Origin of the sequence: Shinella sp. SUS2 (genome assembly GCF_001262505.1) — a bacterium.
Taxonomy (GTDB): domain Bacteria; phylum Pseudomonadota; class Alphaproteobacteria; order Rhizobiales; family Rhizobiaceae; genus Shinella.
In genome coordinates this window covers 1-115,343 of the sequence record NZ_KQ410735.1, presented here as the reverse complement: position 1 = coordinate 115,343, position 115,343 = coordinate 1, and the positions used below count along the sequence as shown (strand labels likewise).

Genomic DNA, 115,343 nt, shown 5'->3' with positions numbered 1-115,343 from the left:
CTCACTCCAAAGAAAACGCCCGGCCACCAGGTGACCGGGCGTTTTCTTTTGTCTCAGGGAAGCTGAGCCGGATTCACCCGCCGTATTTCGCCCAGATTGCCTTGTCGCCCATCTTCTGCACCATGGTGCCATGAGCAGCGCTCTCCTCTTCGGAGAGGCGGGAGGCAAGCGGCTTCGGCCTGACACCGAGCGGCAGAACGACATCGTCCTCCATCTCGACCAGCGCCCGGCGACCGCTTTCCGCCATGCCGAGCCCCAGCGCCGCCTGCCGGCCGCCGATCATCTCGATATAGACTTCGGCGAGAAGCTCGGAATCGAGCAGGGCGCCATGTTTCGTACGGTGCGAATTGTCGATCCCGTAGCGCCGGCAGAGCGCATCGAGCGAGTTCGGTCCCATCGGATGCTTGCGGCGCGCCAGCGCCAGCGTGTCCGTCACCTTCTCCTGCAGTATCGGCGGCAGACCGATGCGTTCGAACTCCGCATTGATGAAACCCATATCGAAGCTGGCATTATGGGCCACCCAGCGGGCATCGCCGAAGAAATCGAGTATCTGCTGTGCGAGATCGGCGAAGGGCGGCTTGTCCTTGAGGAACTCGTCCGTGATACCGTGCACGGCAAGCGCATCCGGATGCACCTTGCGGTCGCCGGGGCTGACGAAGAGGTGCAGCGTGCGGCCGGTCGGAAAATGGTTCTCCAGCTCGACGCCGCCGATTTCGATGACGCGGTCGAGCTTGTTGTCGAGGCCGGTCGTTTCCGTATCGAAGATGATCTCGCGCATCAGTCCTCTTGTCCCTTCAGGCTTTCGACAATCTCTTCCACCGCTTTGCGCGCCGCTTCAAGTCCCCTACCGGTATCGATGAGGAAATCGGCGCGCCTGCGTTTTTCGGCGTCCGGCATCTGGCGCGACAGGATGAGCTGGAATTTCTCCTCCGTCATGCCCGGGCGGGCGAGCACGCGCTGTCTCTGTATATCGGGATCGCAGGTGACGACGACAACCTTGTCAACCCGCCCCTCGCCCCCCGTCTCGTAAAGAAGCGGGATGTCGAGCAAAACGAGTGGCGAACCACGATCCCGTTCCGCATCGAGAAAGGCCTTTTCCCGCGCCCGCACGAGCGGATGGATGATCGCCTCCAAAGCGGCGAAGCGGTCCGGGAACCGCGCAAGCGTCGCCGATAGCGTCTTGCGATCGATGACCCCCTCCTTGAGCGCTTCCGGAAAGTGTTCTGCAACCGGAGCAACGGCATCGGTGCGGTAGAGATCGTGCACCGTCGCATCCGCATCGTGCACCGGCACGCCAAGATCGTGGAACATTGCCGCGGTGGTCGACTTGCCCGTTCCGATCGATCCGGTAAGGCCGAGCACGATCATCAGTGCGCCTCCATGTCCGCGAGGATCAACCGGCGCAGGTTCATATCGACGGTGGGCCGGACACCGAACCATTTTTCAAAACCCGGCGCCGCCTGGTGCAGCAACATGCCGAGGCCGTCGACCGTGGCGAACCCTTGCTCGGCCGCCTGGCGCAGGATGGGAGTGACCAGCGGCACATAGACGATGTCGGTCACGACAGCGCCCCCTGCCAGCGGCGAGAAGTCGAAATCCGGTGCCGCCTCGCCATCCATACCAAGCGACGTCGTGTTGACGAAGAGCCCCGCACCCGCCGAGACCTCTTGCAAGGCGGCCATGGCGTGGGCATGCACCTTCGCTCCGAACCGATCGGCGAGTTCCTGCGCCCGCCCCAGAGTGCGGTTGACGACATGGATTTCGCCGATGCCGCGATCGCGCACCGCCTGGATGATCGCCCGGCTGGCGCCGCCAGCCCCGAGAATAACAGCACGATCCGTCCTGTCCCATCCCGGTGAAGCGGCATCGAGATTGGCAAGAAAACCGAAACCGTCGGTGTTGGTCGCGTGCAGCCGGCCCTCGTCCAGCCAGAGCGTGTTCGACGCACCGAGTTCTTCGCTCAATGCATCCGGCCGGTCGGCAAGCGCGAAGGCCGTTTCCTTGTGCGGGATGGTGACATTGCCGCCAACGAAGCCGGATTTTCCACTCTTCAGCCGGGAAATGAAGCCGGCGAAGTCTTCGGGTGAAACCTCCTGCCGCGTGTAGGATCCCTGCAATCCCAACGTCTTTAGCCAGAAGCCATGGATCAGCGGCGAGCGCGAATGTTTGACCGGGTAGCCCGTCACGAAGGCGTGGCGAACGAATGTTTCACGTGAATCATGCATCGATGGCACCGAGATCGCGAAGTTTAGCCAGCAACGGAAGCAGCGGCAGGCCCAGAATTGTGAAGTAGTCTCCGTCGATCCGCTCGAAGAGCTGCACGCCCTCCCCCTCGAGCTGATAGGCTCCAACACTTGCCAGAACCCGCGTGCCGACCCGGGCCAGATGTCGATCGATGAAAGCATCCGAGAGCGGGCGCATTGTCAGATGCGCGATGGAAACGTGGCTCCACAATGTCGCGCCGTCCCGCACCAAAGCAATGCCGCAGTTAAGGGAATGGGTGCGGCCGGACATGGCCTGAAGATGAGTCCTGGCTTCCGCCATGTCGGCCGGCTTGTGAAACACACGCCCTTCCAGGGACAATGTCTGGTCGGAGCCGATGACGAGCGCACCGGGGCGACCCCTTGCGACATCCAGCGCCTTTTCGGTCGCCAGCGTCTCGGCAACCTGCTGCGGCGTCGGCTTGCGGGCGGCAAGCGCCGTTTCGACCGCACGCTCGTCGATGGCGGCCGCCTCTGTTTCAAAGGCAAGGCCGGCATTTTCCATCAGCATGCGGCGAAAGGGGCTCTGCGAGGCGAGGATCAGCAGTGTCATGAAAATCTCCGTTTGCCGCTCCGGGTTACCGAAGCTTCGGGCGAAGAGCAACGATGGCGGCGGCCGTTTCCTCGATCGAGCGCCGGGTAACGTCGATGATCGGCCAGTTGTTGCGCGCGCAGATGGCGCGCGCATATTTCAGCTCCTCGGAAATCTGCGCCCTGTCGACATAGTCATCGCCGCGAAAATCCTGCGTCTGGCCGAGTACCCGGTTCTGCCGCACCTGGGCAATGCGATCCGTTGTGGCGATCAGCCCGACGATCAGCGGTCTTGCCGCCGCCGCCAACCGCTCCGGAAGCGGTACGCCAAGCACGATCGGCACATTGGCGGTCTTGATGCCACGATTGGCGAGATAGATGCTCGTCGGTGTCTTCGAGGTTCGACTGATGCCGATGAGAATGACATCCGCCTCGTCCAGATCGGCAGGCAGCTGCCCGTCATCGTGATCCATCGTGAAATTCAGCGCGTCGATGCGCGCGAAATACTCCGCGTTCATTACATGCTGCGCACCGACCCGCCGCCGCGACGGTGCACCGAGATAGGACTGGAAGAGATCGATGACCGGTTCGAGCACGGAAACGCAGGGCACGCCCATCTCCCGGCAACGCTGGTCGATGATCTCGGACAGCTCCCGGTCGACGATCGTATAGAGCACGATGCCCGGCGCACCATCGATGGCGTCGAGCACGGGCATGAGCTGCTTGCGGTTGCGGATCAGCGGATAGACGTGTTCGAGCGCCTGGGATGATTGGAATTGCGCCGCGGCCGCCCGCCCTGCGGCAATCAGCGTCTCGCCCGTCGAGTCCGATATCAGGTGCAGATGGAAGTAGTTTTTGGTGCTTTCCACAATATCCTCCGCCCCCTGTTGATGAACCGGGAGAACGGTGAGCTAAGAACGGCAGGGACCCAGAGGCAAGGGGATAACTGCCATTTTGTCCACAATCCGCGGGAGACGGGACGAGGATTCACGGTGCATGTGGATAAGACTCATGACACGGCAAAGTGTCGCGCTTCTCCACACGTCATCCACAGGAAGGCTTTCCATGCGACATCAAGAATCCTCTTGATTCAAAATGACGAATCCGGTTTTCCGCCTTCCAGGCCAGAAATATCTCTGTGCACATTGCTTTTTCCCCAGCACTGCCGGCAAGGCTGTATCCCTGTGGAGAGGATTTAATCCTTGATAGTCACCGACTCTAAGAAATAGAAACCTTTTCAAAGAGATTATTTAAAGATTGGGAGAACCCCGCGGTGTCTGCGAAAAACCGGAAGATCGTCGATGTCCTGAACGGGAAGACGGTCTCCCCTCCTCCTCTCTGGCTGATGCGCCAGGCCGGACGGTATCTGTCGGAATATCGGCAGACGCGCGCGGCAGCAGGAAGCTTCCTCGATCTCTGTTATTCGCCGGAGCTGGCGACGGAGGTAACGCTGCAACCGATCCGTCGCTACGGTTTCGACGCTGCAATCCTGTTTTCCGATATCCTCGTCATTCCCGATGCCCTGAAGCGCAATGTCCGCTTCGAGGAGGGTCATGGCCCTCGTCTCGACCCGATCGATCCAGATGGTATTCTCGCCCTGAAGACAGACGGGGTCGCAGAGCACCTCAGACCGGTCATAGAAGCGGTTGGCCGCATTCGGGGTGCCCTGCCCGAGGAAACGGCGCTGCTCGGCTTCTGCGGGGCGCCCTGGACCGTCGCCACCTACATGATCGCCGGCCATGGTACCCCGGATCAGGCGCCCGCGCGTCTTTTCGCCTACAAGGAGCCGCGCGCCTTCGCGCATCTGCTCGATGTGCTTGCCGAACTCTCGGCTGACTACCTCGTGGCACAGATCGATGCCGGCGCCGATGCGGTACAGATCTTCGATTCCTGGGCTGGCGTTCTCGGCGAGCGGGAGTTTGCCGATTTTGCCGTCCGCCCGGTGCACAGGATCATTGCGTCGGTGAAGGCCCGCCGTCCGCAGGCCAAGGTCATTGCCTTCGCCAAGGGGGCAGGCCTGCAGCTGAAATCCTACCGGCAGCAGACTGGCGCCGATGCCATCGGCCTCGACTGGTCCGTGCCGCTCTCCGTTGCGGCCGACTTGCAGAAGGAGGGTCCCGTCCAGGGAAATCTCGATCCGATGCGTGTCGTTGCCGGCGGCGCAGCGCTGGATGAGGGCATCGATGCCATTCTGCAGGCGCTCGGCAACGGGCCGCTGATCTTCAATCTCGGCCACGGGATCACGCCGCAGGCGGATCCGGACAACGTCACGCGCCTTGTGGCGCGTGTGCGCGGAGGGGCGCGGTGAGCGAGGAACAAGCGGGCGAGAGCGCCGGGCGCCGGGCGCGGCTGCGGGCCGCAGTGGCGCTCGCCGTCTTTGCGCTGCTGGCGCTTCTCCTCGTTCTCTATCCGCCCGAGGATCTCTATCTCTGGATCAAGGCGTTGCACATCATCGCCGTCATCTCCTGGATGGCGGGTCTGCTCTACCTGCCGCGGCTCTTCGTCTACCACACGGATGCCTCGCCCGGCTCGGCTGAGGCTGAGGTCTTCAAGGTGATGGAGCGGCGGCTTTACCGGGTCATCATGCAGCCCGCGATGGGCCTTTCCTGGTTGCTCGGTCTCTATCTCGCCTGGTCGGTCTATGGTTTCCAGGGCGGCTGGCTGCATGCCAAGCTTGCCTTTGTCGTGCTGCTCTCGGCTGTGCATCAGTTCTACGGCCGCGCCGTGAGGGCGTTTGCCGAGGATCGCAACACGAAGACAGGCCGTCAGTGGCGGCTTTGGAACGAGGCGCCGGCGCTTCTGATGATCCTCATCGTCATCCTGGTCGTCGTGAAGCCGTTTTAGGCCCTCTGCGGCAAAACGGATGAAATTCCGATGCCCCCTTGCGGGCCAGCACCGGAACCGCTATTTTCCGCGCATCTCATCTTTCGTGGCATGTGTATTCGTTCAGTGAACTGCACCGTTCCCCCGCAGTTCGGCCTTGACCCGCACGCCTTTTCCCATCCCGATGACAGCCAGCATGGACCATTCATGGCCGAAATGAAGCTACAAGACCTCAAGAACAAGACTCCGACCGACCTCCTTGCCTTTGCCGAATCGCTCGAGGTCGAGAACGCGAGCACGATGCGCAAGCAGGAACTGATGTTTGCGATCCTGAAGATGCTGGCCGCGCAGGACGTGGAAATCATCGGCGAAGGTGTGGTCGAAGTGCTGCAGGACGGTTTCGGCTTTCTGCGTTCGGCCAATGCGAACTATCTGCCGGGCCCCGACGACATCTACATCTCGCCCTCCCAGATCCGCCGCTTCTCGCTGAAGACCGGCGATACGGTGGAGGGCCCGATCCGCGGCCCGAAGGAAGGTGAACGCTATTTCGCGTTGCTGAAGGTCAACACGATCAATTTCGACGATCCGGAAAAGATCCGTCACAAGGTTCACTTCGACAACCTGACGCCGCTCTACCCGAACGAGCGCTTCAAGATGGAACTCGAGATCCCCACCTCGAAGGATCTTTCTCCGCGTGTCATCGATCTCGTCGCCCCGCTCGGCAAGGGCCAGCGCGGCCTCATCGTCGCTCCGCCGCGGACGGGTAAGACGGTTCTCCTGCAGAACATCGCCCATTCGATCACCGCCAACCATCCCGAATGTTATCTCATCGTCCTCTTGATCGACGAGCGTCCGGAGGAAGTGACGGATATGCAGCGTTCGGTGCGGGGGGAAGTTGTTTCCTCGACCTTCGACGAACCGGCGACGCGCCACGTGCAGGTCGCCGAAATGGTCATCGAGAAGGCGAAGCGCCTCGTCGAGCACGGCCGCGACGTCGTCATCCTGCTGGATTCGATCACCCGTCTCGGCCGCGCTTACAACACCGTCGTTCCGTCCTCGGGCAAGGTGCTGACGGGTGGCGTCGACGCGAATGCGCTGCAGCGCCCGAAGCGCTTCTTCGGCGCGGCACGTAATATCGAGGAAGGCGGTTCGCTGACCATCATCGCGACCGCGCTGATCGATACAGGCAGCCGCATGGATGAAGTGATCTTCGAAGAGTTCAAGGGCACCGGCAACTCGGAAATCGTGCTTGATCGCAAGGTTGCCGACAAGCGCATCTTCCCGGCGATGGACATTCTCAAGTCCGGCACGCGCAAGGAAGACCTTCTGGTGCCCCGCCAGGATCTCCAGAAGATCTTCGTCCTGCGCCGCATTCTCGCTCCGATGGGCACAACGGATGCGATCGAATTCCTGATCGACAAGCTGAAGCAGACGAAGAACAATGGCGACTTCTTCGACTCGATGAACACGTAAGCGACACGCCTCGTCGTCGTTACGCTGCATGGTCCCGCCGCAAGCCGGGACCATTTTCGTTTGAAGTGGGAAAATTCGATTCTTTCCCGAAATGGATTTATCGATTCGTACCCGGAATAATGAGACCATGCATTCCACGGACACGATCTTTGCCCTTTCGAGCGGAGGCCTGCCCTCCGGCGTGGCGGTGATACGCCTGAGCGGTTCGGCCAGCGGATCAGCGGTTCAGACCCTGTGTGGTCGCCAGCCGGAGGAGCGGCGTGCCTCCCTTTGTTCGATTCGAAACCGGAACGGTGAGACGCTCGACAAGGGCCTGGTGCTGTTTTTTCCGGGTCCGAGCTCCTTCACGGGGGAGGATTGCGCGGAGCTCCAGATCCACGGGGGGCGCGCGACGGTCAAGGCAGTGCTGGCGGAACTGGCCGGGATGGTTGGTTTGCGGGCGGCTGAGGCCGGAGAATTTTCCCGCCGGGCCTTTTTGAATGGCCGTATAGATCTGGTGGAGGTCGAGGGCCTTGCCGATTTGATCGGCGCCGAGACGGAGATGCAGCGCCGCTTGGCGGCAGAGCAATCGTCCGGCGGACTCTCGAAGCTTTACGATTCGTGGGCGAAACGACTAACGCACGCTCGCGCGATGATCGAGGCAGAGCTGGATTTCGCCGACGAAGATGATGTGCCTGGTTCCGTAGCAAGCAGTGTCTGGACGGATATGCGGTGCTTGGAGCAGGAAATCCTTAACCATCTTTCCGGTGCCAGAGCCGGGGAGATTGTCCGTGACGGCCTAAAAGTGGTGATTGCCGGCCCGCCGAATGCCGGCAAGTCGAGCCTGCTGAACCATCTGGCGCGACGCGACGTGGCGATCGTCACGGAGATTCCCGGGACGACGCGGGATGTCCTGCATGTTGATCTCGACCTCGACGGCTTCGCTGTTCGGCTGTATGATACCGCTGGCTTGCGGGATACGGACGATCTCGTCGAGCAAGAAGGTATCCGGCGGACGCAGCGCTCGATGGCGGAAGCCGATCTGGTTCTTCTCCTGTCCGCGGAAGGAGACTTCGATTGGAAAACCTTCGTCAACGGCTATAGCGGCCCTGTTGTTCGCGTCCGGACCAAGGCTGATCTACAGGATGACGCATCGCCCAATTCGGGCGCTGATGTCGTCATCTCGGTTCAGACGGGGCAGGGTATTGCCGAGCTTCTTGATCGTGTGGGTACCCATTTGCCGGATCTGGGCGAGGCAAATGCCCTGGCATTGCCGACCCGCCAGCGCCACACGGACAATCTGATCATGGCGCGCGATCACATTGAATCCGCTCTGGAGGCGGATGAGCGGGGCCTGGATATACAGGCCGAATATCTTCGATTGGCCGGACAGGCACTGGGTCGGGTCACGGGACGGGTGGACGTGGAAAATCTGCTCGACGTGATCTTTTCGGAATTTTGCATAGGCAAATGATTCACGTGAAACAGCACAACGTACACGAGTCGCTTTGTACGTTTCACGTGAAACAGGTGGTGCGGGATGATAGAAGAAATGACATATGATGTGGTGGTGATCGGGGGTGGACATGCCGGCGTGGAGGCGGCTGCCGCCGCAGCGCGCTTCGGCGCACGAACAGCCCTTCTGACCCACAAGGCGTCGACGATCGGGGTCATGTCCTGTAACCCCGCGATTGGCGGTTTGGGCAAAGGGCATCTCGTTCGTGAGGTGGATGCCCTCGACGGATTGATGGGACGGGTCGCGGATCGTGCAGGCATTCAGTTTCGCTTGCTGAACCGCCGCAAGGGCCCCGCTGTACGCGGCCCTCGTACACAAGCCGACCGAAAGCTCTATCGCGAAGCCATGCAGGCAGAGATTGCGCAGCTTTCCGGCCTGACGGTTGTGGAGGGTGATGCTTATGATCTGAACTGCAGGGATGGCAGGATCGCCGGAGTCGTCCTGAAAGACGGGCGGCAGCTCGCTTGTGCCGCCGTCGTCATCACAACAGGCACGTTTCTACGCGGACTTATTCATATCGGCTCCGAAAAAATCCCGGCCGGTCGGGTCGGTGAAGAGCCTTCTTTGGGGCTCTCCGCGACATTCGAACATCTGGGTTTCAAACTTGGCCGCCTGAAGACCGGCACGCCCGCACGGTTGGATGGTCGCACCATCGATTGGGCCGCGGTCGGACGCCAGGCGGCGGACGCAGAACCGGTGCCATTCTCCTTCATGACGGACCGCATCGTCACACCGCAGATCGAATGCGGTGTGACGCGAACAACCTCGGCGACCCATCGCATCATTGAAGAGAATATCGGCCAATCGGCGATGTATTCCGGCCAGATCGAAGGTGTCGGTCCTCGCTATTGCCCCTCAATCGAGGACAAGATCGTCAAGTTCGGGGAGCGCGATGGTCATCAGATCTTCCTCGAACCGGAGGGTCTTGATGATGACACCGTCTATCCAAACGGGATTTCGACGTCGCTGCCGGCGGATGTGCAGCAGGCTTTCATTCACACGATCCCGGGCCTGGAGCGCGCCCGTATCCTGCAGCCGGGCTATGCGATCGAGTACGACCATGTTGATCCGCGGGAACTGTCGGCCACCTTGGAAGCGCGGCGCCAGGCGGGACTTTTCCTGGCCGGACAGATCAATGGCACGACCGGTTATGAGGAAGCAGCGGCGCAGGGGTTGGTGGCCGGCTTGAATGCGGCGCGGCGGGCGGCAGGCATGGACGGCCACGTCTTCAGCCGTACGGATAGCTACATCGGCGTCATGATCGATGATCTGACATCGCGTGGTGTGACCGAACCCTATCGCATGTTCACCTCGCGGGCGGAGTACCGCCTTTCGTTGCGCGCAGACAATGCCGATGTGCGTTTGACGCCGGCGGGAATGGCGCTTGGCGTGGTCGGCGCGGATCGACGGCAGCGTTTTGATCAATGGTCTGCGGAGATGCTGGTTGCGCGCGAAAGGCTCGCGGCCTTGAGGCTCTCGCCGAACGAAGCTGCGGGCAAGGGCATCCGGATCAACCAGGACGGCGTGCGCCGTACCGCCTATGATTTGCTGGCCTATCCGGATATCGACTTCGCCCGGTTGGCGGCAGTCTGGCCGGAGCTTGAAACCTTTTCGCCACGGGTTCGGGATGCTGTCGAGATTGAGGCCAGCTATGCGGTCTATATGAGCCGGCAGGAGGCCGATATCGCTGAGGCACGTCGGGAGGAAGAACGCGGAATTCCGGCAGGGTTCGATTTCAGTGCCCTGCCCGGCCTTTCCATCGAACTCCAGCAGAAACTGGCTGTGGCCCGACCGTCAAATCTGGCGCAGGCGGCGCGGGTGGACGGCATGACACCAGCAGCACTGACGCTTCTGCTCGCCTATCTCAAGCGTGTGCCCGATACGGCATCGATACAACGGACTGCCAGTGCATGAGCAACTTACCTCGAGAATTTTTCCGTCTGAATGTTTCACGTGAAACTGAAGACCGGTTGAACGTCTTTGTTGCCCTGTTTCAGAAATGGGCCAAGACCATCAATCTGGTGGCCCCTTCGACATTGGCCGAAGTCTGGAGCCGGCATATCGTCGATAGCGTACAGATTTATGCACAGTGCCCCGGTCCCCGTGTCTGGGCCGATCTTGGCAGCGGTGGCGGCTTTCCGGGCATTGTCACCGGCATTCTGTTGGCGGGGGTGGGTGACGGATGGATCCATCTGATTGAGAGCAACAACAAGAAGGCTGCTTTTCTGCGAACCGCTATTTTGGAGACGGGCGCTCGCGCCTCGGTTCATGCGATTCGTATCGAAGAGGCGCCTGCAGCGATCGAACATTGCGATGCGATCTCGGCCCGGGCGCTGGCGGATCTGGATCTTCTGATGGATTTCGGGCTGCCGTGGGCGGAGCGCAACCCGGACCTCAAGTTTTTCCTCCACAAAGGCCGGGATTATCAGCGGGAGGTCGAGAAAGCGCATGGAAGGTGGAGATTCGATCTGGTAAAACATGCCAGTGTCGTCGAGCCGGACTCGGTAGTGCTCGAAATCTCGAAGCTTTCGCGAAAACGCGAGTGATTGGCGGATCTCCATGGCAGGCGAAAAGAACCGGATCATCACCATTGCAAACCAGAAGGGTGGCGTAGGGAAGACGACGACCGCGATCAACCTCGCTACGGCACTGGCTGCCATCGGCGAGCGTGTGCTGATCGTCGATCTGGACCCGCAGGGCAACGCCAGTACGGGTCTCGGAATAGATCGCCGCAACCGTGAGCTCTCCTCCTATGACCTGTTGATCGGTAGCCATGGTGTTGCCGAGACGGTGTTGCCGACGGCGGTTCCCAATCTGGCGATCATTCCGTCGACGATGGATCTCCTTGGTATCGAGATGGAGATCGCGCAGCAGAACGACCGCGTCTTCCGGCTGCGGCGGGCTTTGGCATCGGCGGAGGCGCTGTCTTACTCTTACGTGCTGGTCGATTGCCCCCCCTCTTTCAATCTCCTGACCATGAATGCGCTTGCCGCGGCTCATTCCGTGCTGGTTCCGCTGCAATGCGAATTCTTCGCGCTGGAGGGCCTCAGCCAGCTGCTGGAGACGGTGGATCAGGTGCGTCGCACCGTCAATCCGTATCTCGATATCCAGGGTATCGTGCTGACGATGTTCGACTCGCGCAACAATCTAGCGCAGCAGGTCGTCAACGATGTGCGCACGCATCTCGGCGAAAAGGTTTATCACACGCTCATTCCGCGCAATGTGCGCGTTTCCGAAGCGCCTTCCTATGGCAAGCCGGCAATTCTCTATGATCTTAAATGCGCCGGAAGCCAGGCCTATCTTCAGCTCGCCTCCGAGGTGATTCAGCGTGAGAGGCAGCGTCGGGCTGCCTGATTTCAGTATCCGTGAGTAGATCCGATGAATGAAGACAATTCGAAGCGGCGCCTTGGCCGTGGTCTCGCCGCCCTGATCGGGGAAATGGATCAGCTGCCCGCAACCGATGTCGGCGAGCGGCCAGCGGTCAATCCCGATCGCCTGGTTCCGATTGAGTTCGTCGGCCGCAATCCGCGCAATCCGCGGCGCTATTTCGATGAGTCGGAACTTCAGGATCTCGCGTCCTCCATTCGCCAGCATGGCATTGTTCAGCCGGTCGTGGTACGAACGACCGCGGACAATCGTTATGAAATCATCGCCGGCGAGCGCCGCTGGCGCGCTGCTCAGCTGGCAGGGCTTACCGATATTCCGGTCATCATCCGGGATGTGGACGACCGCACGGCCCTCGAAATCGCTATCGTGGAAAACGTGCAGCGCTCCGACCTCAATCCGCTGGAAGAGGCGATGGGGTACGAGCTGCTGATTGCTGATCACGGCTATACGCAGAACGATCTTGGCGAGATCATCGGCAAGAGCCGCAGCCATGTGGCAAACAGTCTCCGTCTGCTGAAGCTTCCCGAACCGGTGCGCGATATGCTGGCGTCCGGCTCGCTTTCCGCCGGTCATGCGCGGGCGCTTATCCCGACGTCCGATCCGATCGCCCTGGCGAAAAGCGTCGTTGCGAAGGGCATGTCGGTGCGTGATACGGAGCGTCTTGCGCAGAACGATATCAAGGCGCAAAGCGATCCGAACCACGGGCAGGCGCAGCGCAAGGACGAGAAGGATGCCGATACGCTGGCGCTCGAGCGCACGCTTTCGGATGTTCTCGGGCTTGATGTGACCGTCAATCACAAGGGAAGCGGCGGGCAGCTGCGGATCGCTTACAAGACCCTCGAACAGCTTGAGGAAATCTGCCGGCTTCTCGAGCGACGGTAGAATCCTTAGCCGGATTCAGCGGCGGGCGGATTGCAGAACGGTCGCCAGCATGGTTTGCATGGCGATCGTGTCTTCCAGTGCCGGGCGCTGCCGACTTTGCAGGATGGCGGCCTGAAGACGCTGTGTTTCACGACGGAGTGCCGGACCTGTCCAGCTTTTCAGCGCGTTCTCGACAATCGGCTTGCGCCGGAAATGCAGATGCCGGCCAAGGGTTGCCATGGCCTGGGCGGCGGGCGCTCGCTTTTCATCCATTTCGGCGCGCATCAACTCAAGGAGCTGGAACTGTCGAAGGCACCCTTGCAGCACAAGGAAGACCGGCGTCTTGGAGGAAACGATCTTCTGTATGGCGTGCAGGAAACCGTCCTTGTCACCCTTCAGAATGGCGTCGATGGCGTCATCCGTCGAGATCGCGCTGGCGTCGCCGACAATCTCCTCGACGTCCTGCTCCTCGATCAGTTCCCTGCCCCGACAATAGAGCGCCAGCTTGCGCACCTCGTTGCGCGAAGCGAGCCGGTCTCCGCCGATGGTTTCCACCAGACGCGTGCGGGCGGCAGGTGAAATGCGCAGGCCTTCCGAGGCCAGTTCCTGGTCGATGAGGGCCTGGAGGGCGCGCCCGTCGTCTGCATAGCAGGCAATGGCGACGGCGGCGGAACTCGATTCGGCCACCTTGCGCAGTCCGGCGCCCTTCTTCAGGTCGCCGGCTTCGATGATCAGCGTTGAGGGACCTGCGGGCTGTTGGGCAAGGATGTCCAACGCGTCGGAAAGGCCCTTTTCGCTGCCGGCATTGCGGATCCAGACCAGACGATCGCCACCGAAAAGGCCGATCGCGTTCATCTCGTCGATCAGCCGCCCGGGCTGACCGCCGATCTCGCCGGCATCGAGTTTCACGACGGAGAAGGCATCGGTGAGGTCGACGCCGCTGACGGCGGCGAGCGCCGCGGCGCGCTCCGAAACCAGGCCCCGGTCGGGTCCATAGACAAGGAACAGCCGCACGGGCAGCGGTTTGCGCTTCAGGAAACCGTCGAACTCGTGCGACTTGACTTCGGCCATAGCCGGCTCAGCGACGGCCGAGAGCCGACGCGACATCCGCGCGGATCAGCTCTGCCAGCTCCCGGGAACCGCGGTTCTCCGCATCCCTGACCGCCCGCAGCTTGGCGAATTCCTGCACGGGATAATCGACGAGAGCGACTGCGGAGCGCTTGCCCGAGGCCAGTGTTTCGCCGGAGTCGGTCTGCACGAGATTGTAGTCCGCAGAAACGACGATGCGGCCGGCGCGGGGAATGTCGTCACGCACGTCGAGCAGCACGCCGATCTTGCGGACCGTCACGTTGAGTTCGAGGTGGTAAAGCGCGCTCTGCGTCTCGCCGGCGCCACCGGAGAAAAGGAAGATCAGGTCGTTGCGGACCTGTTGTTCCACGCGGTCATCGGCTTTCGAGATGGCCACGGCGGCAAGCTTGCCCTCCGTACCGGCAGGCGTGGAGTAAAGCGGCCGCACCTGGCAGCCGGCGACGACGCCAAGGATGGCGATGCCGGCAAACGCCTTGGCGAACCGCGAGAGGCCGGTTCCGTCAGACAACAACATTCACGATCCTCTGTGGTACGACGATGATCTTCTTGGGTTGCTGGCCGGCAAGGGCGGCCTGAACCGCTTCGAGCGCCAGGACGGCCGCCTGGACGGTAGTCTGGTCCGCATCGCGGGCGATTGTCAAATCGGCGCGCTTCTTGCCGTTGATCTGCACCGGCAGCGTGATCTCGTCGTCGGCGACGAGGCGGTCTTCGTAGGACGGCCAAGGGGTTGTCGCGACGAGGCCTTCGCCGCCGACCGTGCGCCAGCATTCTTCCGCCAGATGCGGCGTCATGGGCGCAACGATGCGGATCAGGATGCCAACCGCTTCACGCAGGGCGGCGATAAGGTCGCTCGAGGCTTTGCCGGCAGCAGCGGTGGTGAGCGGAGCGGCAAGCGCATTGACGAACTCGTAGATGCGCGCAACGGCCTTGTTGAAGGCAAGCTTGTCGTAGTCGGCCTGAACGGCCTTCAGCGTCTTGTGCGCCGCCTGGGAGACGGCGAGCGCTTCACCGTCCGCGCCGGGGCGGCTTTCCGCTGCTTTCAGGGCCGGTGCGGCTTCGGAAACAAGGCGCCAGACGCGCTGGACGAAGCGGTGGGCACCTTCGACGCCGGCTTCCGACCAGATGACGTCGCGATCCGGCGGAGAGTCGGAGAGCACGAAGAAGCGGGCCGTGTCGGCACCATAGGAGGCGATGATGTCGTCGGGATCGACGACGTTCTTCTTCGACTTCGACATCTTCTCGATGGAGCCGATAGCGATTTCTTCGCCGGATTCGAGAAGCGTCGCGTGGCGCTTGCCGTCGATCTCCTCGATGCGGATTTCGGCGGGTGTCACCCATTCGCGCTTGCCGGCGACGGTGCGGCTATAGGTTTCATGCACCACCATGCCCTGGGTGAAAAGGCCCTTGAACGGCTCCTTCACGTCGAGATGGCCGGCAACCTGCATGGCGCGGGTGAAGAAGCGCGAATAGAGCAGATGCAGGATCGCGTGTTCGATACCGCCGATATACTGGTCGACCGGCAACCAGGCATTGGCTGCGGCCGGATCCGTCGGGTCGTTCTCCCACGGGGCGGTGAAACGGGCGAAGTACCAGGACGAATCGACGAAGGTGTCCATCGTGTCCGTCTCGCGGCGGGCGTCCTTGCCGCATTGCGGGCAGGCGACGTGGCGCCAGGTCGGATGGCGGTCGAGCGGGTTGCCCGGCTTGTCGAAGGTGACGTCGTCGGGCAGCTTGACCGGCAGGTCTGCCTTCGGAACCGGCACGACGCCGCAATCCTCGCAGTGGATGACCGGAATGGGGCAGCCCCAGTAGCGCTGGCGCGAAATGCCCCAGTCGCGTAGGCGGAAGTTCACCTTGCGCTCGCCCTGCGGGGCGTTGCCGAGCGTTGCGGCCGACAGGCGCTTTGCCACCTCCTCGAAGGCGGCGTCGGTGCTGAGGCCGTCGAGGAAGCGGGAATTGATCATCACGCCGTCGCCGACATAGGCTTCGTCGGCGATGGCGAAGGTGGTGGCGTCGCCGTTTTCAGGCATCACGACCGGCACGACCGGCAGGTCGTATTTGCGGGCGAAGTCGAGGTCGCGCTGATCCCCGGAAGGGCAGCCGAAGATGGCGCCCGTGCCGTAGTCCATCAGGACGAAGTTGGCGACATAGACCGGCAGCTCCCAGCTGGGATCGAAGGGATGGCGGACGCGGACGCCGGTGTCCATGCCCCTCTTCTCCGCCGTCTCAAGTGCGGCGAGCGAGGTGCCGGCACGGCGGCACTCCTCACAGAACGCCATGATCTCGGCGTTCTTCGCCGAAACGGCCTTGGCGAGCGGATGGTCCGCGGAAATGGCGATGAAGGAGGCGCCGAACAGCGTGTCGGGACGGGTGGTGTAGACGGTGATGTCCTTCTCGCCGGCGAGATCCGCGCCGGCGGCGATCTCCCAGCGCACCAGCATGCCTTCCGAGCGGCCGATCCAGTTCTTCTGCATCAGCCGGACTTTCTCCGGCCACTGGTCAAGCGTTTCCAGCGAATCGAGCAGGTCCTGGCTGAAATCGGTGATGCGGAAGAACCACTGCGTCAGCTCGCGCTGCTCGACGAGTGCGCCGGAGCGCCAGCCGCGACCGTCGATGACCTGTTCGTTGGCCAGAACCGTATGGTCGACCGGGTCCCAGTTCACCTTGGACTGCTTGCGGTAGACGAGGCCCTTCTCCAGGAAATCGAGGAAGAGGTGCTGCTGGCGCTGATAGTATTCCACGTCGCAGGTGGCGAACTCGCGCGACCAGTCCAGCGACAGGCCCATGGACTTCAGCTGGTTGCGCATGGTCGCAATGTTGTCGTAGGTCCAGCCCTTCGGGTGCACCTTGTTCTGCATGGCGGCGTTTTCGGCGGGCATGCCGAAGGCGTCCCAGCCCATCGGGTGCAGCACGTTGAAACCGCGGGCGCGCTTGTAGCGCGCGACGACGTCGCCCATCGCATAGTTGCGCACATGGCCCATGTGGATGCGGCCAGACGGATAGGGGAACATTTCCAGGACGTAGTACTTTTCGCGCGGATCGTCGTTCTTGGTCAGGAAGACGCTGTCGTCATTCCATTTTGCCTGCCAGCGGGGTTCGGCATCGCGCGGATTGTAACGTTCGGTGGCCATGTCTTTGATGTTCCGGAAGTCTTTTGGGAGTCTTGGAGGGCGGTGCGCCCATGCGAATATGGTGCCGAGACCTTCATCATGAAACCGCCGAAGCGTCAAGTTTTCCGGCCTCCTGGCAGAAGGGATGCGACATGCGCGCGCTTGGCAAACGGCGCCGATTTCGCTAGGTCCGGAACCAGATGCCGATGGAGAGTGACCATGGACCTTCAGGACCGTCTCGAGGACGTTCGCAACCGGATCAGCAAGGCGGCCGTTGAAGCCGGCCGCAGACCCGAGGCGGTGACGCTGGTGGCGGTCTCGAAAACCTTCGATGCCGAAGCGATTCGCCCGGCAATTGCCGCCGGGCAGCGCGTGTTCGGTGAGAACCGCGTGCAGGAGGCCCAGGGCAAATGGCCCATGCTGCGAGCCGAAACGGCCGGCATGGAGCTTCATCTGATCGGCCCGTTGCAATCCAACAAGGCGGCCGAGGCCGTCGCCCTTTTCGATGTCATCGAGACTGTTGATCGGGAAAAGATCGCCCGCGCGATCGCTACCGAGATGGCGCGGCAGGGGCGTGCGCTGCGGCTCTATGTCCAGGTCAATACCGGGCTTGAACCGCAGAAGGCCGGCATCGCGCCTGATGACACGGTCGCTTTCGTTACGCTCTGCCGTGACGAGCTCGGCCTCACCATCGAGGGGCTGATGTGTATTCCGCCGGCGGAGGAAAATCCGGGCCCGCATTTCGCGCTGCTCGCAAAGCTCGCCGAACGCTGCAACCTCGACCGCCTGTCGATGGGTATGTCGGGCGACTATGACGTGGCCATCGGCTTTGGCGCGACAAGTGTGCGTGTCGGTTCCGCGATTTTTGGAACGCGCTGACGTCCCCGCTTGACGGTCTTCAAGGGGCAATTTGCCGCTTGAGGCTTTCGTCTGGCTTTTCCGAAGCATCGTCCTCTCCTATTCTCCTCCCCATGGAGGACCGGCCGGTTTCATGGCCGGACATGGAGGATGCGATGCAGAAGACCTATGCCGAGATCTATCGGTCGTGGAAGAATGACCACAGGGGTCATTGGGCCGAGGCGGCCCGGGCGATCGACTGGTTCAGCGAACCGACGGATATTTTCGACGCGGCGCAGGGCGTTTACGGGCGCTGGTTTCCCGATGCGGTCGGCAACACCTGTCACAATTGCGTGGACCGGCATGTGGCGGCCGGGCATGGCGGGGATACGGCGCTGATCTATGACAGCCCGGTGACGGGTCGCAAGGCGCGCTACAGCTACGGCGACCTCCTTTCCCATGTGAATGCCATGGCGGCAGTGCTCGTCGATCAGGGCGTAGAGAAGGGCGACCGCGTCATTCTCTATATGCCGATGATCCCGGAGGCGATCTTCGCCATGCTGGCCTGTGCGCGCATCGGGGCGATCCATTCGGTGGTCTTCGGTGGGTTTGCCGCGAACGAACTCGCAGCGCGCATCGACGATTCCACCGCGAAACTCGTCGTCACGGCCAGCTGCGGCATCGAGCCCAATCGCGTGGTCGCCTACAAGCCGTTGCTCGACACGGCGATCGAGCTGGCCGGGCACAAGCCGGAGCGTTGCCTCGTGCTGCAACGGCCGGAACTGGTGGCGGAGCTGAAGCCTGGGCGTGATGTGGATCTCGGCCCTGCGCTTTCGGCGGCGCGGGAGGATGGGCGTGAAATCCCCTGCGTGCCATTGGCGGCAACGGATCCGCTCTACATTCTCTACACGTCAGGTACGACCGGCCAGCCCAAGGGCGTCATCCGCGACAATGGCGGCCACATGGTGGCACTGGCCTGGACGATGCGGGCGTTCTACGGCGTGGAGCGCGGCGAGGTCTATTGGGCGGCGTCGGATATCGGCTGGGTCGTCGGCCATTCCTACATCGTCTATGCACCGCTTCTCAATGGCAGCACCACGGTGCTCTACGAGGGCAAGCCGGTCGGCACGCCGGATGCGGGCGCCTTCTGGCGGGTGGTGGAGGACTACAAGGTCTCGGTGCTCTTCACCGCCCCGACCGCCTTCCGCGCCATCCGCAAGGAGGATCCGGAAGGTGTACTCGTCAAGCGGCACGACATTTCCAGCCTGCGGGCCCTGTTCCTGGCCGGTGAGCGGGCCGATCCGGATACAATCCGCTGGGCCGAAGCGGTGCTCGGCGTGCCGGTCATCGATCACTGGTGGCAGACGGAAACCGGCTGGCCGATCGTTGGCAACCCGCTCGGCCTTGGGCCGCTGCCGGTGAAACACGGCTCCCCGACTGTGCCCATGCCAGGTTATGAGCTGCATGTGCTCGACGATGCCGGCCACGAGGTTTCGCCTGGCACACTCGGCAACATCGCCATCAAGCTGCCCCTCCCCCCTGGCTGCCTGACGACCTTCTGGAATGCCGACGAGCGTTTCCGCTCAGCCTGCCTTTCGGAGTTCCCCGGCTACTACAAGACGGCCGATGCCGGTTACATCGACGAAGACGGGTACGTCTTCATCATGTCGCGCACCGACGACATCATCAACGTTGCCGGTCACCGTCTTTCGACGGGCGCGATGGAAGAGGTCTGCGCGAGCCATCCGGATGTCGCCGAATGTGCCGTGATCGGCGTCGCCGATGCGTTGAAGGGCCAGTTGCCGGCCGGCTTCCTCGTTTTGAAGAGCGGTGTTTCACGTGAATCATCGGTCGTGGAGCAAGAGGTTGTCGGCCTTGTGCGCGAGCGCATCGGCCCGGTCGCCGCCTTCAAGACGGCGATCTGCGTAAAGCGCTTGCCGAAAACGCGCTCCGGAAAGATCCTGCGCGGTACCATGCAGAAGATCGCGGACCGGGTGGACTGGAAGATGCCGGCGACCATCGACGATCCCTCTATCCTGGACGAGATTGCCGAGGTCCTGTCGGGTCGGCGGATCGTTTGAGCAACAAAAAACCCGGCCATTTCGGTGGCCGGGTTTTTGCTGTCTGGTGATGAACGGCGCTTAGAAGCGGTCGTCTTCATCCTCGTCCGGCGTGGCCGACTTCAGCGACTTCAGCTTGGCGAAGACGGCATCGGCGTCGATTTCCTTCTCTTCCTCGCGGTCGGTGCTGTAGGGCAGCTTTTCCGTTTCCTGCGCGGATTCGAGCGTTGCGCCGAGCTCGGCGGCGGTCGGCAGCGGACGACCCTTCGAGGCGCGTTCGACCTCGAGGTCGAGGTCGATCTGCGAGCACAGACCCAGCGTTACCGGATCCATCGGCGTCAGGTTGGTCGAATTCCAGTGGGTGCGTTCGCGGATCTGCTCGATCGTCGATTTGGTCGTGCCGACGAGACGCGAGATCTGCGCATCCTTGAGTTCCGGATGGTTGCGCACGAGCCAGAGAATGGCGTTGGGGCGGTCCTGGCGCTTGGAGACCGGCGTGTAGCGCGGGCCCTTGCGCTTGGATTCCGGCACGCGGACCTTCGGTTCGGACAGCTTCAGCTTGTGATTCGGATTGGCTTCGGCACGGGCAATTTCCTCGCGCGACAGCTGGCCGGTCGATATGGGGTCGAGGCCCTTGATGCCCTGCGCCGATTCGCCGTCGGCGATGGCCTTCACTTCGAGCGGGTGCAGTTTGCAGAATGTGGCGATCTGGTCGAACGACAGCGCCGTGTTGTCGACCAGCCAGACCGCGGTCGCCTTTGGCATGAGGAGCTGCTGAGCCATGGATATAGTCCTTCTGTCCGTCCGCGCCGGTGTCGCGGGCCGTGGGGTGTAACCACTATGTTCCGGGAATTCGGCCCTCTATACAATCACTGTCGCAGAAATGCAATTCTTCAAGCGCAAATGACCTTTTGTCTAATTGCCCGAAGGATTTGACCTGATATGTATGGCGACGGAGATGCGGGGGACCGGAGGAGACACGGCTTGCCCGCCCATGCGCAGTGAGGAGGAATCCATGTCCGCAAAGACCTATCCGGTGCTGAAGTCCGCGAAAAGCCGCACGCTGATCGACAACGAAACCTATCAGAACTGGTATCGCGAAAGCATCGAGAACCCGGAGCGTTTCTGGGACAAGCACGGCATGCGGATCGACTGGTTCAAGCCCTATACCAAGGTGAAGAACACGTCGTTCACCGGCAAGGTGCCGATCAAGTGGTTTGAAGACGGCATCACCAACGTCTCCTACAATTGCATCGATCGCCATCTCAAGGCGCATGGTGATCAGGTCGCCATCATCTGGGAAGGCGACAACCCCTATATCGACAAGAAGATCACCTATAACGAGCTCCATGAACACGTCTGCCGCATGGCGAACGTGATGAAGAAGCACGGCGTCAAGAAGGGCGATCGCGTCACCATCTACATGCCGATGATCCCGGAAGCGGCCTATGCCATGCTCGCCTGCGCGCGCATCGGCGCCGTGCACTCCGTCGTCTTCGGCGGCTTCTCGCCGGATGCCTTGGCCGGCCGCATTGTCGACTGCGAATCGACCTTCGTTGTTACCTGCGACGAGGGTGTGCGCGGCGGTAAACCCATTCCGCTGAAGGAAAACACCGACACGGCGATCGACATCGCCGCCAAGAACCATGTCATCGTCAACAAGGTGCTCGTTGTCCGCCGCACCGGTGGCAAGATCGGCTGGGCGCCGGGCCGTGACATCTGGCATCACCAGGAAGTGCTGACCGTGCCGCGCGATTGTCCGCCGGCCAGGATGAAGGCGGAAGACCCGCTCTTCATCCTCTACACGTCGGGCTCCACCGGCAAGCCGAAGGGCGTTCTGCACACCACGGCCGGCTACCTCGTCTATGCCTCGATGACGCACAAATACGTCTTCGACTACCAGGACGGCGATATCTACTGGTGCACGGCCGACGTGGGTTGGGTCACCGGCCATTCCTACATCGTCTACGGTCCGCTGGCGAACCGTGCGACCACGCTTATGTTTGAGGGCGTGCCGAACTTCCCGGATGCCGGCCGCTTCTGGGAGGTGGTCGACAAGCACAAGGTCAACATCTTCTACACCGCTCCGACGGCGATCCGCGCCCTCATGGGCGCTGGCGATGCCTTCGTGAAGCGCTCGTCGCGTTCGTCGCTGCGCCTGCTCGGCTCGGTCGGTGAGCCGATCAATCCGGAAGCCTGGGAATGGTATTACAACGTCGTCGGCGAAGGTCGTTCGCCGATCGTCGACACTTGGTGGCAGACGGAAACCGGCGGCATTCTGATCACCCCGCTGCCGGGCGCCACGGAGCTCAAGCCCGGTTCGGCGACACGGCCGTTCTTCGGCATCAAGCCGCAGCTTGTCGACAATGAAGGCAACGTGCTGGAAGGGGCGGCCGACGGCAACCTCTGCGTCACCGACAGCTGGCCGGGCCAGATGCGCACAGTCTATGGCGATCACAAGCGCTTCGTCGAAACCTATTTTTCGACCTACAAGGGCAAGTATTTTACCGGTGACGGCTGCCGCCGTGACGAGGATGGCTATTACTGGATCACCGGTCGTGTCGACGACGTGCTCAACATTTCCGGCCACCGCCTCGGCACGGCCGAAATTGAATCGGCCCTCGTCTCGCACCATCTGGTCTCGGAAGCCGCCGTCGTCGGCTATCCGCACAGCCTCAAGGGCCAGGGCATCTACTGCTATGTCTCGCTGATGGCTGGCGAGGAAGGCACCGATGCGCTGCGCCAGGACCTCGTCAAGCATGTGCGCAAGGAGATCGGCCCGATCGCGACGCCGGACAAGATCCAGTTCTCGCCCGGCCTGCCAAAAACGCGTTCCGGCAAGATCATGCGCCGCATCCTGCGCAAGATCGCCGAGGACGATTTTGGCTCTCTCGGCGATACGTCCACCCTCGCTGATCCGGCCGTGGTGGACGACCTGATCGCCAACCGGCAGAACAAGGCTGCGGGTTGAGCCTGAAACATAAAGCGAAACGGCGGCCACTGGCCGCCGTTTTCGTTTGAGGTGGTTTTGTTTGAGCGGGAGTTTCCTACCCTCGGTCGCTATCCTCGGGTCTGTCGGGGATCCTGCTGTGTGGAGTGCCGGCCGAGTGGTAGGGCGGATCACACCCCACCGTGATGAAGGAGACATGCCGGGCGTATCCGGTCAAAAATCGATCGCCCGGCCTTTGATCTCCCAATCACCGAAGCGGGCCGGATCGGCTCCGCCGCGTCCACCGGTCTCCGGGGCGGGTTCCGCCTGCGGGGCGGCCTTGCGGCGTTCTTCTGCTTCCTGAAGGGCCCGCTGGGCGGCGGGGGACAGCACTTTCCGGCCGTCCGTATGATTGTCGTTGTCGCTTTGCATGAAATTGGGCATCCTTCCCGGATATTGAAGAATTCCTGTTCGCTTCCCATCCTATAAGGCATGTCGCGCAAAAGTGTGCAGCGGTTTTGCGAGAACGACATGTAAAAAGCTGGGCGTGAAGGCGTTGTGGAAAGCGCTGATTCACGTGAAACATTCCCTTGACAACAGGTGAATGGCAACCCGGCAAGAGACCAGACAGGAGCCGAAAACGTATGAACATCGTTCGCACAGCCATGCTTCTCGCCGTGATGACGGCGCTTTTCATGGGCGTGGGCCTGCTCATCGGCGGCAAGGGCGGCATGCTGATCGCGCTTCTCGTCGCCATCGCCATGAACTTCTTTTCCTACTGGAATTCCGACCGCATGGTGCTGTCCATGTATGGCGCCAAGGAGGTCGATGAGCGTTCGGCGCCGGAATATTACGGCATCGTGCGTGATCTTGCCAAACGCGCCGGCCTGCCCATGCCGCGCGTCTATGTCATCAACAGCGACCAGCCGAATGCCTTTGCCACCGGCCGCAACCCGCAGAATGCCGCGGTTGCCGCTTCGACCGGCCTGCTGCATGCCTTGACTTATGAAGAGGTGGCGGGCGTGATGGCGCATGAGCTCGCGCATATCCAGAACCGCGACACCCTGACCATGACGCTGACGGCGACGATTGCCGGCGCGATCTCCATGCTCGCCAACTTCGCCATGTTCTTCGGCGGTAGCGGCAACCGGGAAAACAACAACCCGCTCGGCTTCATCGGTGTGCTCATTGCCATGATCGTCGCCCCTTTCGCTGCCATGCTGGTGCAGATGGCAATCAGCCGCACCCGTGAATATTCTGCCGACAAGCGGGGTGCGGAGATCTGCGGCAATCCGCTCTGGCTCGCGTCCGCCTTGAAGAAGATCGCGGTCGCTGCCGGCCGCATTCGCAACGACGGCGCCGAGCACAATCCGGCGACAGCCCATATGTTCATCATCAATCCGCTGTCGGGCGAGCGCATGGACAACCTGTTCTCCACCCATCCGAACACGGAGAACCGCATCGCCGCGCTTCAGGAAATGGCCCGCGGCAAAGAGATGCGCTCGACGGAGCCGGTGCGGGCTGATAATCCGTCCCGCAAATCGCGTTCCGTCCCATCGACCGGCTGGGGACGCGGAGGTTCCGAACCGCCCAAAGGTCCCTGGTCTTGAACGACGATAATCGAAAAAACAGATCGCATCCGAAACGCCATCGCCCCAGCAAGGGGCCGTCTGCGGATGCCGCAGCCAACCATCCGGAAAAGCCGGGCCTGCGCGCCCGGCAGGCCGCGGCCAAGATCCTGGCGGCTGTCGTCGATCGCAGGACGCCGCTCGACGGCATGCTTGACCTCGAAAACGGCAACCCGGCCTATTGCCAGCTGAACGATGCCGACCGTGCGCTCGTCCGCGCCATCCTCAACACGGCGCTGCGCCACCTCCCCCGCATCGAGGCTATCCTCGACACGCTGGTCGGCACGCCCCTGCCTGATGGCGCCCGTGCGCTGCATCACGTGCTGACGGTCGCGGCGGCACAGATCCTCTATCTCGACGTGCCCGATCACTCCGCTGTCGACCTCGCGGTCGAGCAGGCGCAGATCGATCCGCGCAACCGCCGTTTCGCGAGCCTCACCAATGCGGTGCTGCGCCGCCTGTCGCGCGAAAAAGCCTCGCATTTGACGGCGACAAAAGCCGTTTCCGTCATTCCGGCCTGGTTCCATGAGCGGCTAGCCGCCGTCTACGGACATGACCACGCCGCGCGCATCGCCGATGCCTTGCTCGAGCCCTCCACTGTCGATCTGACGGTCAAGTCCGACGCCGAAGGCTGGGCCGAGCGGTTCGGTGGCCTGATTCTGCCGACAGGGTCGGTCCGCCTTCCGGTCGCTTCCGGTGCCATTCCGGCACTCGAAGGCTTTGAGGACGGGGAATGGTGGGTACAGGATGCCGCGGCAAGCCTGCCGGCAAAGCTGTTTTCGGATCTTACGGGCAAGCGGGTCGCCGATCTCTGTGCTGCGCCCGGCGGCAAGACCGCGCAGCTCGCCGCAGCGGGGGCCAGGGTCACCGCCCTCGACCAGTCCGGCAACCGTCTGAAGCGGCTTGTCGGCAATCTCGACCGGCTCCGCCTCTCGGCCGAGACCGTTGAGGCGAACATGGCGGAATACCGCCCGGGTGAACTCTTCGATGCCGTTCTTCTCGACGCACCCTGCTCCTCGACAGGCACGATCCGCCGCCATCCCGACGTGCTCTGGACCAAGGGGCCGGAGGATATCGGCAAGCTGGCCGGCCTGCAGGAACGCCTGCTGCGCCACGCGCTGACGCTGGTGCGCCCCGGCGGCGAGCTGGTCTTCTCCAACTGCTCGCTCGATCCGAGCGAAGGCGAGGAGATGGTAGCCCGCGTTCTCGCCGACAATCCGGACTGGCGCATTGCGCCGGTCGATCCTGCCGATTGGCCGGGTTTGGAAGAGGCGATTTCCCCGCGCGGCGAATTCCGCACCACGCCTGCGATGCTGCCCGCAACCGCCAGCCATGCCGGTGGCCTGGATGGGTTCTATGCCGTGCGGCTCGTCCATGCCGGCTGATCTGCAAGGGCGCCTGGGAACGGCTTCCACCGTCGTCAACAGTCCATCGACCGGCAGTCAATTGACGTCGCTTGCCTTCTCGGCCTAGCTATAGGCCAAGGAGGCATTCGTTAACCATGCAGCTTTCCGACAGGCAGCGGCTTCTCTATCTGTATATGCGTGAGGGTTGGCGCCGGTTTTCTCGGAGGCTCGCCCTCGGGCGAATCAGTGCCATGCGCTTTTCCGGCGGTACGCCGGACCGGCTGGTCGTCGCGCCGACAGACCTTCACCCTGCTGATTCGTTTGCCGGCGAAGAAATCGTTGCCGGCCGCTTTCCGCTGGCTGGCCGCGTTCTTGAATGCGACGGCGAATCACCCTTCGCGCTGGAGCTTCCCTCGGAGGAGTTCGCGGTGCGCCTGCATTCCTTCGGCTGGCTGCGGCACATGCGGCTGGTGGATCCGGAAAAGGCGGCCCATACCGCCCGCTTCGTGGTGGACGACTGGCTGCAGAGCCATGGACGCGTCATCGGCGGGCTTGCCTGGCGGCCGGATGTCGCCGCTCAGCGCATCATCGCCTGGTTGTCCCATTCGCCTGTTGTCCTGAAGGATGCCGATTATCCGTTCTATCGCCGCTTCCTGAAGAGTCTCGCCTTCCAGGTTCGGTATCTGCGCCATGTCGCCGATACGACGCGCGATGGCGAACCGCGGCTCAGGGTGCGTATTGCGCTCGCCATGGCCTCCATCGCCATGCCGAGCTCGGCCTCGCGCATGCGCAAGGCCGCCCGCCATCTCGACGAGGAGCTCGACCGGCAGATTTTGCCGGACGGTGGTCATTCCTCCCGCAATCCGCGCGCCGCGCTCGATGTGCTGCTCGACCTGCTGCCGTTGCGCCAGACCTATGTCAATCTCGGCCACGACATGCCGGCGCAGCTCATCCCCTCGATCGACCGTATCTTCCCGGCGCTGCGCTTCTTCCGCCATCAGGGTGGCGAGCTCGCGCTGTTCAATGGCGCGACCTATACGCTTGCAAATGAGCTGATGTCGGTGCTGCGGTATGACGAGACCGGCGGTGCGCCCTTCAAGGCATTGCCGTTGAGCCGGTATGATCGCCTGGCGGTCCAGGAAACGGTCGTTCTGATGGATACGGGCGTGCCCAAATCTGTCGATCTGTCGGCGACAGCCGCCGCCGGTGCGCTTTCCATTGAAGTGTCCTCGGGCAAGAACCGCTTCATCGTCAATTCCGGTCGTCCGCGTTTTGCCGGCGAGGCACTCAGGCAGATGTCGCGTACCACCGCAGCCCATTCCGTCGCCACGCTCAACGACACATCCTCCTCGCGGATTTCCACCTCCCGCTTCCTGGGGCCGATCGTCGTCGGCGGCATCAGCAAGGTGGACGTGGCGCGGGCCGAGCGTCAGTCGGGCGCCGACAGCGTGACGGCGACCCATGACGGTTATCTCAAGCGCTTCGGCCTGCTCTACGAACGGGATATCCTCGTTGCGGCGACGGGCGGTGAGATCCGTGGCCGGGAGCGCTTCTACAAGCCCGCCGATCCGGACGGTGCGATCGAGAAGGGCACGGCAGTGGTGCGCTTCCATATCCACCCGACGATCCAACTCTACAGGGTATCGGCCAACGAGACGCGGCTGATCGCCCCTGACGGCGAGGCCTGGGCGCTGACCTGCGTCGATGTCGCGGTGGCGGAAGAGGAGGATGTCTTCTTCGCCGATCCTTCCGGTGTCAGGGCCTCGCGCCAGCTCACGCTGACCATGCCGCTTGCCAAAGTGGCCGAAGTTCAGTGGTCGTTGGTGCGGCAACGCTGAGAATTCCCGGCGTTTGGCGGTTTTCTCGCGGCCGGGCCTGTGATAACGGGGCGCATGACCATCCGGCCCGCCCTTCCGGGCCGTCAGAACGGAGCGCCCCCAATGGCCGTCATTTCCAAGAAGATCCCCGCCCCCGATCGTGTCGCCCTGCGCACGGCCCTGCTGTCCGTCTCCGACAAGGCCGGCGTCGTCGACCTCGCCCGGGCCCTTGCCGAGAAGGGCGTGCGGCTGCTGTCGACCGGCGGCACGCACAAGGCGCTCCGCGACGCCGGGCTTGACGTCACCGACGTTTCCGAGGTTACGGGCTTTCCGGAAATCATGGACGGCCGCGTAAAGACGCTGCATCCCACCGTGCATGGTGGCCTACTGGCGATCCGTGACGATGCGGAGCATGTCGAGGCGATGAAGGAACACGGTATCGGCGCGATCGACCTTGCCGTCATCAACCTCTATCCTTTCGAGGAAGTGCGCGCCAAGGGGGGTGACTATCCGACGACGGTCGAGAACATCGACATCGGCGGCCCGGCGATGATCCGCGCCTCGGCCAAGAACCACGCCTATGTGACCATCGTCACCGATCCTGCCGATTATCCTGCGCTGCTTGAGGAACTCGCCGACGGTTCGACCTCCTACGCCTTCCGCCAGCGTATGGCGGCGAAGGCCTATGCCCGCACGGCGGCCTATGACGCGGCCATCTCCAACTGGTTCGCCGATGCGCTCGACATCGCGATGCCCCGCCACCGCGTGCTCGGCGGCGTGTTGAAGGAAGAGATGCGTTATGGCGAGAACCCGCACCAGAAGGCAGGCTTCTACGTGACGGGTGAAAACCGCCCGGGCGTCGCGACCGCCACGTTGCTGCAGGGCAAGCAGCTTTCCTACAACAACATCAACGACACCGATGCGGCCTTCGAGCTCGTCGCCGAATTCCTGCCGGAGAACGGCCCGGCCTGCGCGATCATCAAGCATGCCAATCCCTGCGGCGTTGCTACCGGCAAGACGCTGAAGGATGCCTATGCGCGGGCGCTCGCCTGCGATCCGGTCTCGGCCTTCGGTGGCATCATCGCGCTCAACACCACACTCGATGGCGAAACGGCGGAGGAGATCGTCAAACTCTTCACCGAGGTCATCATCGCGCCGGACGCGGACGAGAAAGCCCGGGCCATCATTGCCGGCAAGCCGAACCTGCGCCTGCTGGTGACGGGCGCCCTGCCCGATCCGCGCGTGCCCGGCCTTTCTGCCAAGACCGTGTCGGGCGGCCTGCTCGTGCAAAGCCGCGACAACGGTATGGTCGAGGACCTTGAGCTGAAGGTCGTCACCAAGCGTGCGCCGACCGCCCAGGAATTGGTGGATATGAAGTTCGCCTTCAAGGTTGCCAAGCACGTCAAGTCGAATGCTGTGGTCTATGCCAAGGATGGCCAGACGGCCGGCATCGGTGCCGGCCAGATGAGCCGTGTCGATTCCGCCCGCATCGCCGGCCTGAAGGCCGAGGAAGCGGCCAAGGCCATGGGGCTTGCCGAGCCGCTGACGCGGGGTTCGGCCGTCGCGTCGGAAGCTTTCCTGCCCTTTGCTGACGGCCTGCTCTCGGCGATCGCTGCGGGCGCGACGGCGGTGATCCAGCCGGGCGGTTCGATGCGCGACGCGGAGGTGATTGCCGCGGCTGACGAGGCGGGCGTCGCGATGGTCTTCACCGGCATGCGCCATTTCCGTCACTAGACCGTTTCGGCCTCTTTCTAACTCCGGGAAAGCCGTCATGCTTTCCCGGAACATTTTAGCCGGATTCTTCGCCGGATAGCAGCGCCCCGCTTGCGGGGCGTTTCGCGTTTCAGGCCTCCACCTTCGCTGCCGGATAGGGCGTGCGCAGCAGGAGCAGGAAGCCGACGAGGAGGAAGGCGATAAGCGCCATCATGCCGAGGCGCGCCGAGCCGGTCGCCGTGGTGACGAGCGCGACGGAGAGCGGGGCGAGAAAGGATGTGGCGCGGCCGGACAGGGCATAGAGGCCGAAGTAGCGGCCCGCCTCGTCCGGATGGATGCTCTGGGCGAGATAGGAACGAGCGGAGGCCTGGACGGGGCCGAAGGCGATGCCGATCAGAAGGCCGTAGACGATATAGGCCTTTTCCGCTGCGGTGCCGAACAGGCCGCCGGAATCGGCGGTCGGCAAGGGCAACAGGCCGAACAGCGTGAAGCCCGGGCCGGTGGAGACGATGCCGATGGTGGCCAGCGTCAGGCAGACGAGGCTTATCACCACCACGGTCTTCGAGCCGAGACGCCGGTCCATGCGGCTGGCATAGAGGCAGCCGCCGATAGCCACCACATTGAGGATGATGCCGTAGATGCCGAGTTCGAAGGTCTGCCAGGCGAACATGCCGGCGGCGAAGGTGCCGCCGAGCGCCAGCAGCCCATTGACCCCGTCCTGATAGATCATCCGGGCAGTGAGGAAGCGCAGGATGCCCGGTTTTCTGCGAAGGTCGCGCAGTGCGAATGTGAGATCGGCGAAGCCGGCGCGCACCGCAGCAACAATGGGCAGCCCCCGGCTCTGGTCCGGCGTGAAGAAGAACATCGGCAGGATGAAGACGAGGTACCACAGCGCCGAGATCGGCCCGGTGATGCGGGCATCTTCGCCTGCGGCAGCGTCGAGGCCGAAGAGCGGGCTGATGCCGATCGCCGTCCGGCCTGTCTCCGGATTTGCGGCCAGAAGGGCGACGACCGCAATCAACACGATCATGCCGCCGAGATAACCGAGGCCCCATGCGATGTTGGAGATGCGGCCGGCATCCGCGGGGCTCACCAGGCGCGGCATCATCGAATCGTTGAAGACGATGGAGAACTCCGCCGCCACGGTGGCGAGCACGATCATCGCCATGGCGAAGATGAGGCTGCTGCCGGGCGCGGCATACCAGAGGGCGAAGAGAGACAGGATCTTGATGGCGGCGAAGGCGGCGATCCAGGGCTTTCGCGCGCCGGAGGCATCGGCGATGGAGCCCATGATCGGGGCGAGCAACGCAATGGTGACGCCGGCGATGGTGAGCGTATAGCTCCAGGCCGCCTGCCCGGCCGCGTGGTCTTCGGTGAGGCGCGAGACGAGGTAAGGGCCGAAGATGAAGGTGGTGATGACCGTGAAGAACGGCTGCGCTGCCCAGTCGAACAGCATCCAGCCCGTTATGCCGAGGCGGCTCGTCCGCCCTGCCGCTGCTTCCGCCACGCCTATCCCCGCTTTTCGAATCGCTGCGGCGGGTTTTCACGCCGGTTACGCCGGGAGGCTAGCATTTGCCGGTGACGGGATTCAACGGGTGCGGTGAGACCCTCTCTGCCTGGCAGGCAGAGAGGGCAGTTGCGGTTGCGCAAAGGCGCGATAGCCACGGCCGCACGGAAGGTGGCCGCGATGAGGCAAGGGCGTGCCTTACCGGGCCCGTTCCTGTGCGAGGTCGCTCAGGATGCCAGCGGCGACGCTGACCTTGGCGAGCGTGGCTTCGCCTGCTTCCGTCAGCGCCGAGAGGTTGGCGGTGACGCGGGCGAGGCGCTCGCGGTCACCCTGCTGCCAGGTGGCGAGCGGTGCCTTGTCGCCCTTGTGGCGTGTCAGCACCACGGTGGCGAGGTCCCGGCGGGCATTGGCGATGTCGGTGAGGCTGCGCTGCAGGGCGAGCGCTTCATAGAGATCGCCGGTCGGGATGCGGCTGGCCGCCGAAAGCAGCCGGCCGATATTGAGTGCTGCGCTGATGCCGGCGAAGGTCTGCGCCGTCTTGCCGAGCGTGTCGCCCGTCGCCCCGGCGATCAGCATGACCTCCGGCACGAAGGTCAGCATGGAGAGCGTGGCGATCTCCTCGGCCAGCTCCGTCGGCACGCCTTCGTCCTCATAGGCATGGGCCTTGCGGCGGGCCTCGTCGCCGGCCTGCTCGGAGATGAGGGTGGCAAGATGCGGGCGCAGCTGCTTCAGGGCCTGCTTGAGCTTGTGCACCGCCTGCTCCATCGGGCCGGAGACCGCACCGGTGGTCAGGAGCAGGCTGGTGACGGAAGCGTAGATACGGCCGATCTCCTCGTAGAGCTCGTTCTGCACCGATCCTGAAACCTGGTTGTCCAGAGCATCGACGCCGGCATAGAGGGCGGCGAGGCCGTAGCCGTCGCGGGCGATGACGGCGGCTTTTACCGCATCCGCCGGACCGAAACCGGTGCCGTCGGTCAGCGTGTTGACGAAGGCCGGGCCGCCGCGGTTGATCACCTCGTTGGCGAGGATCGTTGCAATGATCTCGCGGCGCAGGCGGTGCGAACGGATGTCGTCTGCATAGGCCTTCTGCATCTTCGCCGGGAAGTAGCCCATCAGCGTCGGCTCGAAATAGGGCTCGTCCGGCAGATCGGTATGGACGAGTTCATCGAACAGCACCAGTTTGGCATAGGAGAGCAGCACGCCGATCTCCGGCCGCGTCAGCGGCTTGCCGGCCTGGTAGCGTTCGGCGACCGTGCGGTCGTCGGGCAGCGTCTCGACCTTTCGGTTGAGCTGGCCGGCGGCCTCGAAGCGATCCATCAGGCGGGTCAGTGGCGCGCGGTTGGCGGCACCCTGCTTTTCCGTCAGCGAGATCGCCAGCGATTGCAGGTAGTTGTTGCGCAGCACGAGGTGCCCCACCTCGTCCGTCATCGAGGCGAGCAGAACGTTGCGCTTGGCGCGCGGCAGCCGGTCGTCGCGCATGGCCGAGGCGAGCGCGATCTTGATGTTGACCTCGACGTCCGACGAGTTCACGCCGGCCGAGTTGTCGATGGCATCCGAGTTGCAGCGCCCGCCCTTGAGGCCGAAGGCGATGCGGCCGCGCTGGGTGACACCGAGATTGGCGCCCTCGCCGATCACCTTGGCGCGCACGTCGTCGGCGACGATGCGGATCGGGTCGTTGGCGCGATCACCGACCTCGGCATCCGTCTCGTTCTGGCCGCGGATATAGGTGCCGATACCGCCGAACCACATCAGGTCGACCGGCGCCTTGAGGATCGCCGTCATGATCTCGAAGGGCGTCGCCTTGGCCTTGTCGATGCCGATCACGGCCATGGCTTCCGGCGTGAGCGTCACGGATTTTTCCGTGCGCGGGATGATCATTGCGCCCTTGGACAGGACCGAGCGGTCATAGTCCTGCCAGCTGGAGCGCGGCAGGTTGAACATGCGGCGCCGTTCGGCGAAGGACGTGTCGGTGTCCGGGTTGGGATCGATGAAGATGTCGCGGTGGTCGAAGGCGGCGAGGAGCCGGATCTTGCGCGACAGCAGCATGCCGTTGCCGAAGACGTCGCCCGACATGTCGCCGACACCGGCGACGGTGAAGGGCGTCTTCTGGATGTCGATGTTCATTTCGCGGAAGTGGCGCTTCACGGTTTCCCAGGCGCCGCGGGCGGTGATGCCCATCTTCTTGTGATCGTAGCCGGCCGAGCCGCCCGAGGCAAAGGCGTCGTCGAGCCAGAAGCCGGCCTCCTGCGCCAGGCCGTTGGCGGTGTCGGAGAAGGTTGCGGTTCCCTTGTCGGCGGCGACGACGAAATAGGGATCGTCGCCGTCGAGGCGCACCGTGTCGGCCGGCGGCACCACGTCCTGGCCGACGATGTTGTCGGTGACGGAGAGGAGCGTGCGGATATAGGTCTTGTAGGCCTCGGTGCCGGCCTTGAAGACGGCATCGCGGCTGCCGCCGACCGGGAGCTGCTTCGGATAGAAGCCGCCCTTGGCGCCGACGGGCACGATGACCGAGTTCTTGACCTGCTGGGCCTTCACGAGGCCGAGCACTTCCGTGCGGTAGTCCTGTGCACGGTCGGACCAGCGCAGGCCGCCGCGGGCGACCTTGCCGAAGCGCAGATGCACGCCCTCGACCTCGGCGCCGTAGACGAAGATCTCGCGGAAGGGCCGTGGTTCCGGCAGGCCGTCGAGAGCCTTCGGGTCGAGCTTGATCGCCAGCGTCTTGCGCGGTTTTCCGTCCGCATCGCGCTGGAAGTAGTTGGTGCGCAGCGTTGCCTCGATGGCGTTGACGTAGCGGCGCAGGATGCGGTCCTCGTCGAGGCTCGGCACGTTCGCCAGCGCGGTCTCGATCGCCGCTGCGATCTCTGCGGATTTCTTCTCGCGCTGGCGCTCTGAGAGCTTCGGATCGAGGCGGGTCTCGAACAGGCGGAAGAGGTCGGCGGCGATAAGCGGGTACTTGTTGAGCGTATCGGCGATATAGCCCTGCGAATAGGCGATGCCCGTCTGGCGCAGGTAGCGCGAATAGGTGCGCAGCGCCATGATCTGACGGGCGGAGAGTCCACCGGTCAGCACGAGGCGGTTCAGCGCGTCGTCGTCCACATCGCCGTGCCAGGCCGCGAGGAATGCCTCCTCCAGCATCGGGCTCAGCTTGGCAAGATTGATCTCGATGCCGTCGCGGTGCTTCAGTTCCATGTCATGCAGGATGACGCGGCGCTCACCGCCATCGAGGCCGGCAAGTGTCAGGTCGTGCGTCTGCTCACTGATGACGTTGAAGCCGAGATTTTCCAGAAGCGGCACGCGCTGCGATAGCGAAACGGGTTCGCCGGCATGGAAGATCTTCAGTTCGACGGAGGCGAGATCCGTGTTCCAGGCCTTGCGGTAGAAGGCGATGCTGATCGGGTTCTCGGGCGTTGCCGTGGTGATGAGGGAAAGATCCGCATGGGCCTCGGCGGGGGTGAAGTCCTCCTGGTAGCTGCGGTCGGTGACGAGCCGCACGCCGTCTGTATTGGAGAGGGCCTCGAACCTGTCGGTCCAGCGGGTGGCGATCTCGCGCACCGCCTGTTCGAGCTTGCCCTGCGGGATGCGCGGAGTCTTGCCGCCGGAGCGGCCGATGATGAAGTGCACGCGCGCAAGGCCGCCTTCCGGGAAGGCCGGATAGTAGGCCGAGACGCGGCCGTCATAGGCCGACTTCAGATAGTTGCCGATCTTTTCGCGCACGTCGGAATCGTACTGTTCGCGTGGCACGTAGACGATGACGGAGACGAAGCGGTCGAAGCGATCGATACGCGGCAGCACGCGGATGCGCGGCCGGTCGGAGAGTTCGTTGATCTGCTCGCAGAAGGTGGCAAGCAGACTGGTGTCGATCTGGAAGAGGTCGTCGCGCGGATAGGATTCCAGCGTGTTGATCAGCATCTTGCCGGAATGGCTTTTCGGGTCGTAGCCAAAATGCTCGATGACCGCGGCGACCTTCGAGCGCAGCAGCGGGATCTGGCCGGCGGCGTGGGTGTAGGCTGTCGAGGTGAAGAGGCCGACGATGCGCAGTTCCCCGATCACCCTGCCCTTCTCGTCGAAGCGCTTGAGGCCGACATAGTCCATATAGGCCCGGCGGTGCACGAGCGATTTCACATTGGCCTTGGTGACGATCAGGAAATCCGGACCTTCAAGGAATTCAAGGATTTCCGGCGTCGTCGTCACTGCGTCCTTGCCAAGGCGCAGCACGCGCACATCGGGGTCGGAGAGGATGCCGAGGCCCTCCCCTCCGCGTTCGACGGTTGCCGCTTCGCCCTTGCCGGAATAGCTGTATTCGCGCATGCCGAGGAAGGTGAAGTTGTTGCCGCGCAGCCAGGCGAGGAAGGCGAGCGCTTCGTCCTTGCCGGGCTTCTCCTTGGCGTAGCGCTCCACGTCGGCCATGGTGCTGTCGAGCTTTTCCACCATGGCGGGCCAGTCATCGACGGCCAGATGGACCTGATCGAGCACGGTTCCGACCCGTTCCGCAAGTGCGGCGGCCTCGCTCGGCGCGAGTTCGGACAGGTGGATCTCGATATGGCTGACCCGCTGCGCCGGATCGCTTTCCTCGTCGGGCGAGAAGAGCTTCGGTGCCTCACCGGGCGTTACGACGAGGATCGGGTGGATCGCCAGATGGATGTCGCGATGGGTGCTCGTCACCTCGCCCATCACTGAATCATAGAGGAACGGCTGGTTGCGATCGGTGACGGAGAGAACCGAAACGGGCTGGCTCTGCGGCGTCACGCCGGCAAGCGTGGTGACGGTGACACGCGGCTCGGTGCCGTCCCAGGCCTCGATTTCGGCCATGGCATGGGCTGCCGCGACGGCCAGCATCTCGCCGCTATAGTGCTCGAGGTCGTCCTTGCTGGCGCGCCCGAAGAGGATGTCCGGGTTCAGCGTCTTTGCGCCGAGGGCGGCAGCTGCGGCCTTTGCGGCCTCGATGTGTTTTTCTCGTTTCACGTTGGTCCTGGCACCCATGGAATTCTCCCTCGAATCCGATGGCCGGACGTTAGCAGAAGAAAAAATACGTGCGACGGAATTTGTGCATTTGCGAGAAAATTCAATCGATTTTGTCCCAGATAGGTCAGTTTCACTGTCGTTTTGTCACGAATCTCGTGTTTTTTCGTCGAAAAGCAGCCAAAAACCGGCCGGATCTGCTTTTTTCATCTTTTCCACCAAAGGCCGAAAACGGGGTGGGCGTTGACAGGAAATGACCCCCTTGTCATCACTCGGCCGGAACCAGGAGAGCCTGATATGAACGAGAGCGACAAGGGCGCTGTCATCGTGATTTCGAGCCATGTGGTGCGCGGCACGGTGGGCAACCGCGCCGCCGTCTTCGCGCTCGAGACGCTTGGCCATCCGGTCTGGGCGCTGCCGACCGTCATTCTGCCCTGGCATCCCGGTCGCGGGCGTTCGACGCGTGTGGCGATTTCGGCCGACGATTTCGATGCGATGATCTCCGATCTCATCCGCGCACCCTGGCGGGGCGAGGTGAAGGCGGTGCTGTCGGGCTATCTCGGCAGCGCGGCGCAGGCCCATTCGGTGGCGCGGCTGGTTGCGGCCCTGCGGGTGGAAAATCCCGACCTTCTCTACATGTGCGACCCGGTGTGCGGCGACGATCGCGGCCTCTACGTGCCGGAGGAAACGGCGGTGGCGATCCGCGATGCGCTGATCCCGCTTGCCTCGATCGCCACGCCCAACCGGTTTGAACTCGCCTGGCTTGCCGGCGCGCCGCTCGAAACGAACGGGGCGATCATGGAGGCGGCGCTGTCGCTTGGGCCTGCCCGTATGCTCGTCACCTCCTCGCTGCCGCTGATGGCGGGGAGCACCGGCAATCTCTATCTTTCCGGGCGCCACGCGCTGCTGGCGGAGCACCGGCTCGTGCCCAACCCGCCGAACGGCACCGGTGACCTGCTGGCCGCCATCTTCCTCTCCCGGATTATGGAGGGCCTGCCGGAGGAGCGCGCTCTGATGATGGCGACTGCCAGCGTCTTCGAGATCGTGGCGCGCACCACAAAACGCGGTGCCGACGAGTTGACGCTGGAACAGGACGCCTCCAGCATTTCCACTCCCATGGCAATGGTGCACATGCGCCGCCTCGTGCATCCGGCCCAGTCGCGGCGATCCTGAACGATCCGGCCTTGCGCGGTGCCTTTCGGAGTGGTTTATGCAGGGTCGGATGGGGCCTCATCCGGTAGATTGTTACACGGGGGTATTTCGACACCATGAACCGCTTTCCCGATCGTCTTCTGAATGGCTATCGCAACTTCATGTCCGGCCGCTACGCCGAGCAGTCGGCGCGCTACAGGGCATTGGCCGAGACGGGCCAGAAACCGAAGACACTCGTGATCGCCTGTTGCGATTCCCGTGCCGCACCGGAGACGATCTTCGACAGCGGCCCGGGTGAACTCTTCGTTGTGCGCAATGTCGCGAACCTCGTGCCGCCCTATGAGCCTGACGGCAATTTCCATGCGACGTCGGCGGCGCTCGAATTTGCTGTCCAGTCGCTGAAGGTCAGCGATATCGTGGTGATGGGCCATGGCCGCTGCGGCGGTATTTCCGCGGCGCTCGACCCCGATGCCGAGCCGCTGTCACCTGGTGATTTCATCGGCAAGTGGATGGGCATGCTGAAGCCTGTCGCCGAGCAGATCCAGGGCGCTGAAATCCTCACGCAGGCCGAGCGCCAGCGTGCGCTGGAGCGGGTCTCGATCCGCAATTCGCTCGCCAACCTGCGCACCTTTCCCTGTGTCCGCATCCTTGAGGAGCGCGGCCGTATCCAGCTTCACGGTGCCTGGTTCGATATCTCGACGGGTGAGTTGTGGATCATGGACGGCAAGACCGGTGATTTCCAGCGCCCCGGCGCATAAAGCGATTCCGCTTTTCTCCAAAGCGCGAAAACGCTCTATCTTTTTGTTTCCAGGCAATCCCGCTTCGCGCTTTTGCTGGAATTGCTCCAACAAAAAACCCGGTGCGAAGGCTCGCACCGGGTTTTTTCAAAACCGGAGTCTACGACCGGCTCACTCGCCGTCGATTTCCGCGCCGATAATGGCAATTGCGCGCTGGTAGACGCTGGCTGCGTTCCAACCCTGCAATGCGCCGAAATTGCCTTGGCCCGGCTGGTAGCCGCCGCCGGCGCTCCAGCCGTGGCCGCGCAGGAAGTTGGCCGTGGAGGCCAGCGCGTCGGCCTTCGAACCGACGAGGTCGATGCGGCCGTTGCCGTCGCCGTCGACGCCGTACTTCAGGACGTTGGCCGGCAGGAACTGCGTCTGGCCGATTTCGCCATGCGCCGCGCCGCGGGCCGAGGTCGACAGGACGCCCTTCTGCACGAGCTGGAGCGTGGCGTAGAGCTGGGTGGTGAAATAGTCCGAACGGCGGCAGTCATAGGCGAGCGTCGCGACGGCCGAGATCGTGTGTTCCTTGCCCAGGAAGCCGCCGAAACCGGTTTCCATGCCCCAGATGGCGAGCAGCGGGCCGGCCGGCACGCCGTAGCGGGCCTCGATGCGGTCGAAGAGGGCAGCGTTCTGCTTCTTCAGGCTCTTGCCGCGGCGAATGATCGCCTGGCCGCCCCGCTTCTGCATGAACTGTTCGAGCGAGAGCTTGAAGCTCTTCTGGCCGCGGTCGGCGCGGATCGTGGCGCGGGCATAGCTGACATTGGCGAATGCCTTGTCGAGCGTTGAACGGCTGATGCCGCGGCCTGCCGCCTCGTCCTTGAATGCCTCTACCCAGGCCGGAAAACCGCCCCCATCGTTGCCGCAGCTGGCGGCGTTGGCCGCCGCCGGCACTGCTGCCGTGGCGATCATTGCGGCCAGCACCTTGGCCACGCTCTTTGTCATGCCCATGAAAAACCCCGTGATCTCGTCAATTCCGCTGGGGAAGCATGTCATGCTCCCCTGTTTCTGTCACCGCACCTTGCCGTGAACCGTTCCGGCGATGCCGCCGGGACCCGCTTCAAAGCGAAGTCCCGATTGTCCTCTGACGGAACAACCGGGACTTTTATTTAAAATTGATTAAGGGAGCGTTGCCAATTTTCTCGAAAAGGTGGCGAACGCTCCGCTTTTTGTGCCGTCAGGCGGCCTGCTTCTTCGCCTTGATCAGGCCGCGGTTGACGAGCAGCTCCGCGATCTGGATGGCGTTGAGGGCGGCACCCTTGCGCAGGTTGTCCGAAACGACCCACATGTTGAGGCCGTTCTCCACCGTGGCGTCCTCGCGAATGCGGGAGATGTAGGTGGCGTCTTCGCCGGCCGATTCGTAAGGCGTGATGTAGCCGCCGTTCTCGTGCTTGTCGATGACCTGGCAACCCGGTGCTTCGCGCAGGATATCGCGAGCCTCGTCCGCCGTGATTTCCTTCTCGAATTCGATGTTCACGGATTCGGAATGGCCGATGAAGACGGGAACGCGCACGGCCGTGCAGGTGACCTTGATCTTCGGGTCGAGCATCTTCTTGGTTTCTGCGAGAACCTTCCACTCTTCCTTCGTGTAGCCGTCTTCCATGAAGCTATCGATGTGCGGAATGACGTTGAAGGCGATGCGCTTCGTGAACTTCTTCGATTCGATCGGATCGGCGACGAAGACGGCGCGGGTCTGGTTGAAGAGCTCGTCCATGCCGTCCTTGCCGGCGCCGGAGACCGACTGGTAGGTCGAGACGACGACGCGCTTGATGGTGGCGCGGTCGTGCAGGGGCTTCAGTGCGACGACGAGCTGGGCGGTCGAGCAATTGGGGTTCGCGATGATGTTCTTGCGGGTGAACTGCGCGATGGCATCCGGGTTCACTTCCGGAACGATCAGCGGAACGTCGGCGTCGTAGCGCCAGGCCGAGGAGTTGTCGATGACGACGCAGCCCTGCGCGCCGATCTTCGGCGACCACTTCTGCGAAACCGTGCCGCCGGCCGACATCAGGCAAATGTCCGTGTCGGAGAAATCGTAGTTTTCGAGGTTCTGCACCTTCAGCGTCTTGTCGCCGAAGGAGACCTCGGTGCCCTGCGAACGCGAGGAGGCGAGCGCCACGACTTCGTCAGCCGGGAAACCGCGCTCGGAAAGGATGTTCAGCATTTCACGGCCGACATTGCCGGTCGCGCCGGCGACTGCGATCTTGAAACCCATGTCTAAAGCTCTCTTTCTCTGTCTCTCCGCGGGTTCAGGAGGTGAAACCCGTCGGCCATGACGCGGGTTTCGGTCCCCGGCCATACCGGGGAGAGAGCGGTGGCCAGAGACGTCAGACGGTTTTCGTCGTCGTTTTGGCCATTGTTTTGGAAATCGATACGCAATGACGAACCCGCCCGGCGGTGAAGGCCGGAGCGATCATGCGGGCGATGGAAAATCCAAGGCGGTTCATGTCGGTTCCCTTGCGTAGGGTGCTGCATACGCTCATCTGCCGAAGAGTCAAGCCTTGCGTGATGGATCAGGCCTTTCAAGGGCGAGCCCCGTGCTCGACTTAAGTCGTACACCCAAAGTCATAAGCCCAAAGCAGCGCTGATGTCACAAGGCGTTTTCTGCCATCCTTCCATCAGGCGCACCCCGTCCGGCATTTTTAGGGAGAAATTCCGGACCTCATAGGGCTGCCCCGCTACGCCGTTTTTGTGGAGGACAATGAAATGGCAAATGTTTCGACCGTGGGCAACGCCAAGTCGGCGCCCATGACGGGCGAGCAGAAGAAGGTGATTTTCGCCTCGTCGCTCGGCACCGTTTTTGAATGGTACGATTTTTATCTTTACGGCTCTCTGGCGATCTATATCGGCGCCACCTTCTTCAGCCAGTATCCCGAGACGACGCGCAACATCTTCGCGCTGCTTGCCTTTGCTGCCGGCTTCCTCGTGCGTCCGTTCGGCGCTCTGGTCTTCGGCCGGCTCGGTGACCTCGTCGGCCGCAAATACACCTTCCTCGTCACCATCCTCATCATGGGCGTCTCGACCTTCGTGGTCGGCCTCCTGCCTGGCGCGGCCACCATCGGTATCGCCGCCCCGATCATCCTGATCCTCCTGCGCATGCTGCAGGGCCTGGCGCTCGGCGGTGAATACGGCGGCGCTGCGACCTATGTCGCCGAGCACGCGCCGGACGGCAAGCGTGGTTACTTTACCTCCTGGATCCAGACCACGGCGACGCTCGGCCTGTTCCTGTCGCTGGTGGTCATCCTCTCGGTGCAGTTCATCGTCGGCAAGGAAGCCTTTGCCGAATGGGGCTGGCGCATTCCGTTCCTGCTCTCCGTCGTCCTGCTCGGCGTATCCGTCTGGATCCGTCTGAAGATGAACGAATCGCCCGCCTTTGCGAAAATGAAGGAAGAGGGCAAGGGCTCCAAGGCCCCGCTGACGGAAGCCTTCGGCCAGTGGCGCAATGCCAAGATCGCCCTTCTCGCACTGTTCGGCGCTGTCGTCGGTCAGGCCGTCGTCTGGTATTCAGGCCAGTTCTACGCACTGTTCTTCCTGACGGGTGTTCTGAAGGTCGACGGCCAGTCGGCCAACCTGATGGTTGCAGCCTCGCTGCTGCTCGGCACCGGCTTCTTCGTTCTCTTTGGCTGGCTGTCGGACAAGATCGGCCGCAAGCCGATCATCATGGCCGGCCTGCTGCTCGCCATGCTGACCTACTTCCCGCTGTTCAAGGCGCTGACCTGGGCCGGTAACCCGGCGCTCGCCACGGCACAGGAAACGGTCCGTGCGACCGTCACGGCTGCTCCTGGCGACTGCAAGTTCCAGTTCAACCCGACGGGCACGGCGAAGTTCACCACCTCGTGCGATATCGCGACGTCGTTCCTGACCCGCAATTCGGTGCCCTATGACGTCGTCACGACGGCGGCTGCCGGTACGGCGGCAACGGTCAAGATCGGCGAACAGACGATCACCGGCTATGACGCGACGGCTGCGGGCGACCAGGCCAAGGCCCTCGACGCCGCCTTCCAGAAGCAGACCAACATGGCGCTTCACGATGCCGGCTATCCGCTGGTCCGCGGCGCGGCCAAGGTTCCGGAATCGAAGCTCGACGCCTTCGTTGCGGCCAACCCGGAACTCGCCCTCGATGCCGCCGCCATCCGCGCCGGCGAGAAGGCCACCCTGCCGGCGGCGGATCTCGTCTCGGGCAAGCTGCTGACGGCTGATGAAGCTGCCGGCGTCACGGATATGGCCGTCTACACGATCGCTGGTGGCGGCGCCTTCACCATGGTCGCCGATCCGGCAAACGTGAACTGGATCACGATCATTGCCGTGCTGACCGTCCTCGTGATCTATGTCACGATGGTTTACGGTCCGATCGCCGCCCTGCTGGTCGAGCTCTTCCCGACCCGCATCCGCTACACCGGCATGTCGCTGCCCTATCATATCGGCAACGGCTGGTTCGGCGGCCTGCTTCCGGCGACGGCCTTCGCGATGAGCGCGGCCCAGGGCGACATCTACTATGGCCTCTGGTACCCGATCGTCTTCGCAGGCATCACCCTTGTCATCGGCCTTCTCTTCCTGCCGGAAACGAAGGACCGCGACATCCACGCCATGGATTGATCTCCCCCTTCCGATAGTTCATGGCGCGCCCGGCTCGTGGTTTCCACGGGCCGGGTTTTTTATGGGATCCTGGTGGGGAACATGGATTTCGGCAGCGGCCAGCCGCGGTCGTCGAAACGGAAGAGCCATTCCCTGCTGGCGAAGAAGAAGGCTGCGGCGATGGCGGTCCAAAGGCCGAGCAGGAGGCCGGCGGCGACGTCGCTCGGATAATGCGCGCCGACGATGACGCGAGAGGCGCCGATCGCCAGTGCGCCGATGAGGAAGAGTGGGCGCAGCCGGGGCGCCAGCATCGAGAAAGCCCCGAAGAACGCGCCAGCCGCTGCCGAATGGCCTGACGGGAAACTGGCATAGAGATTGTCGTAGGCGAAGGGCGTCAGACTGTAAGCGCCGAGATCGGTGAAGAGTTCGGGGCGCGCCCGGCCGATGATCAGCTTGAAGAGATGCACGAGCGCGCTCGTCGCGCCGATCGTCAGGAAGAAGTAGAGCGACAGCCGTCGCGCCGTTCGTGCCCGGCCGGCAAAGGTTTCGTTCCGGCTCACCCGGCGAGCGATATAGGCGAGGATCACGATCAGGCCCGAACCATAGATCATCCAGGAGAAGGTGCCGAAATCGGTGATGCGCTCGTTGAAGGTCACGATGGCGCCGGGAAGACCCTGGGCGCGCTGCGACAGCATCGGATCGAGAGGAACGAGGGCCACGACGAGGATGGCGGTGGCAGCGAGGATCCAGAGCGAGGAGGTCGCGAACGATCGGTTCATGGGTATCCCTAAAAACAGCGTTGCCTCCATGTGTTGGCGAGAGCCGGTATTTCAAGGGAGGCGAACGAAAAAGGCCCCCGGTGCAGGCGCGCCGGGGGCCTTTTCATGAAAATTTCAGGCTCAGGCCGAGAGCTTCCTGAAGGCGGCGAGGATGGCGTCGCCCATTTCCGCGGTGCCGACCTTGCGGCAGCCTTCGGCCATGATGTCGCCGGTGCGGATGCCGCTGTCGAGCACCTCGGCGATCGCCTTTTCGAGGTTGTCGGCATCCGCGACCATGTTGAACGAATAGCGCAGGCACATGGCGAAGGAGGCGATCATGGCGATCGGGTTGGCGATGCCCTTGCCGGCGATATCGGGCGCCGAGCCGTGCACGGGCTCATAGAGCGCCTTGCGCTGGCCCTTGGCATCCGGCGCGCCGAGCGATGCGGACGGTAGCATGCCGAGCGAGCCGGTCAGCATGGCGGCAACGTCCGAGAGCATGTCGCCGAACAGGTTGTCCGTCACGATCACGTCGAACTGCTTCGGCGCGCGGACGAGCTGCATGCCACCGGCGTCGGCCAGCATGTGTTCGAGCTGGACGTCGGAATAGCTGCGCTTGTGCGTTTCCGTCACCACCTGGTTCCACAGCACGCCCGACTTCATGACGTTGCGCTTTTCCATGGAGCAGACGCGGTTCTGGCGGGTGCGCGCCAGTTCGAAGGCGACGCCGGCGATGCGCTCGATCTCGTAGGTGTCGTAGACCTGCGTGTCGATGCCGCGCTTCTGGCCGTTGCCGAGGTCGATGATCTCCTTCGGCTCGCCGAAATAGACGCCGCCCGTCAGCTCACGCACGATCAGGATGTCGAGGCCTTCGACGAGTTCCGGCTTCAGCGAGGAGGCGTTTGCCAGCGCGGGGTAGCAGATGGCCGGGCGGAGGTTCGCGAAGAGCTTCAGATCCTTGCGCAGGCGCAGGAGGCCGGCTTCCGGGCGGACCTCGTAGGGCACGTCGTCCCACTTCGGGCCACCGACGGCGCCGAACAGCACGGCGTCGGCCGCCAGTGCCTTCTCCATGTCGCCTTCCGAGATCGCCGCGCCGTGGGCGTCATAGGCCGAGCCGCCGACGAGGCCTTCGTCGGTCTCAAAGCCAGCGCCCCGTTCGGCGTTCATATAAGCGATGATCTTGCGGACTTCCGCCATGGCTTCCGGGCCGATGCCGTCGCCGGGCAGAAGGAGGAGGGTACGCGCTGTCATGGGATTGTCCTTGATGTCACGGAATGGTCGCGCGCTTCTTAGCGCAACTTCCGTTCAAGGAAAATCGCCGAAAAGAAAGAATTTTGCGCGGAGCGCTTCGCCTTTCGGCTAGCTTGCGCGCAGGGCCGTGACCTCGATCTCGATCAGCATTTCCGGCCGGATGAGGTCGCAGACCACCATCGTGGCCGCGGGACGGATCGTTCTGAACGTTTCACCGAGGATGGGGAAGATGCGGTCGGCGAAGGCAGCGTCAGTCACGTAATAGTGGCAGCGAACGACTTCGGCGAAGGAGAAGCCGGCCTCCTGCAGAACCTCGCCGATGGTGGCAAGGCAGGTGCGCGTCTGTGCTTCGACGCCTTCCGGCATGGTCATGGTTGTATAGTCGTAGCCGGTCGTCCCGGATACGAAACACCAGTCACCCTGAACGACGGCGCGCGAATAGCCCGCCGTCACTTCGAAGGGAGAGCCGGAAGAGATCAGTCGGCGCATGGCCTTCAAGCCCAGGGGCGCGAGCTTGCGTTCTGCTTCTCGAAACTGTCGATCGAGGTCGCCTTTTCCAGCGTCAGGCCGATGTCGTCGAGACCGTTCAGCAGGCAGTGGCGGCGGAAGGCGTCGATCTCGAAGCCGATGCGGCCGCCGTCGGGACCGGTGATTTCCTGGGCTTCCAGGTCGACGGTCAGGATGGCGTTGGAGCCGCGGCTGGCATCGTCCATCAGCTTGTCGAGGTCATCCTGGCTGACGACGATCGGCAGGATGCCGTTCTTGAAACAGTTGTTGTAGAAGATGTCGGCGAAGCTCGTGGAGATGACGCAGCGGATGCCGAAGTCGAGCAGGGCCCACGGCGCATGTTCGCGCGAGGAGCCGCAGCCGAAATTGTCGCCGGCGACGAGGATCGAGGCGTTCTGGTAGGCCGGCTTGTTCAGCACGAAGCTTTCGTTGACGCTGCCGTCTTCGTTGTAGCGGGCTTCGGCGAAGAGGCCCTTGCCGAGACCGGTGCGCTTGATCGTCTTGAGGTAGTCTTTCGGAATGATCATGTCCGTGTCGATATTGACGACGGGAAGCGGCGCGGCGACGCCGGTCAGCTTGACGAACTTGTCCATGCGAAAACCCTCGAAATGCGGTGATGTCGGTTGGCACAAGCGTTTAGATGAATTTTCCGCGGATTTGAAGGAGAATCTTCCGGAAAGCCGGGCATCAAACGCAAGTGCCGGGCGCGCAAAGCGCCCGGAGCGTCCCTTTCGGGAGCGAACCTTTTTTAGAGGTCGATGATCGTGCCGCGGCCGTCGTTCCAGATGCGCGGTTCGCGCTGGCCCGGCGCCCGGCGATCGTTGCGCGCTGTGGCGCGGACCGGAGCCGGCTGGAGCTTGGCGGCGAGCATGGAACCGAGCATCAGCACGGCGACGATGCCGGCGATAGCGAGGCCCACGGAGGCGGCGAACAGGAAGGTCGCGCCTGCGACAAGCATGGTGAAGACGGTGAAGACGATGGAGCGGATACGCTGCATTTTGATTGACCCTTTCTCTGCGAGAGAATGTGGGGGCGGATTTTGTCCATTGCAAGGCCGAACGCGCGGGATTCGCTGTGCCACAATGTCCTGAGGGCGTGCGCAGTGCCATGGCGCTTGCGGGCTGCGGCAAAGCGCGGCAAAAAGGGCGGATGAACAGGACACCGCATCACCATCCGCTCCGCCTGCGCCGCTCGGTGCTCAGTGTTCCCGCCGTCAATGCGCGGGCGCTTGCCAAGTCCGCTGCGCTCGATTGCGACGCCATCATCTTCGACCTTGAGGATTCCGTGTTGCCGGAGAAGAAGGCGGAGGCGCGTGCCGCCCTTGTCTCACATTTCAAGACGCTCGATCGGTCCAAGGGCTGCGAGCATGTTATTCGGATCAATTCGCTCGACGGGCCCGACGGCGTGCTCGACCTGGAGGCGGTGCTCGATTGCATGCCCGAGGCGGTGCTGCTCCCGAAAGTGTCGGAACCGCAGGATGTGCTGACCGTCGCCGACTGGCTTTCCGAGGCCGGTGCCGACGAAGGGCCGCGCCTGTGGGCGATGATCGAGACGGCGGCGTCCCTCCTCAATCTCCCCGCCATCGCGGAGACGGGCCGTACCCATGGTGGTCGGCTGGATTGTTTCGTTGTCGGTCTCAACGACCTTCGTAAGGAAACCGGCATCGCGGATATTGCCGGCCGGCCGTTCCTCGTACCGTTGCTGTTGCAGGTGGTGGTCGCTGCGCGGGCGTCCGGGCTCGATGTCATCGACAGCGTTTTCAACGATTTTTCCGACGACGAGAATTTCGTGCTGGAGTGCCGACAGGGCCGGCAGATGGGGTTTGACGGCAAGATGTTGATTCATCCGGCGCAGATTGCCGCTGCCAACGAAGCCTATGGCGTTACCGAGGCAGAAGCGGCCGAGGCGTTGGCCGTCGTCTCTGCCTTCGCCGCACCCGACAATGCCGGCAAGGCCGTCGTTGCCCTCGCCGGCCGCATGGTGGAAAAGCTCCATGCCGACCAGGCCGGGCGTATTCTGGCCAAGGCCGATCTGATCAATGAGAGAAAGAAGAAAGCATGAAAGTCTACCGCTTCCTGACTGGTCCCGATGATGCCTCGTTCTGCCACAAGGTGACGCTGGCGCTGAACAAGGGCTGGGACCTGCACGGTTCACCGACCTACGCCTACAATGCCGAGACCAAGCTGATGCAGTGCGGCCAGGCGGTTGTGAAGGACGTTCCTGGCAAGGAGTACACGCCCGATATCAAGCTTTCGGAGCAGTAATCGCGTAAAGCGATCGCGGTGTGTGTCCGTCACATCTTTCGATGAATAATGCCTATTCACCGGCGTGATCCTCGGCCTTGAGCCGAGGAGCCAGGCTTTGGGTCCGGTGTGGATGGTCGCGTCAGGCCCGACCTTGAGCGAGGCGAGGGGACGCCTTGTTGGCCGCCCCAACGCGCGGCGGCTAGCCCGCGGCGATTTCCGCACTCGCCTCGATGCGCTCCATATCGTCGTCCGACAGGCCGAAATGGTGGCCGATCTCGTGGATGAGGACATGGGTGATGATGTCGCCCAGCGTCTCCTCGTTCTCTGCCCAGTAATCGAGGATCGGGCGGCGGTAGAGCGTGATGCGGTTCGGCATCTCGCCGGTCTCGACGGTGAAGCGCTCGGTGATGCCGCGGCCCTCGAAGAGGCCCAGCAGGTCGAACGGGGTTTCCAGCGCCATGTCCTCGAAGACGTCGTCGCTCGGGAACTCGGCGATCTCGATGATCAGGTTGCCGGTGAGTGCGCGGAATTCTTCCGGCAGGTGGCCATAGGCTTCCAGCGCCAGGGATTCGAAGGTGCTGATGGTCGGGGCGTGGCGCGTGCGCCAATCCTCGGTCTGGTCAATGCGGGCCATGGGCTCTCCTTTGCCCGTCATATAGACGATTTCCAGGGTTTTTCGAGGGACGAAATTGCATGCCCCGCGTGCATCGATGCGTGATCGCACCGCTTTGCCGGCCGATTCGACCCCTCGCATCGAAAGCGGATGGCGGCGAGTGTGATGGAATCCGGCGCCAGGGCGGATTTGCAACAAAACGTGATCGGTCAGTTTGCCGCAGTCGGATGGCTTTCCATCGGCAGAGTACGGGCGGTAAGTCCATGAAAAGACGATATTTATAATCAAGATTAGAATGACTCTAAATTAATGAGTCAACAAGACTGACCTGTTCATTCTTGACAGTCAGGGTCGCCTTTTGCTTAATCCCGGAAACTCAGTACTTTGCGTATGGCAGGCGAGACGAAATGCTGGTTTGCAGCTGTAATTTCATCACCCAAAAGGAAATCGTTGACGTGATCAATGGTCTCCTCGACGAGGACTGTTGGCAGCTCATCGTGCCTGCAAAGGTCTATCACGCCATGCAGAAGCGCGGCCGCTGCTGCGGCTGTTTCCCCAATGTCGTCGACATCATCATCCGCACGACCGAGCAGTATCACGCCGGCCGCCACTCGACGGATGACGAGATATTTGATTTCATGACCCGCCTCAAACAATTCCATGAAGAAAACAGGAGAGCGGACCTTGAAAGGCGACAAAAAAGTCATCGAGCAGCTTAACGAAGCGCTCCATCTCGAACTCGGTGCCGTAAACCAGTACTGGCTTCACTATCGCCTGCTGGAAGACTGGGGCTACACGCTTCTCGCCAAGAAGGAGCGCGCCGAGTCGATCGAAGAGATGCAGCACGCCGACAAGCTCGTCGCCCGCATCATCTTCCTTGAAGGCCACCCTAACCTCCAGACCGTCGCGCCGCTTCGCATCGGCCAGAACGTCAAGGAAGTGCTGGAAGCCGATCTTGCCGGCGAATATGACGCCCGCAAGGCTTACAAGAAGTCGCGCGACATCTGTCATGACGCCGGTGACTACGTCACCATGAAGCTGTTCGAAGAGCTGCTGATCGACGAGGAAGGTCACATCGACTTCCTCGAAACCCAGCTGGAGCTGCTCGGCAAGCTCGGCGAGGAAAAGTACGGCCAGCTCAACGCCGCGCCGGCGAACGAAGCCGAATAAGGCGCAAGCCCTACGCCCGATACAGAAAACCCCGGTCTTGCGACCGGGGTTTTTTCTTGGGGCCCATCAGGGTGCCAGATGCGCGAAGGCGGCGACGACCTCTTCGTAGACCCCGCGTTTGAAAGGCACGATCAGGTCCGGCAGGTCGCGCATCGGTTTCCATTCCCAGGCGTCGAATTCCGCAGCGTGGCCGCCCGGCGGCGGGTTGATGGCGATCTCGTCTTCGGCGCCCTCGAAGCGGAAGGCATACCAGCGCTGCGTCTGGCCGCGGTATTTGCCCTTGAGGCCGATGCCGATCAGGTGGGCGGGCAGATCGTAGTTGATCCAGCGGCCGGCATCGCCGAGCAACGAGACGTTGCGGATGCCGGTTTCCTCGTAGAGTTCGCGGTAGGCGGCCTTCAGCGGGTCCTCGCCCTTGTCGATGCCGCCCTGCGGCATCTGCCAGAGCTGCGGCGAACCGTCATATTCGGAGTTGCCGACAGGGATCCGCCGGCCTGCCCAGACCTTGTTCTCGCTGTTCAGCACCATGATGCCGACACAGGGGCGGTACGGCAGGTCCTCGGCCCTGATCACCTTGTCCTTTTCCTTGCCCATCGAAAATTCCTATTGTTTGGCGGGAACCGCTGCGAGCGACGCGACGCCGACGATCTCGATGCCGCGGCCGCTCGCTTCCTCGCACCATTCGCGGATCGCGTCCACACTTTCGTCGAAGGCCGAGGCCATGCCGATCGCCGTGCCGTTGCGCCGGGCGACGCGCTCGAGTTCGTCCAGCTTCTTCAGGATCGCCTCGCGTGAAAGATCGCCGTCGAGCTGGAGATCGGCAAAGGCGTGCGGGGCCTCCACGGCGCCGGCAATGGTGCCGGACAGCGACTGCGCCGAGCTGCCGTCGTCGAGGAAGAGCAGGCCGCGGCTGGAAATGTCCCGGATCACAGGCTCCAGCGCATCGGCATCGGAGAGGAAGCGGCCGCCCATGAAATTGACGATACCGGTATAGTTTGTGACCTGCGCCATGGCGCGGTGCAGCTCGGCAAGGTTCTTGGCTTCGCCGAGATCCGTGCGCAGCGTGTAGAGACCGGGGTCGTTCTGCGGATAGTCGAAGGGCTCCAGCGGCATCTGCAGCAGGATTTCATGGCCGCCACGGCGCGCTTCCTGCATCCAGCGCGACAGGCTGTTGCCGCTGGCGGCGAAGGCAAGAGTCACTTCTCCCGGCAGTTCGCGGATGGCGCGTTGCGTGCCCGTCTGGCTGAGGCCGAGGCCACCGACCACGATGGCGATACGCGTGCCACGCGCGCCGGACCAGGGCCGGGCGTATTGATCCATCGGGCGCGTGCCGTCGAGGCCGATGATCGGGATCTTGCCGTCGGAAGTCTCCTCCAGCAGGTCCTCGTTCGGGAAGGCGGCCGAGCGGGCATCCTGTCCGATGCGGTTCGCCTCGATGATAAGCGGGCCTGTACCGGTGCGCGTGCCGGGTGTGAACGTGCGCACGACAGTGCCGTCGTCGGTCAGCGTTTCCTCGACACGGGCACCGGAAAGGCCGTTCGCGCGGCGCACGCCGTCCGTCGCAGTCGCCGTCTTCTGGTCGGCCTTGCCCTCGGTGGTCGCCTGGGAGGCGGTCTCTTCTGCCGGAGGCGCGTAAGGTGTGGTGCCGAGGCCGCTCGGGGCGGTTGCGGTCCAGCCTGAAAAGCCGATGAGGCCGATGGCGGCAAGGGTGAACAGGATCGTGCCAGCCGGGAACCGCGACGGTCCCGTCGGTCGGGGCCTTGCCTTGCGGTCCTGGCCGAGAGGTGCGTGAATGTCTGTGCCCAAGGTCAGTCCGCGCCGGCCGCTGGAGCATTTCCAGCCGGGGCGGTGCCGCGCCGGCGTCGGAGATGCGGTAAAAACTAGCCTCTAGGGCATGTCGCGCAAAAGCGTGCGGTAGTCAGCGATCACGACATGCGTCTGGTGCATGGAATTCCGGGCCCGCGTGGTCGCGGGCCCGGAGATGGCAGGTTACTTCTTCAGCTCGGCCTTTTCCGGATTGGCCGGGAAGGCCTTGTCGGTCTTCTGGCCGCGCAGCAGTTCCAGCGCATACTGAAGCTGGAGGTCATCCTTGGCTTCCGGCGGGACATAGGCCGAAGAGCCGGAACCTGCTTCCGTTTCGCTCTGGCCCTGGATATGGCCGCGCAGGTTGGATTCGCCGGCAGATTCCAGCTTGCCCTGCAGCTCGGGCGGCAGCGGCTGCTCGACCGTGATGTCGGGGGTGATGCCGGTGCCCTGGATCGATTTGCCCGACGGCGTGTAGTAGAGCGCGGTCGTGAGGCGCAGCGCGCCGGCATCGCCCATCGGGATGATGGTCTGGACCGAACCCTTGCCGAAGGACCGCGTGCCGAGCACGGTGGCGCGGCGCATGTCCTGCAGGGCACCCGCAACGATTTCCGAGGCCGAGGCCGAGCCGCCGTTGACCATGACGATGACCGGCTTGCCGTCGGTGATATCGCCCGGCGTCGCGTTGAAGCGGCGGGTCTCGTCCTCGTTGCGGCCGCGGGTCGAAACGACCTCGCCGCGCTCCAGGAAGGCGTCGGAGACGTTGATCGCCTGGTCGAGCAGGCCGCCCGGATTGAGGCGGAGATCGAGCACGTAACCCTTCAGCTTGTCGGCCGGAACCTCTTCCTTGATCTTGATGATCGCGGCTTCCAGGTCGTCATAGGTCTTTTCCGTGAACGAGATGACACGGAGGTAGCCGACATCGTTCTCGACGCGCGACTTGACGGCCTTCACGGCGATGATGTCGCGCATGATGGTCAGCTCGATCGGCTTTTCGGCGCCCTTGCGGATCAGCGTCAGCTTGATCGGCGTGTTGACCGCGCCGCGCATCTTTTCGACCGCTTCTTCCAGCTTCAGGCCGCGCACATCGGCGCCGTCGATCTTCGAGATGAAGTCGCCGGCAAGGACGCCCGCGCGGGCGGCCGGCGTATCGTCGATCGGGGTGATGACCTTGACGAGCTCGTCCTCCATGGTGACCTCGATGCCGAGGCCGCCGAACTCACCGCGCGTCTGGGTGCGCATGTCCTCGGCGTCCTTCGCATTCATGTAGGAGGAATGCGGGTCGAGCGAGGTGAGCATGCCGTTGATGGCATTCTCGATGAGCTGGTCTTCCTTGGGCGGCGTCACGTACTGCGCACGCACGCGCTCGAAGACATCACCGAAGATGGAAAGCTCGCGATAGGTCGACGAGCCGGCGGCTTCGGCCGGCAGAGTGGCCGTGTTGATGACGCTCATCGCCGTGGCACCCATGAGTGCACCGACGAGAACAAGAGAAGCCCTACGTATCATTGCGTGCCTTTCCAGAATTTTTTGCGGACCACCACGGCCGGGAATCAACCGGTTTTCCGTTCTTTCGGAATTCAATGTAAAGTGTCGGCTTGTCCGTTTCCAGCGTCAAAGCGTTGACACTCGCCACCCTTTTTTCACCCATCACGGCGAGTGGTTCTCCCGCCACGACGAACTGACCCTCCCGCACGCTCACCCGATCCATGCCCGCGAGGACCAGATGGTAACCCTCCCCGGCGTTCAGGATGATCATGCGCCCATAACTGCGGAACGTGCCGGCAAAAACGATCCATCCGTCGGAGGGGGCCGTGACGAGTGCGCCGGGATTGGCCGCCAGCGTAAGGCCCTGCGAATCATGGCCGGTGCCGTCCGCCTCGCCGAATTGGCGCAGAACGTCGCCGGCCACGGGAAAGTCAAGTTTTGCCTGCAGTTCGGAGAATTCATATGCCGGAGCAATGCGGTTTTTGTCGGGCACGCTGTCGCGGGCGAGGGCTCTCGCCTTCTCCCGCTCCGCCTCGCTCAGGTTGCGCCGCTCCTCTTCCTTGGCGCGGGCGAGCGCGGCGGCATCGCGTACGGAGCCAATGTCGCGCTCCAGGCTGCCGATCAGGCCTTCAAGGCTTGTCGCGCGGGCGGCGAGCTCCTCGGCGCGCCGGCGTTCGGCGGCGAGCGTGCGGTTGTTGGTCTGCGTCAGGGCCTCGTTCTGGGCGACGAGCAGTTCGGAGCGCTTTTCCTCCTCGATGCGCAGTTGCATGGCATCGGTCAGCTCCGTTCGCTCGCGGTCGATATCGCTCTTGATGTCCATCAGCGCCGTCAGGTCATCGACCAGCTCTTCCGTTTCCTTGCGGATGCCGGGCACGACCGCGCCGAGGAGGATGGCGCTTCTGACCGAAGACAGCGCGTCTTCCGGGTTGACGAGCAGGGCCGGCGGCGGGTTTCGGCCCATGCGCTGGAGCGCGGCGAGAACCTCCGCCAGGAGGCCGCGGCGCTCGTGCAGCGAGGCCCGAACGCCCGCCTCCCGCTCCCGCATGCCTTCCAGCCGTTTTTCGCCGGCAAGGATCTTCTCTTCCATGCTCTTGCGCATGGCGGCTGACTTGACGATTTCCTCGCGCAGGCTCTGGCGCGTCTTTTCCAGCTTGGCGATCTCGGCTTCGAGCTCTTTCGTCTTCTCTTCGGAAACCGTGATCGACTGGGAGAGCGTTTCAAGCTCGCGCCGCGTACTGTCGCGGCGCAGGGTCAGGGCCGCGGCCGGATCGGGCTCGGCCCTTGGCAGCGAACCGGTCTTTTCCAGCGCGACGCCGGTTTCGTTCGGTTCGGCGGCGATGGGATGGGGGAAAAGGGCCAGCGTCAGGGCAGCACAAAGCCAGGCCGGCCGCAGCACGCGGGCGATGCCTTTCCCTGGATTGACTCTATGGGCTGTCCTCATCGCTCCCCGAACGTCCGTTCTCTCCCGCTCTATGCTGATTTGGCGCTTTCGCCAAGAATTTCACTTGGCCAACAAACCGTGCCGAAAATACGGCTGCGCCCATTCTGCCCTTCCAGCCTTGCGTGGCGGTGACGCCTGTCTCAGCTGCGGTGGTAGGGGTGGCCGGAAAGGATGGTGACCGCGCGATAAAGCTGTTCGGCGATGAGGATGCGCACGAGCTGATGCGGCCAGGTCATCTTACCCAGGCAGAGCGTGGCATCGGCGCGCTCGTAAAGGGCGGGGTCGAGCCCGTCGGCGCCGCCGATGGCGATCATCAGCTCGCGCTTGCCCGCATCGCGAAACCCGCCGATGAGATCGGCGAAAGCGGGGGAATCGAGCGCCTTGCCGCGCTCGTCAAGCAGGATCAGTACGGCGCCGTCGGGCAGCGCCTTCTGCAGCATGGCCGCCTCCTCGCGCTTGCGCGTCTCGGCATTGCCGGCGCGGCTTTCGCCGACCTCGGCAAGCTTGCCAAGCTCGAGGCCGATCGCGGGGCCGGCCTTGGCGAAACGGTCCATGTAGCGGGCCGCAAGATCCTTCTCAGGGCCGGCCTTCAGCCGTCCAACCGCAAAAAGTCCAACCCGCATCGCCCAAAGCCCTGTCCGCTCGGGTGACGCCTGAAGCCACGCCACCGTTTTTCCTCGCCGGACAGGCGCCCGGCGTCATGTCAATGGACGGTACCGTCCTCGATCTCGGGAGCTGCCCACATCCGTTCGATGTTGTAGAACTCCCGGACTTCCGGCCGGAACACGTGAACGATGATATCGCCCGTGTCGATCAGCACCCAGTCGCCCGCCTCCAGGCCCTCGACGCGGGCATTGCCCAGGCCTTCGTCCTTGAGATCGGAGATGAGGTGATCGGCAATCGCCATGACATGACGGTTCGAGCGTCCGGACACGACCACCATGTAGTCGCCCAGCGCCGATTTCCCGGCAATGTTGATGGTGACGATATCTTCTGCCTTCGAGTCCTCGAGGCTTGCGAGGACCAGTTGAAGGGCACGGTCGGCGGCATCGTCGCCCCTTCCCGCGCTCTTTGAGAAAACGCCGATGACGTTTCCCTTCGCGTGCACTGTTGTCAGGTTCGTTCCTTTCTGTGTAACAGGACAAGCACGTCTTGTACCGGTGTGTCGGGCCGGCACTTACCAAATGTAGGCATCAAAGGTTACCACTTTCAAGACGTCACTTCTGAGGGATGGTTTTCTCTAGGGCCGCCTGGCTGCGCAGCGCGGTCGAGCTGAGCGGTGAGCGGGGGCCGTGGATGAAGGTCCAGGCCGGCGCCGGGCGCCCGGCCAGCGACATCGCATCCTCCTCGTCGATGCGCGCATAGTCGAAGGTTTTCGCCATGCGCGAGGAGAGATAGGCGAGCGTCGAGCCCGGCCGGTCGATGACGGCGATGGGGAAGGTGCGGGCGATCTTCTGCCAGTTCTGCCAGCGGTGGAAGGTACCGAGATTGTCGGCGCCCATGATCCAGACGAAGTGGACGCCGCGGTTCAGCGCCTGCACGCGCTCCAGCGTCTTGGCCGTATAGCTCTGCCCGAGCCGCTTCTCAAAGGCCGTCACCTTGACGCGCGGGCCCGGTGCGATGTCCTCGCTGAGGCGGATGCGCTCGCTGAGCGGGGCGAGGTTCCGGTGGTCCTTCAGGGGGTTGCCGGGGGTCACCATCCACCAGAGCTGGTCGAGGCCGAGGCGCCGCAGGGCGATTTCCGCGACGAGCGCATGGCCTTGGTGCGGCGGGTTGAACGAGCCGCCGAACAGGCCGATCGCCATGCCCTTTTCCGCATGCGGCATTCTCAGGTAGCGCTCTGCAACCACGTCCGACGTCACTTAGGGTCGCACCTGTCCGGTGCCGCGCACCCGGTATTTGAAGGAGGTGAGCTGCTCGACGCCAACCGGGCCGCGCGCATGCATCTTGCCTGTCGCGATGCCGATCTCGCCGCCCATGCCGAACTCGCCGCCATCGGCGAACTGGGTAGAGGCATTGTGCAGCAGGATCGCCGAATCGATTTCCGTGAAGAAACGCTCGACGACGGCGGGATCCTCCGCGATCACGGCCTCCGTATGGGCGGAAGACCAGCGGTTGATATGTTCGATCGCACCCGAGATGCCGTCGACGAGCGCGACGGAGATGATGGCATCGAGATACTCCGTCGACCAGTCCGTTTCCGTTGCGGCGACGAGGTTTTCGATGCGGGTGCGGATTTCGTCCGTCGCGCGCACCTCGCAGCCGGCGGCGCGCAGGCCTTCGAGAAGCGGTGCAAGGTGCGTATCGGCGGTGGCGCGGTCGATCAACAGGGTTTCGGCAGCGCCGCAGATGCCCGTGCGGCGCATCTTCGCGTTGACGACGATCCGTTTCGCCATGTCGAGATCGGCGGATTTGTCGATATAGATGTGGCAGAGGCCTTCGAGATGGGCGAAGACAGGCACGCGCGCCTCGCTCTGTACGCGGGCGACGAGGCTTTTTCCGCCGCGTGGCACGATAACGTCGATCGTGCCGCCAAGGCCCGACAGCATGGCGCCGACGGCGGCCCGGTCCGTCACGGGCACGTACTGGATTGCATGTTCCGGCAGGCCGGCGGCCTTGAGGCCGGCGACGAGGCAGGAATGGATCGCCTGCGATGAATTCACGCTGTCTGAACCACCGCGCAGGATCACGGCATTGCCGGCCTTGAGGCACAGCGCCCCGGCGTCCGCCGTTACGTTCGGCCGGCTTTCATAGATGACGCCGATGACGCCGAGCGGCGTGCGCACACGCTCGATATGCAGGCCGTTCGGTCGGTCCCATTCGGTGATGATATCGCCGACCGGGTCCTTCAGGCCGGCAATGTCGCGGATCGCGTCGGCAATGCCCTCGATGCGCTCTGCCGTCAACGTCAGCCGGTCGATGAAGGACGCGGCGACGCCGCTTTCCCGGGCATTGGCAAGGTCGACGGCATTGGCGGCGAGGATGGCATCGCGGCCGCCAAGGATTTCGGCGGCCATCGCTTCGAGCGCGCGGTTCTTGGCCTCGGCGGTGGCGATGGCCAGCGGCCTTGCCGCAGTGCGGGCATTGCGGCCGATCTCGGCCATCAGGCCGTCGATCTCGGTTTTGACCTGGTCAAGCATGGCTCACGTCCTTTCCCGCCTCGGCGGCGAGCGGCGCGGAAAGGCCGGTCACCACGAGGTCATCCCTGTGCACCATGGCGGCGCGGCCGGCATAACCGAGGATGGCGGCGATCTCCGCCGATTTCTTGCCGATGATCATGCGCGCTTCGTCCGCATCGTAGCCGGCAAGCCCACGGGCGATCTCGCGCCCGTTCGTGCCGTAGATCGACACCGTATCGCCGCGCGAGAACGTGCCCCAGACGCCGCGCACGCCTGCGGGCAGCAGGCTCTTGCCCGATGTCAGCGCCGTTTCCGCCCCCGCATCGATCTCCAGCCGGCCGGCCGGCTGGAGCTGCCCGGCAATCCACGTCTTTCTTGCCGTGACCGGCGAGCCGGAGGGTGCAAACCACGAGGACCGCGCGCCCTCTTCGACGGCGCGCAGCGGATGGTCGACCTTGCCCGAGGCGATGATCATGGCGCAGCCCGCACCCGTCGCGATTTTGCCAGCGTCGATCTTGGTGCGCATGCCACCGCGCGACAGTTCCGAGGCGGCGCCGCCGGCCATGGCTTCGATAGCAGGCGTGATGGCGTCGATGGTCTCGAGGAAACGCGCGTCGGGATCGAGATGCGGCGGCGCCGTATAGAGCCCGTCGATATCGGAGAGCAGCACCAGCAGGTCGGCACCGGTCATGGTGGCGACGCGGGCGGCGAGCCGATCGTTGTCGCCGTAGCGGATTTCCGTCGTCGCGACCGTGTCGTTCTCGTTGATGATCGGCACGGAGCCGAGCTTCAGGAGCTGGTTGATCGTTGCGCGTGCATTGAGATATCGCCGCCGTTCTTCCGTATCGCCGAGCGTCAGGAGGATCTGGCCGGCGACGATGCCGTCCGTCGAGAGGCTTTCCGACCAGGCACGGGCAAGCGCGATCTGGCCGACGGCGGCGGCGGCCTGACTCTCCTCCAGCTTCAGGGCGCCCGAGGGCACCTTCAGCACGGAGCGGCCGAGCGCGATGGCGCCGGAGGACACGACGAGCACCTCAGTGCCGCCGGCGCGCAGCGCCGCAATATCCCTGCACATCGCGTCGAGCCAGGCCTTCTTCAGGCCGCTCGCGCGGTCGACGAGCAGGGCCGAGCCGATCTTGATCACAATCCGGCGGTGTTTTCCGAGCGGTTTGCGGTGCGTTGTCATCTCAGTCGTCGGATCCGGAGTTCTTCGCCTGGACGATGATGTCGCGCAGCGCTCTCAGCGTGCCCGTCATGCCGACATTGGCGACGGCGGAAATCTGGAACGGCGTCTGGCCGCTCGCCTTGGCAAGCGCTTTGGTCTTCTTCTTCAGTTCGTCCTCGTCAAGCAGGTCGATCTGCGAAAGTGCGACGATCTCCGGCTTGTCGGTGATGCCGCCGCCATAGGCTTCCAGCTCGTGCTTCACCGTCTTGTAGGCCTTGGCGACGTCCTCTTCCTGTGCGGAGACGAGGTGCAGCAATACGCGTGTGCGCTCGACATGGCCGAGAAACCGGTCGCCGAGACCGATACCGTCATGTGCACCCTCAATGAGGCCGGGAATGTCGGCGAGAATGAATTCGCCGCCGTCGATCGTCGCGACACCGAGGTTGGGGTGCAGCGTGGTGAAGGGGTAGTTGGCGATCTTCGGCCGGGCCCGCGTGCAGGTGGCGAGGAAGGTCGATTTTCCCGCATTCGGCAGGCCGACGAGGCCGGCATCGGCGATCAGCTTCAGGCGGAGCCAGATGGTCTTCTCATCGCCCTCCAGGCCCGGATTGGCCCAGTTTGGCGCCTGGTTGGTCGCCGACTTGAAATGCGCGTTGCCGAAACCGCCATTGCCGCCGGCGGCCAGCTTGAAGCGCTGGCCTTCCGTGATGAGGTCGATGATCAGCGTCTCGTTGTCTTCCTCGAAGATCTGGGTGCCGACTGGCACCTTCAGCGTCACGCTGGCGCCGTTCGCGCCGGTGCGGTTGCGGCCCATGCCGTGCGTGCCGGTCGAAGCCTTGAAATGTTGCTGGAAACGGAAATCGATCAGCGTGTTGAGGCCGTTGACGGCCTCCACCCACACATCGCCGCCGCGCCCGCCGTCGCCGCCGTCGGGACCGCCGAACTCGACGAATTTTTCACGACGGAACGAGACAGCCCCTGCCCCGCCGTCGCCGGACCGGATATAGACTTTTGCTTCGTCCAGGAATTTCATCGGCTCGCCGTTCGCTTTTCTCGTATTTTCATAGTGCCGTCTTCGATATAGCCGCTTCCGTGAGAGGTCAAAGACTATCGTGAAATTCGTCAGCTACAACGTCCAGTATGGCATCGGTCTCGACGACCGGTTCGATCTGCCGCGCATCGTCTCCAGCATCCACGGTGCCGATATCATCGCGCTGCAGGAGGTGACCCGCAATTTCAACCGCAACGGCTATGTCGACATGGTCGCCGAGTTGCAGGTGCTGCTTGCCACCCACTATTCCGTCTTCGGCGCGGCCTGCGATCTCGATGCGGGTTCGGCGATCGAGCAGGGCCGCGTGGTCAACCGCCGCTTCCAGTTCGGCAACATGATCTTTTCGCGCTGGCCGATCCTGTCGACCCGCACCATTCTTTTGCCGCGCACGCGCACCCTCGACAAACTGAACCTTCAGCGCGGTGCGACCGAAGCGGTGATCGCCAGCCCCAAGGGGCCGATCCGCGTTTACTCCGTGCATCTCGACCATGTGCATCGCGACGAGCGCATCACGCAGATCCGCGCCCTCAAGGACCGTGCCCAGCTCTACCCGGTCGAGGGCGGCGCGATTTCCGGCGCCCACGAATTCGGCCTTGCCGAACCGCCGGTGCCGGAGGACTACGTGCTGATGGGCGATTTCAACATGGTGCCGGAATCGCCGGAATATTGCGAGATGGTCGGCGGCGTCGACGCGCTTTACGGGCGACAGATTCGCGCCACCCATCCGGTGGATGCGCTGGCCGGCCTCGGCAAGCGCCACGCCGCCAGCTATAGCTGGGTCGATCCGAAGAACCATGCCGAGCGCCTCTTCCTCGATTACTGCTTCCTCAGCCACGGCCTCGTGGAGCGGCTGACGGACGCCTGGGTCGACGAGACCGCCTTCGGCTCCGACCATATGCCGGTCTGGTTCGAATTGTCCTGACGGCAGCGGTCGGGGCGGATTTCTCCGCCCCGCTCGTTTTCAGTGCCGCGGTGCTGCCGGGCGGAAGTCACCAGGCTCCAGCCGCGTTTCGATATGCGGCACCATCGCGCCGCGGGCGACGCAGAAGAGGTCGCTGCAGCCGGTGATGCGGAACCCTGCCTTCTCCTGCACCCTGAGCGAGGCGAGGTTGTCGGCGAAGATGCCGGACCGGATGTCCGTGCCGGGCATCCGCATCAGGAAGCGCGCCGTTGCCGCATGCACGGCCTCGCTCATATAGCCCCGCCCCCAGTAGAAGCGGTTCAGCCAGTAGCCGATCTCCCAGCCGCCATTGCTGCGCTCGAAGGAGACGCAGCCGATATGCACGTCGTCCCCGGCCGTGATGGCGAAGGCCCAGCCCTCGTTGAGATCGGTGGTGGTGACGGAAAGCCATTCCGTCGCATCCTGCCGGTCATACGGTGCGGGTACCCGCGCCAGCATGCGCGAGACCTGGAAGTCGTTCAGCGACTGGGCGATCGCCTCCGCATCGGACATGCGGTGCGGGCGGAGCGCCAGGCGCGCCGTCGTGATGGTCGGGCAGGGCCCGGCGCCGGTGACGCGCTCGCGTTCGATCTGGGTCTGCATGGCGTTCATCGCATGCCTCCCCAGCTCTTCAGCGAAACCCAGGTCTTGCGGTCCAGCCTGTACCATTCGACGGGCACCATGCCGCCGACCGCGAGGCTCTGCACCATGCCGGTCGCCTGGAACTGGAAGCCGCACTTCTGGATGACCCGGCGCGAGGGAATGTTCATGACCCGGCAGCGCGCATCGATCTGCTCGATGTCGCGGGTGCGGAAGACCATGTCGATCAGCGCGTGGGCCGCCTCGGTGACATATCCCTGGTTCCAGTACGGTTCGCCCAGCCAGTAGCCGAGCTCGACCGTGCGCCCATCCTCATGCGGCTCGATGCCGCAGCATCCTAGGAAGGCGCCGTTGTCGGCTTTCGTAATGGCATAGACGCACTTGCCAATCGCGCCGGCGCGTGTGCGTCGCACGAAATCAGCAGCGTCCGCAACCGTGTAGGGGTGCGGCATGCGGGCGACCATGTTGGCGATATTGGCGTTGTTGGCGAGATGGGCAAGGGCGTCGATGTCGTCTTCGTGCGGGGCTCTCATGACGAGCCTCTGCGACAGCAAGATCGGGCAGTCGGTCCTCGACCGTTCAGGCCTCAGCCGTTCCTTGGGAGACCGTGATTGGCCTTCCCTCAACAATTCGGTCTGCATGGTTCAGTCCTCCAGAGCAAAAAGGGGAGATGGGTCTCGCCCCATCTCCCCTTTTTTCTTCAGGCCTGAACCTGTAGCGTCAGCCGGGTCGATGAGACGCCGGCTGTTTTAGAGCGCTACCGGCTTATTCCGCTGCTTCCGCTTTCGGGGCTACAGACACGTATACGCGACCGTTGGCCTTCGTACGGAAATTCACATTGCCAGCCGTAAGTGCGAAGATCGTGTGATCCTTGCCGAGGCCGACATTGGCACCGGGATGCCACTGCGTGCCGCGCTGGCGGACGATAATGTTGCCTGCAAGTACGGCTTCGCCGCCGAACTTCTTCACGCCAAGGCGCTTGGACTGGGAATCGCGACCGTTGCGCGAGGAGCCGCCAGCTTTTTTGTGTGCCATAGGAGTTCTCCTTTACCTGTCCGGATTATTCGGCTGCAGCTTCAGCGGCATCAGACTTCTTGGAAGCCTTCTTAGCCTTGCCTGCGCCGGCGATGTCGATGATGCGGACGGTCGTGTTGTGCTGACGATGGCCGCGCGAGCGCTTCGAGTTCTGGCGACGGCGCTTCTTGAAGGCGATAACCTTCTTGGCGCGGCCATGCTCGACGACTTCTGCGGTCACGACGGCGCCTTCGACGAAGGGCGCGCCGATCGTTGCATCGGCGCCGACGCCGACCATCAGCACTTCTGTGAATTCGATCTTCGCACCAGCGTCGCCCGACAGCTTTTCAATCGTCAGAACGTCGTTGGCGGCCACGCGGTACTGCTTACCGCCGGTCTTGATGACTGCGAACATTTTATATCCTTTCATGTTCGTGCCGGCTCTTTGTCCCAAAGGGCAAGGCCGTCTTTTTATCAGTCGCGGGGATGGCGATGCATTGGCGCATCGCCGGCTCAAATGGTTCGTTGCGAGACTGGACGCTTGCAAAAGGCAAGGCCGGACGGCACAAAGAACCAGCGTCGCGGCACAAGTGAGACCTATGCCACTGCACCTTGCGCAATAGGTGAGCCGATGAAAACTGTCAAGGGGATTTCCGTCACCATGACAAATAGATGAACTTTCCGTGGCCTGGCCCCCTTGCAAGCCCGCCCGACACCCGCTATTAACCGCCCCGCGCTCAAAGGGCGCCGACCTGACCGCGGAGAGGTGGCAGAGTGGTCGAATGCACCGCACTCGAAATGCGGCATACCTGCAAGGGTATCGTGGGTTCGAATCCCACCCTCTCCGCCATAAACTTCCTTCCGGGTTTTCCTGCCTGACTTGCGTGCTTTCCTGCTGCGGGCGCATGGACTTGATGCCGTGCGTCATGGCATAGGGCGCGGGACCACGACGAGGCCCGGTTTCCATGATCCGCATCGAGAATATCAGCAAGTCCAACAGCCATCGCATCCTCTTCATCGAGGCGTCCGCCGCGTTGAACCGGGGGGAGAAGATCGGGCTTGTGGGGCCGAACGGGGCCGGCAAGACGACGCTCTTTCGCATGATCACCGGGCAGGAAGCGCCGGACGAGGGGCAGGTCTCGACGGAAAAGAACGTGTCGATCGGCTATTTCAGCCAGGACGTCGGCGAGATGGAAGGGCGCAGTGCCGTCACCGAGGTGATGGACGGGGCAGGGCCGGTCAGTTCGGTTGCCGCGGAGTTGCGCGCGCTCGAGGCCGCGATGGTCGACCCGGACAGGCTCGACGAGATGGACGCCATCATCGAGCGCTACGGCGAGGTGCAGGCGCGCTACGAGGAACTCGACGGCTACGGGCTGGAGAGCCGGGCGCGCGAGGTGCTGGCGGGCCTGAGCTTCAGCCAGGAGATGATGGACGGCGACGTCGGCAAGCTCTCCGGCGGGTGGAAGATGCGGGTGGCGCTGGCGCGCATCCTCCTGATGCGGCCGGATGTCATGCTGCTCGACGAACCGAGCAACCATCTCGATCTCGAAAGCCTGATCTGGCTGGAGCAGTTCCTGAAGGGTTATGACGGGGCACTGCTGATGACCTCGCACGACCGTGAGTTCATGAACCGCATCGTGACCAAGATCATCGAGATCGATGCCGGCTCGCTCACCACCTATTCGGGCGACTACGGCTTCTACGAGCAGCAGCGGGCGCAGAACGAGAAGCAGCAGCAGGCGCAGTTCGAACGCCAGCAGGCGATGCTCGCCAAGGAGATCAAGTTCATCGAGCGCTTCAAGGCGCGTGCCTCCCATGCCGCGCAGGTGCAGAGCCGGGTGAAGAAGCTCGACAAGATCGAGCGTGTCGAGCCGCCGCGCCGCCGCCAGACGGTCATGTTCGAGTTCCAGCCCGCGCCGCGTTCGGGCGAGGACGTCGCCAGCCTCAAGAATGTCGACAAGGCCTATGGCAGCCGTACCATCTACCGGGATTTCAGCTTCCTTATCCGCCGGAAGGAGCGCTGGTGCGTGATGGGCATCAACGGGGCCGGCAAGTCGACGCTGCTGAAGCTCGTCGCCGGGGCGGCGAACCCGGACGAAGGCAGCGTGACGATCGGGGCGAGCGTCAGGGTCGGCTACTTTGCACAGCATGCTATGGATCTGCTCGACGGCGACCAGACCGTGTTCCAGTGGCTGGAGACGGAGTTTCCGCGTGCAGGGCAGGGGCCGCTGCGCACGCTGGCGGGCTGCTTCGGCTTTTCCGGCGACGACGTCGAGAAGAAGTGCCGGGTGCTGTCCGGCGGCGAGAAGGCCCGGCTGGTGATGGCAGCGATGCTGTTCGATCCGCCGAATTTCCTGATCCTCGACGAGCCGACGAACCATCTCGATCTCGACACCAAGGAAATGCTGATCAAGGCTCTTTCCGAGTACGAGGGCACCATGCTCTTCGTCTCGCACGATCGTCATTTCCTCGGCGCGTTGTCGAACCGCGTGCTGGAACTCAACGGCGACGACGTGCACCAATATCCGGGTGGCTATACCGAGTATGTCGCCCAGACCGGCCACGAGGCGCCCGGCCTTCCGAACTGATCGTCCGGTTTGCGGCGGACAGACTTCAGGCCTTGCCGAGATATTGTGCGTCCGACACCTGCTCCAGCCAGGTCACCGGCGATCCATCCTGCGCCTCGGCGATGGCGACATGGGTCATCGCGGTCTTGTCCGTGGCGCCGTGCCAGTGTTTTTCGCCGGGCGGGAACCAGACGACGTCGCCGGGGCGGATTTCTTCGATCGGCCCACCCTCACGTTGCGCCCAGCCGAGGCCTGATGTCACGATGACGGTCTGGCCGAGGGGATGGGTGTGCCAGGCGGTGCGGGCGCCGGGCTCGAAGGTGACGATGGCGCCGCCGGCGCGCCCGGGGGCTTCCGCCTTGAACGGCGTGTCGAGGCGGACCTTGCCGGTGAAGTAGTCGGCCGGGCCTGGCGCCGAGGGGCTGGTGCCGTTGCGCTTGATATCCATATCCGTCTCCTGATTCTGCTGTGCGGATCATATACCGGCAAGAACGCTGGCGAAGCCGTCGGAGACGATTTATGAGAACGGCGCAGGGTTTCAAGGCGGGTGCGGAATGGACAGGCGGCGGATAGGGATCGTCGGCGGCGGGCCGGCCGGGTTGATGGCGGCAGAAGTGCTTTCGGCGCGGGGCCATGCAGTGACCGTGCTCGAAGCCATGCCGACCATCGGGCGAAAGTTCCTGCTGGCCGGAAAATCGGGCCTCAACATCACCCATTCCGAACCCTACGACCGTTTCGCCGCCCGCTTCGGTGCGGCGGGCGCGCATCTGCGGGCGGCGCTCGATGCTTTCACGCCCGGGGATCTGCGGACCTGGGCGGAGGAGCTTGGCACGGAGACTTTTGTCGGGTCCTCCGGGCGGGTGTTTCCGGTCGCCATGAAGGCGTCGCCGTTGCTGCGCGCCTGGCGGGCGCGGCTGGAGGGGCGGGGCGTCGATATCCGCGTACGCCATCGCTGGATCGGGTTTGCGCCCGAAGGACTGCGCTTTGAAACGCCCGAGGGCGTGGCCGTGATGGCCTTCGATGCGGTCCTGCTGGCGCTCGGCGGTGCGAGTTGGCCGCGGCTCGGGTCGGACGCGGCCTGGGTCGGTGGTCTTGCGGAACGGGGCGTCGACATTGCGCCCTTCCGTCCGGCCAATTGCGGCTTCGATGTGGACTGGTCGCCGTTCTTCGTCGAGTGCTTTGCGGGCGCGCCGGTCAAGGGTGTTACGGCGCGGTCTGCGGCGGGCACGATCCCCGGCGAATTCGTCATCTCGAAGACCGGCATCGAGGGCAGCCTCGTCTATGCTCATGCGGCGGTGTTGCGCGATGCGCTGGAAACGTCGGGCGCTGCATCCTTCCTGCTCGATCTTGTGCCCGGGCGGAGCCACGCGCGGCTTGCAGCCGATCTGGCCCGGCAGGGCGGCAAGGCGAGCTTTTCCAGCCGGCTTCGCAAAGGGGCCGGCCTCGACGGGGTCAAGGCGGCCATGCTGCGGGAATGTGTCCGGGATGTTTCGGCCTTGCTGCCGGATGCGCTGGCTTCGGTGATCAAGGCCCTGCCCGTTCTGCTCATCCGGCCGCGGCCGATTGCGGAGGCGATTTCCGTGGCAGGGGGCATCCGGTTCGATGCCCTCGATGCGGACTATGGGGTGAAGGCCCTTCCGGGTGTCTTTGCGGCCGGCGAAATGCTCGACTGGGAGGCGCCGACCGGCGGTTATCTGCTGACGGCCTGCTTTGCGACCGGGCGGGCGGCTGCGGAGGGGATCGACCGCTGGCTTACCGGCCGGGCCGGCTGAAGCCGGATCCCTAGCTGCGCTTCGGCCGCGTCGGCGCCTGGCTCAGGCTGGCGGCGGCGTCCTTCAGGCAGACGAGGTAGCGATCGCGGTTGGCCAGCCCGTCGTCGCGCGGGGTGACGAGGCAGAGCGTGGCGGCGGCATGTCCCTCGTCCATGACCGGCACGGCGAAGCAATGGGTAAAGCTGTCGACGATGCTGTTGAAGGTGAAGAAACCGTCCTGCCCGGCCTGGCGCACCTCGGCGAGGAAAACCTGCGGATCGAGCCATTCGCCGCCGGGCAGCTGGAAATCCTGCGGCGGGATGAAGGTGAGGATTTCTTCGTTCGTCATATGCGCGACGAGCAGGCGTCCTGAAGCCGTCCACGGGATCGGTACCGACTGGCCGATATCGGTGGAGATGCGGAAGGGCCTTGCGCCCTCGCGCATGCGCACGACGGTATATTTGTTGCCATCCAGCATGCAGAACTGCGCGGTCTCGCGCGTTTCGTCGGCCAGCCGATCCAGTGCCGCCTCGCATTCGCGGGTGAAGTCGAAATGGTTCTCGTAGGCAGCCCCCAGGAAATAGAGTTTCCGCCCGAGATAGACCCGGCCGTCGCCGCCGGTGAATTCCAGGATGCCGTTGCGCAGGAGGAGGTTCACCAGCTCATAGACCGATGAGCGCGGCGCGCCGATCTGCGCGGCGATCTCGTTCGGTTTCAGAGCTTGCCGTTTCTGGCGCAGGAAATCGAGGATCTCGAAGGCGCGATCGAGCCCTCGGGCGCGCTTGCCGCCTGCATCATCCGCAATAGCATCCATCTCGTCCGTCCTTGCCCTTCGTCCCGTCAAGCTTCTCCCGCCGCCCGCGCCATCTGTCAATGCGCAGGACGCGGCATTGCCGTGCGCGAAATTTCCGAAGGCCCCCTCTTGCGAGGCCGAAAATTCGGCATAAGATCGCGCCAGTCCGATATATAGATCAAATGTTCAATATAATGGACAAAGACGGATGGCAAGCCCGTACCTGCTGCCACCAAAAAAGGGGAACGACATGAAAACTCTCGAAAACAGCTCGACCGTCTCGCTGCGCAGCCGCCTTCTTGCGGGTGCCGCCGCCGCTGCGGCCGTCCTCGTCCTGTCGGCCGGCACCGCCTCGGCCGCCGCCAATTGCATCAAGGGCGACCGCAAGGCGCCGTATACGGTCGGCTGGGCGAACATCTATTCGGTGCCGACCTGGATGAAGCAGACCGAAGGCACCATCGCCGCCGAGGTCGAGGAGCTGAAGAAGGCCGGTCTCGTGAAGGACCTGATGATCACGGACGCGCAGGGCAATGCCCAGACGCAGATCCAGCACATCCAGTCGATGATCGACGCGAATGTCGACGCGATCGTGGTCATCGCCGGTTCCTCCAATGCGCTCGACCGCGTCATTTCGGATGCCTGCGACAAGGGTATCGCCGTGGTGAACTTCGACAGCCTCGTCAACACGGACAAGGTGACGGCGAAGATCAATACCGATTCCAACGAATGGGGCGCGGGCGCTGCCAAGTGGCTTGCCGACAAGCTCGGCGGCAAGGGCAAGATCATCGTCATGAACGGTCCGGCCGGCATTTCCGTCAGCGATGACCGCCGCAAGGGTGCCCAGCCTGTGCTCGACGCCAATCCGGGCCTGGAAATCATCACCGAGACCAACACGGAATACAATGCCGCGCCGGCGCAGGAGGCGATGACCAGCCTGCTCTTCGCCAATCCGCAAATCGACGGCGTGCTCTCGCTCGGTGGCGCGATTTCGGCCGGTTCCGTCATGGCCTTTGATCGCCAGGGTCGCGAGCAGGTGCCGATCACCGGCGAAAACGCCCGCCAGTTCCTCGAACTGTGGAAGGAAAAGGGCCTGAAGGGCTGGGCCACCATGCAGCCGAACTGGCTTGGTGCGCTCTCGGTCTACACGGCCGTACAGGCGCTGGAAGGCAAGGACGTGCCGGCCTTCATCAAGGTGCCGCTGCCGGTCATCGACGACAGCACCATCGACACCTATCTCGCCCGCGCCGACAAGTTCCCGGCCGACGGTTACATCTATTCGGATTACGACAAGGCGCTGTTCGACAAGCTGCTCGCCCAGTAATTCCCTGAAGGATGCCGTCATGACGGAAACAAGACCCCTGCTGGAAGCCCGGCAGGTGTTCAAGGGATTTTTCGGCAATCCGGTTCTGAAGGGCGTCGATATCGCCCTTCACCCGGGCAGGGTCCATGCCCTGCTCGGGGAGAACGGCGCTGGAAAATCCACGCTGATCAATCTCCTTTCCGGCGCTCTCCAGCCGGACAGCGGCGCCATCCTCGTCGAGGGGCGGCCGGTCGGGCGTTTCAGCCCGGCTGCCGCCCGCGGTGCGGGTATCGCTGTGGTGCAGCAGGAGCTGAGCCTCACCGCCGACCTGTCGATCGCCGAGAATATCGGGCTCGGCGCCTTTCCGCGCCGCTTCGGCCTCATCGACTATGCCGCGCTTCACAGGGGCGTGCGGGAGGTCTGCGACATGGTCGGGCTTACCGAGCCGCTCGACATGCCGGTCGCCGATCTTGCGCTCGGCCGCCGGCAGATGGTGGAGATTGCCAAGGCATTGTTCCGCAAGCCGCGCGTGCTCATCCTCGATGAGCCGACCTCCTCGCTTTCCGCGCATGAGGCCGGCATTCTCGCCCGTCTCATCGAGACGCTGCGCGATCGCGGCACGGCGCTTCTCTATATTTCCCATCGGCTCAACGAGGTGCAGGCGCTCTGCTCGCATGTTACGGTGTTGAAGGATGGCGGCGTCACGGCGGACCAGTCGCTCGCCGGCATCGACGGCGAGGGGCTCGTTCGCCTCATGGTCGGCCGGGAGACGGGCGATCTCTTCCCGCCGCGCCCGGTTGCCGAAGCCGGTGCGACACGCATCACTGTCGAGAAATTCTCGGCCGGCCTCGTACGCGAGATCGGCTTTTCCGCCCGCGCCGGCGAGATCGTCGGCATCGGCGGCCTTGTCGGGCAGGGGCAGGAAGACCTTTTGCTCGGCCTTTACGGTGCCATTCCCGCGAAGGCGAGCCATGCGGAGGTCTCCGGTCTTCCCCGCCTGCCGGCCCATGTCGGCGAGGCGAATGCAGCGGGCATCGTCTATGTGCCGGCGGACCGCAAGCATGAGGGGCTCGTCCTGCCCCATTCCATCGCCTCCAACCTCATCCTGCCCTCGCTCGGCCGGCTCGCGCGGGGCGGCTTTCGCGACCGCACGGCGGAGGCCGGGCTGATCGCCGACCTGGCGCGGCGCCTGACGATCAAGGGCGATGTCGCCCGGCCGGTCCAGGCGCTCTCGGGCGGCAACCAGCAGAAGGTGGCGCTCGCCAAGTGGCTGCCGCTCGATCCGTCCGTGCTGCTGCTCAACGATCCGACGCGCGGCGTCGATATCGAGACGAAGCGCGAGATCTACCTCATGCTGCGCGCCTTCGCTGCCGAGGGGCGGCTCGTCATCCTTGCAAGCTCCGACACACCGGAACTCGTGCACCTGTGCGATCGTGTCGTCGTGCTGCGCGAGGGGCGCGTCGCTGCCCGGCTTTCCGGTGCGGCAATCAGCGAGGAGGCCATCGTCGGCGCCGCCATGGGCATCCACAAACAGGGAGAGGCCGCATGAGTGCCGTTCCGTCTTCCGGCTGGCTCTACGGCGCCATCCAGCGCGGTCGCAATCGCGGTCTTGGCGGCCTCTACCTGGTCGTCGCCGCCTTCCTCGTCCTTTATGCGGTGCTCTTTCCCGGCATCCTTTCGGTCGGCGGTTTTTCCAAGTTCACGCAGAACTGGTTCCCGCTGGCGCTCGTCACCATGGCGCAGGCACTCCTGATGCTGAATGGCGGCATCACGCTCGCCATCGGCCCGCTGGTGAGCCTTGGCGCCGTGATTGCGGCGACGACGATGGGCAGCGCATTCGGCGTGCCCGGCGGCATCCTCGCTGTCGCGCTCACCGGCCTTGCCATCGGTGCCGTCATCGGCGCCATCGTCGCGCATCTGCGGCTGCCGGCCATCATCGTCACGCTGGCTGGCTCCTTCATCATTACCGGTGTCGCGCTGATCCTGTTGCCGCGCCCGGGCGGCTTCATTCCGGACTGGCTGTCGACCACGCTCGCCGGCCACACGCCGGTTGCCTTCCTGCTGCTCGTCGTCGTCCTTCTCGCCTGGAAAGCATTTCTCGCGACACCGCTCGGCATCGGCATCTATGCCGCCGGCGACAACCCGATCGGCGCCTTCCGCTCGGGCGTTCCGGTCGAGCGGGTCAAGATCGTCGCCTTCGCGCTGTCCGGTCTGCTGGCGGCGCTGGCCGGCCTCTTTGTCGCGGCGCAGACGGGCTCGGGCGATCCGGTCATCGGCACGCCCTTCACGCTGAATTCGATCGCGGCCGCCGTGCTCGGCGGCGTCGGTTTCCTCGGCGGCAAGGGCACGATGCGTGGCGCGATCTGCGGCAGCCTGCTGCTCTCGGTCATGATCAACGTGATGTTCTTCCTCGGTTTTCCGCCGGTCGCACAATATGTCGCGCAGGGCCTGATCATTGTCGGTGCCGTCGCGGTGCCGGAACTCTTGAAACAGTGGAGGGCAAGGCGATGAAGGCCGTGAAATCCGTGTTCCGCAATCCGCCGCTCCTGACCTTCCTCCTTGTGGCGCTCGTCTGGCTTGTCGCCAGCCTCACGCTGCGCGGCTTCGGCGCCTACGGGCACCTGCGCTATCTCCTGGAGCTTGCCGCCGTCATCGGCATCGTCGCGGCCGGGCAGACGCTGGTCATCCTGATGGGCGGCATCGACCTCTCCGTCGGGGCCGTGATCACCGTCACGGCGATCCTGTTGCCGCTGATCTCGCCGGCCTCGGACCCGACCGGCCTCGTCGGCATCGTGCTCGTCCTTGCCATCGCCACCGGCATCGGCCTCCTCAACGGGGCGGGTGCGGCCTATCTGCGCGTGCCGCCGATCATCATGACGCTCGCCATGGCGACGTTTCTTCAGGGACTGCTCGTCATCGTCGCCGGCGGCAGCGCGGTCACGGTGAGCAACCCGGCGGTCATCCTGCTCGGCCAGGCGCGCCCCCTCGGCGTTCCCGCCGGCATCATCCTCTGGATCGTCGTTTCGATCGCGGTACTGCTCATCATCCATCGCACGCCGCTCGGCGCGCGCTTCCTCGCGCTCGGGGCCAATCCGCTGGCTGCCCGGCTTTCCGGCGTCAGCGTTGCCAGGAACACGCTGCTTCTCTATGCGCTGTCCGGCTTCTTCGCGGGGCTTGCCGGCATTCTGGTGCTCGGCATGAACCGGCAAGGCTATGTCGGCATCGGCGATCCCTATCTCCTGATGTCGATCGCCGCGGTCGTGCTCGGCGGCACCTCTATCCTCGGTGGGCGCGGCACTTATGCCGGCACCATTCCCGGTGCCATCCTGCTCGTCACCACCACGGCGCTGATCACCGTCGTCAACGCCTCGCCCGGCTGGCGCTCGATCATGTTTGGTTCGCTGATCCTCGCGCTTCTGCTCATTTCCGGCCGAGAGGCGCGCCGATGACGGTGCGTTATGATGGGCCGGTCATCGACCCGCACCACCATCTCTGGGATCTGTCGCTCAAACGTCATCCCTGGTTGGAAATGGCCCGGGCGACCGGCGGCGAGATGGTCTTCGGCAGCCTGGCGCCGATCCTTAGGGATTATGGCGTTGCGGACTACAGCGCCGATGCGGCGAGCCAGAACGTGGTGGCCACCGTGCATGTCGAGGCCGGCTGGTCCGACGCCCATCCGCTGGAGGAAAGCCGCTGGCTTGCCGGTCTCGACCGGTCCTCCGGTGTGGCGAAGCGTATCATCGCCCGCGTGCCGCTCGACAGCCCGGATGCCGCGCGCCTGATCGAGGCGGAGGCCGCCAATCCCGATGTCGCCGGCATCCGCGATATCGTCAGCTGGCATCCCGAACCGGCAAAGAGCTTCGCACCCCGCGCCCGCCGCATGGCCGATCCCCGCTGGCGCGCCGGCCTTGCCCGTCTCGCCCGTTTCGGCCTCGTTTTCGACCTCATGCTCTATCCGTGGCAGATGGATGAGGCGCTCGATCTCGTGCGGGCCTTTCCGCAGATACTCTTCGTGCTCAACCATGGCGGCAGCCCGGCCGATCGCAGCGCGGAGGGTATGACGCTCTGGCGCGGTGGCCTTGCGGCGCTCGGTCGTGAGCCGAATGTCCGGTTGAAGATCTCCGACCTCGTCGCCTATGACAATGACTGGACGCCGGAAAGCCTGCGGCCGGTGATCGAGCATTGCCTCGCCTGTTTTGGCCCCGCTCGAACCATGTTCGCCAGCGATTTTCCGGTCGCCGGCCTGCACGCCTCGTTCGACGAGGTCTACGCCGTTTTCCGCGCCGCGGCCGCGCCGCTTTCGCTCGACGAGCAGCGTGCCCTCTTTTTCACGACTGCCAATGACACCTATCGCCTCGGGATCGCCGATCCCGTCGCGGCCAAGGGAGAAAACCATGCCTGACCTTTCCGTGACCGGACCGGACAATCCGGTAATCGACGACCGCATCCGCGGCTTCCCGCCGGGCCATGCGCCCCTGCCGCTGGATGCCGTCGGCAAGCAAGGCTGGAAGCCCTATGACGGTGCGATGGCGCTGCCGCTGATCTCGCTCGATCGTGCGGCCTTTGCCGGCAATGTCGCGCTGATGATGGAGTATGTACGCGATCACGGCGTCGCGATCGCACCCCATGCGAAGACGCCGATGTCGGCGGCGATTGCCGGCACGCTGCTGGCGGCCGGCGCGTGGGGCACCACGGTGGCGGATATCCGCCAGGCGGCGGTACTGCTGAAGGCTGGCCAGCGCCGGCTGATCCTCGCCAACGAGATCGGCGGGGCCGCGGCTGCACGCCGGCTTGCAGCGCTTGCCGCAAACTATCCCGATGCAGCGCTGCATGTCTTCGTCGATTCCATTGACCTGGTCGAAGCCCTGCGGGTCGCCTGGCATGGCCGCAGCGGTCTGCCGCCGCTCGGCCTTCTCGTCGAATTTGGCGCGGGCCGTGCCGGAGCACGCAGCGCCGAGGCGGCAGGCGCGATCCTCGATGCCATCCTTGCCGCGGAAACGCCCACCTTCCGGTTCACTGGCATCGCCGCCTACGAGGGGGCCGCCGCAACGGCGGATGCGGAAGAGACGCTGCGCCGGATCGACGGGCTGGTGGCGATGACGGCGGCCTTCCTGCCGGAGGTTCGCGCCCGCATTGGCGATGCGCGGCCGCTGATCGTCACAGCGGGCGGTTCGGTCTTTTTCGACCGGGTGATCGCCGGTCTCTCTGCCGCCGTCGCGGCCGATCCCGATAGTTTGCTCGTGCTGCGCAGCGGGGCGATCTTCTTCCATGACCACGGCGTTTACGAGCGCGGTCTTGCCGGCCTCGACGCCCGTGCGGGCTTCCGGTTCGGCGGGCAGGTCCGCTCCGCCGGCAGCGACTTCAAGCCGGTGCTCCGGGTCTGGGCCGAGGTGCTGTCGCTGCCCGAGCCGGCGCTCGCGATCTGCGGTATGGGCCTGCGGGATGTCGCGATGGACCAGGGCTTGCCGCGGCCGCTGGCTCTCTATCGCGACGGGGTGCCGCTCGCCGCTCTTGCGGGGGCCGATGTGCTTCGTCTCAACGACCAGCATGCCTTCGTGGCGCTTTCCGCCGGCAGCGATGTACGCGTCGGTGATGTGGTCGAGTTCGGCATCTCGCATCCCTGCACCTGCCTCGACCGGCACGCGATCCTCTACGGCCTTGCACCTGACCACACGGTCACGGCGGCCTACACCACCAGCTTCGGCTGATCCTCCCGGGAAGAAAGGAAAATACCCATGATCCAGCGTTACCAGAAGGGTTCGCGCATGAGCCAGGCCGTCAGCTATGGCGGGCTCGTCTATATCGCCGGCCAGGTCGCGGAAAACCGCAAGGCCGGCCTTGAGGACCAGACGCGCGACGTGCTCGGCAAGATCGATGCCCTTCTGAAGGAAGCCGGTACGGACCGCTCGAAACTGCTCGCTGTCAATGTCTTCCTGCCGGCGATCGTCGATTTCGAGGCGATGAACGGCGTTTATGATGCCTGGATCGACCCGGAAAACCCGCCGGCCCGCGCCTGCGTCGAGGCGCGCCTTGCCGATCCGGACCTGCGCGTCGAGATGACTGCCGTCGCCGCACTCTGAAAACCCGCCCGAACTGGAGCCACCATGCACAGCGGCCTCGTCAATCCGATCGATCTTTTCCGGGAGGGCCGGCAGGCCGGGCATCTTGCGATTCCCTATTCCGTCGACCGTTCGCCCTACTACCAGATCCGCATCCCCATCCTGCGGCTGAAGAACGGCGAGGGGCCGAGCCTGCTCCTGATGGCGGGCAACCATGGTGACGAATACGAGGGTGAGCTCCAGCTCGGGCGGCTGATGCGCCAGCTCGATATCACGAAAATCCGCGGTGCCGTCACCATCCTGCCGATGGCGAACCTGCCGGCGGTGATGGTGGCCAAGCGCTGCTCGCCCTTCGACGGCGGCAATCTCAACCGCGCCTTTCCCGGCGATCCGGCCGGCACGCCGACGGCGCGGCTGGCGCATTTCCTTGAACATGATCTTTTCCCGCACCACGATGCCGTGCTCGACCTGCACTCCGGCGGTACCTCCATGGCGCATCTGTCCTGCACGCTGATCGAGCGGCAGGCGGATGCCGAGCGCTTTGCGCGCGCGGTCACGTTGATGCGGGCGATGGGGGCCGCACATGCCTTCATCGCCGATAACGGGCCGGCCGCGCCGACCTCGATGGGCGCGGCCGGTCGGGCTGGCACGATCGGCCTTTCGGGCGAGTTCGGCGGTGGCGGCACCGTGTCGCCCGAGAGCATGGCGTTTACGGCGGCGGCGATCGACCGTCTGCTCGTCGCACTCGGCATTGCGGGAGAGCCGGTGCTGTCGCGCGGGCCGCTCGCAGCTCCACCTGCCCTGCAGCTCCTGTCGCTCTCCCGGCACAGCCAGGGCATCTATGCGGGCCGGCGCGGCTGGTTCGAGCCTGCCGTGCCGCTCGGTGCGCACGTCTCGGCAGGTGATCTGGCTGGCTGGTATCACGATCTCGAACGGCTTGAGCAGCCCGAGGAGGCGCTGCGCTTTGCCGAGGGCGGCATCGTCATCTCCCACCGGCTGCATTGCGACAGCCAGGCCGGCGACTGCCTGATCCAGGTCGCCGAGCCGATCGACGGCTGAGCCTTGGAGTTCGGCAGATTCAGTATGAAGCTGGCGGACTCTATGTGATCGCGCCGACGGCTTCCTTCACCCAGTCGAGGCGCTTTGCCGGAATGAGCCCGTAATTGTAGAAGTTCACGCCGTTCGCGCCAGCCTCGACGGCTGCCTTTGCGCGGGCGGCGAGGATGGCCGGGCCATCGACCTCGGGATAGAAGACGCGCAGGCCCAGCCCCAGGAATTTGTCCGGGCCGAGCATCGCCCGGCCGGTGCGGATGACCTCGCCGACGGCCTCGGGCGTCATGCCGTAGCAGCAGAGGATCGCGCCGTCGCAGAGCTTTCCGACCGCCTCGAGGTCGGCGCCGCCGAGCCAGCCGTCCTTCAGGTCGATCAGCACGATGCGCGTCGCCGGGTCGGCAGCCGCCTTGATCTCGCCGATCAGGCTCGTCACCGGCTCGGAGCGCCAGGTGAGGAAGGCGTGCAGTTCCGGATGGTCGCGGAAGGCATCGATACCGGCGGCGGGGAAGTCGGGGAACTGTTTTTCAGGCACCGCCCGTTCGCACAGTTCGGCGATGAAGCGCGCCACCGTTTTTTGTGCACTGTCGACAGGTATGCCGGCCTTCCGCGCACGGGCGGTGCAATGGTGGCAGAAGCAGAGCGACAGGAGGAAGTCATCCTCGGCGTTGAGGCCGACACCGTCCTTCTCATGGTGGTATTCGTGGGCAAAGCCCATGAAGTTCGGGCTTTCCAGCTCCAGCATGTCGGGCTTGTGGTTCACCGTGATGTCGCGCACCAGCGTCACGACATAGTCGCGTGCCGCCGGGCTGGAGGGGCAGAGATTGTAGTAATTGGCATTGCCGAAGGCGTTGCGGGTCACATGATCGGGGTGCAGCATGCCGAGGCGGGTGTTGTGCAGGCAGACCGTCCAGCAGGAGACGGCAAGTCCTGTGGTTGCGCGCGCTCTGGTCAGTGCTTCCAGCATGTCGCCGCGGTCGGTGACGTTCTGCGCCACAAGGGGGCGGATCGTCTTGCCCTGCCACAGCGTTTCGTCGGGCTGGAAATAGACGGTACCGTCTTCAGGGAAATAGGCCTTCTGCTCAGGGCTGCGCGGCTGCAGGAAGCGGCCGGCATGGTAGGAGGTCGCAAGGCTCACTGTGTTGAGGCCGGCGCGGCCGGAAAGGTCGGCGGCGAGTGCCGCGATGCCCTGGTCCTGGATGTCCCAGGGGTAGGTCCACATGGAAAGATGCATGGCGAGCTCCCGTCGAATCTGTCCAGTTTATAGAACATGTGTCCATAATAGTGTCCAGAAGGATTTTTGCCGGGCAGAGGCGGTCTTGCATCGATGAAAGATTCGTTCGCGAGCTTCGTCAGGCCGGATCATGCGCGATGGCGCGAACGCGGTAGAGCGGGCTGTGAAGGCCCCACTTGGCAGTTTCGACGCATTGGATGTCGCGAACCGGAGGGATTCCTTGCAAGAGCCGGCGTAGCTTCTGGCCATTGCAGGGGCTTGCGCAGAGGCAAGCGGCCTGAAATATGCGCCAAGCCGTGAGTGCGGCCCGCAGACAAGGGGATCCGCCGGTGCCTTGCCCCCGCACCGGCCGAACGCGAGAAACGAACCGATGAAAAGCCACGTCCTGACCGTATCCTGCCAATCGACCCGCGGCATCGTCGCCGCGATCACCGGCTACCTCGCCGAAAAGGGGTGTTACATCTCCGACTCGTCGCAGTTCGACGACCTCGAGACGGGCCTGTTCTTCATGCGCCTGACCTTCCTCTCCCAGGAGGGTATTTCGGAGGAAGACATCAAGACCGGTTTCGTCCCCGTCGCCAAGACGTTCGCCATGACGTATCGCTTCAACGACAGCGACGAGCGCATGAAGGTGCTGCTCATGGTGTCGCGTTTCGGCCATTGCCTCAACGATCTGCTCTACCGCTGGAAGATCGGCGCGCTGCCCATCGATATCGTCGGCGTCGTGTCCAACCACTTCGACTACCAGAAGGTCATCGTCAACCACGACATCCCCTTCCACCACATCAAGGTGACGAAGGAGAACAAGCCGCAGGCCGAGGCACGCCTGATGGAAGTGGTCGAACAGTCTGGCGCCGAGCTGATCGTTCTCGCCCGCTACATGCAGGTCCTGTCGGATGCCGTCTGCAAGAAGATGTCGGGCCGCATCATCAACATCCACCACTCGTTCCTGCCGTCCTTCAAGGGTGCGAACCCCTACAAGCAGGCTTTCGAGCGCGGCGTGAAGCTGATCGGTGCGACGGCGCACTACGTCACCGAAGATCTCGACGAAGGCCCGATCATCGAGCAGGATGTCGCGCGCATCACGCATGCGCAGTCGGCCGAGGACTATGTTTCGATCGGCCGTGACGTGGAGAGCCAGGTGCTTGCCCGCGCCGTGCATGCCCACATCCACCACCGCACCTTCATGAACGGCAACAAGACCATCGTCTTCCCGCCCAGCCCGGGCAGCTACGCTTCCGAGCGCATGGGCTGATCCAAAACAAAAGGCCGGCGAATTCGCCGGCCTTTTCATGTTCGGACACGTCTGTGGCCGGTTCAGCGGTGTGCCGGCAGGCGCGGCAGGAAGATCGTGAGGATGCCGAGCAGCGGCATGTAGGAGCAGATCTGGTAGACGAAGTTGATGCCGTGGCTGTCGGCGAAGATGCCAAGGACTGCCGCACCCAGACCGCCTGCGCCGAAGGCGAAGCCGAAGAAGATGCCGGCGATCATGCCGACGCGGCCCGGGATCAGCTCCTGCGCGAAGACGACGATGGCGGAGAAAGCCGAGGAGAAGATCAGCCCGATCAGCACGGTCAGCACGCCCGTCCAGAAGAGGTTCGCATAGGGCAGCAACAGGGCGAAGGGGATGACGCCGAGGATCGAGAACCAGATGACGAAGCGCGTGCCGAACCGGTCGCCGATCGGCCCGCCCATGAAGACGCCGAGTGCCGAAGCTCCGAGGAAGAGGAACAGCATGAGCTGTGCGTCGCGCACGCCAAGGCCGAAATTCTCCATCGTGTAGAAGGTGAAATAGCTGGAGATACTGGCGAGATAGGCGTTTTTCGTGGTCGTCAGCAGCACCAGCACGGCAAGGGCCCAGGCGACGCGGCCGCGCGGCAGCGGCAGTTCGCGGCTGACGGCCGGCCGGCCGGCGGCAAGGCGGCGCTCGCCGGCATACCAGTTGCCGACCCAGGTAAGGATGACCATGCCGAGGAGGGCGACGGCCGAGAACCAGGCGACGCTCGTCTGGCCGAGGGGCAACACGATGAAGGCGGCGAGCAGCGGCCCGATCGCCGTGCCGGCATTGCCGCCGACCTGGAACAGCGATTGTGCAAGCCCGTGGCGGCCACCGGAGGCGAGACGGGCGACACGCGAGGATTCCGGGTGGAAGATCGCCGAGCCGAGACCGATCAGGCAGGCGCCGAAGACCAGAACCGGGAAGCTGTGCGCATAGGCGAGCATGATGAGGCCGACGAAGGTGCTGCCCATGCCGACCGGCAGCGAGAAGGGCATCGGCCAGCGATCCGTGACGATGCCGACGGCCGGCTGCAGCAGCGAGGCGGTGACCTGGAAGGCCATGGTCAGTAGGCCGATCTGCACGAAATCGAGCGCGTAGTTTTCCTTCAGCAGCGGATAGAGCGACGTCAGCAGCGACTGCATGATGTCGTTCAGCATGTGGCATGCGCTGACGGCGACGATGATGGAATAGGTGGTGGTGGCGGCGCTGCGGGGTGCCGCGGGAACGACTGTCGACATGATGGCCTCGAATGATACGCGCAGATTCCGCGTCATGGCTGCTTCCCATACAGGGATTGCTATAGGCCTGCTTTCGTGCTGAGGTCCATTTCTTACGCAAGTGGGCCAAAGATGGAAAAACTGAGCGATGCACGCCGCAGGGCGCTCGATGACGACCACATCCGCAACCTCTTCCGGATGGAACAGGCGAATACGGATGTTCTGGTTCACAGTTCGGACATCCCGGGTGGCTATACGGTGCCGCCGCACCGTCACCGCCGCACGCAGTTCCTCTGCGTTTTTGCCGGTGTAGTGCTGGTGGGGACGGAGCGTGGGCGCTGGATGATTCCACCCGGCCACGCCTTGCTCATTCCGCGCGGTCTCGAACATTCCGTCGAGATGATCAGCGATGTCAGCATGCGCTCGGTCTATATCTATTCACCGGAGGGCCGGGCCGCTTCGCAGGTGCCCACCGTGCTGGAAGTCACCGACCTTGCCCGCCAGTTGATCGCGGAGACCGTTCGGCATGATGGCCTATCGGAGGATCGCCGGCGCAGCGACCTCGTCATGGCGCTGCTGCTTGACGAAATCGGCCGCCTGCCCGAGCGTCCGCTCGGCCTGCCGTTTCCGGCAAGTGGAAGGCTGGCGGGCCTTTGCCGCGATTTTGTCGAACAGCCGTCGCCGGTGGCCAAGATCGACGACTGGGCTCGAAGGCTGAACATGAGCCGGCGCACCTTCACGCGGTTCTTCCGCCAGGAGATGGGTGTCAGCTTCGTCACCTGGCGTCAGCAGGCCTGCCTTTTCGCCTGCTTGCCGCGCCTTGCCGCCGGCGAACCGGTGACGCGGGTGGCGCTCGATGCCGGCTACGAGAGCGTGCCGGCCTTCACAACCATGTTCAAGCGCATGCTGGGAACCGCGCCGCGGGCCTATCTGACGAGCCGCACTGCCGCCTGAGTCTCAAAAAGACCGGCAAAGGACGCGATTCGGGTACTGTTTTCCGCCGGCTTTTGGGATTAGGAAGGGGTGCGGGACCCAAGTCGGGCCGCGAACCGGGAGCGCAGGGTCGCACGGGAGACGGGCTTTTGAGAAAGATACTGGTCATCGGGATCGGCGCGGGCAATCCCGAGCACATGACTGTTCAGGCAATTCAGGCGCTGAACCGGGCCGATGTGCTGCTCATTCCGACGAAGGGCGATGAAAAGGCCTTTCTCGCCGATGCGCGCCGCGAAATCTGCGACCGTTTCCTCGACAATGCCGCTTGCCGCATCCTCGACTACCCCGTGCCGGTGCGCCGCGCCGACGGAAGCTACGAGGATGGCGTCAACGACTGGCACCGCGCCATCGCGGCCATCTACGAACGCACTCTCCTCAACGAGACCGGTGCGGACGAGACGCTCGGCCTGCTCGTCTGGGGCGATCCGATGCTCTATGACAGCACGCTGCGTATTATCGATCACGTGCGCATGGCCGGCCGTGTCGCCTTCGAGATCGAGGTCATTCCCGGCATCACCAGCGTCCAGGCGCTCTGCGCCAGCCATGCCATCACGCTCAACCGCATCGGCCTGCCGGTCGAGATCACCACAGGCCGCCGCCTTGCCGGCGCCTGGCCGGAATCCTCGCGCGATGCGCTCGTCATGCTCGACGGCGTCGAAGCCTTTCGGACGGTCGAGGATCCGGAAGCGGAGATCTGGTGGGGCGCCTATCTCGGCACGCCGCACGAGATCCTGTTGTCCGGCCGGCTTTCCGACGTCGCCGATACGATCAGCGAGACGCGCCGAAAGGCGCGCGCCGCGCATGGCTGGATCATGGACACCTACCTGATCCGTCGCCCGGCGCCCGAAGCGGAGGAGGGCGCGGCATGACGGTGACCTGTGCGATGCTTCCGGGCCCCCTGGGCGAGATCGGCGCGTTGCGGCGCGGCGCCTGCCCTTCCCTCGCCACTCCGATGCGGACTGGCGACGGCCTGCTGGTGCGCCTGCGCCCCACCGCGGCGGCCCTCACCGCGCACGATCTCCTTGCGCTTGCCGATCTGGCGCGGGCGCATGGCAATGGCCTTATCGAAATCACCGCGCGCGGCAATCTCCAGCTTCGCGGCCTTACGGATGCTTCCGTTCCGCACCTTGCCGTCGGGCTCGCCGCGGCCGGCATCGTCCCGCAGACGGGCGTTGCCATCGAAGTGCCGCCGCTTGCCGGCATCGATCCGTCCGAACTTGCCGATGCTGCGCCGTTTGCCGATGCACTGCGGGCGGCTCTTGCCGATGCCGCTCTTGTTCTCGCGCCGAAGCTTGCCGTCGTCGTCGATGGCGGCGGTGTGTTGTCTCTTGCCGACATGGTTGCCGATATCCGCCTCGATGCGGTCGCCGGCACACGAGGCCTTGCCTGGCGGCTTGCCCTCGGTGGTGATCGCATGACGGCGCGGGCCGTTGCGCTGCTGCCCGGCGAAAAGGCTGTCGACGGCGTGATGACAGTCGCCGCTGCCCTTGCCGCCATCGGGCCGGCGGCGCGGGGGCGGGATCTCGATCCAACGCTGCTGGCGGCGGCTCTCGGTGCGGCTCCGGTGCCGCCGATTCCGGTCGCTTCACCCGTTCATCCGCTCGGTGTGCACGGGATCGGAGACGAAACGGTTCTGGGGCTCGCCCCGGCCTATGGTCAGATCCATGCCGACCGGTTTGCCGCCCTGACACGGGAGCTGGTCGCCTGTGGCGCAACGGAGTTCCGCCTCGCGCCGCATCACGCGCTGCTGGTACGCGGGCTCTGCGCGGAAACGGTGGCCGCCGCGCAGGCCTGTGCGACGCGGGGACGTGTCTGGAGCACGCAGGATGCGCCGGGTCGGACCGTCTCCGTCTGCGCCGGTTCCGCCGGCTGCGCTTCGGCCAGCTTCGATACCCACGCCGCCGCCGATGCCCTTGTGGCGGAAGCCGGCGATCTCCTGGATGGTTCCTTCGACGTGCATGTTTCCGGCTGCCCGAAGGGCTGCGCCCATCCGGCCGCGGCCGCGGTCACGCTTTGCGGCACTGCCGCCGGCGTCGGTCTTGTTCTTGGCGGGCGTGCGGGCGATGGCGCCGCCGCGATCCTGCCCGCCGATGCGCTGCGGCCCGCCCTGCATCGTCTCGGTGCCCTCCTGCGCGCGCGTCGTGTGGACGGCGAGACGGCGGGAAACCTCATCGACCGCACCGCGTCCGACACCCTGGTTTCTGCTTATCAAGGCCAACAATGACCGATTACGACTACATCAAGGATGGCACGGCCATCTACGAAAAATCCTTCGCGATCATCCGCGCCGAAGCCGATCTCTCGCGCTTTTCCGAAGAGGAATCGGACGTCGCCGTGCGCATGATCCATGCCGCAGGCCTCGTCGAGGCGGCACCGCATTTCGTTTTCTCTCCCGGTTTCGTCACGGCGGCGCGCGGCGCGCTCCAGGCCGGTGCGCCGATCTTCTGTGATGCCGAGATGGTCGCGCGCGGCGTGACGGCCGCCCGCCTGCCGGCCGGCAACGAGGTGCTCTGCATGCTGCGCGATCCGCGCACGCCCGACATCGCCCGGGATATCGGCAACACGCGCTCGGCCGCGGCCATCCGCCTCTGGCTCGATCGTCTCGCCGGTTCTGTCGTCGCTATCGGCAATGCGCCGACGGCGCTGTTCTACCTGCTGGAATTGCTGCGCGACGGCGCGCCGAAGCCGGCGGCAATCCTCGGCATGCCGGTCGGTTTCGTCGGTGCCGCGGAATCCAAGGATGCGCTTGCCGAAAACTCCTACGACGTGCCCTTCGCCATCGTGCGGGGTCGCCTCGGCGGCAGCGCCATGACGGCCGCGGCGCTCAATTCTCTGGCGAGGCCGGGGCTATGAACAGGGTGGCGACGGTGACGGGACGACTTTATGGCGTGGGCACGGGACCGGGCGATCCGGAACTCCTGACGCTGAAGGCGGTGCGGGCGATCGGCGAGGCGGATGTGCTTGCCTACTTCGCCAAGGCCGGCCGCGCGGGCAATGGGCGGGCGATCGTTGAGGGCCTCTTGAAGCCCGGAATGGCGGAGCTGCCGCTCTACTATCCGGTGACGACGGAAATCGACAAGGACCACGACGACTACAAGCGCCAGATCACCGCCTTCTACGACGCCTCGGCCGCCGCCGTTGCGGAGTACCTTGCCGCCGGCCGCACGGTCGCCATCCTCTCGGAAGGCGATCCGATGTTCTACGGCTCCTACATGCATCTCCACGTGAGGCTCGCCGATCGGTTCCCGACCGAGGTCATTCCCGGAATCACGGCCATGTCCGGTTGCTGGTCGCTGTCGGGCCTGCCCATCGTGCAGGGTGACGACGTGCTCTCCGTGCTCCCGGGCACGATGGGCGAGGGCGAGCTGTCACGCCGCCTCGTCGACACCGAGGCCGCCGTCATCATGAAGGTCGGCCGCAACCTGCCGAAAATCCGGCGGGCGCTGGAAAAGGCCGGCCGGCTCGGCGAGGCGATCTATGTCGAGCGCGGCACCATGCCGACCAGCCGGTCGATGCGGCTTTCCGAAAAGCCCGACGACACCGCGCCCTATTTCTCGCTGGTGCTCGTGCCGGGCTGGAGCGGCCGCGCATGACCGGCCGGCTTTTCGTGATCGGCACCGGGCCGGGCAATCCGGACCAGATGACGCCGGAGGCAAGACAGGCGGTCGAGGCTGCGCGCGAATTCTTCGGCTACTTTCCCTATATCGACCGGCTGAACCTCCGGCCGGACCAGATCAAGGTCGCCTCCGACAATCGCGAGGAGCTGAACCGGGCCGAAGCCGCGCTGAAGCGGGCGGCCGAGGGTGTCGATGTCTGTGTCGTCTCGGGCGGGGATCCCGGGGTCTTCGCCATGGCGGCGGCCGTCTGCGAGGCGATCGATGCGGGACCGGACGAGTGGAAGGCGGTCGATCTCACCATCGTGCCCGGTGTCACCGCCATGCTGGCGGTCGCCGCGCGCATCGGTGCGCCGCTCGGCCATGATTTCTGCGCGATCTCGCTTTCCGACAACCTGAAACCCTGGGAGATCATCGAGAAGCGGCTGCGCCTGGTGTCCGAGGCGGGTCTTGTTGTCGCGCTCTACAATCCGATCAGCAAAGCGCGGCCCTGGCAACTCGGCCGGGCCTTTGAAATCCTGCGGGAGACGCTTCCGGCGACAACGCCCGTCATCTTCGGCCGTGCCGCGGGTCGCCCGGATGAGCGCATACTGGTCATGCCGCTCGGCGAGGCAGAGGCGGAGCGTGCCGATATGGCGACTTGCGTCGTCATCGGTTCGCCGGCAACGCGCGTCATTTCCCGTCCGGGCCTGCCGGATCTCGTCTATACGCCGCGCTTCCTCGAAGAGCCGATGAGATGATCGGCGAGCCGCACCGCATCCTGGACGGTTCCTGCGTGGTGGCCATCCTGTGCCTCTGCCCGATCGACCAGAACGACGGGCAGGCCGAGACTGCGCGCCGCGACGATCTTGCCATAGGTGGCGTCTCCACCGGAATTCTTGCTGACGACGACATCGATACGATGGCCGCGCAGAAGTTCGACCTCCGCGTCCACGGTAAACGGGCCGCGGGCGAGCAGATAATCGACATCGGGTGCGACAAGCGTCGGGTCGACGGGATCGACGCTGCGCACGAGATAGTGATGTTGCGGCGCGGCGTCGAAGGCCTTCGCCTCCTGGCGGCCGATGGCAAGGAACACGCGGCGCGGCACTTTGCCGAGCGCGCCCACGGCCTCCGTCATATTGGCGACGCGCGTCCAGCGGTCACCCTCCACCATATCCCAGCCGAGCCGTTCCAGCCGCAGCAGCGGAATGCCGGTCGCCGCGCTGGCGGCGCGTGCGTTGGCGGAGATCTGCCGGGCGAAGGGATGCGTCGCGTCGATCAGGAGATCGATGGCCTCGTCGCGCAGATGGGCCGAAAGCCCCTCGACGCCGCCGAAGCCGCCGGTGCGCACGGGTACGGGTTGCGGCGCGGGGTCGAGCGTGCGGCCGGCGAGCGACAGCGTTACGGCAAGATCGGTTCTGTCGGCGAGCACGCCTGCAAGGTTGCGGGCTTCCGCCGTGCCGCCCAAGATGAGGATGCGTCGTTTGTCCACGCCTGATCAGTCCCTTTCGACAGCCGCTCCCTGGCTTTCCATCGTCGGGATCGGCGAAGACGGTCTAGCGGGTCTCGGCGACGAGGCCAAGGCCGCGATCGGCCGCGCGGAGATCGTCTTCGGCGGCGCGCGGCACCTGGAGCTTGCCGATGCGGCGATCCGTGGCGACCGCCATGGCTGGCTCAGTCCCTTCGAGCGCTCGGTGGAGGCTGTTCTGGCTGCGCGCGGCAGGGCCGTCGTCGTGCTCGCCTCGGGCGATCCCTTTTTCTATGGCGTCGGCGTCACGCTCTCCCGGCGCATCGCGCGGGCGGAGATGCGCGTTTTTCCTGCCCCCTCTGCCTTCAGTCTCGCTGCATCGCGTTTGGGCTGGGCCCTGCAGGACACGGTCTGTGTTTCGCTGCACGGCCGCCCCGTCGACCTCATCCGCCCGCACCTGCATCCCGGCTGCCGTATCCTGGCGCTGACCTCGGACAGCGACGGGCCGGCGGCGCTTGCCGCTCTTCTGGCTGAAAGCGGGTTCGGCGGCTCGGCGCTAACTGTGCTGGAAGCCCTCGGTGGCGCACGGGAACGAGTGAGCCACCATCGGGCCGGGCAGTTCGCCCTCGATGAGGCTGACATGCTGAATGTCTGCGCGGTGGAGATTGTCGCCGGAGACGGGGCGCGGGTGCTCGCCTACACGCCGGGCCTCGACGACGGGCTGTTCGAGCATGACGGCCAGATCACCAAGCGCGAGGTTCGCGCGCTGACGCTCTCGGCTCTCGCGCCGCGCCGCGGCGAGCTTCTCTGGGATATCGGGGCCGGCTCGGGCTCCATCGGTATCGAATGGATGCTGGCCGACCCCTCGCTCAGGGCCATCGCCGTCGAGGGCCATGCGGAGCGGGCCGCTCGCATTCACCGCAATGCCGGGTGCTTCGGTGTACCGGGTCTTGCGGTGGTCGAGGGCATGGCGCCGGAGGCTCTGGTGGGGTTGGCCGCGCCGGATGCGATCTTCATCGGCGGTGGCGGCAGTGAGGCGGGCGTCATGCCGGCGGCGATCGACCGTCTGAAACCGGGTGGCCGGCTTGTCGCCAATGCGGTGACGACGGAAATGGAAGCCGTGCTCCTCGCCCAGCACGCCCGGCTCGGCGGTTCGCTGATCCGGATCGACATCGCGCGCGCATCGCCTGTCGGGCAGATGACGGGCTGGCGGCCGGCCATGCCGGTCACGCAGTGGGCCTGGGTGAAGCCGGCGCAACCTATCGAGGACCAAGTATGACTGTTCATTTCATCGGCGCCGGCCCCGGTGCTGCCGATCTCATCACCGTGCGTGGCCGTGATCTCATCGGCGCCTGCCCGGTCTGCCTCTATGCCGGCTCCATCGTGTCGCCGGAACTCCTGCAATATTGCCCGCCGGACGCACGCATCGTCGATACGGCGCCGATGTCGCTCGACGAGATCGAGGCCGAATATCTGCGCGCCGCCGCGGCGGGCGAGGATGTGGCGCGGCTGCATTCCGGCGATCTCTCCGTCTGGAGTGCCGTCGCCGAGCAGATCCGCCGGCTGGAAAAACACGGGCTCGCCTACACGCTGACGCCGGGCGTGCCTTCCTTTGCCGCCGCCGCCGCCGCGCTCGGGCGTGAGCTCACCATTCCCGCCGTCGCCCAGAGCCTCGTGCTCACCCGTGTTTCCGGCCGTGCCTCACCGATGCCGAACCGCGAGACGCTGGCGAATTTCGGCGCGACGGGGGCGACGCTGGCGATCCACCTCGCCATCCACGCACTGGACAAGGTCGTCTCGGACCTGACACCGCTCTATGGCGCGGATTGCCCGGTGGCGATCGTGGTGAAAGCCTCCTGGCCCGATGAGCGCGTGGTGCGCGGCACCCTGGCGGATATCGCGGCGAAGGTCGCCGAGGAGCCGATCGAGCGCACGGCGCTGATCTTCGTCGGCCGCTCGCTCGGCGCTGAGGATTTTCGCGAAAGTTCGCTCTACGATCCCGCATACCAGCGCCGGTTCCGGGGGCGCGACGGACTATAAAGCCATCCCAGCCAAAGTGTACGGCGGTTCGCGTTTCGAAGAAAAGCGGAAATGATCTAGGTTAGCTCGGCCTCGAAGGCGAGCGAGGCCCGGGAGCGGTAGCGCTCCTTGTGGCGGAGCAGGCGGAAGGCGCGTTCCGGCAGTTCGAAGGCGATGCGGGCCATCCGGCCGGCGGCAAGGTCGTCCTTTACGACGAATTCGGAGACCGCTGTCAGCGTCTGGCCGACGAGAACGGCGCTGCGCACGGCTTCGTTGGAAGGCAGGGAGAGCGCGATGTCGAGCGCCTCCTCGGGCAGCGCCGCCGTCAGGGCACGCCGCGTGCCCGAGCCTGGTTCGCGCAGCACCCAGCGGGCGGCGGCCAGGTCGTCCGCATCGATATCGGGCTTGCCGGCGAGCGGATGGCCCGACGGCGCGACGATGACGACCCGGTCGCGCGCCACCACGCGCTGGACGAGGGCAGGGTGGTCGATCTCGCCTTCGACGAAACCGAGTTCCGCCCGCCCGTCGAGAACCGCTTCGGCAGCTTCGTCGGTGTTGCCTCCGGTCAAGCGGATGTCGATCGCCGGATAGGTCTTGCGGAAATGCATGAGACGCGGCGGCAGCCAGTAGCCTGCGATGGTCTGGCTGGCGGCAAGCGTCAGCGTGCCGCGTTTCAGGCCGCCGATCTCGGTGAGGAAGAGGTCTGCACTGCCCGCCCGCGCCAGCGTGGCTTTCGCCTCCGGCAGGAAGGCCTCACCCGTCTCGGTCAACTCGATCCGCCGCCCCGTACGATGGAACAGCGCGATGCCGTAGCGCTCCTCCAGCACGCGGATGGCTGAGCTGACGGCCGAGGGCGTGAGGTTCAGTGCCTCCGCGGCCCTCGTCAGGTGCTCCCGTTCCGCCACGGCGACGAAGATACGGAGTTGTTCCAGCGTCATCATCTGTTCGATCCAGTCGAATGAAATGTCCGATATTTACCGATGGATCGAACAGGTTTTCAAGCGCATCGTCCGCACATGGAAAATTCGCCTAATAAATCATCATTCCTTGGAATTCGTGTACTTCTGCCCGGGGTATTGCTCTCCGGCTTCGTGTCGGGCCTCGCCGTGCTCGCCGAGCGGCTGGAAATGCACCTGTCGGGCGGGGCGTGGATCGAGGCGTTGGTGTTGGCGATCCTGATCGGTGCCGTCTGCCGCCTGCTGCTGAAACGGCCGGCGGTGTTCGATCCCGGCATCGCCTTTTCCGCGAAGTACTTCCTTGAAATTGCGATCGTGCTTCTCGGTGCGGGCGTCAGCGCCATGGCAATTGCCGGCATGGGCTGGCTGCTGATCGGGGCGATCGCGGCGGTGGTGGGCGTCGTTCTCCTTGCAAGCTATGCCATCGGGCGCGGCCTCGGCCTCTCCCGCACTGTTGCGCTGCTGGTTGCCTGCGGTAATTCGATCTGCGGCAACTCTGCCATCGCCGCGACGGCGCCGGTCATCCGCGCCGATGCGGAGGACGTCGCTTCCTCCATCGCCTTCACCGCCGTTCTCGGCATGGTCACGGTGCTGCTGCTGCCGGTGCTGGTGCCATTGCTCGGCCTTTCGGCGACGGGCTACGGCGTGATGGCGGGCATGACGGTCTATGCGGTGCCGCAGGTGCTGGCCGCCACCGCCCCGGTCTCCGCGCTCAGCATCCAGATCGGCACCTTCGTCAAGCTCGTGCGCGTGTTGATGCTGGGGCCGGTGATCTTCTTCCTGTCGCTTGCAGCAGGTAAGGAGAGTGGTCGTCGCCCGGCGCTGCACCGGCTGGTGCCATGGTTCATCCTCGGCTTCCTCGCTATGCTCGCTGCGCGCAGTTTCGGCCTGATCGATGCGGGGCTTGCCGAAGGCATGGCGCGCGCTGCGACCGTACTGACCATCCTCTCCATGGCCGCCCTCGGCCTCGGCATCGACCTCAGGCGCGTGATGCGGGCCGGCCCGCGGGTGACGGCCGCGGTCGTCCTGTCGCTCGGCGTGCTGGTCGCCGTGAGCTATGGCATGGTCGTGTTCTTGAACCTTGCGACGGCCTGAGGAAACTCAGGCCGCGTTTTCCCGCGCGGTCACTGGCACGTAGTTGAGTACCGGGCCGAGCCAGCGCTCCACTTCCATGACGGTCATGCCCTTGCGGCGGGCATAGTCCTCCACCTGGTCCCGCTCCACCTTGGCGACGCCGAAATAGTAGCTTTCCGGCGAGGCGATGTAGAGGCCGGAGACGGAGGAGCCGGGCCACATGGCAAAACTCTCGGTGAGTTCGACACCGATCTGCTTCTCGGCATCGAGCAGGCGGAAGAGCGCCGTCTTCTCCGTATGGTCCGGCTGGGCGGGATAGCCCGGCGCGGGGCGGATGCCGGCATAGGGTTCGCCGATGAGGTCGGTCGGGGAGAAGGTCTCGTCCGGCGCATAGGCCCAGAGTTCCTTGCGCACATATTCGTGCATGCGCTCGGCAAAGGCCTCGGCGAAGCGGTCGGCCAGCGCCTTGACGAGGATCGAGTTGTAGTCGTCATTCGCCCGCTCGAAACGTTCGGCGATGGCGATCTCCCCGATGCCGGCCGTGACGACGAAGCCGCCGAGATAATCCGGCTTGCCACTGTCGACAGGCGCCACGAAATCGGAAAGGGCGACATTCGGCCGTCCGTCGCGCTTCGAAAGCTGCTGGCGCAGCGTGAAGAAGGTGGCGAGGTCCTTGTTTCGCGCCTCGTCGGTGAAGAGGCGGATGTCGTCGCCCACGGTTCCGGCCGGCCAGAAGCCGACGACGGCTTTCGGCGTGAACCATCTTTCGGCGATGATCTTTTCCAGCATCGCCTGCGCATCGGCAAAGAGCTGGCGGGCGGCGGGGCCCTGTTTCTCATCGTCGAGGATTTTTGGATAGACACCCTTCAGCTCCCAGGTCTGGAAGAAGGGGGTCCAGTCGATATAGCGGGCGAGATCCGCGAGGTCCCAGTCCTGCCAGACGCGCGTGCCGAGGAAGGACGGCGTCTTCGGCCGGTAGGCAGACCAATCAGCCTTGAAGGCATTTTCACGGGCCTTGGCGAGCGGCAGGCGCTGTTTTTCGGCCTCGCTTCGGGCGTGGGCATCCGCGACCTTGCGGTATTCCGCCTTCAGCGTCTCGACATAACCGGGTTTCATGTCAGCCGACAGCAGGCTGCCGACCACGCCGACGGCGCGGCTGGCATCGGTGACGTAGACGGTTTGGCCGCGGTCGTAGCGCGGATGGATCTTCACCGCCGTGTGCACGCGGCTCGTCGTCGCCCCGCCGATGAGGAGGGGGATGTCGAAGCCCTCGCGCTCCATTTCGGCGGCGACATGCACCATCTCGTCGAGCGAAGGGGTGATGAGGCCGGAGAGGCCGATGATGTCGACCTTTTCGGCCTTTGCCGTCTCAAGAATCTTCGTTGCCGGCACCATGACGCCGAGGTCGATGATCTCGTAATTGTTGCAGGCGAGCACGACGCCGACGATGTTCTTGCCGATATCGTGCACGTCGCCCTTGACGGTCGCCATCAGGATCTTGCCGGCGCTCTGGCGCTCGCCGCTGCCGCCATTGGCGAGCTTTTCAGCCTCCATGTAGGGCAGCAGCACGGCGACGGCCTGTTTCATCACGCGGGCGGATTTCACCACCTGCGGCAGGAACATCTTCCCCGCGCCGAAGAGGTCGCCGACGATGTTCATGCCGGCCATCAGCGGACCTTCGATGACGTGCAGCGGGCGCTCGGCGTTCTGACGAGCCTCTTCTGTATCGATCTCGACAAATTCGGTAATACCGTTGACGAGCGCGTGTTCGAGGCGCTTTTCCACCGGCCAGTCACGCCAGGCGAGATCACGCTCCTTGGCCTCCTTGCCGGCAGCGCCCTTGAAGCGCTCGGCAATCTCCAGAAGGCGTTCGGTAGCGGTGCCGCCGGTCTTCGGCACGCGGTTCAGCACAACGTCCTCGCAGGCCTCGCGCAGGTCCGGCTCGATCGTGTCGTAGACGGCGAGCTGGCCGGCATTGACGATGCCCATGTCCATGCCCGCCTGGATGGCGTGGTAGAGGAAGACGGCGTGCATCGCCTCGCGCACGGGCTCGTTGCCGCGGAAGGAGAAGGAGAGGTTGGAGACGCCGCCGGAAATGTGGGCATGCGGCAGTGTTGCTGTGATCTCTGCCGTCGCCTCGATGAAGTCGACGCCGTAATTGTCGTGCTCCTCGATGCCTGTCGCGACGGCGAAGATGTTTGGGTCGAAGACGATATCCTCGGGTGCAAGGCCTGCGACGTCGGTGAGCAGCTTGTAGGCGCGGGTGCAGATTTCCACCTTGCGTGCCTTCGTGTCGGCCTGGCCCTTCTCGTCGAAGGCCATGACGACGACGGCGGCGCCATAGGCGCGCACGAGCTTGGCATGGTGAAGGAAGGCCTCTTCGCCCTCCTTCAGCGAGATGGAATTGACCAGCGGCTTGCCCTGCACGCATTTCAGGCCTGCCTCGATCACCTCCCATTTCGAACTGTCGATCATCAGCGGAACACGGGCGATGTCAGGTTCTGCGGCGATGAGGTTCACATATTCCGTCATGGCCTTGGCGGAATCGATCAGGCCCTCGTCCATGTTGATGTCGATGACCTGCGCGCCGTTCGCCACCTGGTCGCGCGCGACATCGAGCGCCGCGGCATAGTCGCCCGCGGTGATCAGCTTGCGGAATTTCGCCGAGCCCGTGACGTTGGTGCGCTCGCCGACATTCACGAAGGGGATAGCCTCGGTCAGCGTGAAGGGCTCGAGGCCCGAGAGGCGCATGTGGCGCGGGATGTCGGGGATTGCGCGCGGTGCGTGGCGTGCGGCGGCCGCCGCGATGGCGCGGATATGGTCCGGCGTCGAGCCGCAGCAGCCGCCGACGATGTTGACGAGGCCATCGCGCATGAAGCCCTCGATCTGGGCGGCCATTTCCTCCGGCGTCTCGTCATATTTGCCGAAGGCGTTCGGCAGGCCGGCATTGGGATAGGCGCAGACGAAGGTTTGCGCGACGGAGGAGATCTCCGCGAGATGGGCGCGCATGGCGTTGGCACCGAGTGCGCAGTTGAGGCCGATGGAGAAGGGATCGGCGTGGCGTACCGAGTTCCAGAAGGCCTCCGGCGTCTGACCGGACAGCGTGCGGCCCGAGAGGTCGGTGATCGTGCCCGAGATCATGACGGGCAGCTCGATGCCCTTTTCCTCGAAGACTTCGCGGGTGGCGAAGATCGCCGCCTTGGCGTTCAGCGTGTCGAAGATCGTCTCGATCAGGATGATGTCGGCGCCGCCGTCGATGAGGCCGCGCAGCTGGTCCGCATAGGCGCGCTTGAGGTCGTCGAAGGTGACGGCGCGGTAGCCGGGATTGTTGACGTCAGGCGAGATGGAGGCCGTGCGGTTCGTCGGGCCGAGTGCGCCGGCGACGAAGCGGCGGCGGCCGTCCTTTTCGGTGGCCCTGAGGCCGGCGCGGCGGGCAAGGCGGGCGCCGTCACGGTTCAGTTCATAGACCATGTCCTCCATGCCGTAATCGGCCTGGGCGATGGTCGTGGAGGAGAAGGTGTTGGTTTCGAGAATATCCGCACCGGCCAGCGCGTAGCGATAGTGGATGTCCTCGATCGCGCCGGGCTGGGTCAGTGTCAGGAGGTCATTGTTGCCCTGCTGGTGACATGCGCAATCGCCGAAGCGATCGCCGCGGAAATCCTCTTCCACCAGCTTCAGCGTCTGGATTTCCGTGCCCATGGCGCCGTCGAGCACCAGGATGCGCTCGCGTGCGGCGGCCTGAAGGGCAGCGAGAATCTCGCGCCCATCGCGTGGCGGCAGTTCAGGTCCGAACAGGGTGTCCAGGTGCGATTCGGCCACGGCAAAGCCCTCCGGTGCAATAATCCTGCACCGGAAATCACATAAAGATATCTTTATGTCAATATGTCTTTATGCCTTAGAGGTCAGTGCATCGGCCGATTCGACCCGGCCAGGGAGGCGAACAGCGCCTTCAGTCTGGCGATGTCGGGATCGACCTTTTCATAGCGCGAGAGTTTCTGGACCTCCTTCAGCGCCTCGACGGCAAGGTCGGCGCCGTGCGGCTGCCAGAGCAGCCAGGAGATGAAGATGGATTCCGGTTTCCCGGCGAAACCATTGTCGGTGATGGCAAGCATTTCTTCCCCAATCGGAAAATTGGGGGATGACCGGACGCACGCTGCTGGAACTTCGCCCGGAGGCGATAAGCAAGCGCACCACTGGGACACCCCGCCCATGGACGTTACGAGTGTCAGGGCAGGTCTCCTGGCTTGCGGGTCATCGCGTCTGTCTCGCCTTCCCGGTGAAATCCACCAGTGGCATGGAGCGACAGCAGCTCGCCGTTCACAGTTGCGGGGGCAGCGCCGGTCTTGGTGCTCCTTTCGGAGCATCGCACCGGCTTCCCTCTTAGCCTCCGAGCCAATCGACTCGGAAGACCCTGACGGCGTCAAACTGGCTTGGCGCCGGCACCGAGTCAATGGTGCAAGGCTCCGTTCGGCGGGTTGGACACAGCTTGGCGGGCAGCCAGATGGGCGGGCGGGAACTTTTTCCTGCCGCATCCATTTGCCATTCTCCTGCTCCTTGCGTCCGCTCGCCTCCTGCGAGGGGCGCACGATTCACCAAAACCGCAGATGAGGGTCGATGCTGCGCCATCCGGTCATGTTGACATGTTGCAAGTCTCTGTCCTTACGGCTAAAAAATGCCGTTTTCATGCACCACGCGGCCAGGATGCCAACCAGCGTGTCGCTTGAGCCATGTCCATTCCAATCGCGCCGTCCGGGCGCTGTTTGGTCACATGGCTGATCGCGGCACCGAGATGAAACCTGCCCGCAAAAAACCGTTCGGCGCAAAGGCCGTCGCCGGATGGTTCCATATGGCCGGATCCAGAATCAGAAACATGCCCCTTCACAATACGCCGCAAGCCCCTTCGCGCGACGCCGACGCCAAGCAGATCGATTATAACGATTCGATCCGCGCCACCTATCTGTCGCTGGAGGAGCTCGCCGATTGCGGTGAAGCGCTGGCGCGCGACAAGACCGCGGCGCTGCCCGGCTTCCACCCTTTCGAATTCCGCGCCCGGCACAAGGAAAACGAGAAGGAAATCTTCCGCGTCTATCGCGCCACGGCCAAGGATGTCGAAGCCGGTGCGCAGATCACGCCGGCGGCCGAATGGCTGCTCGACAACTACTACGTCGTCGAAGAGGCGATCCAGGAAGTGCGACGCGATTTTCCGCGCCGCTTCTATCGCCAGCTTCCGACCATCGAGATCGAAGGGCAGGTGATGCCGCGCACGCTGGCGCTTGCCTGGCTCTATGTCGCGCACACCCATAGCGGCGTCTCGCATGAGGGGCTGACGGCTTTTGTTCAGGGCTTCCAGAAGATCGACGCGCTGAAGATCGGCGAGCTCTGGGCGCTGCCCTCCTTCATCCGCTTCGTGCTGCTTGAAAACCTCCGCCGCATTTCCAGCCGCGTCGAGCGTTCGCGCAAGATGCGTTTCAAGGCCAACGAGGTGGCCGATGAGCTGATCCGCCTCAACGATCCGGAAAAGTCCATCGCGCATCTCCAGTCGCTGGAAAGCTTCATCGAGGACAATACGTTCGTCATCCAGCTGCTTTATCGCCTGCGCGACGGCCTCCAGGCCTCCGGCGCGGTGATCCAGTGGCTGGAGCGCAAGATTGAGAGCCGCGGCAGCGACCTCGAAGAACTGATCGTCGCGGAGAACAACCGCCTCTCCTCCGGCAACGTCACGATGAGTTCGCTCATCAAGAGCCTGCGCTCGGTGGACGATACCGAGTGGCCGGTCTGGTTTGAAAGCGTCAGCCGCCTCGACGAGGCGCTGCGTCAGGGGTCCGACTACAGCGACCTCGATTTCGGCTCGCGCAACAAGTATCGCAACACGATCGAGCGCTTCGCCCGCAGATCCGGCAAGACCGAGCTTGAGGTGACCGAGACGGCACTGGCGATGACCGCGGAAGACGCCGCGGCGCATGTCGAGGACCTCGACTACGAGGCCAATGTCGCCGCCTTCCTCGTGGGCAAGAAGCGGAAGCTGCTCGAAAAGCGCATCGGCTACCGGCCGTCGATCGTCCAGCGCATCGTGCGTTTCGGCCGCAAGCTCGACTGGTTCGCCATTGCCGGACCCAATATCATCCTGACGCTGCTGGCGATGATCGCGGTCTATTATTTCCTCGATCAGCTCGATATTCCCGACGGCGCATGGCTGATCATGCTGGTGCTTTTCGCGCTGCCGGCGTCCGAAGGGGCGACGGGCCTGTTCAACACGCTTGTCACCTTCTTCGTCACGCCGTCGCGCCTTGTCGGCTACGAGTTCAAGGACGGGATTCCCGAGGATGCGCGCACGCTCGTCGTCGTGCCGTGTCTGATCTCCAAGCGCGACCATGTCGACGAACTGGTGCGCAATCTCGAAGTCCACTATCTCGCCAATCCGCGCGGCGAGATCTATTTCTCGCTGCTCAGCGACTGGGCGGACAGCCAGGCGGAGGAATCCCCCGCCGATCTCGACGTGCTCGATTATGCCAAGCGCGAGATCGCGACGCTTTCGGCGCGCTATGCCTATGACGGCCGCACGCGCTTTTATCTCCTGCACCGCCGCCGCCTGTTCAACCCGTCCGAGGGGTGCTGGATGGGCTGGGAGCGCAAGCGCGGCAAGCTGCACGAGCTGAACCTCCTCCTGCGCGGTGACGGCGACACGACCTTCCTGCCGGGCGCCAACATCGTGCCGGCGGACGTGAAATACGTCATGACGCTCGATTCCGACACGCGCCTGATGCGCGATGCGGTGACCAAGCTCGTCGGCAAGCTGCACCACCCGATCAACCGTCCGGTCATCGACACGGAAAAGAACGAAGTCACCGCCGGCTACAGCATCTTGCAGCCGCGCGTCACGCCGTCCCTGACGACGGGCAAGGAAGCCTCGACCTTCCAGCGCATCTTCTCCGCCGACCGCGGCATCGACCCCTATGTCTTCACGGTCTCCGACGTCTACCAGGATTTCGCCGGCGAAGGCACGTTCACCGGCAAGGGCCTCTACCATGTCGATGCCTTCGAGGCGGCGGTGAAGGGCCGCATCGAGGAAAACTCGGTGCTCAGCCACGACCTGCTCGAAGGCTCCTTGGCGCACTGCGCGCTGGTGACGGATGTGGAGCTGGTCGAGGATTTCCCGACGCGCTACGGCGTCGAAACATCGCGCCAGCATCGCTGGGCGCGTGGCGACTGGCAGCTGCTGCCGTATATTTTCGGCCCGTCGAGCGGCATTTCCATGCTCGGTCGCTGGAAGATGTACGACAACCTGCGCCGCAGCCTCATCCCGATCGGCTGGCTCGTCGCCTCCGTGATGGGCTGGTACTACATGGAGCCGCGCCAGGCGCTGATCTGGCAGCTCGTGCTGATCTTCCTGCTTTTCGTCGCCCCCACGCTCTCGCTGATTTCAGGCGTCATGCCGCGCCGCAACGACATTGTCGCCCGCGCGCACGTGCATCGCGTGATCTCCGACATCCGGGCGGCCAACGCACAGGTGGCGCTGCGTATCGTCTTCATCGCCCATTCGGCGGCGCTGATGGCCGATGCCATCGTGCGTTCGCTCTATCGCACGCTGGTCAGCCGCAAGCTGATGCTGGAATGGCGCACGGCCGCGCAGGCCGACAGCGCGGCGCGCGGCGGTATTCTCGCCCATTACAAGTCGATGTGGCAGGCTCCGGCGCTTGCCGCCCTTTCCGTGGCGCTTGCCATGATTTCGGATACGGGCCTTCCTTACATCGGCATACCCTTTGCGCTCGTCTGGGCTCTGTCGCCCATGATCGCCTGGTATGTCAGCCAGACAGCCGAGACCGAGGACCAGCTCGTCGTTTCCGATTATGTTGCAACGGAGCTGCGCAAGATCGCGCGGCGCACCTGGCGCTATTTCGAGGAATTCGTCACGGCGGAACAGCATTACCTGCCGCCGGACAATTTCCAGGAAACGCCGCAGCCGGTGCTTGCCGAGCGCACCTCGCCGACCAATGTCGGCGTCTACCTGCTCTCGGTCATCTCCGCCCGCGATTTCGGCTGGATCTCGTTTGAAGAGACGGTGCGCCGCCTCGAACAGACGATCGCCACCATCGACGGCATGCCGAAATATCGCGGCCACCTCTACAACTGGTATCGCACCAACACGCTGGAAACGCTGGGACCGCGCTACGTTTCGGCGGTCGACAGCGGCAACCTCGCGGGTCACCTCATCGCCATCTCCTCTATGTGCCGCGAATGGGCCGAAGCCCCCTCCGCGCATCTCCAGGGCAGCCTTGACGGCATCGGCGACGTTGCCTCGATCCTCTCCGAGACGCTGAAGGACCTGCCGGATGACCGGAAGACCGTGCGTCCGCTGCGCCGCCTCATCGAGGAGCGTATCGCCGGCTTCCAGAATGCGCTTGCCGCAGTCAAGCGCGAGCATGAGTTCGCCTCCATCCGCGTCATCAACCTCTCGGTGCTGGCACGCGACGTCAACAAGCTGATCGTCAACCTCGACCACGAGATCAAATCGGCTGAGAGCGGCGAGCTTGCCAAATGGGCCGGCGCGCTGGTCTCGACCTGCGAGGCGCATATCGCCGACAGCGTTTTCGACCTCGGCAGCATCGAGGGCCTGCGCGAACGCCTCATCGTGCTGCGCGACCGCTCGCGCGACATCGCCTTCACGATGGATTTCGGCTTCCTCTTCCGGCCGGAGCGCCGCCTGTTGTCGATCGGCTACCGCGTCGAGACCAACGAACTCGACGAGGCCTGCTACGACCTGCTCGCTTCCGAAGCGCGCCTCACCAGCCTCTTCGCCATCGCCAAGGGGGACCTTCCCACCGAGCACTGGTACAAGCTCGGCCGTCCGGTCGTGCCGGTCGGCTCGCGTGGGGCACTGGTCTCCTGGTCCGGCTCGATGTTCGAATACCTGATGCCGCCGCTCGTCATGCAGGAGCGCCAGGGCGGCATCCTGAACCAGACGAACAATCTCGTCGTCGTCGAGCAGATGAACCACGGCCGCCGCCTCGGCACGCCCTGGGGCATTTCGGAAGCGGCCTTCAACGCCCGCGACCACGAACTGACCTACCAGTACACCAATTTCGGCGTGCCGACGCTCGGCCTCAAGCGCGGCCTCGGCCAGAACGCCGTCATCGCGCCCTATGCCTCGCTGCTGGCGACGCAATATGCGCCGACGGCCGCGCTGGAAAACCTCGAACGCCTGCGCAAGCTCGGCGCGCTCGGCGTCTACGGTTTCCACGATGCCGTCGATTTCACGCCGACCCGCGTGCCGGAAGGAAAAACCTGCGCCGTGGTGAAGAACTACATGGCGCACCATCACGGCATGTCGATCGCCGCCGTCGCCAACGTCGTCTTCAACGGCGCGCTGCGTGAGCGTTTCCACGCCGATCCCGTCATCGAGGCGGCCGAGCTGCTGCTGCAGGAAAAGGCGCCGCGCGACATTCCGGTCATCAACGCCAAGCGCGAGCCCGAAACCGTCGGCAGCACGCAGGCCGATCTCCTGCGCCCGGAAATCCGCATCATCAAGGAACCCTTCTCCAAGGAGCGCGAGACCGTCTTCCTGTCGAACGGCCATTATGCCGTCATGCTGACGGCGACCGGTGCCGGCTATTCGCGCTGGAACGGCCAGTCCGTCACCCGCTGGAAACCCGATCCGACCGAAGACCGCTGGGGCTCCTTCATCTTCCTGCGCGACACCGCGACGAACGACTGGTGGTCCGCCACCGCGGAACCGAAGCGCGCCGAGGGCGAGGTGACGAAAACCCAGTTCGGCGACGACAAGGCGGAGTTCATCAAGACGGTCGGCACGCTGACCAGCGAGGTCGAATGCATCGTCGCCACCGAGCACGATGCCGAAGGCCGCCGCCTGACGTTGCTCAACACCGGGCCGGAGGACCGCTTCATCGAAGTGACCTCCTATATGGAGCCCGTCATTTCGACCGATGACGCCGACAGCGCCCATCCGATGTTCTCGAAAATGTTCATCAGGACGGAGATCGGCAAACGCGGCGATGTCATCCGCGCGGAACGCCAGAAGCGCAATCCGAACGAGCCGGACATGTCCATCGCCCATCTCATCGTGGACAATGCCGGGCCCTCGCGCCGCACCGAGGTCGAGACCGACCGCCGCCGCTTCATCGGCCGCGGCCGCTCGCTGGCGACGGCCGCCGCCTTCGAGCCGGGCGCGCAGCTTTCGGGCACGGACGGCTTTACGCTCGATCCGGTGATGGCGCTGCGCCGCGTCGTGCGCGTGCCGGCGGGCAAGAAGGTCAAGGTCATCTTCTGGACCGTTGCCGCACCGAGCCGTGCGGAAGTGGACGCCGCCATCGACCGCTACCGCCACCCGGACAGTTTCAATCACGAAATGATCCATGCCTGGACGCGCTCGCAGGTGCATATGCGCCATGTCGGCGTCACCTCGCAGGAGGCGGCGAGTTTCCAGATGCTCGGCCGCTACCTCACCTATCCGGACATGCATCTCAGGGCCGATACCGGCACGATCGAGAACGGCCTCACCGCCCAGTCGGCGCTCTGGCCGCTGGCGATATCAGGCGATTTCCCGATCTTCGTGCTGCGCATCAACGACGAGATCGACGTGGAAGTCGCCCGCGAGGCGCTGCGCGCGCAGGATTACCTGCGCCACCGCGGCGTCGTCGCGGATCTCGTCATCCTCAACGAGCGCGCCGCCTCCTATGCGCAGGACATGCAGCACACGCTCGACCATATGTGCGAGAACCTGCGCATCCGCAGCCAGTCCGACGGTGCGCGCCAGCATGTCTTCACGGTGCGCCGCGACCTGATGGACGTCACCACCTGGCAGGCGCTGCTGGCAACGGCCCGCGCCGTCTTCCACGCCCGCAACGGCACACTCTCCGACCAGATCGCCCGCACGGTCTCCCTCTTCTCGACACCGCGCGGCGAGGAAGAGGCGAAGGCGGAAGCAACGCCGGCGCCGGTGCCGAAACTGCCCGCCCCGGTCGCCGATGAACCGGTGGAGATCGACGGCAAGGGCCTGACCTTCTGGAACGGTTTCGGCGGCTTCAACGAGGAGCGCCGGGAATATGCCGTGCGCCTTCGCGGCGGCGAGGCGACGCCTCAGCCGTGGATCAACGTCATCGCCAACCAGCATTTCGGCTTCCATGTTTCTGCGGAAGGCGCGAGCTACACCTGGAGCCGCAATTCGCGCGATTTCCAGCTGACGCACTGGACGAACGATCCTGTGATCAACCGCCCGGGCGAGGCTTTCTACATACGGGACAACGACCGCGGTACGGTCACCACGCCGTTTGCCGCCCTGTCGCGCAAGAAGTCGGTCAAGTTCGAAACCTGGCATGGCCTCGGCTATTCCGCCTTCCGCAGTTGGGAGGACGGTATCGAACTCGATCTCGTGCAGACGGTCGATCCGGAAGAGCCGGTCAAATATTCCCGTCTCGCCCTCAAGAACACCGGTGAGACGGAGCGCAGCCTGACGGTCTATGGCTATGTCGAATGGGTGCTTGGCAACAACCCGGCGAAGACCGCGCCTTTTGTCCTGACCAGTCAGGACGAGGAGAGCGGTGCGCTCTTTGCCACCAATCCCTACAGCTTCGATTTTGCGGGAAGAACCAGCTTCTTCGCCGTCGATGCGCCGGTCGCAGGCTTCACCGCCAAGCGTCGCGAGTTCATCGGCCGTGGCGGCGATATCGTGCTGCCGGGTGCGGTCGTGGCAGGGCAGGCGCTGTCGGGTTCGGCCGAGGGCATTGGCGATCCCTGCGCGGCGCTCGCGGTCGAGATCGTGCTGAAGCCTGGCGAGAAGCGTGAACTGCTCTTCGTGCTCGGCGATACGGCCGACGCCGACGGTGCCAGGGCGCTTGCCGAAAAGAGCCGCTCGGCTGATTTCGACGCGGTCATGGCCACCGTCCGTGCCTACTGGAGCGATTTCACCGGAACGCTGCAGGTCAAGACGCCGGATGCGGCGCTCGACCGGATGGTCAACGACTGGCTGCCCTATCAGGCGCTCGGTTGTCGTATCCAGGCCCGGTCGGCCTTCTATCAGGCGAGCGGTGCCTACGGCTTCCGCGACCAGCTGCAGGATACGCTGGCCTTTGTGCTTCACCGGCCGGAACTGGCCCGCCGCCAGATCCTCAATGCGGCAGCGCGCCAGTTCGTCGAAGGTGACGTGCAGCACTGGTGGCTGCCCGACAGCGGTGCCGGTGTGCGCACCATGATTTCCGACGACGTGGTGTGGCTCGCCCATGCGGTGGAGTATTACTGCCGTACCACCGGCGACCGCGGGATTCTCGATGAGACGCTGGCCTTCATCCAGGGCGCTCCGCTCGCCGAGGGACAGCACGATGCCTTCTACACGCCGGAACGCTCGGGGGAAGAGGCATCCCTCTACGAACATTGCGCCCGTGCGCTCGATCTTGCGCTTCGTCGCACTGGAGAGAACGGCTTGCCGCTCATCCTCGGCGGTGACTGGAACGACGGCATGAACCGCGTCGGCGAGGCGGGCCGGGGCACGAGCGTCTGGCTCGGCTGGTTCCTGGCCGGCACGCTCTCGGGCTTCATTCCGGTCGCCCGCGAGCGTGGCGACCAACCGCGTGCGGACCAGTGGCAGGAGCATCTCGGCCGCCTCAAGGTCGTGCTGGAAACCACGGGCTGGGACGGAGGCTACTACCGCCGCGGCTACTTCGATGACGGCACGCCGCTCGGTTCGGCCGAAAGCGCCGAATGCCGGATCGATTCCATCGCGCAGAGCTGGAGCGTCCTGTCCGGTGTCGGTGATGTGGCGCGTTCGCGGCAAGCGATGGATGCAGTCATGGCCGAGCTGGTTGACCGGGAGAACGCAATCATCCGCCTGTTCACGCCGCCCTTTGTCGAGACGCCGCAGGATCCGGGCTACATCAAGGCCTATCCGCCGGGCGTGCGGGAAAATGGTGGGCAGTATACCCATGCCTCGACCTGGGTCGTGCTGGCGCTTGCCCGCCTCGGCCGGGCGGAGGATGCCTGGGCCTGCTTCAACATCCTCAACCCCGTCAACCACGCGCTGACGCCCGAAGCCGCCGAGCTCTATCGCGTGGAACCCTACGTCGTCGCCGCCGACGTCTACGGCGAAGGTGAGCGCACGGGGCGTGGCGGCTGGACCTGGTATACGGGCTCGGCCGGCTGGCTCTACCGCGCCGCGGTGGAAGGCATTCTGGGTATCCGCAAGGAAGGTGGCCGTCTTTTCGTCAATCCGGTGCTGCCGGCCTCGTGGGACGGCTATGAGGCGACGCTCGATCTTGACGGCAGGAAACTGTCGATCCGTGTCGAGCGTGGCGGTGACGGGGGATGGCAAACAACTGTGAACGGCTCTGTCATCAAATCTTCAAACGAGGGTTATTTGCTCTGATTCACGCCATGTGGATCAGAGTATCATGACAGACAGACAAGGACCGACGGGCGTCGTGCCGCGGCAACGCGACACGCGCCTCGACGTCTTCAGGGCCCTCGCCCTCCTGACGATCTTCGTCAATCACGTTCCCGGCCAGTATCTGGAGCACCTGACGCACAAGAATTTCGGCTTTTCCGATTCGGCGGAAGCCTTCGTGCTGATATCGGGCATGTCGGTCGGCCTTGCCTATGGATCGCGCTTCGCCATCGGCGAACGGCTGGCGGTGACGCTGCGCATCTTGCGCCGGGCCCTCACGCTCTATGTCGCCCATATCATGATGAGCGTCATCACTTTCGCCATCTTTGCCGGCGGGGCGCTGTGGTTCAGCCGGCCGGATCTCCTGTCGGAGATCAACCTGCGTGCCGTCGTCGACCGCACGGAGCAGGGCGTCGTCAGCATGGTGCTGCTCGGCCACCAGTTCGGCTACAACAACATCCTCTCCATGTATGCCGTGGTCTTCCTGATGCTGCCGGGATTTCTCTGGCTCTACCAGCGCAGCGCCTATCTGCTGCTCGCCGTCTCCGGCACGCTCTGGCTCTGTGCAGGCATCTGGCAGATCGCGCCGTCGAATTTTCTCGACGACGGCTACTGGTTCCTCAATCCGCTGTCCTGGCAGTTCCTCTTCGTCATCGGTTTTGTCGGTGTGCTGCGCGCGAAGAAGAAGGGTTTTTCGCGCAATCCGGTCCTGATGGCGCTCTCGGCGACCTATCTCGCCGTCTCGTTCGTCTGGGTCGTGTTCTCCTGGTGGAACATCGACTTTTCCTATGGCTTGCCTGCCGTGCTCACCGGCTTCGACAAGACCTTTCTGTCGACGACCCGCCTTCTCCATGTGCTGGCAGGGGCCTATCTGTTGGCGGTCATCCCCGCCCTCTCGAACTGGGCGGCGCTGCCGCTCTCCCACCCGCTTGTCGCGGTCGGACGGCATTCGCTCGCCGTCTTCATTTTCGGCACGATCCTCGCCATGGTGGGACAGGTGATGATGTTCGTCACGGGCAAGAACCCGATCCTCGGCACGCTCTATGCCATCGTCGGCATTGCGTTGCATTTCGCCTATGCGCGGTACCTCGACTGGCAGGCCGCCGTCATCGCCCAGAATGCGAAACGGCAGGGCCTGAAGGCCCTGCCGGTCAAAAGCGATACGCCGAAGCGATGACGGCGGTTCAGGCGGCCGTGTGGCTCTTGCGCACGTCGTCATCCGTCAGGATGCCGCTGGCGCGCAGCAGGGCGGCGAAGCGGCCGTTGCTCTGGCTGAGGTCGTCGAACGTCCCCATTTCGGCGATCTTGCCGTGATCCATGAAGACGACGAGATCGGCTTCGCGGACCGTCGACAGGCGGTGCGCGATGATGAAGGTCGTGCGGTTGCGGCGCAGGGAATCGATGGCCGCCTTGACGCGCGCCTCCGTCTCTACGTCGAGCGCACTGGTCGCCTCGTCGAGCACAAGGATCGGTGCGTTCTTCAGGATTGCACGGGCAATCGCGATGCGCTGGCGCTCGCCACCCGAAAGGCGGTTTCCGCGCTCGCCGACATGGGTCTCGTAGCCGCTCTGGCGTGAGGTGATGAAATCGCCTGCCGCCGCCGCCGCCGCCGCCGCCTCGATTTCTTCCTGTGTGGCGCCTTCGCGCCCGAGGCGGATATTGTCGGAGATCGAGCGGTTGAGCAGGCCCGCATCCTGGAACACGGTGGCGATCGAGCGGCGCAGCGATTTGCGTGTCACCGTCGAGATGTCGACACCGTCGATGAGGATCTGGCCGGACTTCGGCTCGTAGACGCGCTGCAGCAGGTTGACCAGCGTCGTCTTGCCGGCACCCGTCGGGCCGACGATGGCGACGGTCTGGCCGGCCTCCACCGTGAAGGAGACGTCGTTGACACCCTGGGTGGCGTTGGCGAAGTCAAAGCTGATGTTGCGGTACTCGACCTTGCCCTTGACGTCGCCGAGATCGCCCGCGCCGGTCGGTTCCTCGCGCTCCTTGACGGCGTCCTCCAGCGAAAAGAAGTCTTCCAGCTTCGCACGCGCTTCGAAGATCTGCGTGGCGAAGGCCTTCATCTGGTCGAGGCGACCGATCAGCAGGCCGGCGAAGCCGATGAAGGCAATGACGTCGCCCACCTTGATCTCGCCCCGCTGCACGAGCACCGTGCCGATGACGAGGATCGTCATCATCGAGATCGTCGAGGCGATGCGGTTGAGGGCGCTGGCGAGTGCCCACCAGTCGAGCACCGGATACTGCGCATTGATCAGTCGCTCGGCAAAACGCTTCAACTCCCGCGTTTCGGCCTCGATTCGGTTGTAGCTATGCACGACCGAGACGTTGCTGATCGAATCCGACACATGGGAGAAGACGGTGTGATAATGGTTTTCGACCGAAGCCTGGCCCTCGCGGGTGCGGTTCATCACGACCTTGCCGATGATGACATAGAGTACGCCGAGCACCACGAGCACCAGCGAGAGGCGGTAGTCCATCACAAATGCCGTGGGAATGAGCAGGACGAGCGCGACGGCGGTGGCAAGGTGTGTGCGCATGAATTCGAGCCAGAGGCCGAACAGCGTTTCGCAGGCGCGCAGCAGGGTGTGAAGCGCATTGGAGGTGCCGCGCTGGCTATGCCAGGCGAGCGGCATGGAGATGATGCGGCCGAAGGCTTCCGTCAGCAGGCTCGCCCGCCGGCCATGCGCCAGCCTGTCGGCCTCGCGCGCAACGAGCACGAAGGCGATCGTGTTGAACAGGCCGAAACCAGCCCACAGGAGCAGCATGGGCGTCACGTCACCCTTGGTGGAAATGGCATCGATGATGCGGCCAAACAGGATCGGCTCGGCAATCGCGATCACCGCGAGCACGATGTTGGCGGCGACGACCGAGCCGACGCGGAGCTTGTAGACCCCGAGATAGCTGAGGGCTCTTGCATAGACCTGAAACAAAGACACGAATGCGGGCCTTTCCGGCGATACCTGTTGTGCGGTGCAGCGTTGGCACCTTCTGTCCCTTGGCTCAGCGTATTAATCAGCGGAAGAGGCAAAAGTTCTTCCCAGTCAAGCAAATTTCATGACTCGGGTGAAATCTTGCGTGATTATGCGATTTCAGGTCTGCCATGCATGCAAAGCGATTGATTTTCCCGCCGCCTTCCTGCCATCTGTCAGATGGGGACAATGAATGGGGCGCTTGGGTCGATTGCGGCCGGGTTCAGCTTTATCAGTTGCTTAACAAAGCTATTCAAGCGCGGGGCACATGAAGATCAACTTGCTGGTGCAGTTTCTTGCACTGATCGACGAGTTGCGCGGCCGGGAGGAAACCACGGCCGAGTTCGAACGTCTCATCAAGTTGTATGGGTTCGACTACTACGGGCTTCTCCAGGCGCCGAAGCCGGTGGAAGATCCGCCGAGCCTCTTGCTTGCCGGCCACTGGCCCAAGGGCTGGCCGGAAACCTATATGCGCAAGCGCTATATGCAGGTCGATCCGACGGTGCGTTATCTCGGCCATGCGCAGGCAGGTTTCCGCTGGCGCGACACGCTCGGTGCCTTCCGCCTCAGCCCGCATCGCAAGCGCATGGAGCGCATGATGGTGGATGCGCGCCAGAATGGGCTGGAGGATGGCTACGTCTTCCCCGTTCACGGCCGCCGGGGGCTTCTCGGCAGCCTCAGCCTCGGCGGCAAGCCGATCGATCTGGAGAGCGTGGAGGTCGGGCTGTTCGACAGCATCGCGCGACGGCTCTACTGGAAGCTCATCCATGCCGCCGATCCGGACGCTGCCGCCCGTCTTTCGGCGGTGGTGGATGTGGAATTGACGCGCCGCGAAATGGAGGCGCTCAGCCTGCTTGCCGAAGGCATGACCTCCCACGACATCGGCCGTGTTCTCGGCATATCCAGCCATACGGTGGACTGGTACATGAACGGCATCCAGGAAAAGCTCGGTGCGCGCAACCGGCACCATGCCATCGCCATTGCCTTCCGGCTGGGGCTCGTCTCCTGAGCCTTCGTGGCGAACCGCGCTTTACGAAAACGCCGTATCCTCATTGATCTGCGCAAGAGCCTTGCGCCGGCACCGGCCTGTCTTTGCAGAAATTGCGCTCTCCGCCGCAAATCTTTCGCCGGATGGCGACTCCAAAATTGAACTTTGAAAATTACCCGCTAATAATTCTCTTCGCGGGTGCAGCATTTCCCGCTTCCAAGTCATTGAGGAGTCCGACTTGCCCATTTCCAAGATCCTTGTCGCCAACCGTTCTGAAATCGCCATTCGCGTGTTCCGCGCGGCCAATGAACTGGGGCTCAAAACGGTCGCGATATGGGCGGAAGAGGATAAACTGGCGCTGCATCGCTTCAAGGCGGACGAAAGCTACCAGATCGGCCGCGGCTCGCATCTTTCGCGGGATCTCGGCCCCATCGAGAGCTACCTGTCGATCGACGAGGTGATCCGCGTCGCCAGGCTTTCCGGCGCGGATGCCATCCATCCCGGCTACGGCCTTCTGTCGGAAAGCCCGGAATTCGTCGATGCGTGCGATGCTGCCGGCATCACCTTCATCGGCCCGCGGCCCGATACGATGCGCCAGCTCGGCAACAAGGTCGCGGCGCGCAATCTCGCCATTTCCGTCGGCGTACCCGTCGTGCCCGCCACCGATCCGCTGCCGGATGACGAGACGGAAATCCACCGTCTGGCCGCCGAAATCGGCTATCCCGTCATGCTCAAGGCCTCCTGGGGCGGCGGCGGACGCGGCATGCGCGCCATCCGCGACCCGAAGGACCTGATCCGCGAGGTGACGGAAGCCAAGCGCGAGGCCAAGGCCGCCTTCGGCAAGGACGAGGTCTATCTTGAAAAGCTCGTCGAGCGCGCTCGTCACGTCGAAAGCCAGATCCTCGGCGACACCCACGGCAATGTCGTGCATCTCTTCGAGCGTGACTGCTCCATCCAGCGCCGTAACCAGAAGGTCGTCGAGCGGGCGCCTGCGCCTTACCTTTCCCAGGCGCAGCGCCAGGAACTGGCCGACTATTCGCTGAAGATCGCCCGGGCGACCAACTATGTCGGCGCCGGCACGGTCGAGTACCTGATGGATGTCGATACCGGAAAGTTCTACTTCATCGAGGTGAACCCGCGCATCCAGGTCGAGCACACCGTCACGGAGGTCGTGACTGGCATCGACATCGTCAAGGCGCAGATTCACATCCTCGACGGCGAGGCGATCGGCACGCCGGAATCCGGCGTTCCCAAGCAGGAAGACATCCGCCTCAATGGGCATGCGCTGCAGTGCCGCATCACCACGGAAGACCCGGAACAGAACTTCATTCCCGACTATGGCCGCATCACCGGCTACCGCTCGGCCTCCGGCTTCGGCATCCGTCTGGACGGCGGCACGGCCTATCCGGGCGCGGTCATCACCCGCTTCTACGATCCGCTGCTCGTCAAGGTCACGGCCTGGGCGCCGGGGCCGTTGGAGGCCATCACCCGCATGGACCGCGCGCTGCGCGAGTTCCGCATCCGCGGTGTCGCCACCAATCTCACCTTCCTCGAGGCGATCATCGGCCACGAGAAATTCCGCGACAACAGCTATACGACCCGCTTCATCGACACGACGCCGGAGCTCTTCCAGCAGGTGAAGCGCCAGGACCGCGCGACGAAACTGCTCACCTATCTCGCCGACGTCACCGTCAACGGCCACCCGGAAGCCAAGGGCCGTCCGAAGCCGCCGGCCGATGTCGCCAAGCCCGTCGTGCCCTTCATCGAGGGCGATATCCCCGCCGGCACCAAGCAGAAGCTCGATGAGCTCGGGCCGAAGAAGTTCGCCGAATGGGTGCGCGCGCAGAACCAGGTCTTCCTCACCGATACGACCATGCGCGATGGCCACCAGTCGCTGCTGGCCACCCGCATGCGCACCCACGACATCGCGCGTGTCGCCGGTACCTATGCGCGGGCGTTGCCGCAGCTCTTCTCGCTGGAATGTTGGGGGGGCGCCACCTTCGACGTCTCCATGCGCTTCCTGACGGAAGACCCGTGGGATCGCCTCGCCCGCATCCGCGAGGACGCGCCGAACCTGCTGCTCCAGATGTTGCTGCGCGGGGCGAACGGCGTCGGCTACAAGAATTATCCCGACAATGTCGTCAAATACTTCGTCCGTCAGGCGGCGAAGGGCGGCATCGACGTTTTTCGCGTCTTCGACTGCCTCAACTGGGTCGACAACATGCGTGTGTCGATGGACGCGGTGGCGGAGGAGAACCGCATCTGCGAGGCGGCGATCTGCTATACCGGCGACCTTCTCAATTCCGCCCGCCCGAAATACGACCTGAAATACTACACGGCCCTTGCGAGTGATCTCGAAAAGGCCGGCGCTCATATGATCGCGGTCAAGGATATGGCCGGTCTCCTGAAGCCGGCGGCCGCGCGCGTGCTCTTCAAGGCGCTGCGCGAGGCAACGGACCTGCCGATCCATTTCCATACCCACGACACGTCGGGTATCGCGGCCGCGACCGTGCTTGCGGCCGTCGAAGCCGGTGCCGACGTGGTGGATGCGGCGATGGACGCACTGTCCGGCAACACGTCCCAGCCTTGCCTCGGCTCGATCGTCGAGGCGTTGAAGGGGTCCGAACGGGATCCGGGCCTTGATCCGGAATGGATCCGTCGCATTTCCTTCTACTGGGAGGCCGTCCGCTTCCAGTACGCTGCCTTTGAAAGCGACCTCAAGGGGCCGGCCTCGGAAGTCTACCTGCACGAGATGCCGGGCGGCCAGTTCACCAATCTCAAGGAACAGGCGCGCTCGCTCGGCCTCGAGACCAAGTGGCACCGTGTCGCCCAGGCCTATGCCGACGCCAACCAGATGTTCGGCGACATCGTCAAGGTGACGCCGTCGTCCAAGGTGGTCGGCGACATGGCGCTGATGATGGTCAGCCAGGATCTCACCGTGGCCGACGTGGAAAACCCGGCAAAAGACATCGCCTTCCCGGATTCCGTCGTCTCCATGCTGAAGGGCGACCTCGGCCAGCCCCCGGGCGGCTGGCCGGCAGGCCTCCAGAAGAAGGCGTTGAAGGGCGAGGCGGCCTATACGGCCGTGCCCGGCTCGCTGCTGCCGGCCGCCGATCTCGATGCCGAGCGCAAGGCGATCGAAGACAAGCTGGAGCGCAAGGTCGACGATTTCGAGTTCGCCTCGTATCTGATGTATCCGAAGGTCTTCACCGACTACGCAACGGCCGCCGACATGTATGGTCCGGTCAGCGTGCTGCCGACGCCGGCCTATTTCTACGGGCTTGCGCCGGGTGAGGAGCTCCAGCCGGAAATCGAGAAGGGCAAGTCCCTCGTCATTCTGCACCAGGCGAGGAGCGAGCCGGACGCGCAGGGCATGGTCAAGGTGTTCTTCGAGCTGAACGGCCAGCCGCGCCTCATCAAGGTGCCGGATCGCAACCGTGCCGCCACCTCGGCCGTGCGCCGGAAGGCCGATACCGCCAATGCCGCGCATCTCGGCGCGCCGATGCCCGGCGTCATCTCGACGGTCTCGGTTTCGGCCGGCCAGTCGGTCAAGGCCGGTGACGTGCTGCTCTCCATCGAGGCGATGAAGATGGAAACGGCGCTGCATGCGGAAAAGGACGGCACGATTTCCGAGGTTCTGGTGCGCGCCGGCGACCAGATCGATGCCAAGGACCTGCTGATCGTCTACGGCGCCTGACCGGCGGTGTGAGGACGTAAAATCGAGAAAGGATGTGGGATGGGCGCTCCATTCCACATCCTTCTCTTGTTTTCAGGCCGTTTCGGACGCAAAACCGGCGCTCGCTTTTTCTGAAATCGCCTTCGAGACCTTGAGGCTTCCATGAGCTTCGTCATCCGCACCGCCGCCCTCGGCGATATTTCCGCCTTCACCGAAATCTACCGCGAATCCGTGCTGAACGGGGTGGCGAGCTACGAGATCGACCCGCCGTCGCTCGACGAGATGGAAGTTCGATTCAAGGCGATCACCGACAGGGGCTATCCCTACATCGTTGCGGTGGAGCAGACCGGCCTCATCCTCGGTTATGCCTATGCGTCGGCCTTCCGCACGCGGCCGGCCTATCGCTGGCTGGTCGAGGATTCGGTCTATCTGGCGCCGGAAGCACGCGGCAAGGGCGTCGGCAAGGCGCTGCTGGCCGAACTGATCCGCCGCTGCACGGAGCTCGGCTTCCGGCAGATGGTGGCGGTCATCGGTGGGGCGCACCCCGCCTCCATCGCCGTGCACAGCGCGGCGGGTTTCGTGCACAGCGGTCACATGACGGCAACCGGCTTCAAGCACGGGCGCTGGCTCGACACGGTCTTCATGCAGCGCGCGCTCGGCGACGGTGCGCAAACCGAGCCGTCGGCGGCGGTTTTTCCGGGAACGATGGCGTAAGGCTTCACGTCTCGACGAGACGGAGCACCTTGTCGAAGACCTTCAGCACCTGTTTCAGCTCATGGCCGCGCTTCAGGATGGTGCCGTGTGTGTTGATGACGCTGTAGGCACCCTGCTTGGCAGCGAGCTTGGGGTTTTTCTCGATTCGGTAGAGCGGCATTTCGCCGGAACGCTTGAAGACAGAGAACACCGCCCTGTCGCGCAGATGGTCGATGGCATAGTCCCGCCACTCTCCCTCGCCGACCATGCGGCCGTAGACCCAGAGGATTGCGTCGAGCTCGCGTCGATGGAAGGTCACCGGCAGCGGATCCCTGCCGTTTCGATAGTCCAGCAGGTCGACCACGACGTTGGAAGCCTGCAAATCCGGCTGGTCGGTCATCGAATCTCCGCGCTTGGTGCATGACGGCTCGATGACAGTGTGCCTGAGCGGTGTCGAAATGCAAGGCGGCTGGTCGATCCGGGCGGTTTCGCAAAAATCCGTCTCGCCGCAATTCAGACAAACAGACGCCCAAATTACAGGAGAGAGTTCGCCGGTCGCAGCTTGTACCGGCCCGCTGCCTTGTGCGGGAAGCCGGCGCGGTACGGGCGGCGTCTGTCGAAGTCGCCCTGTATTCCGTTGCCGGTGACTTCGTCCAGGTCCGGTCCGTCTTTCTTCGAACCCTCAAGCCCCAAGCCCCTCGAAGAAGCCGGACCGGACCTCCCCTGAAACGCTTGCGCGCTCCAGGTTGTTCGTTTTTCCCAAGCTGTTTCCGCAAGGCACCCGCAGGCGCTGTGCCCTATGCGGATGTTATCGCGTAGCCTTGTCGCCGGTCAGCACCGTCGCGCCCAGGATGGCGCCGGGCGTATCGGCCGTGCGCATGCGCTGGAGCAGCACGGCGCAGCCGCCGGACTTCTTTTTCTTCTTCAGCATGTCGGCAGGCAGGACCAGGTTGGTCTCCTTGCCCTCCCACATGCCGATCGTCTCCATGTCGGTGACGGCGTGCCAGTAGTTCACGGTCTTGCCGCGGTTCTCGCCCTTGTCGATGTTGATCGTGCGCTCGCGCTCGAAATAGGCGATGACGATGTTGGCCTTGCCTTCGCCGGGGCCGACGCGGATGCGCAGTTCGTCGTTCTTCACCTCGACATCGACAGGCACTTCGAGGCCCTTGCTCTCGCCGGGCATGGCGCTGATCCGCGAGCGGATGCCGGTGATGTCGGCGCCGTTGATGTGCTCGCGGCCGTTCAGCACGGCTTGCGGCGTGTAGACGCCGTTGCGGCCGAACATGCGGGCATAGGCATATTGCCGGTCGGTATTGTCCTTGGAGGCGAGCGTGTCGGCCCAGCCGAGATAGTTCCAGTAATCGACATGGTAGGAGAGCGCGACCACCTCGCCCTCGCGCGCCAGCGTCTCCAGCGCCTTGTCGGCGGGCGGGCAGGACGAGCACCCCTGGCTGGTGAACAGCTCGACGACACCCTTGGGACGAATGGTCTCCCCGGCATGGGCAGCGTCAATGCCGGCTCCCAGCATCAGCAGGATCGCCAGACAGTGCGATATATGCGGTCTCGGCATGATCATTTCCAGTGGAGCGCCGGCCGTGGCCAGCCTTTTGAGCCCGTCATACGCGCTTGCCGCTTCAACAGGAAGTCACGATGGAGTGAGCTTCATAGCTGAGAAAAATGCTCCGGAAAATAGAAATGCCGGGGTTTGCAACCCCGGCATGAGACTGTTGATCAAGTCCGCCCAACCTCCCCTCCGTCATGGTCGGGCTTGACCCGGCCATCCACAGCCGCAGGTGCCGCATGGATCCTCGGGTTAAACCCGAGGATGATGGCGGTGGGTGGGGCACTGAAACCGTTCAAGCTGCGAGGTCTCTTAGGACGGTTTGCAGGATACCGCCGTTGTTCATGTATGTGACCTCGTCGAGTGTATCGATACGGCAGAGGAGGGGGACGTTTTTCACGGTGCCGTCGGCNCCGTTGTTCATGTATGTGACCTCGTCGAGTGTATCGATACGGCAGAGGAGGGGGACGTTTTTCACGGTGCCGTCGGCATAGGTGATGGTTGCGATCTTCTTCTCGCGCGGCTTGATGTCGCCTTCCAGGCCCTCGATGGTGACGGTCTCGTCGCCCTTGAGGTCGAGGGAGGCCCAGGTCGTGCCGTCCTCGAAGACGAAGGGCACGATGCCCATGCCGACGAGGTTGGAGCGGTGGATGCGCTCGAAGGACTGGGCGATCACGGCCTTGACGCCGAGAAGGTTGGTGCCCTTGGCCGCCCAGTCGCGCGAGGAACCGTTGCCGTATTCCACGCCCGCGAAGATGACGAGCGGAACGCCCTCCTGCTTGTATTTCATCGCCGCGTCGTAGATCGACATCTCTTCCCTGGAGGGATAGTGGATCGTGTAGCCACCCTCCTTGCCGTTCGGGCCGAGCATGTGGTTGCGGATGCGGATATTGGCGAAGGTGCCGCGCATCATCACCTCGTGATTGCCGCGCCGCGTGCCGTACTGGTTGAAGTCGGCAACGCCGACGCCATGGCCGATCAGGTAGCTGCCGGCGGGCGAGGCCGCCTTGATCGAGCCGGCCGGCGAGATGTGGTCGGTGGTGATCTTGTCGCCGAAGAGGCCGAGCACGCGCGCGCCCTTGATGTCGGACAGGCCCGAGCCGGTCTTGCCCATGCCGACGAAGTAGGGCGGGTTCTGCACATAGGTCGACTGGTCGTCCCAGGCATAGGTCTGGCCCGCCGGCACCTGCACGGCCTGCCAGTTGGCATCGCCCTTGAAGACGTCGGCATATTTGGCGGCGTAGAGCGCGCGGGTGACGTATTTCAGGATGAAGGCCTGGATCTCCTGCGAGGAGGGCCAGATGTCCTTGAGATAGACCGGCTTGCCGTCCCTGTCCTCGCCGAGCGGTTCGCTCGTCAGGTCCTTCTGCACGGAACCGGCCAGCGCATAGGCGACGACGAGCGGCGGGGAGGCGAGGTAGTTCGCCTGGACATCCGGCGAGATGCGGCCCTCGAAGTTGCGGTTGCCCGACAGGACGCCCGCGGCGATCAGCCCCTTGTCGTTGATCGTCCTGGAGATCGGCGCCGGCAGCGGGCCGGAATTGCCGATGCAGGTCGTACAGCCGAAGCCGACGAGGTTGAAGCCGAGCGCGTCGAGATCGGCCTGCAGGCCGGACCTGGCAAGGTATTCGCCGACGACCTGCGATCCCGGCGCCAGCGACGTCTTCACCCACGGCTTGGTCTTCAGGCCCCTGGCGACCGCGTTGCGGGCGAGCAGCCCGGCGGCGATCAGCACCGACGGGTTCGACGTGTTGGTGCAGGAGGTGATGGCGGCGATCGCCACGTCGCCATGGCCGAGGTCGTAATCCGTGCCCTCGACCGGGTAGCGGTTCTCAAGCTGGCCCGGCTTCTTGTAGTCGTTGTCCATGGCGCTCGCAAAGCCCGCGGCGATGCTTTCCAGCGGGACGCGGCCCTCCGGGCGCTTCGGGCCGGCCATCGCCGGAACCACGGCGCTAAGGTCGAGCTCCAGCGTGTCGGTGAAGACGAGGTCGGAACCGTCGCCGTCACGCCACATGCCTTGAGCCTTCGAATAGGCCTCGACCAGCGCGATGCGCTGCTCGTCGCGGCCGGACATGGTGAGATAGTTGACCGTCTCGGCATCGACCGGGAAGAAGCCGCAGGTCGCGCCGTATTCCGGACCCATATTGCCGATCGTCGCGCGGTCGGCCAGCGTCATGTTGTCAAGGCCGGGGCCGAAGAACTCGACGAACTTCGACACCACGCCCTTCTTGCGCAGCATCTGCACGACCATCAGCACCAGGTCGGTCGCCGTCACGCCTTCCTTCAGCTTGCCCGTCAGCTTGAAGCCGATGACCTCGGGCAGCAGCATGGAGACCGGCTGGCCGAGCATGGCCGCCTCCGCCTCGATACCGCCGACGCCCCAGCCGAGAACGCCGAGCCCGTTGATCATCGTCGTGTGGCTGTCCGTGCCCACACAGGTATCCGGATAGGCGATGGTCTCGCCGTCTTCCTCTTTGGTCCAGACCGTCTGGCCCAGATATTCCAGATTGACCTGATGACAGATACCCGTGCCCGGCGGCACCACGCGAAAGTTCTTGAAGGCCTGCTGGCCCCATTTCAGGAAGCGGTAGCGCTCGCCGTTGCGTTCGTATTCGAGCTCCACATTGCGGGCAAAGGCGGTCGGCGTGCCGAACTCGTCGACGATGACCGAATGGTCGATGACGAGATCGACGGGAACGAGCGGGTTGATCTTCTCCGGGTCGCCCCCGAGCGAGACCATCGCATCGCGCATCGCCGCAAGGTCGACGACCGCGGGAACGCCGGTAAAGTCCTGCATCAGCACGCGCGCCGGGCGATAGGCGATCTCGTTCTCCACCGTGCCCTTGTTGCTCAGCCATGCGGCGACCGACAGGATGTGCTCCTTGGTGACCGAACGGCCGTCCTCGAAGCGCAGGAGGTTCTCAAGCAGAACCTTCATCGAATAGGGCAGCCTCGAAACCCCGGAAAGCCCGTTCGCCTCGGCCTTCGGCAGGCTGTAATACACATAGTCGATGCCGTTCACCGTCAAGGTCGTACGACATTGGAAACTGTCTAGGGATCTGGACACGTTATACCCCGTTCCGTCTGGTCGCCAGAAACTGACGTACGAACGCCCGCGCGCAAAAAGCCCTTCGGGATGCGGGTGCGGCCATTTCCGCTGTCCGTACCCGGAAATCACTCCCGCGTTCGGCGCTGATCATCAAATTCAC

General features: G+C 64.1%; 94 protein-coding genes, 1 tRNA gene and 1 riboswitch. Of the genes, 49 read left to right on the top strand and 46 right to left on the bottom strand.

Translation table 11 applies throughout. The annotated features are described in order from the left end of the window. Positions 1-73 precede the first annotated feature (73 nt). Genes dnaQ through AKG11_RS21065 form a run of 5 tightly spaced genes read right to left on the bottom strand, consistent with a single transcriptional unit; the run spans position 74 to position 3,661 of the window. Positions 74-778 (bottom strand): DNA polymerase III subunit epsilon, encoded by a 705-nt coding sequence (dnaQ, locus tag AKG11_RS21085; RefSeq protein WP_023513442.1) that lies wholly within the window; start codon positions 776-778, stop codon positions 74-76. Further along, on the bottom strand, positions 778-1,368 hold the full coding sequence (gene coaE / locus AKG11_RS21080; RefSeq protein ID WP_050745366.1) for a dephospho-CoA kinase: 591 nt from the start codon (positions 1,366-1,368) through the stop codon (positions 778-780). Before coaE ends, dnaQ begins: the two co-directional genes overlap by 1 nt. Further along, positions 1,368-2,225 (bottom strand): shikimate dehydrogenase, encoded by an 858-nt coding sequence (locus AKG11_RS21075; RefSeq protein WP_050745365.1) that lies wholly within the window; start codon positions 2,223-2,225, stop codon positions 1,368-1,370. The genes coaE and AKG11_RS21075 overlap by 1 nt, the downstream gene beginning before the upstream one ends. Then, positions 2,218-2,814, bottom strand: coding sequence for a Maf-like protein (locus tag AKG11_RS21070; protein WP_050745364.1), 597 nt, complete (start codon positions 2,812-2,814; stop codon positions 2,218-2,220). Before AKG11_RS21070 ends, AKG11_RS21075 begins: the two co-directional genes overlap by 8 nt. Before the next feature lie 25 nt (positions 2,815-2,839). Then, the gene (locus AKG11_RS21065) at positions 2,840-3,661 is read right to left on the bottom strand and encodes a pyruvate, water dikinase regulatory protein (RefSeq protein ID WP_023513438.1); all 822 of its coding nucleotides are present in this window, start codon (positions 3,659-3,661) and stop codon (positions 2,840-2,842) included. A 404-nt stretch (positions 3,662-4,065) separates the two neighbouring features. Between AKG11_RS21065 and hemE the strand changes: the two genes are divergently transcribed. From hemE to AKG11_RS21025, 8 genes are all read left to right on the top strand, one after another. Next, positions 4,066-5,100: a uroporphyrinogen decarboxylase gene (hemE, locus tag AKG11_RS21060; protein ID WP_050745363.1), complete on the top strand. Its 1,035-nt coding sequence runs from the start codon at positions 4,066-4,068 to the stop codon at positions 5,098-5,100. Beyond that, positions 5,097-5,636, top strand: coding sequence for a protoporphyrinogen oxidase HemJ (hemJ, locus tag AKG11_RS21055; RefSeq protein ID WP_050745362.1), 540 nt, complete (start codon positions 5,097-5,099; stop codon positions 5,634-5,636). Before hemE ends, hemJ begins: the two co-directional genes overlap by 4 nt. Before the next feature lie 186 nt (positions 5,637-5,822). Next, on the top strand, positions 5,823-7,088 hold the full coding sequence (gene rho / locus AKG11_RS21050) for a transcription termination factor Rho (RefSeq protein ID WP_024271281.1): 1,266 nt from the start codon (positions 5,823-5,825) through the stop codon (positions 7,086-7,088). A 127-nt stretch (positions 7,089-7,215) separates the two neighbouring features. After that, on the top strand, positions 7,216-8,541 hold the full coding sequence (gene mnmE / locus AKG11_RS21045; protein ID WP_050745406.1) for a tRNA uridine-5-carboxymethylaminomethyl(34) synthesis GTPase MnmE: 1,326 nt from the start codon (positions 7,216-7,218) through the stop codon (positions 8,539-8,541). 66 nt (positions 8,542-8,607) lie between these two features. Then, positions 8,608-10,497, top strand: a complete 1,890-nt coding sequence (mnmG, locus tag AKG11_RS21040; RefSeq protein WP_371260122.1) for a tRNA uridine-5-carboxymethylaminomethyl(34) synthesis enzyme MnmG — start codon at positions 8,608-8,610, stop codon at positions 10,495-10,497. Continuing rightward, positions 10,494-11,129 (top strand): 16S rRNA (guanine(527)-N(7))-methyltransferase RsmG, encoded by a 636-nt coding sequence (gene rsmG / locus AKG11_RS21035; RefSeq protein WP_050745361.1) that lies wholly within the window; start codon positions 10,494-10,496, stop codon positions 11,127-11,129. The genes mnmG and rsmG overlap by 4 nt, the downstream gene beginning before the upstream one ends. A gap of 13 nt (positions 11,130-11,142) precedes the next feature. Then, entirely contained in the window at positions 11,143-11,937 is a 795-nt protein-coding gene (locus AKG11_RS21030) for a ParA family protein (protein WP_050745360.1), read from the top strand. A 24-nt stretch (positions 11,938-11,961) separates the two neighbouring features. Then, the gene (locus AKG11_RS21025; RefSeq protein WP_023514416.1) at positions 11,962-12,852 is read left to right on the top strand and encodes a ParB/RepB/Spo0J family partition protein; all 891 of its coding nucleotides are present in this window, start codon (positions 11,962-11,964) and stop codon (positions 12,850-12,852) included. A gap of 15 nt (positions 12,853-12,867) precedes the next feature. Here the strand turns inward: AKG11_RS21025 and holA are convergent, their stop codons facing one another. From holA to leuS, 3 genes are read right to left on the bottom strand one after another with little or no spacing between them, the layout of a single operon-like run. Then, positions 12,868-13,902: a DNA polymerase III subunit delta gene (holA, locus tag AKG11_RS21020; protein ID WP_050745359.1), complete on the bottom strand. Its 1,035-nt coding sequence runs from the start codon at positions 13,900-13,902 to the stop codon at positions 12,868-12,870. A gap of 7 nt (positions 13,903-13,909) precedes the next feature. After that, positions 13,910-14,434: an LPS assembly lipoprotein LptE gene (gene lptE, locus AKG11_RS21015; protein WP_050745358.1), complete on the bottom strand. Its 525-nt coding sequence runs from the start codon at positions 14,432-14,434 to the stop codon at positions 13,910-13,912. After that, positions 14,421-17,051, bottom strand: coding sequence for a leucine--tRNA ligase (leuS, locus tag AKG11_RS21010; RefSeq protein WP_050745357.1), 2,631 nt, complete (start codon positions 17,049-17,051; stop codon positions 14,421-14,423). The genes lptE and leuS overlap by 14 nt, the downstream gene beginning before the upstream one ends. 198 nt (positions 17,052-17,249) lie before the next feature. On the opposite strand from leuS, the gene AKG11_RS21005 reads away from it, so the two are divergent. Both AKG11_RS21005 and AKG11_RS21000 read left to right on the top strand, forming a co-directional pair. Then, positions 17,250-17,909 carry a YggS family pyridoxal phosphate-dependent enzyme gene (locus AKG11_RS21005; protein ID WP_050745356.1) on the top strand — a complete coding sequence of 220 codons (660 nt, stop codon included), beginning with the start codon at positions 17,250-17,252 and terminating at the stop codon, positions 17,907-17,909. 134 nt (positions 17,910-18,043) lie between these two features. After that, positions 18,044-19,948: a propionyl-CoA synthetase gene (locus AKG11_RS21000; RefSeq protein WP_050745404.1), complete on the top strand. Its 1,905-nt coding sequence runs from the start codon at positions 18,044-18,046 to the stop codon at positions 19,946-19,948. A gap of 60 nt (positions 19,949-20,008) precedes the next feature. On the opposite strand, the gene AKG11_RS20995 is transcribed toward AKG11_RS21000, so the two are convergent. Further along, the gene (locus AKG11_RS20995; RefSeq protein ID WP_023516580.1) at positions 20,009-20,710 is read right to left on the bottom strand and encodes a DUF1013 domain-containing protein; all 702 of its coding nucleotides are present in this window, start codon (positions 20,708-20,710) and stop codon (positions 20,009-20,011) included. Positions 20,711-20,942: 232 nt separating this feature from the next. On the opposite strand from AKG11_RS20995, the gene acs reads away from it, so the two are divergent. Then, the gene (acs, locus tag AKG11_RS20990) at positions 20,943-22,898 is read left to right on the top strand and encodes an acetate--CoA ligase (RefSeq protein WP_050745355.1); all 1,956 of its coding nucleotides are present in this window, start codon (positions 20,943-20,945) and stop codon (positions 22,896-22,898) included. 192 nt (positions 22,899-23,090) lie between these two features. Here acs and AKG11_RS20985 read toward each other — a convergent pair whose 3' ends face one another. Then, positions 23,091-23,288, bottom strand: a complete 198-nt coding sequence (locus AKG11_RS20985; protein WP_023515750.1) for a DUF1674 domain-containing protein — start codon at positions 23,286-23,288, stop codon at positions 23,091-23,093. 212 nt (positions 23,289-23,500) lie between these two features. Between AKG11_RS20985 and htpX the strand changes: the two genes are divergently transcribed. The 4 genes from htpX (at position 23,501) to purH (ending at position 29,381) form a co-directional block, all read left to right on the top strand. Then, entirely contained in the window at positions 23,501-24,466 is a 966-nt protein-coding gene (gene htpX / locus AKG11_RS20980) for a zinc metalloprotease HtpX (RefSeq protein WP_050745354.1), read from the top strand. After that, positions 24,457-25,869 carry an RsmB/NOP family class I SAM-dependent RNA methyltransferase gene (locus tag AKG11_RS20975; RefSeq protein ID WP_371260125.1) on the top strand — a complete coding sequence of 471 codons (1,413 nt, stop codon included), beginning with the start codon at positions 24,457-24,459 and terminating at the stop codon, positions 25,867-25,869. Before htpX ends, AKG11_RS20975 begins: the two co-directional genes overlap by 10 nt. Before the next feature lie 116 nt (positions 25,870-25,985). Continuing rightward, positions 25,986-27,668 (top strand): heparinase II/III family protein, encoded by a 1,683-nt coding sequence (locus AKG11_RS20970; RefSeq protein WP_023512362.1) that lies wholly within the window; start codon positions 25,986-25,988, stop codon positions 27,666-27,668. A gap of 102 nt (positions 27,669-27,770) precedes the next feature. Further along, complete coding sequence (gene purH, locus AKG11_RS20965; RefSeq protein WP_050745352.1) at positions 27,771-29,381, top strand: bifunctional phosphoribosylaminoimidazolecarboxamide formyltransferase/IMP cyclohydrolase; 1,611 nt, start codon at positions 27,771-27,773, stop codon at positions 29,379-29,381. 109 nt (positions 29,382-29,490) lie between these two features. Here purH and AKG11_RS20960 read toward each other — a convergent pair whose 3' ends face one another. Continuing rightward, positions 29,491-30,816 carry an MFS transporter gene (locus AKG11_RS20960; protein WP_082342579.1) on the bottom strand — a complete coding sequence of 442 codons (1,326 nt, stop codon included), beginning with the start codon at positions 30,814-30,816 and terminating at the stop codon, positions 29,491-29,493. Between the two features lie 249 nt (positions 30,817-31,065). Then, a complete protein-coding gene (locus tag AKG11_RS20955) occupies positions 31,066-35,847 on the bottom strand; it encodes an NAD-glutamate dehydrogenase (protein ID WP_050745350.1) in 4,782 nt (1,593 codons plus the stop codon). Between the two features lie 276 nt (positions 35,848-36,123). Between AKG11_RS20955 and pdxY the strand changes: the two genes are divergently transcribed. Next, positions 36,124-36,999 (top strand): pyridoxal kinase PdxY, encoded by an 876-nt coding sequence (gene pdxY, locus AKG11_RS20950; protein WP_050745349.1) that lies wholly within the window; start codon positions 36,124-36,126, stop codon positions 36,997-36,999. Between the two features lie 95 nt (positions 37,000-37,094). Then, positions 37,095-37,736 (top strand): carbonic anhydrase, encoded by a 642-nt coding sequence (locus AKG11_RS20945; RefSeq protein WP_023512367.1) that lies wholly within the window; start codon positions 37,095-37,097, stop codon positions 37,734-37,736. 150 nt (positions 37,737-37,886) lie between these two features. Here AKG11_RS20945 and AKG11_RS20940 read toward each other — a convergent pair whose 3' ends face one another. Beyond that, entirely contained in the window at positions 37,887-38,708 is an 822-nt protein-coding gene (locus tag AKG11_RS20940) for a lytic murein transglycosylase (RefSeq protein WP_037408762.1), read from the bottom strand. A 226-nt stretch (positions 38,709-38,934) separates the two neighbouring features. After that, positions 38,935-39,969, bottom strand: coding sequence for an aspartate-semialdehyde dehydrogenase (locus AKG11_RS20935; RefSeq protein ID WP_023512369.1), 1,035 nt, complete (start codon positions 39,967-39,969; stop codon positions 38,935-38,937). A gap of 491 nt (positions 39,970-40,460) precedes the next feature. Here AKG11_RS20935 and AKG11_RS20930 point away from each other — a divergent pair, with 491 nt between their 5' ends. Next, on the top strand, positions 40,461-42,350 hold the full coding sequence (locus tag AKG11_RS20930; RefSeq protein ID WP_050745348.1) for an MFS transporter: 1,890 nt from the start codon (positions 40,461-40,463) through the stop codon (positions 42,348-42,350). A 59-nt stretch (positions 42,351-42,409) separates the two neighbouring features. Here the strand turns inward: AKG11_RS20930 and AKG11_RS20925 are convergent, their stop codons facing one another. The 5 genes from AKG11_RS20925 to AKG11_RS20905 all read right to left on the bottom strand — a co-directional run bounded on the left by AKG11_RS20925 (position 42,410) and on the right by AKG11_RS20905 (position 45,842). Next, on the bottom strand, positions 42,410-43,108 hold the full coding sequence (locus tag AKG11_RS20925) for a phosphatase PAP2 family protein (RefSeq protein WP_050745347.1): 699 nt from the start codon (positions 43,106-43,108) through the stop codon (positions 42,410-42,412). A 120-nt stretch (positions 43,109-43,228) separates the two neighbouring features. After that, complete coding sequence (leuB, locus tag AKG11_RS20920) at positions 43,229-44,338, bottom strand: 3-isopropylmalate dehydrogenase (protein WP_023517289.1); 1,110 nt, start codon at positions 44,336-44,338, stop codon at positions 43,229-43,231. A gap of 108 nt (positions 44,339-44,446) precedes the next feature. Continuing rightward, complete coding sequence (locus AKG11_RS20915; RefSeq protein ID WP_023517288.1) at positions 44,447-44,827, bottom strand: RidA family protein; 381 nt, start codon at positions 44,825-44,827, stop codon at positions 44,447-44,449. A gap of 5 nt (positions 44,828-44,832) precedes the next feature. Further along, positions 44,833-45,438 (bottom strand): 3-isopropylmalate dehydratase small subunit, encoded by a 606-nt coding sequence (leuD, locus tag AKG11_RS20910; protein ID WP_050745346.1) that lies wholly within the window; start codon positions 45,436-45,438, stop codon positions 44,833-44,835. A 155-nt stretch (positions 45,439-45,593) separates the two neighbouring features. Next, complete coding sequence (locus AKG11_RS20905) at positions 45,594-45,842, bottom strand: hypothetical protein (protein WP_023517286.1); 249 nt, start codon at positions 45,840-45,842, stop codon at positions 45,594-45,596. A 152-nt stretch (positions 45,843-45,994) separates the two neighbouring features. Here AKG11_RS20905 and AKG11_RS20900 point away from each other — a divergent pair, with 152 nt between their 5' ends. Both AKG11_RS20900 and AKG11_RS20895 read left to right on the top strand, forming a co-directional pair. Beyond that, a complete protein-coding gene (locus tag AKG11_RS20900) occupies positions 45,995-46,906 on the top strand; it encodes an HpcH/HpaI aldolase/citrate lyase family protein (protein WP_050745345.1) in 912 nt (303 codons plus the stop codon). Beyond that, on the top strand, positions 46,903-47,109 hold the full coding sequence (locus AKG11_RS20895; protein ID WP_023517284.1) for a DUF1737 domain-containing protein: 207 nt from the start codon (positions 46,903-46,905) through the stop codon (positions 47,107-47,109). The genes AKG11_RS20900 and AKG11_RS20895 overlap by 4 nt, the downstream gene beginning before the upstream one ends. Before the next feature lie 181 nt (positions 47,110-47,290). Here the strand turns inward: AKG11_RS20895 and AKG11_RS20890 are convergent, their stop codons facing one another. Then, on the bottom strand, positions 47,291-47,725 hold the full coding sequence (locus AKG11_RS20890; protein ID WP_024271272.1) for a metallopeptidase family protein: 435 nt from the start codon (positions 47,723-47,725) through the stop codon (positions 47,291-47,293). 386 nt (positions 47,726-48,111) lie between these two features. Here AKG11_RS20890 and AKG11_RS33760 point away from each other — a divergent pair, with 386 nt between their 5' ends. Both AKG11_RS33760 and bfr read left to right on the top strand, forming a co-directional pair. After that, the gene (locus AKG11_RS33760) at positions 48,112-48,423 is read left to right on the top strand and encodes a (2Fe-2S)-binding protein (protein ID WP_024271271.1); all 312 of its coding nucleotides are present in this window, start codon (positions 48,112-48,114) and stop codon (positions 48,421-48,423) included. Further along, positions 48,389-48,874, top strand: a complete 486-nt coding sequence (gene bfr / locus AKG11_RS20880; RefSeq protein ID WP_024271270.1) for a bacterioferritin — start codon at positions 48,389-48,391, stop codon at positions 48,872-48,874. The genes AKG11_RS33760 and bfr overlap by 35 nt, the downstream gene beginning before the upstream one ends. Positions 48,875-48,940: 66 nt before the next feature. On the opposite strand, the gene AKG11_RS20875 is transcribed toward bfr, so the two are convergent. From AKG11_RS20875 to obgE, 10 genes are all read right to left on the bottom strand, one after another. After that, positions 48,941-49,468: an RNA pyrophosphohydrolase gene (locus tag AKG11_RS20875; protein ID WP_050745343.1), complete on the bottom strand. Its 528-nt coding sequence runs from the start codon at positions 49,466-49,468 to the stop codon at positions 48,941-48,943. A 9-nt stretch (positions 49,469-49,477) separates the two neighbouring features. Continuing rightward, a complete protein-coding gene (locus tag AKG11_RS20870; protein ID WP_023517260.1) occupies positions 49,478-50,680 on the bottom strand; it encodes a divergent polysaccharide deacetylase family protein in 1,203 nt (400 codons plus the stop codon). A gap of 183 nt (positions 50,681-50,863) precedes the next feature. Beyond that, positions 50,864-52,186, bottom strand: coding sequence for a S41 family peptidase (locus AKG11_RS20865; RefSeq protein WP_023514275.1), 1,323 nt, complete (start codon positions 52,184-52,186; stop codon positions 50,864-50,866). Further along, the gene (locus AKG11_RS20860) at positions 52,176-53,606 is read right to left on the bottom strand and encodes a murein hydrolase activator EnvC family protein (protein WP_037407081.1); all 1,431 of its coding nucleotides are present in this window, start codon (positions 53,604-53,606) and stop codon (positions 52,176-52,178) included. The genes AKG11_RS20865 and AKG11_RS20860 overlap by 11 nt, the downstream gene beginning before the upstream one ends. 140 nt (positions 53,607-53,746) lie before the next feature. Continuing rightward, the gene (gene rlmH, locus AKG11_RS20855) at positions 53,747-54,229 is read right to left on the bottom strand and encodes a 23S rRNA (pseudouridine(1915)-N(3))-methyltransferase RlmH (RefSeq protein ID WP_023514273.1); all 483 of its coding nucleotides are present in this window, start codon (positions 54,227-54,229) and stop codon (positions 53,747-53,749) included. Positions 54,230-54,309: 80 nt separating this feature from the next. After that, positions 54,310-54,783, bottom strand: a complete 474-nt coding sequence (gene rsfS, locus AKG11_RS20850; RefSeq protein WP_050745342.1) for a ribosome silencing factor — start codon at positions 54,781-54,783, stop codon at positions 54,310-54,312. Positions 54,784-54,823: 40 nt separating this feature from the next. Further along, the gene (locus tag AKG11_RS20845) at positions 54,824-55,432 is read right to left on the bottom strand and encodes a nicotinate-nucleotide adenylyltransferase (protein ID WP_050745341.1); all 609 of its coding nucleotides are present in this window, start codon (positions 55,430-55,432) and stop codon (positions 54,824-54,826) included. Between the two features lie 36 nt (positions 55,433-55,468). Next, entirely contained in the window at positions 55,469-56,746 is a 1,278-nt protein-coding gene (locus AKG11_RS20840; RefSeq protein WP_050745340.1) for a glutamate-5-semialdehyde dehydrogenase, read from the bottom strand. Beyond that, positions 56,739-57,911, bottom strand: a complete 1,173-nt coding sequence (proB, locus tag AKG11_RS20835) for a glutamate 5-kinase (protein WP_023514269.1) — start codon at positions 57,909-57,911, stop codon at positions 56,739-56,741. The genes AKG11_RS20840 and proB overlap by 8 nt, the downstream gene beginning before the upstream one ends. 1 nt (position 57,912) lies before the next feature. Beyond that, positions 57,913-58,923, bottom strand: a complete 1,011-nt coding sequence (gene obgE / locus AKG11_RS20830) for a GTPase ObgE (RefSeq protein ID WP_023514268.1) — start codon at positions 58,921-58,923, stop codon at positions 57,913-57,915. A 79-nt stretch (positions 58,924-59,002) separates the two neighbouring features. Between obgE and AKG11_RS20825 the strand changes: the two genes are divergently transcribed. Then, positions 59,003-59,863 (top strand): endonuclease/exonuclease/phosphatase family protein, encoded by an 861-nt coding sequence (locus tag AKG11_RS20825; protein WP_050745339.1) that lies wholly within the window; start codon positions 59,003-59,005, stop codon positions 59,861-59,863. A 39-nt stretch (positions 59,864-59,902) separates the two neighbouring features. On the opposite strand, the gene AKG11_RS20820 is transcribed toward AKG11_RS20825, so the two are convergent. From AKG11_RS20820 to rplU, 4 genes are all read right to left on the bottom strand, one after another. Further along, on the bottom strand, positions 59,903-60,493 hold the full coding sequence (locus AKG11_RS20820) for a GNAT family N-acetyltransferase (protein ID WP_023514266.1): 591 nt from the start codon (positions 60,491-60,493) through the stop codon (positions 59,903-59,905). Further along, positions 60,490-61,122, bottom strand: coding sequence for a GNAT family N-acetyltransferase (locus tag AKG11_RS20815; protein WP_024270533.1), 633 nt, complete (start codon positions 61,120-61,122; stop codon positions 60,490-60,492). The genes AKG11_RS20820 and AKG11_RS20815 overlap by 4 nt, the downstream gene beginning before the upstream one ends. A gap of 124 nt (positions 61,123-61,246) precedes the next feature. Continuing rightward, positions 61,247-61,516: a 50S ribosomal protein L27 gene (gene rpmA, locus AKG11_RS20810; protein ID WP_023515222.1), complete on the bottom strand. Its 270-nt coding sequence runs from the start codon at positions 61,514-61,516 to the stop codon at positions 61,247-61,249. 25 nt (positions 61,517-61,541) lie between these two features. After that, positions 61,542-61,910, bottom strand: a complete 369-nt coding sequence (gene rplU, locus AKG11_RS20805) for a 50S ribosomal protein L21 (protein WP_050745338.1) — start codon at positions 61,908-61,910, stop codon at positions 61,542-61,544. 345 nt (positions 61,911-62,255) lie between these two features. Between rplU and AKG11_RS20800 the strand changes: the two genes are divergently transcribed. Beyond that, positions 62,256-62,345: transfer RNA gene (locus tag AKG11_RS20800), tRNA-Ser, on the top strand. A 115-nt stretch (positions 62,346-62,460) separates the two neighbouring features. Next, positions 62,461-64,083, top strand: coding sequence for an ABC-F family ATP-binding cassette domain-containing protein (locus AKG11_RS20795; RefSeq protein WP_050745337.1), 1,623 nt, complete (start codon positions 62,461-62,463; stop codon positions 64,081-64,083). Positions 64,084-64,108: 25 nt separating this feature from the next. On the opposite strand, the gene AKG11_RS20790 is transcribed toward AKG11_RS20795, so the two are convergent. Further along, the gene (locus tag AKG11_RS20790; RefSeq protein ID WP_050745336.1) at positions 64,109-64,510 is read right to left on the bottom strand and encodes a (R)-mandelonitrile lyase; all 402 of its coding nucleotides are present in this window, start codon (positions 64,508-64,510) and stop codon (positions 64,109-64,111) included. A gap of 106 nt (positions 64,511-64,616) precedes the next feature. Here AKG11_RS20790 and AKG11_RS20785 point away from each other — a divergent pair, with 106 nt between their 5' ends. Next, complete coding sequence (locus tag AKG11_RS20785) at positions 64,617-65,834, top strand: TIGR03862 family flavoprotein (RefSeq protein ID WP_050745335.1); 1,218 nt, start codon at positions 64,617-64,619, stop codon at positions 65,832-65,834. 10 nt (positions 65,835-65,844) lie between these two features. Here AKG11_RS20785 and AKG11_RS20780 read toward each other — a convergent pair whose 3' ends face one another. After that, on the bottom strand, positions 65,845-66,627 hold the full coding sequence (locus tag AKG11_RS20780; RefSeq protein ID WP_023514649.1) for an IclR family transcriptional regulator: 783 nt from the start codon (positions 66,625-66,627) through the stop codon (positions 65,845-65,847). Positions 66,628-66,856: 229 nt separating this feature from the next. On the opposite strand from AKG11_RS20780, the gene AKG11_RS20775 reads away from it, so the two are divergent. The 8 genes from AKG11_RS20775 to AKG11_RS20740 are packed head-to-tail and all read left to right on the top strand — an operon-like array spanning position 66,857 to position 75,024. Then, on the top strand, positions 66,857-67,927 hold the full coding sequence (locus AKG11_RS20775) for an ABC transporter substrate-binding protein (RefSeq protein ID WP_037409014.1): 1,071 nt from the start codon (positions 66,857-66,859) through the stop codon (positions 67,925-67,927). 19 nt (positions 67,928-67,946) lie between these two features. Continuing rightward, positions 67,947-69,455: a sugar ABC transporter ATP-binding protein gene (locus AKG11_RS20770; RefSeq protein WP_050745334.1), complete on the top strand. Its 1,509-nt coding sequence runs from the start codon at positions 67,947-67,949 to the stop codon at positions 69,453-69,455. After that, positions 69,452-70,417 carry an ABC transporter permease gene (locus tag AKG11_RS20765; protein WP_050745333.1) on the top strand — a complete coding sequence of 322 codons (966 nt, stop codon included), beginning with the start codon at positions 69,452-69,454 and terminating at the stop codon, positions 70,415-70,417. Before AKG11_RS20770 ends, AKG11_RS20765 begins: the two co-directional genes overlap by 4 nt. Then, positions 70,414-71,355 carry an ABC transporter permease gene (locus AKG11_RS20760; protein ID WP_023514653.1) on the top strand — a complete coding sequence of 314 codons (942 nt, stop codon included), beginning with the start codon at positions 70,414-70,416 and terminating at the stop codon, positions 71,353-71,355. Before AKG11_RS20765 ends, AKG11_RS20760 begins: the two co-directional genes overlap by 4 nt. After that, positions 71,352-72,308, top strand: coding sequence for an amidohydrolase family protein (locus AKG11_RS20755; RefSeq protein WP_023514654.1), 957 nt, complete (start codon positions 71,352-71,354; stop codon positions 72,306-72,308). Before AKG11_RS20760 ends, AKG11_RS20755 begins: the two co-directional genes overlap by 4 nt. Then, on the top strand, positions 72,301-73,614 hold the full coding sequence (locus AKG11_RS20750) for an alanine racemase (RefSeq protein WP_050745332.1): 1,314 nt from the start codon (positions 72,301-72,303) through the stop codon (positions 73,612-73,614). The genes AKG11_RS20755 and AKG11_RS20750 overlap by 8 nt, the downstream gene beginning before the upstream one ends. Positions 73,615-73,641: 27 nt before the next feature. Beyond that, positions 73,642-73,986 carry a RidA family protein gene (locus AKG11_RS20745; protein WP_023514656.1) on the top strand — a complete coding sequence of 115 codons (345 nt, stop codon included), beginning with the start codon at positions 73,642-73,644 and terminating at the stop codon, positions 73,984-73,986. Between the two features lie 24 nt (positions 73,987-74,010). Next, the gene (locus AKG11_RS20740) at positions 74,011-75,024 is read left to right on the top strand and encodes a succinylglutamate desuccinylase/aspartoacylase family protein (RefSeq protein WP_050745331.1); all 1,014 of its coding nucleotides are present in this window, start codon (positions 74,011-74,013) and stop codon (positions 75,022-75,024) included. Between the two features lie 40 nt (positions 75,025-75,064). On the opposite strand, the gene AKG11_RS20735 is transcribed toward AKG11_RS20740, so the two are convergent. Next, positions 75,065-76,249 (bottom strand): hypothetical protein, encoded by a 1,185-nt coding sequence (locus tag AKG11_RS20735; RefSeq protein WP_050745330.1) that lies wholly within the window; start codon positions 76,247-76,249, stop codon positions 75,065-75,067. Positions 76,250-76,619: 370 nt separating this feature from the next. Between AKG11_RS20735 and purU the strand changes: the two genes are divergently transcribed. Continuing rightward, entirely contained in the window at positions 76,620-77,504 is an 885-nt protein-coding gene (gene purU / locus AKG11_RS20730; RefSeq protein ID WP_024271354.1) for a formyltetrahydrofolate deformylase, read from the top strand. A 62-nt stretch (positions 77,505-77,566) separates the two neighbouring features. Here purU and AKG11_RS20725 read toward each other — a convergent pair whose 3' ends face one another. Next, positions 77,567-78,766 carry an MFS transporter gene (locus AKG11_RS20725; RefSeq protein WP_023516945.1) on the bottom strand — a complete coding sequence of 400 codons (1,200 nt, stop codon included), beginning with the start codon at positions 78,764-78,766 and terminating at the stop codon, positions 77,567-77,569. Between the two features lie 111 nt (positions 78,767-78,877). On the opposite strand from AKG11_RS20725, the gene AKG11_RS20720 reads away from it, so the two are divergent. The 6 genes from AKG11_RS20720 to AKG11_RS20695 all read left to right on the top strand — a co-directional run bounded on the left by AKG11_RS20720 (position 78,878) and on the right by AKG11_RS20695 (position 84,092). Next, the gene (locus tag AKG11_RS20720; protein WP_023512815.1) at positions 78,878-79,699 is read left to right on the top strand and encodes an AraC family transcriptional regulator; all 822 of its coding nucleotides are present in this window, start codon (positions 78,878-78,880) and stop codon (positions 79,697-79,699) included. A 128-nt stretch (positions 79,700-79,827) separates the two neighbouring features. Further along, positions 79,828-80,607, top strand: a complete 780-nt coding sequence (gene cobF, locus AKG11_RS20715; protein ID WP_050745329.1) for a precorrin-6A synthase (deacetylating) — start codon at positions 79,828-79,830, stop codon at positions 80,605-80,607. After that, positions 80,604-81,962, top strand: a complete 1,359-nt coding sequence (gene cobG / locus AKG11_RS20710; RefSeq protein WP_050745328.1) for a precorrin-3B synthase — start codon at positions 80,604-80,606, stop codon at positions 81,960-81,962. The genes cobF and cobG overlap by 4 nt, the downstream gene beginning before the upstream one ends. Continuing rightward, positions 81,959-82,591, top strand: coding sequence for a precorrin-8X methylmutase (locus AKG11_RS20705; RefSeq protein ID WP_023512818.1), 633 nt, complete (start codon positions 81,959-81,961; stop codon positions 82,589-82,591). Before cobG ends, AKG11_RS20705 begins: the two co-directional genes overlap by 4 nt. After that, on the top strand, positions 82,588-83,331 hold the full coding sequence (locus AKG11_RS20700; RefSeq protein ID WP_050745327.1) for a precorrin-2 C(20)-methyltransferase: 744 nt from the start codon (positions 82,588-82,590) through the stop codon (positions 83,329-83,331). The genes AKG11_RS20705 and AKG11_RS20700 overlap by 4 nt, the downstream gene beginning before the upstream one ends. After that, positions 83,328-84,092, top strand: coding sequence for a precorrin-3B C(17)-methyltransferase (locus AKG11_RS20695; protein ID WP_050745326.1), 765 nt, complete (start codon positions 83,328-83,330; stop codon positions 84,090-84,092). Before AKG11_RS20700 ends, AKG11_RS20695 begins: the two co-directional genes overlap by 4 nt. Here the strand turns inward: AKG11_RS20695 and AKG11_RS20690 are convergent. After that, positions 84,056-84,826 (bottom strand): cobalt-precorrin-6A reductase, encoded by a 771-nt coding sequence (locus tag AKG11_RS20690; RefSeq protein ID WP_050745325.1) that lies wholly within the window; start codon positions 84,824-84,826, stop codon positions 84,056-84,058. The genes AKG11_RS20695 and AKG11_RS20690 overlap by 37 nt on opposite strands. Here AKG11_RS20690 and cbiE point away from each other — a divergent pair. Together cbiE and cobM are read left to right on the top strand one after the other, a co-directional pair. Then, positions 84,819-86,081, top strand: a complete 1,263-nt coding sequence (gene cbiE, locus AKG11_RS20685) for a precorrin-6y C5,15-methyltransferase (decarboxylating) subunit CbiE (protein WP_371260121.1) — start codon at positions 84,819-84,821, stop codon at positions 86,079-86,081. The two genes, AKG11_RS20690 and cbiE, sit on opposite strands and share 8 nt — an antisense overlap. Next, on the top strand, positions 86,078-86,842 hold the full coding sequence (cobM, locus tag AKG11_RS20680; protein WP_050745323.1) for a precorrin-4 C(11)-methyltransferase: 765 nt from the start codon (positions 86,078-86,080) through the stop codon (positions 86,840-86,842). Before cbiE ends, cobM begins: the two co-directional genes overlap by 4 nt. 56 nt (positions 86,843-86,898) lie before the next feature. Here the strand turns inward: cobM and AKG11_RS20675 are convergent, their stop codons facing one another. Beyond that, a complete protein-coding gene (locus AKG11_RS20675; protein WP_050745403.1) occupies positions 86,899-87,759 on the bottom strand; it encodes a LysR substrate-binding domain-containing protein in 861 nt (286 codons plus the stop codon). A gap of 78 nt (positions 87,760-87,837) precedes the next feature. Between AKG11_RS20675 and AKG11_RS20670 the strand changes: the two genes are divergently transcribed. Next, positions 87,838-88,872 (top strand): YeiH family protein, encoded by a 1,035-nt coding sequence (locus AKG11_RS20670; protein ID WP_050745322.1) that lies wholly within the window; start codon positions 87,838-87,840, stop codon positions 88,870-88,872. Positions 88,873-88,878: 6 nt separating this feature from the next. On the opposite strand, the gene metH is transcribed toward AKG11_RS20670, so the two are convergent. Next, positions 88,879-92,670 carry a methionine synthase gene (gene metH, locus AKG11_RS20665; RefSeq protein ID WP_050745321.1) on the bottom strand — a complete coding sequence of 1,264 codons (3,792 nt, stop codon included), beginning with the start codon at positions 92,668-92,670 and terminating at the stop codon, positions 88,879-88,881. Positions 92,671-92,753: 83 nt separating this feature from the next. Next, positions 92,754-92,963, bottom strand: coding sequence for a hypothetical protein (locus AKG11_RS20660; RefSeq protein ID WP_023514825.1), 210 nt, complete (start codon positions 92,961-92,963; stop codon positions 92,754-92,756). Positions 92,964-93,062: 99 nt separating this feature from the next. After that, positions 93,063-93,280: riboswitch (cobalamin riboswitch) on the bottom strand. Positions 93,281-93,721: 441 nt separating this feature from the next. Here AKG11_RS20660 and AKG11_RS20655 point away from each other — a divergent pair. Together AKG11_RS20655 and AKG11_RS20650 are read left to right on the top strand one after the other, a co-directional pair. Beyond that, on the top strand, positions 93,722-102,223 hold the full coding sequence (locus tag AKG11_RS20655; protein ID WP_050745320.1) for a glycoside hydrolase family 94 protein: 8,502 nt from the start codon (positions 93,722-93,724) through the stop codon (positions 102,221-102,223). Positions 102,224-102,248: 25 nt separating this feature from the next. Continuing rightward, positions 102,249-103,418: an OpgC family protein gene (locus AKG11_RS20650; RefSeq protein WP_050745319.1), complete on the top strand. Its 1,170-nt coding sequence runs from the start codon at positions 102,249-102,251 to the stop codon at positions 103,416-103,418. A 7-nt stretch (positions 103,419-103,425) separates the two neighbouring features. Here AKG11_RS20650 and AKG11_RS20645 read toward each other — a convergent pair whose 3' ends face one another. Next, positions 103,426-105,183: a glucan ABC transporter ATP-binding protein/ permease gene (locus AKG11_RS20645; RefSeq protein WP_024271351.1), complete on the bottom strand. Its 1,758-nt coding sequence runs from the start codon at positions 105,181-105,183 to the stop codon at positions 103,426-103,428. Between the two features lie 301 nt (positions 105,184-105,484). On the opposite strand from AKG11_RS20645, the gene AKG11_RS20640 reads away from it, so the two are divergent. The 3 genes from AKG11_RS20640 (at position 105,485) to AKG11_RS20630 (ending at position 110,594) form a co-directional block, all read left to right on the top strand. Next, positions 105,485-106,225 carry a LuxR family transcriptional regulator gene (locus AKG11_RS20640; RefSeq protein ID WP_023516201.1) on the top strand — a complete coding sequence of 247 codons (741 nt, stop codon included), beginning with the start codon at positions 105,485-105,487 and terminating at the stop codon, positions 106,223-106,225. A gap of 217 nt (positions 106,226-106,442) precedes the next feature. Then, complete coding sequence (gene pyc / locus AKG11_RS20635) at positions 106,443-109,901, top strand: pyruvate carboxylase (protein WP_050745318.1); 3,459 nt, start codon at positions 106,443-106,445, stop codon at positions 109,899-109,901. Positions 109,902-110,042: 141 nt separating this feature from the next. Beyond that, positions 110,043-110,594 (top strand): GNAT family N-acetyltransferase, encoded by a 552-nt coding sequence (locus tag AKG11_RS20630; RefSeq protein WP_023516199.1) that lies wholly within the window; start codon positions 110,043-110,045, stop codon positions 110,592-110,594. Positions 110,595-110,598: 4 nt separating this feature from the next. On the opposite strand, the gene AKG11_RS20625 is transcribed toward AKG11_RS20630, so the two are convergent. From AKG11_RS20625 to acnA, 3 genes are all read right to left on the bottom strand, one after another. After that, the gene (locus AKG11_RS20625) at positions 110,599-110,973 is read right to left on the bottom strand and encodes a DUF2794 domain-containing protein (protein WP_023516198.1); all 375 of its coding nucleotides are present in this window, start codon (positions 110,971-110,973) and stop codon (positions 110,599-110,601) included. 408 nt (positions 110,974-111,381) lie between these two features. Further along, the gene (locus tag AKG11_RS20620) at positions 111,382-112,101 is read right to left on the bottom strand and encodes a DUF1223 domain-containing protein (RefSeq protein ID WP_245290180.1); all 720 of its coding nucleotides are present in this window, start codon (positions 112,099-112,101) and stop codon (positions 111,382-111,384) included. Between the two features lie 328 nt (positions 112,102-112,429). Continuing rightward, positions 112,430-115,201, bottom strand: a complete 2,772-nt coding sequence (gene acnA, locus AKG11_RS20615; RefSeq protein WP_050745317.1) for an aconitate hydratase AcnA — start codon at positions 115,199-115,201, stop codon at positions 112,430-112,432. Positions 115,202-115,343 lie beyond the last annotated feature (142 nt).

Coding starts and splice junctions, on each gene's coding strand:
- AKG11_RS20770 (WP_050745334.1), top strand. CDS start 67,947: ATGACGGAAACAAGACCCCTGCTGGAAGCCCGGCAGGTGTTCAAGGGA.
- AKG11_RS20995 (WP_023516580.1), bottom strand. CDS start 20,710: ATGGCTCAGCAGCTCCTCATGCCAAAGGCGACCGCGGTCTGGCTGGTC.
- AKG11_RS20630 (WP_023516199.1), top strand. CDS start 110,043: ATGAGCTTCGTCATCCGCACCGCCGCCCTCGGCGATATTTCCGCCTTC.
- lptE (WP_050745358.1), bottom strand. CDS start 14,434: ATGTTGTTGTCTGACGGAACCGGCCTCTCGCGGTTCGCCAAGGCGTTT.
- AKG11_RS20765 (WP_050745333.1), top strand. CDS start 69,452: ATGAGTGCCGTTCCGTCTTCCGGCTGGCTCTACGGCGCCATCCAGCGC.
- AKG11_RS20675 (WP_050745403.1), bottom strand. CDS start 87,759: ATGACGCTGGAACAACTCCGTATCTTCGTCGCCGTGGCGGAACGGGAG.
- AKG11_RS20970 (WP_023512362.1), top strand. CDS start 25,986: ATGCAGCTTTCCGACAGGCAGCGGCTTCTCTATCTGTATATGCGTGAG.
- AKG11_RS20670 (WP_050745322.1), top strand. CDS start 87,838: ATGGAAAATTCGCCTAATAAATCATCATTCCTTGGAATTCGTGTACTT.
- AKG11_RS21075 (WP_050745365.1), bottom strand. CDS start 2,225: ATGCATGATTCACGTGAAACATTCGTTCGCCACGCCTTCGTGACGGGC.
- AKG11_RS20655 (WP_050745320.1), top strand. CDS start 93,722: ATGCCCCTTCACAATACGCCGCAAGCCCCTTCGCGCGACGCCGACGCC.
- AKG11_RS20820 (WP_023514266.1), bottom strand. CDS start 60,493: ATGAACGCCATGCAGACCCAGATCGAACGCGAGCGCGTCACCGGCGCC.
- AKG11_RS20760 (WP_023514653.1), top strand. CDS start 70,414: ATGAAGGCCGTGAAATCCGTGTTCCGCAATCCGCCGCTCCTGACCTTC.
- AKG11_RS20650 (WP_050745319.1), top strand. CDS start 102,249: ATGACAGACAGACAAGGACCGACGGGCGTCGTGCCGCGGCAACGCGAC.
- AKG11_RS20895 (WP_023517284.1), top strand. CDS start 46,903: ATGAAAGTCTACCGCTTCCTGACTGGTCCCGATGATGCCTCGTTCTGC.
- AKG11_RS20930 (WP_050745348.1), top strand. CDS start 40,461: ATGGCAAATGTTTCGACCGTGGGCAACGCCAAGTCGGCGCCCATGACG.
- AKG11_RS20745 (WP_023514656.1), top strand. CDS start 73,642: ATGATCCAGCGTTACCAGAAGGGTTCGCGCATGAGCCAGGCCGTCAGC.
- AKG11_RS21005 (WP_050745356.1), top strand. CDS start 17,250: ATGGACCTTCAGGACCGTCTCGAGGACGTTCGCAACCGGATCAGCAAG.
- AKG11_RS20840 (WP_050745340.1), bottom strand. CDS start 56,746: ATGCTTGACCAGGTCAAAACCGAGATCGACGGCCTGATGGCCGAGATC.
- AKG11_RS20720 (WP_023512815.1), top strand. CDS start 78,878: ATGGAAAAACTGAGCGATGCACGCCGCAGGGCGCTCGATGACGACCAC.
- AKG11_RS20660 (WP_023514825.1), bottom strand. CDS start 92,963: ATGCTTGCCATCACCGACAATGGTTTCGCCGGGAAACCGGAATCCATC.
- AKG11_RS20700 (WP_050745327.1), top strand. CDS start 82,588: ATGAACAGGGTGGCGACGGTGACGGGACGACTTTATGGCGTGGGCACG.
- AKG11_RS20960 (WP_082342579.1), bottom strand. CDS start 30,816: ATGCTGTTCGACTGGGCAGCGCAGCCGTTCTTCACGGTCATCACCACC.
- mnmE (WP_050745406.1), top strand. CDS start 7,216: ATGCATTCCACGGACACGATCTTTGCCCTTTCGAGCGGAGGCCTGCCC.
- leuD (WP_050745346.1), bottom strand. CDS start 45,438: ATGGACAAGTTCGTCAAGCTGACCGGCGTCGCCGCGCCGCTTCCCGTC.
- AKG11_RS20875 (WP_050745343.1), bottom strand. CDS start 49,468: ATGGGCAAGGAAAAGGACAAGGTGATCAGGGCCGAGGACCTGCCGTAC.
- dnaQ (WP_023513442.1), bottom strand. CDS start 778: ATGCGCGAGATCATCTTCGATACGGAAACGACCGGCCTCGACAACAAG.
- AKG11_RS20705 (WP_023512818.1), top strand. CDS start 81,959: ATGACCGATTACGACTACATCAAGGATGGCACGGCCATCTACGAAAAA.
- AKG11_RS20755 (WP_023514654.1), top strand. CDS start 71,352: ATGACGGTGCGTTATGATGGGCCGGTCATCGACCCGCACCACCATCTC.
- AKG11_RS20780 (WP_023514649.1), bottom strand. CDS start 66,627: ATGGATGCTATTGCGGATGATGCAGGCGGCAAGCGCGCCCGAGGGCTC.
- rplU (WP_050745338.1), bottom strand. CDS start 61,910: ATGTTCGCAGTCATCAAGACCGGCGGTAAGCAGTACCGCGTGGCCGCC.
- AKG11_RS20740 (WP_050745331.1), top strand. CDS start 74,011: ATGCACAGCGGCCTCGTCAATCCGATCGATCTTTTCCGGGAGGGCCGG.
- AKG11_RS21030 (WP_050745360.1), top strand. CDS start 11,143: ATGGCAGGCGAAAAGAACCGGATCATCACCATTGCAAACCAGAAGGGT.
- AKG11_RS21025 (WP_023514416.1), top strand. CDS start 11,962: ATGAATGAAGACAATTCGAAGCGGCGCCTTGGCCGTGGTCTCGCCGCC.
- AKG11_RS20785 (WP_050745335.1), top strand. CDS start 64,617: ATGGACAGGCGGCGGATAGGGATCGTCGGCGGCGGGCCGGCCGGGTTG.
- AKG11_RS20905 (WP_023517286.1), bottom strand. CDS start 45,842: ATGCAGCGTATCCGCTCCATCGTCTTCACCGTCTTCACCATGCTTGTC.
- AKG11_RS20940 (WP_037408762.1), bottom strand. CDS start 38,708: ATGGGCATGACAAAGAGCGTGGCCAAGGTGCTGGCCGCAATGATCGCC.
- AKG11_RS20865 (WP_023514275.1), bottom strand. CDS start 52,186: ATGATACGTAGGGCTTCTCTTGTTCTCGTCGGTGCACTCATGGGTGCC.
- AKG11_RS20775 (WP_037409014.1), top strand. CDS start 66,857: ATGAAAACTCTCGAAAACAGCTCGACCGTCTCGCTGCGCAGCCGCCTT.
- proB (WP_023514269.1), bottom strand. CDS start 57,911: ATGACAACGCACCGCAAACCGCTCGGAAAACACCGCCGGATTGTGATC.
- AKG11_RS20625 (WP_023516198.1), bottom strand. CDS start 110,973: ATGACCGACCAGCCGGATTTGCAGGCTTCCAACGTCGTGGTCGACCTG.
- mnmG (WP_371260122.1), top strand. CDS start 8,608: ATGATAGAAGAAATGACATATGATGTGGTGGTGATCGGGGGTGGACAT.
- AKG11_RS20945 (WP_023512367.1), top strand. CDS start 37,095: ATGAACCGCTTTCCCGATCGTCTTCTGAATGGCTATCGCAACTTCATG.
- obgE (WP_023514268.1), bottom strand. CDS start 58,923: ATGAAATTCCTGGACGAAGCAAAAGTCTATATCCGGTCCGGCGACGGC.
- AKG11_RS20955 (WP_050745350.1), bottom strand. CDS start 35,847: ATGGGTGCCAGGACCAACGTGAAACGAGAAAAACACATCGAGGCCGCA.
- AKG11_RS21070 (WP_050745364.1), bottom strand. CDS start 2,814: ATGACACTGCTGATCCTCGCCTCGCAGAGCCCCTTTCGCCGCATGCTG.
- purH (WP_050745352.1), top strand. CDS start 27,771: ATGGCCGTCATTTCCAAGAAGATCCCCGCCCCCGATCGTGTCGCCCTG.
- rpmA (WP_023515222.1), bottom strand. CDS start 61,516: ATGGCACACAAAAAAGCTGGCGGCTCCTCGCGCAACGGTCGCGATTCC.
- rlmH (WP_023514273.1), bottom strand. CDS start 54,229: ATGCGGGTTGGACTTTTTGCGGTTGGACGGCTGAAGGCCGGCCCTGAG.
- cobM (WP_050745323.1), top strand. CDS start 86,078: ATGACTGTTCATTTCATCGGCGCCGGCCCCGGTGCTGCCGATCTCATC.
- acs (WP_050745355.1), top strand. CDS start 20,943: ATGTCCGCAAAGACCTATCCGGTGCTGAAGTCCGCGAAAAGCCGCACG.
- purU (WP_024271354.1), top strand. CDS start 76,620: ATGAAAAGCCACGTCCTGACCGTATCCTGCCAATCGACCCGCGGCATC.
- rho (WP_024271281.1), top strand. CDS start 5,823: ATGGCCGAAATGAAGCTACAAGACCTCAAGAACAAGACTCCGACCGAC.
- AKG11_RS20890 (WP_024271272.1), bottom strand. CDS start 47,725: ATGGCCCGCATTGACCAGACCGAGGATTGGCGCACGCGCCACGCCCCG.
- rsmG (WP_050745361.1), top strand. CDS start 10,494: ATGAGCAACTTACCTCGAGAATTTTTCCGTCTGAATGTTTCACGTGAA.
- htpX (WP_050745354.1), top strand. CDS start 23,501: ATGAACATCGTTCGCACAGCCATGCTTCTCGCCGTGATGACGGCGCTT.
- cobG (WP_050745328.1), top strand. CDS start 80,604: ATGACGGTGACCTGTGCGATGCTTCCGGGCCCCCTGGGCGAGATCGGC.
- AKG11_RS20795 (WP_050745337.1), top strand. CDS start 62,461: ATGATCCGCATCGAGAATATCAGCAAGTCCAACAGCCATCGCATCCTC.
- AKG11_RS20725 (WP_023516945.1), bottom strand. CDS start 78,766: ATGTCGACAGTCGTTCCCGCGGCACCCCGCAGCGCCGCCACCACCACC.
- AKG11_RS20845 (WP_050745341.1), bottom strand. CDS start 55,432: ATGCCGCATGCGGAAAAGGGCATGGCGATCGGCCTGTTCGGCGGCTCG.
- AKG11_RS20925 (WP_050745347.1), bottom strand. CDS start 43,108: ATGAACCGATCGTTCGCGACCTCCTCGCTCTGGATCCTCGCTGCCACC.
- holA (WP_050745359.1), bottom strand. CDS start 13,902: ATGGCCGAAGTCAAGTCGCACGAGTTCGACGGTTTCCTGAAGCGCAAA.
- AKG11_RS20935 (WP_023512369.1), bottom strand. CDS start 39,969: ATGGGTTTCAAGATCGCAGTCGCCGGCGCGACCGGCAATGTCGGCCGT.
- AKG11_RS20735 (WP_050745330.1), bottom strand. CDS start 76,249: ATGCATCTTTCCATGTGGACCTACCCCTGGGACATCCAGGACCAGGGC.
- AKG11_RS20620 (WP_245290180.1), bottom strand. CDS start 112,101: ATGCTGGGAGCCGGCATTGACGCTGCCCATGCCGGGGAGACCATTCGT.
- AKG11_RS20900 (WP_050745345.1), top strand. CDS start 45,995: ATGAACAGGACACCGCATCACCATCCGCTCCGCCTGCGCCGCTCGGTG.
- pdxY (WP_050745349.1), top strand. CDS start 36,124: ATGAACGAGAGCGACAAGGGCGCTGTCATCGTGATTTCGAGCCATGTG.
- AKG11_RS20915 (WP_023517288.1), bottom strand. CDS start 44,827: ATGCGCCGACTGATCTCTTCCGGCTCTCCCTTCGAAGTGACGGCGGGC.
- AKG11_RS20985 (WP_023515750.1), bottom strand. CDS start 23,288: ATGCAAAGCGACAACGACAATCATACGGACGGCCGGAAAGTGCTGTCC.
- leuB (WP_023517289.1), bottom strand. CDS start 44,338: ATGACAGCGCGTACCCTCCTCCTTCTGCCCGGCGACGGCATCGGCCCG.
- coaE (WP_050745366.1), bottom strand. CDS start 1,368: ATGATCGTGCTCGGCCTTACCGGATCGATCGGAACGGGCAAGTCGACC.
- AKG11_RS33760 (WP_024271271.1), top strand. CDS start 48,112: ATGCTGGTTTGCAGCTGTAATTTCATCACCCAAAAGGAAATCGTTGAC.
- AKG11_RS20695 (WP_050745326.1), top strand. CDS start 83,328: ATGACCGGCCGGCTTTTCGTGATCGGCACCGGGCCGGGCAATCCGGAC.
- AKG11_RS20815 (WP_024270533.1), bottom strand. CDS start 61,122: ATGCAGACCGAATTGTTGAGGGAAGGCCAATCACGGTCTCCCAAGGAA.
- AKG11_RS20860 (WP_037407081.1), bottom strand. CDS start 53,606: ATGAGGACAGCCCATAGAGTCAATCCAGGGAAAGGCATCGCCCGCGTG.
- AKG11_RS20750 (WP_050745332.1), top strand. CDS start 72,301: ATGCCTGACCTTTCCGTGACCGGACCGGACAATCCGGTAATCGACGAC.
- AKG11_RS20640 (WP_023516201.1), top strand. CDS start 105,485: ATGAAGATCAACTTGCTGGTGCAGTTTCTTGCACTGATCGACGAGTTG.
- leuS (WP_050745357.1), bottom strand. CDS start 17,051: ATGGCCACCGAACGTTACAATCCGCGCGATGCCGAACCCCGCTGGCAG.
- AKG11_RS20790 (WP_050745336.1), bottom strand. CDS start 64,510: ATGGATATCAAGCGCAACGGCACCAGCCCCTCGGCGCCAGGCCCGGCC.
- AKG11_RS21000 (WP_050745404.1), top strand. CDS start 18,044: ATGCAGAAGACCTATGCCGAGATCTATCGGTCGTGGAAGAATGACCAC.